Genomic DNA, 115,343 nt, shown 5'->3' with positions numbered 1-115,343 from the left:
AAAGTACGTAATATCCCTTATTCAGAGTGATGGAGATACAAAGGATCTATGAAGTCACGGCAACCCCGACCGGAATGATGGCACTAAGCCAGAAGGAGCGGTGGGAAGGTGCCAGCCTGAGCGAGAAATCGAGCAATAAGAGGATTTGATACATTGTTGAATCAAGTCCGCGTTTGCTGCGGGCTTTTCTTTTTGTTATTCCCCCATGTATATTAAGGAGGAAATGACAACATGGAAAAATTATTATTTACATCTGAGTCCGTTACTGAGGGACATCCGGATAAAATGTGCGATCAGATTTCTGACGCAATCCTTGATGCAATGTTAGAGCAGGACCCAATGAGCCGTGTAGCCTGCGAAACCGCAACCACCACCGGCCTTGTCATGGTTATGGGAGAAATCACCACCCATGCCTATGTGGACATCCAGAAAGTAGTGAGAGAAACCGTAAGGGAAATCGGTTATGACCGTGCAAAATACGGCTTTGACTGCGATACCTGCGGCGTAATAGTAGCCCTTGACGAGCAGTCCAAGGACATTGCTTTAGGCGTTGACCGTGCCTTAGAAGCAAAGGAAAATAAGATGTCTGATGAAGAGATCGATGCCATCGGAGCAGGAGACCAGGGAATGATGTTCGGTTTTGCCAGCAATGAAACCGAAGAATATATGCCTTACCCAATCTCTCTTGCCCACAAGCTTGCCCTCCAGCTAACAAAGGTTCGTAAAGATGGAACTCTGACCTACCTTCGCCCTGACGGAAAGACCCAGGTTACAGTAGAGTACGATGAAAATGGAACACCTCTCCGCTTAGATGCAGTGGTTTTATCCACCCAGCATGACGAAGAGGTAAGTCAGGAACAGATTCACGAAGATATTAAAAAGTATGTATTTGACCAGATTATCCCGGCAAATTTGGTGGATGAGAATACAAAGTTCTTTATTAACCCCACCGGACGCTTTGTGATCGGCGGCCCTCACGGTGACAGCGGACTTACCGGACGCAAGATCATCGTGGACACCTACGGCGGCTATGCACGTCACGGCGGCGGAGCATTTTCTGGCAAGGACTGCACCAAAGTAGACCGTTCTGCAGCTTATGCAGCCCGTTATGTGGCAAAGAATATTGTAGCAGCAGGATTGGCAGATAAGTGTGAGATTCAGCTTTCCTATGCAATCGGAGTGGCTCACCCTACATCTGTCATGGTGGATACTTTTGGAACAGGGAAATTAAGCAATGAAAAGCTGGTGGAAATCATCCGCCAGAACTTTGACCTGCGTCCCGCAGGAATCATCAAGATGCTGGATTTACGCCGTCCCATCTATAAGCAGACCGCAGCTTACGGCCATTTTGGAAGAAACGATTTAGACCTTCCCTGGGAAAAACTTGACAAGGTTTCTCTTTTAAAAGGATATTCAAGATAGCAATGAGCAGTGCGAAACAGAACGTAAAGAGACTTTCGTTGTGCTTGCACATAAGAAAATCTCTTTGCGTTCTGTTTCATAGGGCGAATGCCCGTGAGCGAGTCAAGCCATAGGCTTGACTCGCTGCACTGCGGACTTCCCAGTATAAAAAATCCTGTCTTAGAGCAGTCATTCATAAGCCAGGATATATTTAACCAAAACAGCGCCTTAAAAAAGCCGCCGTTCTAGTCAAAGCGAAACTACACATAATTACAGAAATCCATTTAATCCCCCTTATTACCATCATTCAATCAATCCATTCCCCAATCATTCCTTAACAAAAGACGATATTTCAATTAAATTGCCATCCGGGTCAGCAACATAGCTAGTCCTTTGCCCCCATGGCTCATCCGTAGGCGGAAATATAGGCGTGGCACCTGCGTTCACGACTCTTTCATATTCTGCATCGACTTCTGCAAAGTCAGAAACATCAAAGGCTAATTCTACTGTACCGTTTACCCCGCTGGGATAGGTATACTTTCTTGATGTCATTGCCTCAAAATCGTTCCTGCTGAACATAATTAACTGGACTTCCCCAGAATACAACTCTGCATTTGCATCTCCCGCCCAATCTGTTTTCATGCCCATCACATCCCGATAGAAAGAAACCATTGTTTCCATATCATTTACAAATAATCCAATTGTATTTAGTTTAAGCATATTTAATTCCTCCTTCTAAATGCAGTATAACAGCAGTAACCGGACAACAGTATGTCTTGTTACTTATATTGTTTTAAAATATTTTCTGCGTGTTTTCGGACTTTTGCTCTTAATTCAGGAGGCTCTATCACCTTTATGTGCTCCCCGAAACTCAAAACCCATTGCAGCAAATATTCTGGATTAGAAAAAGGCCGCTGAAATAACAGCTTGCCGGATTCAAAAACGGTAAAGCATTCCGGCCCGTATTCTTCTATCAGCCGGTATTTTGTGCCTGCGTCAAACAGAGCTGTCAGTTTTATTTCTTCTATTTGAAAATACTGCTCAAAATCCATCTTATCATCTGGAATATTACGTGGAATATAAGAAACTTTGGTGTTTTCTAATTTCCATAAACGATTTAATTTAAAAAGCCTATATTCATTTTTTGTCAGGCAATAACCATATACGTACCATGCCGCCCATTTGAACATGATAAGATATGGTTCTATCATACGCTCACTTTCACCTTTGTCAGAATAGTAGATGAAAATCAGCTTTTCCCGGTTAAAAATTGCCTGTCTGATTTGTTCTATTTTATCTGATAAACTATCCTGATACCATGATGCCAAATCAATTAAAATCATGTCATGTCCGGCTAAAACGGTATCTTTTCCATTGGAGAATTTTTCGATAAGAGTTTGTCCATACGCAGTTTTTAAAATACTGTCAATGCTCTTAACACCTGTTAATACAGCTTGCAATTCTTCTTTCGTAAGAACTGTTTTATCAAGTTTATATCCTTCTGCAATGGAAAGCCCTCCGCCATATCCTTGTATAGACACAATAGGGATGCCGGCTTTACATATATGATCAATATCACGCTGGATGGTCCTGCATGAAACTTCAAATCGCTCTGCTAATTGCGGAATGGTTGTCCTTTCCTTTTGTAAAAGAATTGTGATAATTCCAATTAAACGGTCTATTTTCATATGCTCACCTCTTTGCCATTATATCATAAAACATGACATATATATGTCACGTTCCTGTCTTTATCTTTTCCCCCTTTCCGGGAAACAACAGACAGGCCAAATGCACCAATACTTGCACGTTTTCAGGCTTTTTAAGATTTGGCACTAAAACTAGCGCCAAATCCCCGTTTCTTCGTATTGAAATCTGCCGCCTTCATTGCTTATAATAAGAATATCAAAAGGAATTGATTGGCCAATCATACCTAGCATGTATTACGCAGTAATACTATATAATGAAGTGAGGGTATGCATATGAAGGAGAAGATACAAGTATTCGGCCGCTTTTTAAGCGGTATGGTAATGCCAAATATTGGTGCATTTATTGCATGGGGATTGATTACGGCGCTGTTTATTCCAACAGGCTGGTATCCCAATGAAACTCTTGGAGCTTTGGTATCCCCCATGGCTTCTGTGCTGCTGCCTCTTTTAATCGCATATACAGGCGGTGTGGCAGTTTACGGACAGCGGGGCGGTGTCATCGGCGCAATTACAGCCATGGGTGTGGTTGTTGGTTCCAGTGTTCCCATGTTCATCGGCGCAATGATCGTAGGACCTGTCAGTGCCTGGGTGATCAAGCAGTTTGACCGCAAAATGGAAGGAAAGATTCCGGCCGGATTTGAAATGCTGGTAAATAACTTTTCCATGGGTATTATCGGAGCTATCCTGACGGTTATCGCACTGAAGGGAGTTGCACCTGTTGTTACAGTCATGAATCAGGTCATGGAAGCGGGAGTTGGATTCTTCGTGGACCGCAGGCTGCTTCCCCTGGCAAGTATCTTTATTGAACCCGCTAAGATTTTGTTCCTGAATAATGCGATCAACCATGGAATCCTCTCTCCTATGGGAATCCAGCAGGTGGAGGAAATGGGAAAATCCATATTCTTCTTACTTGAAGCCAACCCGGGACCGGGACTTGGAGTATTGCTGGCTTACTGCCTTGCCGGAAAAGGATCAGCTAAGAGCTCAGCCCCCGGCGCAGTGATTATCCACTTTTTAGGCGGAATCCATGAGATTTACTTCCCTTATATTCTGATGAACCCCCTTTTACTTCTGGCAGTTATGGCAGGAGGAGCCAGCGGAATCTTCGTATTCCAGCTCTTTGGCATAGGTCTTACCTCACCTGCATCACCTGGAAGTATTCTGGCAGTCCTTGCAATGACTCCAAGAGGTGAGTATCTTGGCGTATTGGCAGGCGTTGCAGTAGCAGCAGCAGTTTCCTTCGTCGTATCACTTCCTCTGCTGAAGTTTACAGCAAAAGATGTGGATTTGGAGGACTCCCAGGAAAAAGTAAAACAGATGAAACAGGAATCCAAGGGAATCCAGCAGGAAGAAAAGAAAGAAGCCTTTACAGGAACCATTAAAAAAATCGTCTTTGCATGTGATGCCGGAATGGGCTCCAGTGCCATGGGAGCTACGGTATTGAAAAAGAAGCTGGCAGCAGCCGGATTCGCAGATATTGAAGTGGTTCATTCCCCGGTTTCTTCTATTCCAAGTGATGCTCAGATCGTAGTGACCCACCGGGAACTGAAAGAGAGGGCGGCCCACAGCAATCCTGAGGCTGAACTGATCTTAATCACCAATTTCCTGGCAGCTCCGGAATACGATCAATTAGTAGAAAAATTAAAAAAATAAAAATAGCCTTTCTGGTATCCGCTTGTAAACCATGGTATAATATCTATAACTATAGATCACGGATTCAAAAGGGGAATTGCATTGATGAAGCTAACAGGAAGAATACTGAAATATTACAGCAGGATCATTGCTGAATGCATACCTTTGTTTGTAACAGCAGGACTGTTGTCAGTCTTTTCAGCAGGAGCATTTCAGAATAAGTATTTGTTTGAAATGTCCAATATATTGTCCTTTTTGGTGATTCCGGTATTTATGGGATACAAAGCAGGAACAGTGTGCGGCGGGGATGCCGGCGGTTTAGCCGGCACCCTGGCCGCTTCTGCCGTTGTCATGACGGAGCCTGCCTCTGCCATGATTTTGTCTGCCATAGCAGGAAGCCTTGCAGGATTTTTCTGCCGGAAGGGGCTGGATCGGATTAAGAACCGGATTCCAGCCGGATTTGAGATGCTTTTCACCAACCTGTACCTGGCTGGACTGGGCCTGCTGGCAGGAGTGTTTACATACTACCTGATGATACCGGTGGCCACCTGGCTGATCAGTTTTCTGGGAAATGGCTTGTTCTTGATGATAGAACAAGGAGTCATTCCCCTGATCAGCTTTTTGGTAGAGCCTTTAAAGATTATTTTTTTCAACAACTGGATCAACCACGGCTTTTTTCTCCCTCTTGGCCTGGAGCAGTTGAAGGTAAACAGCAGTTCCATTTTATTTCTTCTGGAAACCAACCCGGGACCAGGATTTGGAATTTTGCTGGCCCATGCCCTGATTTATAAAAACATGAGAAAGCAGATGTATTCCAGCCTTATTATCCAGTCCTTAGGCGGCATCCATGAGATTTATTTCCCCTATGTGCTGTCGGACATCCGGCTGCTGGCCGCTGCCATAGCAGGAAGTCTTGCAGGAAATTACTGCTTCATGGTGACAGGCAGCGGACTTTTAGGCCCCGCTTCTCCCGGAAGCGTGCTCACCATTTTAATTATGGCGGACAAAAGCCATTGGCTGGGCGTGATTATGGGTATTTTGATTTCCGCAGCAGTGACCTGTCTGCTTTCTTGCCTGATTATGTCTGGAAAAAAGGGAAAGCTTACTGCTGAGGAAGAAAATATACAGAAAGACGAAGGGATACAGGTGAGAAGAATTCAACATGCTAAAATATATTTTGTATGCGACGTGGGCATGGGCTCCAGTGCCATGGCAGGCGCCCTGTTTAAAAAAAGGCTGATGCTGGAAGGCTTGAAAGGCATTGAAGTGTTCCACGTATCGGCTGACCGCATTCCCGAGGATGCGGATGTGATCGTTTGCCAGAAGAGCTTTGCCCGTTTTCTGCCGGAAACCAATAAGCCCTGTTTTACTGTGGAGAATCTGACGGATATGTCCGGCTATAGAGAACTCCTCAACTGGTTAATGGGAGGTGGGGAAGATGGCAAACAGTGATTTTACACCCAGAATGCAGCAGATCGTTCTGGCTCTTTTAAATGAAAACGGGCCTGTTCCTGTCAAACAGCTTGCGGACCAGATAAATATCAGCAAAAGAACAGTACAAAGGGAATTGGAATTCATTCCAAAGGCATTAAAAAAATATGGGCTCACTTTTTGCTCCAAAACAGGAACCGGAATCTGGCTGGAGGGAGAGAAGGACTTGATGGAATCCTTAAAGGAGGAACTGGAAGCGGATGATGCCCTTGATGTTTCAGACCGGATTGAACGTCAAAAGCGCCTGATTCTGGAAATTCTAAAGGATAAGACATTAAAAAAGCTGTATTACTACAGTGACCTCTTCGGAGTCAGCGAGGCTACCGTCAGCTCTGATCTGGAGGCGGTGAAGGAGTGGTTTCACAAATACCATCTGGAAATAAAGAGGAAGCCCGGATACGGTGTGTTCATTGAGGGCAGTGAGCGGGACTTCCGCCGCGCCCTTAGGGTATTTATTGATGAAAACATCCATACGGAAATCATACAGGAGATGTACGAGGCTCGGAACCAGTCAGTGCTGAAGGTGGTTCAGAATAAAAGTGAGAGAAATATTTACCGGATTTTAGATGACGATATTGTAAAGCGGGTGACAGCCTGCATTCTGCGGATACGGGACAAGCGTATTCTCAATCTGACCCAGGAATCTTACCTTGGACTGGTGATCCATGTGGCTATTGCCGTAAACCGCATCCGCAGACAGGAGATTATTGAGGAAAATCCCCTTATGGAAGATTCCCTGCAAAATGACCCGGACTATGATTTGGCGGAAACCATCACCAGGTCCCTGGAAGAAGAATTTCAGATTCAGATTCCGGAAATTGAATGCGCCTACATCTGCCTGCACATCAAAGGCTCTAAGATTCAGAATTTGAACATTGATGAAAAGTCCAGAAGTGAGATCGAAGAATCCAGAGAGCTGTGGGACGTGGTCAATGAAATGATTGATTGCTATGACGAAAACATTGCCTATCTGTTAAAACAGGATGAGGAATTTGTAATTCAGGGCTTAATTGCCCATTTAAAGCCCACACTGGTCCGCCTTGCCAATGGCATGAAGATTCAAAATCCCCTGCTGGACCAGATTAAACAGGATTATCCCGAGATTTTTAAGCGGTGCAGAACCGTTGCAAAGGTGATTGAGGGAAAATACGGGTATGAGGTGCCGGAATCGGAAATCGGGTTTCTCGCCATTCATTTCGGTGCGGCAGAGGTTCGTATGGAGAGCAAAAAAGAAAGCCGGAGAAAGGTAAATATGGGGATTGTCTGCGCCAGCGGAATCGGAATTTCACGGTTCATGTCATCCAAGATTGCCAGGGATTTTTCGGACAGGGTGGAGCTGTCGGTTTATGGAATGACGGATTTGACCCCTTATGTGCTCAGTAAAACGGATTTCTTTGTATCTACCATGTCCCTTAGTGAGCAAGCCGATATCCTGTACGTAAGCCCTCTGCTGCCTGCTGAAGACATGGAGCGGATAGCCGGTAAGGTGCGCCAGTTTGAATACGTGCCGAAAAAGCAGGATAACCAGGAGTTTACCATCCAACTGGATCAGGTGAATTTCATGGCTGTCCAGATTAAGAGCATCATAAAGCTTATGGAATACCAGCGGGTGGACAATGGAATCACCTTTGAAGAGCTGCTGATTGCTGTCAGTGAAAAACTGGCGGTTTATGCGGACCGGCAGAGGATGATTCAGGAAGATTTAATGAGAAGGGAACAACTGTGCAGCCAGATATTCCCCGACTTAAACTTTGCCCTGCTTCACGCCAGAACCGAAGGCGTGGCAAAGCCGGTGTTTTCCGTCTGCCAGACAAAGGATGGAAAGTCCTTTCTTGACCCATATTTCAGGGGAGTCTGTGTTGTTTTGGTCATGCTGGTGCCAAAGGATGACCATGCGGCAGAAAACAGTGAGATTTTGGGAGTGTTAAGCGAGCGGCTGATTGAGGAAGAAGAATTTCTGGAAGCTGTGAGGTTCGGGGAAAAAGAAGAAATAAGGTCTTTGGTTTCCCGGTATTTGAATCAATATTTTAAACACTATCTGGATAAGATGTAAGGAACAAAAACAGCAAAAGTGTGTGTGCCAATGGCTTTTCATCAGCCCCTGACATATACACTTTTGTGCTATAAAAATCAGGAACCCTCAGATTTGGCATTATCAGATGGCGCCAAAAGCCATTTTGTTTTCATTGAAAAAGGGGATAACATACCGCTATAATTTAAGTAGAAAGTAAGCACAGGAGGGCAAAGACGTGTTTGGATATGGGAAAAAGAAAGAAGAAAAGGCAGAGCTTCTGGAGCTTAAGAATATCCGTTTAAATTGCAGGCCAGGAGAAAAGGACGAGATTATCAGACAGGTGGGACAACTGCTGTATGAAAGCGGCTGCGTTGAGGAATCCTACATCGACGCCATGCTGAAACGGGAACTGTCATTTCCCACCAACATCGGCAACGGAATCGCACTCCCTCACGGCGTGGAGGAAGCGAAGAAGACAATTAAGCGCTCCGGTATTGCAGTCATGGTATTTCCTGACGGAACGGACTGGGGCGGGGAAATGGTGAAGCTGGTCATCGGCATTGCAGGATCAGGAGAGGATCATTTAGGAATACTCTCGGTTATTGCAGAGTGTCTTGCCGACCCGGCAGATGTGGAACGTATTATGGGATACAGTGCGGAAGAAATTCATACCATGTTTACGGGAAAGGGGTGTTCCTGATGATTGTTACAGTTACCATGAATCCAGCCATCGATAAAACCGTGGATATTGACCGGCTTGAGCGTGGGGACTTAAACCGGATTAAACGGGTGGAGCTGGATGCCGGGGGCAAGGGCATTAACGTTTCTAAGACCATTAAGGAATTGGGCGGAAAAAGCATTGCAACAGGCTTTGTGGGAGGAATAAACGGCACCATTATCAAGCACGTTCTGGCAGACCAGGGCATTGAAACGGATTTCGTGGAAGTGAATGGGGAAACCAGAACCAATTTAAAGGTAGTGGAAGAAAATGGAGAGGTGACGGAGCTCAATGAACCGGGACCGGAGGTGTCTAAGGAGCAGTTGGAAGATCTGCTGAAACGGCTTGACGGCTATGCAGGGCCGGAAACCTTGTTTGTTCTGGCAGGAAGTATACCGAAGGGTATTCCCACTGACATATACCGCAGGATTACGGAATCGGCCCACCGGAAGGGAGCAAAGGTTCTCTTAGATGCAGACGGCCCGTTATTTTCTGAATCATTGAAGGCGGCACCGGATATGTTAAAGCCCAACCGTTCCGAGCTGGAACGATATTACCGGATGGACTACCGGGCTTCCGAACAGGAACTGGTTACCATGGGGCTGGGACTGCTGGATAATGGAACCCATATGGCGGTAATTTCCATGGGACAGATGGGGGCGGTTTTCTTAACAAGAGAGAAACAGTACCGTTGTCCCGGACTTCTGGTAAAGGCCCATTCAACTGTCGGAGCCGGAGATGCCCTGGTAGGGGCTATGGCTTATGGCTGGGATGAAAAGCTTCCTTTAGAAGACTGCATCCGCCTGTGCATGGGAGCCTCAGCAGGAGCAGTTACCAGCATAGGAACCAAGCCCCCAAGCCGGGAGCTGGTGGATGAACTGGCTAAAAAGGCAGAATTATTGGAAATTCGTAAATGAGATTGAATGAATCAGGTTGGAGGAGATAAATATGAAGACAAAAGCAGTGAGAATGTATGGTAAGGATGATTTGAGGCTGGAGGAATTTGAACTGCCCCAGATCAAGGATGATGAGATTCTTGTAAAAATTGTAAGCGACAGCATCTGCATGTCTACCTATAAATTAGTACAGCAGGGAGACAAACATAAACGGGCACCTAAAAACATCAGCACCAATCCGGTGATCATCGGCCATGAATGCGCAGGATTAATTGTAGAAGTGGGAAAAAAGTGGCAGGATCAGTTTCAACCAGGACAGAAGTTTTCCCTGCAGCCTGCCTTAAACTACATGGGAAAGCTGGATTCTCCCGGTTATTCCTATGAATTTTGCGGAGGCGCATGCACTTACTGCATTATGCCTAATGAGGTCATGGAACTGGGATGCCTTCTGGAATATACAGGGGAGAGCTTCTTTGAGGCATCCTTGGGAGAGCCTATGAGCTGCATCATAGGCGGGTTCCATGCCAACTACCACACCAATAAAAGAAATTACGATCATGCAATGGGCACAAAGGTGGATGGAAATATCCTGATCATGGGAGGCTGCGGCCCCATGGGCCTGGGAGCGGTCAGCTATGGCCTCCAGTTTGAAAATAAGCCAAAGCGGATCGTGGTGACGGATATCAGCGATGATCGGATTGCACGGGCGAAAGAAGTGATTTCAGAGGAATCTGCAAGGGAAAGAGGAATCGAGCTTCTCTATGTAAACACCAGTAAGATGGAAGACCCTATTGCCGGCTTAATGGCTCTTACAGGTGACCATGGCTATGATGATGTGTTTGTATACATCCCTGTCAGAGAAGTGGCGGAGATGGGAGATAAGCTGCTGGCCTTTGACGGCTGCATGAACTTCTTTGCAGGTCCTACGGATAACCAGTTTAAAGCGGAAATCAATCTCTATAACTGTCACTACACCAGCACCCACATTATGGGAACCACAGGCGGCAACACCGATGACCTGATTGAAGCCAATAAGCTTTCCGCAGAAGGAGCCATTGAACCGGCGGTTATGGTGACACATGTAGGCGGAATTGACTGCATTGCAGAAGCAACCATGAACCTGCCTTCCATACCAGGAGGGAAAAAGCTGACTTATACCCAGTTTGATATGCCGTTGACGGCCATTGATGACTTTGAGGAGCTGGGCAAAACCGACCCGCTGTTTAAAAAGCTCAGTGAGTCCTGCAAAGCCCATAGGGGATTGTGGAACGGAGAAGCGGAAAAGATCCTTTTTGAGCATTTTGGAATTGATTCCAGCGAATTATAAATTTCATATAAAAAACCAGGGTTTTAATCCTCAGACCAGGATGAAAGCCCTGGTTTTTTTGCGTGAAAAAAGCAGTTACCAGGGCTTACCTTAAATTTTAGAATTGTTTTATAAATTCTCTGGGCCAGGTGTGATATAATACCTTTACATGTAATTAATTTTTTGCTGCAGATTTTAGGATCAAACCATGAGAGGGGCGAAAAAATTGAAATTAAGGTTGAGAACCCGTCTGGTGGTAGCCTTTGTAATTATTACTGTAATCCCTTTAATCCTCATATTTGCGGTGGTTTTAGGGCTTGGCAATTATCAGATGAAGGCTTTCCGGAAAGCCTATAATTTAACGGAGCAGGTGGACCTTTTATCCGGTAATTCTCTGCAGATTTTTAACCGCCTGACCGGGGCGGAATTAAGGGAGATCAGCCAGGTTTTAGAAAATGATCCCCAGAAGATTTCTGACCCTGACTATCTGAATATGCTCAATGAGCGGCTCATGTCCAAATATGCTTATATGATCGTCCGGAAGGGAGAGGAGCTGGTCTTTGACGGAAACAGCCATATTACTCAGGGCCTTTACAAACAGCTTCCCAAATTTGAGGAAATTGACAGCACCATTGAAGGCGCTATTTATTTAGACGGAGAAACACAGCATTTGCTAAAGCAGATTGACTTTTTGTATCCGGATAAGGCTAAGGGCAGCCTCTTCGTTGTTTCCAACGTAGATGGACTTTTACCGGAGATCAAGGTCATGATGGGGGAGATGCTGATGGCGATTATTCTGATCATCATTTTTACCGATGCAACCCTGGTTATGTGGGTGTACCGGTCCGTAGTAAGCCCCTTGGGAAGGCTTCAGGTTGCTACCAAGAATATCCGGGATGGCAATCTGGATTTTGCCCTGGAGGTGGAAAATGACGATGAGATCGGCCAGCTCTGCCAGGATTTTGAGGAGATGAGAATACGCCTCAAAGAATCCGCAGAGGAAAAGATCCAGTATGACAAGGAAAACAAGGAATTGATCAGCAATATTTCCCACGACTTAAAAACCCCCATTACAGCCATTAAGGGCTACGTGGAGGGCATTATGGATGGAGTGGCATCCTCCCCGGAAAAGCTGGACCGCTATATCAGAACCATTTACAACAAGGCCAATGATATGGATAAGCTGATCGATGAGCTGACTTTTTATTCCAAGATCGATACCAATAAAATCCCCTATACATTTTCCAAAATCAATGTGGCCGGCTATTTCCGGGACTGCGTTGATGAGGTGGGGCTTGAGATGGAGGCCAGAAACATTGAGCTTGGGTATTTCAATTATGTGGATGAGGATGTGTCGGTCATCGCAGATGCAGAGCAGATGCGCCGGGTCATTAACAATATTGTCAGCAATTCTGTGAAATACATGGATAAGAAAAATGGAATTATTAACATCCGGATTAAGGATGTGGGAGATTTCATTCAGGTGGAAATTGAAGACAACGGCAGAGGAATTCCGGCAAAGGATCTGCCAAATATCTTTGACCGGTTTTACCGCACTGACTCTTCCAGGAATTCGTCCCAGGGAGGCAGCGGAATCGGTTTATCCATCGTGAAAAAGATCATTGAAGATCACGGAGGCCGGATATGGGCTACCAGTAAGGCAGGAATTGGAACGGAGATCCATTTCGTTTTAAGAAAATATCAGGAGGTCATACAGGAATGAGCAGAATACTGATCGTTGAAGATGAGGAAAGCATTGCAGAGCTTGAGAAAGATTATCTGGAGCTGAGCGGGTTTGAGGTAGAGATTGAGAACAACGGAGAAGCTGGGCTTGATCTGGCTCTTCATGAGGATTTTGATCTGGTGATCCTGGATCTGATGCTTCCCGGGGTGGATGGCTTTGAGATATGCAGGAAGGTGAGAGAGGTGAAGAATACACCTATTATCATGGTTTCTGCAAAAAAAGAGGATATTGATAAGATCCGGGGCCTGGGTCTGGGCGCTGATGATTATATCACAAAGCCCTTTAGCCCCAGCGAGATGGTCGCCAGGGTAAAGGCCCATTTAGCACGCTACGAAAGGCTGATCGGAAGCGGCATGCCAGACAATGAAATCATTGAAATCCGTGGCCTGAAGATCGATAAGACCGCAAGGCGGGTGTGGGTCAATGGAGAAGAGAGGAATTTTACCACCAAGGAATTTGACCTTTTGACCTTCCTGGCTCAGAACCCCAACCATGTTTATACAAAGGAAGAGCTGTTCAGCAAGATATGGGACATGGAATCCATCGGCGATATTGCCACGGTTACGGTTCATATTAAGAAGATCAGGGAAAAAATTGAGTTCAATACAGCAAAGCCCCAGTATATTGAAACTATATGGGGAGTGGGGTACCGGTTTAAGGTGTAATCTTGACAATACACTAAAATTAGTGTAATATGAAACTAGCTAAAAAGTTAAATGTGTCCACAAGAACACAAAGCGAAATCCCGTGTATGCCAGTACACGGGATTTCTTTTCGGCTAGCTGTCTTCATGATTTCGATCTAGCCATTTGCAGACATAGTAGCCAGCTATGCCTGCCGCGACCGAAATAAAAAAGTTAAATATGTACTCCACAAAAACACCTCCTTCCTACTGGAAAGAGTCGACAGCATATTTATTATACTGTATTAGGAAGGCGGTGTCTATGGAAAGGAGCCCGGAAAACATGAAAGAAAAATTATATGAAATACCATTAAATGACGCCATGGATGCAGGAGAGGAATGCCCTTTCTGCTTCCTGGAGCGAAAAACAGAGCAGGAGCTGATGGACTTTGTACTTGGCTCCTGCGCTTCTTATATGGAGAGCGATACAAGGGAAAGCACAGATAAGGAAGGCTTTTGCCGGACACATCAGAAAAAGATGTTTGATTACGGCAATGCCCTTGGAAACGGCTGGATCTTAAAAACTTATTATAAGAAGCTAGTCAAAGAGATGAAGGAAGAGTTTCAGGGCTTTGCTCCCGGAAAGACCTCTTTTAAGGACCGTCTTAAGGGAAAGAGCCAAAATGCCAATTCAATCCACTCATGGGTTGAGGAAAAGGAAAAGACCTGCTATATCTGTGACCGTTTTTCAGAGCGGTATGAACGTTACCGCGCCACATTTTTCCATTTATACAAAAAGGATTCTGCATTTCGGGAAAAACTGAAGGCTAGCAAGGGCTTCTGCCTCCATCACTTCGGAGATTTATGCCAGGGAGCAGACCAGTATTTGAGCGACGGGGAACGGAAGGAATTCTATCCCATTATCTTTAACCTTATGGAACAGAACATGGAGCGGATATCTGGGGATGTTGACTGGTTTATTGAGAAATTCGACTATGCCAATAAAGACGCAGACTGGAAGGACTCCAAGGATGCGGTACAGCGGGGGATGCAAAAAATCCGGGGCGGATATCCCGGGGACCCGGTTTACCGGCTGAAATAGCCGCTCATTACTGGTTCAGCCGTTTGATCTGCCCCGGAGTATATCCCGTAGTCTGGCGGAAGGTGCGGATAAAATTGGAATAATCGTTAAAGCCGGACAAGTGGCAGGCTTCAGAAACCGTATGTCCCTGGGAAAGCAGTTCTTTTGCAAGAGAAACCCGTTTTACCACGATATATTGGAAGATGCTGCTTTTTGTTTCTGATTTAAACAAATGGCTTAAATAGTATTTATCAAGGGATAGGGCCTGGGAAATAGAGTCCAGGGTCAGGGGACTTGTCAGGTTCTTGTCTATGTAACTCATAATGGCCTGGGCCTTGTGGGGCCTTGGAGCAGTTTTAGAAGAACTGGTCTTTTGCCAGGCTTTGTTAATGAGTATTAATATCTGAATCAGGGTTGTAACAGCCGTTAAATCGCTGCCGTATGAGCAGCGGTTTTTTATTGCCTTTTCCAGGGTGCGGGCCAGGACAGACAGGCTTTCGTATTCCTCTCCGGAAAGGAGAACCATATTTCCGGTAGCAGGCTTTCTCTGAAAGCAGTCCAAAAGATTGGTATCAGGGGTGCAGTAAGGGCGGATGAAGGCCGGGTTTACATGGATAACCAGACGGGTGAAGGAGTTATCCGTGGTGTTAATTGCCTTATGAATCTCCCGGTTGGAAAACAAAATTAAGTTTCCAGGGGTCATATCATAGCAGACATTTTCTACAAAATACTGGATGTGACCGTCTAAAAGCAGGTAGATTTCATGACTGTTGTGCATGTGAAAATCCACATTTCCTGCCATCTGGCTGGTGGTAAAATTGCAACTGTAGGGTTCGGAAAATTCGCTGTAATCGTATTGTGATTCTTTGTTCATGTCCTCCTCCCGAAATAGACAACATACGCATATTTATAGTCAATCTACGCAAACAAATTGCGTCAAAATCATTGTATAATAAATTTACCACAGAAACAATCAAAAGAAAAGAGGATTAAATCATGATTCGGGTTGGGGTGATTGGTTGCGGAAATATAGGCGGAGTCCATGCCGGTATCCTGAAGGAAATAAAGCAGGCAGAGCTTTGTGCCATGGCAGACATCCGCATAGAACGGGCCCGGGAATATTCCGCCCGTTTTACAGAAGAAAAGGCGGCTGCATATGAATCCATGGAGGAAATGCTGGAGGCAGAAGAACTTCATGCGGTTCACATCTGCACCCCTCATAACTGCCATGTGCCTATGGCAGTAAAAGCCTTAAAAAAGGGAATCCACGTATTTATGGAAAAGCCGCCTGCCATATCCAGGGAACAGTTTCAGGAGCTTTTAAAGGTTTCCAAAGAAAGCCGGGGAAGGCTTGGAATCTGCTTTCAGAACCGGTATAACGAAACTACTAAAAAGGTCACCGAGCTTTTGGCAGAAGGCAGCCTGGGACGGATTAAGGGAGCAAGAGCCTTTGTGACCTGGCACCGGGATGCCTCTTACTACACAGAAAGCGGCTGGCGGGGAAAGCTTGAAACAGAGGGGGGCGGAGCACTGATCAACCAGTCCATTCATGCCCTGGACCTGCTTTTAAACTGGCTTGGAAAGCCGGTCTGGACGGAAGCCACCACAAGCAACCACCACTTAAAGGGCATTGTGGAGGTAGAGGATACCCTGGAGGCGTATATGGCCTTTACAGAAGGGCCGGAGCCGGTAAGTGCCTGCTTTTATGCCACCACCGCCTACGGGGCTGATGCGCCTGTATTTTTAGAGCTTGTGTGCGAAAATGGATTTGTCCGTCTGGAAGGAACCTCTGTCTGGTATCAGAATGGGAAAGACGAGGAGCCTGTTATATGGCGTTCCTCTAAAACCTCCATGCCTGGAAAAGCCTACTGGGGAAATGGCCATGAAGCCTGTATCCGGGATTTTTATGACTGCCTGGAATCCGGGAAGGTTTATGCCAATGATCTGGCTTCCACAGAAAATACATTTTACACCATGATGGATATTTACGATTCAGCGAGAAAAGAGGAGAGGTAAAAAATGGATAAGGTAAGACTGGGAATTATCGGAATTGGAAACATGGGAACCAACCACAGCAAAAGTCTGATAGAAGGCAAGGTTCCTGAACTGGAGCTGGCTGCAATCTCAGACCGCCAGGAAAGCAGAAGGGATTGGGCAAAGGAAAACCTTCCGGAATCTGTTGTTATTTTTGAAGAGGGAAAGGATTTGATCGAGTCGGGAGTATGCGATGCGGTTCTCATTGCAGTACCTCATTATCAGCACCCGGAATTGTCCATCATGGCCTTAAGCCAGGGACTTCATGTTCTTTGTGAGAAGCCTGCCGGGGTTTACACAAAGCAGGTGCGGGAAATGAACGAAGCGGCAGAAAAAAGTGACCGTGTCTTTGCTATGATGTTCAACCAAAGAACCAACTGCATCTACCGGAAAATGCATGAATTGGTCACAAGCGGAGAGCTGGGAGCCATCAAGCGGGTCAACTGGATTGTAACGGACTGGTACAGAACCCAGTCTTATTACGATTCCGGAAGCTGGAGAGCCACCTGGGATGGAGAAGGCGGAGGTGTTTTATTAAACCAGTGTCCTCATAACATGGACTTAATCCAGTGGATATGCGGAATGCCCAGCAAGGTTCAGGCCTTCTGCCACAATGGAAAATGGCATGATATTGAGGTTGAAGACGATGTGACAGCTTACCTGGAATACCCTAACGGAGCAACAGGAGTCTTTGTCACCACCACCGCCGATGCACCGGGCACCAACCGGTTTGAAATCACCCTGGAAATGGGCAAGCTGGTGTGTGAAAATGACAAGCTGACCCTTCACAAGCTGGCAGTCAATGAGCGCACCTTCTGCAAGACTGCAAAAGGCGGCTTTGACACTCCGGAATGCACTGTGACAGAGGTGGAAACAGACGGTGAGAATGAACAGCATGTAGGGGTCATGAAAGCGTTTGCAGGAAAAATCCTTCACGGAACTCCCCTGATTGCAGAAGGTGTGGAAGGAATCAGCGGCCTGACCCTGTCCAACGCCATGCATTTATCCAGTTGGCTGAATCAGGCAGTGGAACTGCCCTTTGACGAAGATTTGTTTTTGGAAGAGTTGAATAAGCGCCGTAATTCCTCCCGGAAAAAAGAGGGAAGCGGCGTGGTATTTGATACAGAAGGAAGCTATTAAGCAGGGAAAAGGAGAGAAAATTATGTGGAACGGAATACAGTTATCAGGTTTTGCAGATGAAATCGATATGAGCCTGGAAAAGCAGATTGAGGTATTGAAAAAGCTGGGCATCAGTCACGTGGAAATGCGGGGTGTTAACGGAAAGGGCCTGGTAGAGCATTCCATCGAAGAAGCGGGAGAGGTTAAGAAACGCCTTGATGGGGAGGGAATCCGCCTGTCCTCTGTAGGCTCTCCCATCGGAAAAATCAACATCAAAGATGAATTTGCACCTCATATGGAGCTTTACAAGCATACGGTGGAAATCGCTCATAAGATGGGAACTCCCAACATCCGCATGTTCAGCTTTTTTATGCCTCAGGATGAAAGTTATGATCCCTACCGCGGGGCTGTCATGGACCGCTTGGGACAGTTTGTGGATTATGCAAAGTCCAATGATGTCCTGCTTCTTCATGAAAATGAAAAGGACATTTACGGGGACGTGGCTGACCGGTGCATGGAAATTATGAAGGCATTTTATGGGGATCATTTTAAGGCTGTTTTTGACTTTGCAAACTTTGTACAGTGCAGGCAGGATACCTTAGAAGCCTATGAGATGTTAAAGCCCTATATCGCCTATATCCATATAAAAGATGCCTTATGGTCTGATGCCAGCGTTGTACCTGCCGGAATGGGGGATGGGCATGTAGAAGAAATCCTGAAAATGCTGAAAAAAGAAGGATATGAGGGCTTCCTGTCCTTAGAGCCCCATTTAAGCGATTTTGCAGGCTTTCACGCCTTAGAGCAGAACGTTTCCCAGAAGAAAAAACTCAGCGGGGAAGAGGCATTTACCATGGCTTACGAAGCCTTGAAACAGATATTAGACAGGATTTAAATGCATGTCCGGGGCCTTGGGGAAGCGTTTTCCAGGGCCCCGGCATTTTATGGAAATAAAAATAATCCTTGACTTTTGGTATAAAACTTTTTATAATAACAGAAATCAAACGACCACATTAAGCAAAGACGCTTAAGAACTTAAGATTCTTAGGTGATTTTTGCTTTTTTTACAGAAAAATGTCCAAAAAGAGAGGGGATGGAAGTATGCCAGACATGGTTAAAGTTGAAAACTTAAAGAAAAATTTCGGAGACTTAGAAGTCTTAAGGGATATCAGTCTTACGGTGAAAGAAGGCGAAAAACTGGTCATCATCGGGCCCTCCGGTTCAGGAAAATCGACCTTCATCCGCTGTATCAATTACTTAGAGGAGCCGACCAGCGGCAAAGTCACTGTAGCAGGAACAGAGGTGACAAAGAAAAACCACCTGGAGATGGCGAAAAAGTATTCTTCTATGGTATTTCAGCAATTTAATTTATACCCCCATCTCACTGTTTTGGAAAATCTCACATTAGCGCCCATGAAACTGCAGCACGTTTCCAAGGAGGAGGCAAGGAAAGAAGCCACCCGGTGTCTGGAGCGGGTCGGCTTAAAGGAAAAGGCAGGGAACTATCCCATCCAGCTTTCCGGCGGACAGCAGCAGAGGGTAGCCATAGCCAGAGCCTTATGCACCAAACAGCCTTTGATTCTTTTTGATGAACCAACCTCTGCTCTGGACCCTGAAATGGTTCAGGAGGTATTAAACGTTATGATAGAGTTAGCTCAGGAAAATATCACCATGATCTGTGTAACTCATGAGATGGGTTTTGCCCGCCAGGTAGCAGACCGCGTAATCTTCATGGATGGCGGCTACATTCTGGAAGAGGGAACTCCGGAACACTTCTTTACATCACCGGAACATGACCGGACCAAAGCGTTTTTAAGCAAAATCCTTCATTAAGGACGTTGTTTAAATAATAAAATATGAGGAGGAATATTATGATGAAGAAAATGTTATCACTTGCACTAACCCTTGCCATGGCGGCATCCTTAACAGCTTGCGGTGGTTCAAAGGCTCCGGAGCCAACCACAACAGCAGCTCCTGCAGAATCCACTACTGCAGCAGGTTCTACAGAAGCAGGTTCTACAGAAGCAGCAGGCGGTGCCGCAGCGGCAGACGTCCAGAAGATTATTGACCGCGGCGTTTTAAAGGTAGGCTGCAAGGTTGATCTCCCGAAGCTCAGCTTACAGAACACAGCAACCGGAGAATACGAAGGCTTTGAAGATGACCTGGCATATGAGATCGCCGGCTCCATCTTCGGCGTTACTGCAGCAGAAGCAAAAGAAAAGAAACTGGTGGAATTCCAGGGCGTAACCGCTAAGACAAGAGGACCTCTTCTTGAAAACGGCGAAATCGATCTGGTAATCGCTACCTTCACCATTACACCTGAAAGAAAAGAAACCTATAACTTCTCTACTCCATACTACACCGATGCTGTAGGCTTACTGGTAAATAAGGATTCCGGCATCAATTCCATCGAAGATCTGGATAAGAAGATCATCGGTGTCGCCCAGTCTTCCACAACCAAGGATGTATTCAAGAAGTATGTAGAAGAAAAAGGCTTTAACGTAAATCCTGAATTCCAGGAATTTGACGGATATCCTGCAATGGCTCAGGCACTTGCTACCAAGCAGATCGACTGCTTCTCTGTTGACCGTGCGATCTTAGCAGGCTATGTTAATGACGGAAATCACATCTTAGAGGATCGTTTTGCACCACAGGAATATGGAGTGGCATCTGCAAAAGAAAATACAGGGCTTGCTGCTCTGGTAGAAGAAAAAGTCACTTCCATGATTTCTGACGGTTCATTATTAACTCTTCAGGATACATGGGGATTACAGTAATCTGTTTCGTAAAGGAAAACTGACATGATAAAAGGTCTTTTTGATGCAAAACGCTGGGATGCCCTGTTTAAGGCATTTCCGGAATACTATATACCAGGATTTTTTATGACACTTAAAATATCATTCGTAGGGCTGGCCGTAGCGCTGGTCCTGGGAGTGGTATTCGGTATGTTTTCGGCGACGAAATTCAAACCACTTAGGATACTTTCACGAATTTACGTGGAATTTATACAGAATACGCCTCTGGCTTTGCAGGTGATGTGCTATTATTCCGTACTCCCCATGCTGTTTTCCAGTTCAGGCTTCCGGATTCCCAAATTCGTTCTGGGAGTGATCGGAGTGGGGGTTTATCATGGCGCCTACATATCGGAGGTCATAAGGACTGGAATTGAAGCAATTCCAAAAGGCCAGTCTGAGGCTGCGGCATCCCAGGGATTTTCTTACCTGGAAACCATGTATCATATTATACTGCCCCAGACCATAAAGATTATCATGCCGCCCCTTGCAAATCAGGCTTTAAATCTGGTGAAGAACACCTCCATACTGGCTATGGTGGCCGGTATGGACTTAATGTACTTTACCGACTCCTGGGGTGCTGAGCGCGGGTACTTTGCCCAGGCATACTTTACCAGCGCCCTGATGTACTTTATTATCTGTTTCCCGCTTGCAAGGCTGGCCCGTTATCTGGAAATCCGTTCTATGCGGCTGCCGGCTCCCAAAAGAATTGACTTACAGTCGGATGAGGAGGTCGCATGAGAGAATTATTTAATCAGATATTTACAGCAGCTAATGTGACCTTCATGCTGAAGGGACTTAGAATGACAATTATGGTGGCTATCCTGGCCACCATAATCAGTATATTTTTCGGAACCCTTTTAGCCCTCATTCGGACCTATTCAACGGGAAAATGGAGATGGGCGGGAACCCTTGTAGCTGTTTATACAGAGTTTTTCCGCTGTACGCCCAACCTTTTGTGGATACTTTGGATTTACTTTACCATTAAGGGAAATAAGGTAGCAGTAACCGTGTTTGCCATATCCTTGTTTACCTCGGCAGTTATGGCTGAAATATTCAGGGGAGGTCTTAACTCCATTCCTCAGGGACAGTTTGAAGGGGCCCAGTCTCAGGGCTTCAGTTTCGTTCAGACCCTTTGGTATATTGTACTCCCTCAGATGTATAAGAAGGTCATTCCAGCCATGCTCAGTCAGGTAATCACCATTATCAAGGATACTTCCTTCTTAAAAATGGTGGATGTGGCAGAATTCATGAGAAACAGTGCCATTGTTATGGGAAGCATATACGATGTGCGCGGCATGCTGATGCTGTTTGCTTTTCAGGCTCTCTGTTACTTTATCATCTGTTTCGCTTTAAGCTGTGTGGTACGGGGTTACCAGAAAACCCTTGTAACCGGTTAGGGAGGGAATTTTTAAATGGAGAAGTTTACAATTACCATTGCCCGTGAGTTCGGAAGCATGGGACGTCCGATTGCCAAGGAATTGTCCAAAGAACTGGGCGTGGAAATCTATGACAGAGACATTGTGGAGGCAGTTGCCAATCAACTGAAGCTCCCTGTTTCTACCATAAGCAATGAGGAAGAACGGGCAAAGCAGGCTTTTCTTCCCCACATGTTTCCTTTGGGAACCGATGAAGATTACATGCAGGATATTATATTTGAGGTTCAAAAGGGAATTATTCTGGACCTGGCAAAAAAATCAAGCTGCATTGTAGTGGGAAGGTGTTCAGACTTTGTGCTGGCAAATGAGAAAAATACAGTCCATATTTATATCTACGCCTCCTATACAAAGCGGGTGGAAAATTGCGTAAAGACCCTGGGAATGACGCCTACCGAAGCAAAGCGGGCGATCGCTTCCGTTGACAAGGCCAGAAATGCCTATCACAAAAAATACGCAGGTTACTTACCCAGTGATCCCAAACATAAACACCTGATGATTGATTCTTCTCTTCTTGGCGTAACCGGTACGGCAATGATGATTGCAGGAGCTGTACGCCAGCTCTATCAGGATAAATAAATCAGAATCAATATAAGAGGTTCCTCTGGTAAATGTTTTGCCGGAGGGGCCTCTTATATTGACATTATGGACTCCCGGAATTAAACTGAAAGAAAGAAGCCGGGCCGGGACAGTCTGCCCGGAGGAAATCATATTGGGCGGCAGGAGGAGAAAAACGTGCGTTATCGGTTAAAGAAAAAGCTGGTTCCACTGGAGCCGGGAGAAGCAGTGATACCGGGGGAGGCCCTGGTGGAGATCATGAGCCGGGAGGAGTACCGGAAGCTTCACCATACCCGCTACCAGGACCATTTGCTCATAAAAAACCTGGAAAGTGCCCGGTACAGCAGGGCTGACTTATTAAAGGACTGCATCATCGGAACCTTTGTGGTTCCGGATAAAAAGGATCTGCTGGGAAGTCCGGCGATATTCGGCTATTACATGGACCGGGAAAAGCTTGTATTTGTAGACGACAGCGGAGAAGTGAAGAAAATCCTTCACGAACTCCAAAGGGAACAGATATTGGAAAAGACCAGCATTTCCCACCTGTTTTTTGAACTTTTGGAATTTCTGGTAAAGGATGAGGCGGAATTTTTGCAGAGCTATGAGGAAAGTTTGACGGAAATGGAAGACCGGATTATGAGCGGAGAGCACAGCCGGATGGATGTTCCCGCTTCTATATTAAAGGTGAGGAAAGAGCTGGCCAGGATTTCCTCCCATTACGGACAGCTTCTCAACGTGAGCCAGACCCTGACGGAAAATTACAACGGGCTTTTAAAGGAAGAGGAATGCGCATTCTTTCATTTATATTCCGGACGTGTGGAACGGCTGGCGGAGCACGGAAGGGAGCTTCGTGAATATGCCCTTCAGCTTCGGGAAATGCACCAGTCCCGGATGGAGGCCAGACGGAACCATTCTCTGTCCTTTTTAACCATGGCAACCGCTGTTTTTTCCCCTCTGACCTTGATTGCAGGATGGTATGGGATGAACTTTAAAAATATGCCGGAGCTGAACTGGACTTACGGGTATCTGGTCTGCGTTTTTGTCAGCTTATTTCTGATTGTGGCAGAAATTTGGTACTTTAAAAGAAACGGCTGGTTTCGGAAATAAAAATTAAGGTCATACCCTTGACATGAAAAAAAAAATCTGTTATAGTTTATGCTTGTGTGAAACGAGAGGATGGAGGTCTGAAACGTGCCTGATGCCTCTCGTTTTATTTGCGAAAGTGTGTGTGAGGCGGTCGGCAACATGGGAACCCGGCTAGCCATGAGAAAGGGACTAATCATTTATGGAGACAGTTAGATTTGATGAGTTACAGTTAGACGAGAGAATTCTGCGTGCAGTGGCAGATATGGGATTTGAGGAGGCATCTCCGATTCAGGCCCAGGCCATTCCGGTGCAGATGGAGGAAAGGGATATTATCGGTCAGGCTCAGACAGGAACCGGTAAAACAGCAGCTTTTGGAATTCCCCTTCTTCAGAAAGTTGATCCTAAGGTAAAAAAGCTTCAGGCGGTTGCCCTCTGCCCTACCAGGGAACTTGCTATTCAGGTGGCAGATGAGGTCCGCAGGCTTGCAAAATATATGCATGGCGTCAAAGTCGTTCCGATTTACGGAGGACAGGATATTGTAAAACAGATCCGTTCTTTAAAGGATGGTACTCAGATCATCATTGGAACACCCGGTCGTGTGATGGATCATATGCGCCGCAAAACCGTGAAATTCGACCAGGTTCATACGGTGGTCATGGATGAAGCTGATGAAATGCTGAACATGGGATTTTTAGAGGACATGGAAACTATTTTAAGCCAGCTTCCGGAGGAGCGCCAGACCGTTATGTTCTCCGCTACCATGCCTCCGGCTATTATGGAAATAGCCAGAAAGTTCCAGAAGGAGCCTGTTACCGTTAAGGTGGTTAAAAAGGAACTGACCGTTCCCAAGGTGACCCAGTATTATTATGAAGTAAAACCAAAGAGCAAGATGGAGGTTATGTGCCGTCTTCTTGATATGTATGCGCCAAAGCTTTCCGTTGTTTTCTGCAATACCAAAAAGCAGGTAGATGAGCTGGTACAGGCTCTTCAGGGACGTGGATACTTTGCGGAAGGCCTTCACGGCGATTTGAAGCAGATACAGCGTGACAGGGTCATGAACAGCTTCCGTAACGGTAAGACAGAGATCCTTGTGGCTACCGACGTTGCAGCCCGTGGAATCGACGTAGACGACGTTGAGGCGGTATTTAATTACGACCTTCCCCAGGACGATGAGTATTATGTACACAGAATCGGCCGTACAGGCCGTGCCGGACGTGAAGGTATTGCTTTCAGCTTTGTAGTGGGCAAGGAAGTTTATAAGCTCCGCGACATTCAGCGCTACTGCAAGACCAAGATCGTTCCCCAGGCCATTCCTTCCTTAAATGACGTAACAGCCATTAAGGTAGATAAGGTTTTGGAGAGTGTGGCAGATACTATCAATGATACAGATTTAAGCAAGATGGTAAACATCATTGAGAAAAAGCTTCTGGAAGAGGATTATACCTCTCTGGATCTGGCAGCAGCCCTGCTTAAGATGATGCTGGGCGAGGAAAATGAAGACATCATTGATGCAAGAGAGCCCCGCTCCCTTGACGATCTGGACAATTACGGCAGCGCAGGCCGGGGACGCGGCAGAAGTGGAAACGGAAGTGGAAATGGCCGCGGGGGCAGATATGATTCCTCCTCCAGGGAAGATGTGGCCCGTCTGTTCATCAACATTGGAAAGAACCAGAATGTGAAACCGGGAGATATCCTGGGAGCCATCGCCGGAGAATCAGGAATGCCGGGAAGAATGGTTGGAAGTATTGATATGTATGATAAGTACACCTTTGTAGAAGTTCCGAGGGACACTGCGGATGCAGTGTTAAAGGCTATGAAGGATGTAAAGATCAAAGGAAAAAATATCCATATGGAAAAAGCCAACGGAAAAGGCAGATAAATTTCCGGGAGCGGGACAAAGAAGGAAGAGGTTGTAAATCTTACCAGGAGCGTCCCGCTCCTGTTTTTTTATTATCTTGCTTCTTGGGGGGAAAGGGGGTAAAATATTCACGAAAGCAATGAGCAGTGCGAAACGGGGCGTAAGGAAATTTTCGTTGTGCTTGCACATAAGAAAATTTGTTTATGTCCTGTTTCATAGGGCGAATGCCCGTGAGCCATGGAATCCGGAGGATTCCATGGCCTGCACTGCGGACTCACTTCACAACAAGCCTTTAAACATGCAGATTGGAGAATACAATACCATGGCAGATTGGAAGAAAAACGACATCATAGAAACAATCATAGAAGATATAAGCGAAACCGGAGAAGGCATAGGAAAAACCGATGGCTTCACCTGGTTTATCAAAGATACAGTCATCGGCGATCAAGTAGAAGCCAAAGTAATGAAAACAAAAAAATCCTACGGCTTCGCAAAACTGGAACGAATCATCACCCCCTCCCCCGCCCGCATAGAGCCCCGGTGTCCGGTAGCCAGACAATGCGGCGGATGCCAGCTTCAAGCCATGAGCTATGAGGAGCAGCTTAAGTACAAGGAAAGAAAGATTTACAATAATATCACCAGAATCGGAGGTTTTAAAAACGTCCCCATGCTTCCTATTATGGGAATGGACGAGCCCTGGAGATATCGAAACAAAGCCCAGTTCCCCTGGGGTGTGGATAAAGAAGGAAACATCATTGCCGGGTTTTATGCAGGAAGAAGCCATACGATTATTGAATGCGACGATTGCCTGTTAGGCGTAGAAGAAAACCGTGAAGTATTACAAAGAATTAAGTCGCACATGGAAAAGCATGGACTCAGACCTTATGATGAATCCTCCCATAAAGGCCTAATCCGCCATACCTTAATCCGCAAAGGATTTAAAACAGGTGAGATCATGGTCTGTCAGGTTATCAATGGGAAGAGTTTACCTCACAAGGATGAACTGGTAAAAAGCCTATTAGAAATCCCCGGAATGACCAGCATTTCCATTAACATAAATACAGAACAAACCAATGTAATTTTAGGAAATAAAATAGAAAACCTTCACGGCCCAGGCTACATTACAGACTATATCGGAGAAGTAAAATACCGCATTTCCCCATTATCATTTTACCAGGTAAACCCCGTACAGACAGAAAAACTATACGGCACCGCCCTAGAATATGCCGGACTTACAGGCGGAGAAGTTGTATGGGACCTTTACTGCGGGATTGGAACTATTTCTCTATTTTTAGCTCAGAAGGCAAAAAAGGTATATGGAGTGGAAATCGTGCCCCAAGCCATCGAGGATGCCAGAGAAAATGCCAGGTTAAATGGGATTGACAACGTAGAGTTTTTTGTAGGAAAGGCCGAAGCGGTTTTGCCGGAACAGTTTGAAAAAAATCATGTATACGTCGATGTAATCGTGGTAGACCCACCCAGGAAGGGATGCGATGAAATATGCCTGGAGACTATTGTAAAGATGGCGCCTGAGAGGGTGGTGTATGTGAGCTGTGATTCAGCTACATTGGCCAGGGATATGAGGTATTTGGCGGATAGAGGATATGAGGTAGCGAAGGTTCGGGGGTGTGATATGTTCGGGTGGAGTAGTCACGTGGAGACGGTTGTTTCGCTGGAGAAGAAAGTCCAGTAAGTCAAAGTATTTCAAGGAGTAAGAAAAAAGAACGTTTTGACCAAAGGCACGATATTTATTAACCTCAAAATGTAAGACTATATAGTTATTTAACAAGCTATCAAAGCATTATGTGCCAATAAAGATTAAATTTGGGGGTGACGAGAAATGAAAATGTGGATTGAGATGAGCCGTGACGAAAAACATGGGGGTGATGAATGGGGATTTACAAAGTGCATCTGGGCTCCGACATATAAGAAAAGTGAAGGAGAAAAAAAATCATGGCCATTTTGGGATAATGTGAATAAAGTGAAGACTGGAGATATTGTCTTTCATCTTAGAGGAAAAGGGAAAAAGGCAGAATTTGTTGGATATTCAATTGCTAAGACTGATGGTCATGAAACCTTGGAACGTCCTCCGAGCCCCGGAAGTTGGGCTTATTGTAGTAGTTTTTATAGAGCTTTTTTAAGCGAATTTATAAGATTTAATAAACCAATCAGTCTTTATCAATTATTCAAGGAACATAATCTGGATTTTAAGAAGTATTATGAGCAAAAAGCCAAACCAAGGAATATATTTTATACAATACAATCGAATAGATTACAATGCTTAAATGGGGGATATCTGTCTGAAGTTGATGAAATGCTATTGGATATAATATTAGAGAATAACGAAGCGTTTGATGAGGAAGACTTTTCTGTTGGCTTATCCGTACCGACATCTGTGGCTATAAAACAAATAAAGGTTCGGGTAGGACATGCGCATTTTTCGGCTAATGTAAAAAATAATTATAATAATCGGTGCTGCTTTCCGGAATGTACGATTTCAGATAGGGAATTTTTAATTGCCTCTCATATTGCTAGGTGGGCCGATAATAGTGAAAAGCGTGGAGATACATCTAATGGTTTGTGTTTATGTCCTATTCATGACAAAGCATTTGAATTGGGCTATTTCTCATTAGATAATAACTTCAGAATATGCGTTAAAAAAAGGAGTGATCATAGTCAAATATTTAAAACGTATATTTTGCGATATATAGGCATGACTATATCAAAAGGTCTAATAGAACCAGATCGTGAAGCTCTTGCGGAGCATAGAAGAAGGAGCAATATTTCAGATGAGAGTGGTAATTAACATACATGTAATTTGAAGTGTAGCGAAACCTTTACTCTCCATATAAAAATGAAAGGTGGTTTTGCTACTCTATATAAAACTTCCAACCAAAGGAATGTGAGAAACTATTTGTTAACCTTTAAGGAAACTTTGTTTTGCACAGAGTGTGAGGCATTCCATTAAAGATATAGAAGAGGTTTGATGTATGAAAGATATTTTCTATCATTATTGCAATTTGGAGACCTTTAACAGTATTATCAGCAATCAGACTATAAGATTATCGGATTGTACAAAAACAAATATATTGAGGTACTGTAAAGAAAAGTAAATTTGTTTTGGAAATATATCCACTTGAATTTTTGATTAGTAGATTCAAATACTTTATCATAATAATGGAACTTGGAGGTGAAAATATTGAATAGCAGAAAACATATGGGAAAAAATAAAGAGGGAGTTATTTTTCCGGTTGCTCCAAATCTTTCCGAAATGAGTGATAGCTATTTGCAGTTTATAGAAGAAATCAAAAATGAAGTTCAAAAACAGAGAATTACTGTTGTAATGAATGCAAATTCCAGTATGATTCGCCTATACTGGAATATTGGAAGAGCAATTTTGAAGAAGCAAGAGGAAGAAGGCTGGGGAGCCAAGGTTATAGACCGAATGGCAAAAGATTTGAAGGAAACATTTCCCGAAATGTCCGGTTTCTCTCCAAGAAACATAAAGTACATGCGTAAGTTTGCTCAGTGTTGGTCAGATTATGAAATTGTGCAACGGGTTGCTGCACAAATTCCATGGAGAACTAATCTCAAATTGATAGATAAATTGGAAGATGAAGAAAGCCGCATCTGGTATGCACAAAAAGCAATTGAAAATGGGTGGAGCAGCACTATTTTGGACTTGCAGATACAAAGCAAATTGATGGAGCGCACCGGTAGAACCGTTAATAATTTTCCGTCAGCGCTTCCGCCAGTAGATTCTGATATGGCAAATCAAATATTTAAAGATCCATATTTATTTGACTTTTTAGGAACAGATATGCCGCGACGTGAGGTTGAAATCGAGCGTCAATTGACTACACATATCCAGAAGTTTTTATTAGAATTAGGGCAGGGATTTGCATTTGTGGGCAGGCAAGTACATCTGGAGGTAGGTGGGCAGGACTTCTATATTGATTTGCTGTTCTATCATCTTAAATTACGTTGCTATGTAGTCATTGAATTGAAAGCCTGTGATTTTGAGCCTGGTTTTATCAGTCAACTTAATATGTATCAAAATGTGGTAAATGATATTCTATGCCATCCAGACGATAAACCAACTATTGGTTTACTTTTGGTTAAGGGTAAAAATCAGACAGTTGTGGAGTATTCTTTATCTGGATATCAGAATCCAATTGGTGTAGCAGAATGGAAAAATCAAATGGAGAAATCTTTACCAGAAGAATTATGGAGTAGCCTCCCTTCCATCGAAGAAATTGAGAGAGAGTTGGAATGAAAGTGTACATCTTGTAGCATAATTTTCAAATTTGTGCTTTAAGTTGAAGGAAAAGTAAGTAATTATATTTGGGCTCCTTGAAAATATACACTGACGCCAAGAAGGCAGTGGCTTCGATGGTCATCTGAATCACAGCAACAAGGTACGTTGAAACCACTGTCCTACTTGAGCAAAAAGCTTAGGAAATATAGATTGCTGAGACGAGAAATAAGGTAGGAAGTCATCAGCAATTGGAGAATTAGATGAAAAACATATTCATAGAAGGAATACAGGGGTCTGGTAAAACAACATTGATGAAATCTCTATATAAAAAACTAGATGGATATCATATGTATTTTGAGGGAGATATTTCTCCAGTTGAACTAGCATGGTGCAGCTATATGACGGAGGAAGAATATCAGCGTACCCTTGTAAGATTTCCTGATTTAGTTTCAGAGATAGAAAAGCATACAATAAAAGAAGAAAACCATTTTATAGTAGAATATACACAAATCTTGACTGATACAGGTGGGTTTCATCATTACATGGAGCAGTATGAGATATATAATGGAAGGCGGTTATTTGATGACTTTAAAGACTTAATTCTTAGCCGGTTAAAAAACTTTAATGGAACAGGAAATTTGTTTGAGTGTTCTTTATTTCAAAACATAATAGAGGAATTAATATTGTTCCATTGCAAGACGGAGGAAGAAATCATTAGTTTTTATAGAGAAATATTTGAAGTTATCAAGCAAAAAAACTTTATTTTGCTCTATCTCTACTCTGATGATATTGAAAGTAATATTTTGAAGATTAAAAAAGAGCGTTCTGACGAAAACGGTGTGGAGATGTGGTATCCTCTTGTGATGAGATTTTTAAACAACTCACCGTATGGAAAGAAGTTTGAGTTTGCAGATATATCAGATATGATTGCGCATTTTAAAATACGTATGGACCTTGAATTAAGAATAATTAAAGAAATAATGGGAGGATATTCAATGATTTTACCTGCCAAGATTTATAATATAGAGGATGTTATAAATACAATAGAAGACTAATATTATATTTTGCCACGTAGTATAAAAGGCAACTTCCGTCACATATTGAATGCATGATTCTGATGCAGAAGCCGATTTTTTAGATATAGCCCCCAAATAATACCAAAACCATTTTTTAGCAAAAGAAATCATGATCTAAAATCATACCACAGAAAAAGATGGAACCGGAGATTTGAAGTGCACTTTCAGCACTCTGATTCTCCGGCTTTTTTCCGAAAAGGAGAACCATACTAATTATACATAAGCAAAACAAGAAAACATCTATATTCCAATACTAGCTATGTAAAAAAAGCATGTCCGAAAATAGCCGGATATTTCTTATATATGTGATATAATTAAAACAAAAACAGGAAGGAGGATAAATAATGACAATGAATGATAGCGGTCTATATGCTGCATTTCAGGCGAAAGATGCACGTTTTGACGGACGTTTCTTTGTAGGCATTTCAACCACAGGAATATACTGCCGCCCGGTATGCAGGGCACGAAAGCCTAAACCTGAAAAGTGTACATTCTATACTACGGCAGCGGAAGCGGAACAAGCTGGATACCGGCCTTGCCTTTTGTGCAGGCCAGAGGTTGCTCCTGGTACTTCCATAACGGATGCTTCTGCTAATTTAGTTTATCGTGCAGCGAGAATGTTGGAAAAAAATTGCGGAAACAGACAGAGCTTAGAGGAAATAGCTGCACGGCTTGGTTATACTGACAGACACTTGCGGCGTGTATTCACCGCAGAATACAATGTGTCACCCGTTCAATACCTTCAAACATGCCGGCTGCTTCTTGCTAAAAATCTACTTACAGATACGGATTTATCTGTTCTGGATGTTGCAATGGCAGCAGGTTTTGGCAGTTTGCGCCGTTTTAACGATTTATTCAAAAAACATTACAATCTTGCTCCCACGGCTTTGAGAAAAAAGTTGTCGAAAGAAAAAAAGCATAACAGTGACATTACCCTGGCTTTGGGCTACCGCCCTCCCTACCATTGGGATAAAATGTTGAACTTCCTTGCAGGACGAGCAATAGCAGGAATCGAGGTTGTAAATAACGGTGAGTACATGAGAACCGTGGAGTTGGAAAACGCAGAAGGAAAGAGTGTATACGGTTGGGTGCGGGTAGGCCATGAACCTAAAAAGAATGCATTAAGCGTTACCATGAGTGAATCTTTATTGCCTGTACTTCCGCAAGTGTTAGCACGAATACGGCATTTGTTTGACTTATATTGCGACCCGGATGCAGTATATGAAACACTCAAAGTAATGAATGATATTCGCCCCGGGCTTTGTACTTTGGGAACTCGCGTACCGGGGTGTTTTAACACTTTTGAAATGTCGGTGCGAGCGGTACTTGGACAACAAATCACTGTGAAAGCTGCCAGTACATTAGCGGCAAGAATTGTTGAAACTTACGGCACACCTGTTCAAACGGGGATACCGGGCTTGACCCATATTTTCCCGTCACCCCAAGATATATTAGCTATGGGTGAGAACATTACAAATAATCTCGGTTTATTGGGCGTCACCTCTGCAAGGTCAAATACAATTTACCAACTGGCCCGAGCATTAATACAGGAAGAAATTGATTTTGACCTTTGTGCCCAGCCGGAAGAAGAAATGAAAAAACTAATGGCTATTCGCGGTATTGGAAGCTGGACAGCTCAGTATATTGCTATGCGTGCTATGGAATGGCCCGACGCTTTCCTTGAAACAGACGCAGGCGTAAAAAAAGCATTGCAGCCCTATACGTCAAAGGAATTATTGAAAATGGCGGAAGCATGGCGGCCGTGGCGCAGCTATGCCACCGTGAATCTTTGGAACACGTTATAAGGAGGGATCAAAATGTACTATTCAACAACATATTCGTCACCCATGGGAACAATTACCCTTGCCTGTGACGAAGGTGGTAATAATCTTGTAGGCTTATGGACAGAAGGGCAAAAGTACCACGGGAATACCATACTCGAAGCTATGACAGAAAACAACCATATGCCTATATTCGATACTGCAAAGAAGTGGTTAGATAGATATTTTGCAGGTGAAAAGCCAGATATTTCAGAATTGTCCCTTGCACCTATTGGCGGCGAATTTCGGCAAGGGGTATGGAGTATCTTGCGTGAAATTCCATACGGAGAAGTAATAACCTATGGCAGTATTGCTAAAAAGATGGCTGAAAAAATGGGTAAGGAAAGTATGTCGAGTCAAGCAGTCGGAGGAGCAGTTGGTCACAACCCTATCTCTATCATCATACCCTGCCACCGGGTAGTCGGTTCCAATGGCAGCTTAACAGGCTTTGCCGGAGGCGTTCAAATGAAAATTAAGCTGCTTGAACTGGAGGGAGTTGACTTAACCGGGATGTTTGTACCTAAAAAGGGTACGGCACTTTAAGATATTGGGAGCATTAGACAAAGAGGCAGCACCTGAAAACTGTCACCGTCACTTAATAGATGATTTTTTAGGCATAAAGATTGAAGGGATATATTTAAGGTAGAATCTATGATTATTAGTGCAAGCCGGAGAACCGATATACCGGCATTTTATTCAGAGTGGTTTATGAACAGGCTGGCAGAGGGATATGCCCTTATCCCCAATCCGCGTAACCCTAATCGTTTGGGACGTGTAAAACTTACGCCTGAAAATGTGGATTGTATCGCATTTTGGACAAAAAATCCTATCCCTATGTTTGAGCGGTTTTCTGTGCTGGATTCAATGGGATATTCCTACTATATGCAATTTACTCTTACGGCGTATGACAATACTATTGAAACAAATTTACCGCCAAAGGCAGAGCTATTACAGGCCTTTATTGAAATGTCAAAACAGATAGGGCCCTGCCGGTCAATATGGCGGTATGACCCGATTATTATTGATATAAAGCATCCTATTGAGTGGCATATAGAACAGTTTACAGCAATGTGTGAATGCCTTCAAAGCTATACGGAGCGGTGCGTTATTAGCTTTGTTGACCCATATAAAAGCCTGAATAACAGGTATCGGGCATTAACAAATGGCGAAATGACTGCAATTGCCTCCGGCTTTGCAGAGATCGCGGATAAATATGGTATTACACTTTATACATGCGCTGAGGAAATTGAGCTTTCTCAATATGGCATTAAACATGGATCGTGTATCGACCAACAGTTAATTGAAAAAATAATAGGCAGCCGAATTGTAGCCAAAAATGACGCAAATCAACGTACCGCGTGCCGCTGCATAGAAAGTGTTGATATTGGAGCCTATGATATTTGTTCCCATGGCTGTGCGTATTGTTATGCCACATCAAGCACCAAAACGGTATTGCACCGTATGGGAGCTCATGACCCTCATTCCCCCATGATTGCAGGACATCCAAAGGGTGATGAGATAATAACTGAACGTACCGTATCGTCACAAAAGATCAACCAGCTTTCCTTGTTTTAAGAGGGGTGACACTTACAAAATCATAAGCGTCTCTTAAAAAATTTAGTCCAACTTAAGGTAAATGTGTACATTTCGTTCTCGATATTTTCAGTGAGAACAGCCTGTGTTTTTTAAAACATTTACCAAAGTGGCTCATTTGGTGAAATCTTCCGCTGGTTGCAATATTGCCGATAATCTGCTGACATTACTATGAATAAATCGAAATATATGGGAAGATAATAGTAAAAATAAAACTGTTATTAATATATAAGAGAACGTCAAGTAGATGCAGGAGATTAATATGGCAGCCAAAATAAATTTAAACGAAGTAACAATAACTGAATTGAGTAAGATAATAAGAAATAAGACGTTCTCTATAAAAGAGATTGTTTCACAATATTTAGAGCAAATCGACTCTTTCGATAAAGGTTTTAATGGATTAAATTCTATACTTGAGATAAATTCTGATGCTATTACAATAGCAGAAGATCTTGATGACAGATATAACGATGATTCTGGTTTGCTTTATGGGGTACCTATTCTTTTAAAAGATAATATAAATACTGCAGATAACTTGCACACATCCGCAGGATCACTGGCATTGGCAGATTCACGTCCGGGAACAGACGCTGAGATTGTAAAAATTTTGAGAAAAAAAGGTGCTGTTATTCTTGGTAAAACAAATATGACTGAATTTGCCAATTATATGACAAAAGGAATGCCAAACGGATATAGTTCCAAAGGAGGAATTGTAAAATCACCATACGTTTTAGGTGGAAACCCGGCAGGTTCCAGCACCGGTTCAGGAGTTGCGGTAGCAGCTAATTTATGTACGGCAGCTTTTGGCACGGATACTTCTGGCTCAATTGTATCCCCCGGTTTAAGTAATGGTATTGTAGGGTACCGTCCAGGCAAGGGTGCTTTGAGCATAAAAGGGATTATACCCATAAGCTTTACTCTTGATATGGTTGGTCCCATGACAAGAACCGTTAAAGACGCAATTATTATTTTTAATGAAATATCAGATAATAAAATACACTTTACAGAAAAGACAAATCTTAAAGGTACTGTAATAGGAATCGACCAATCTGCCATAGATAATATGTCCCAGGAAGAAGAGAAGAAGGTTAATGGTATTTTAAGTAAATTAAAGGAAGCTGGTGCAATCTTAAAACGAATGCATCTAAAAACAATTCCTAATAAAAAGATAGATAACATTAAAAAATATGAATTTAAGCATGCTATGAATCAATATTTAGCTGAGTTACCACAAGATTATAAAATAAAAAATTTAAAGGAAATAATTGAATTTAATAATATTCATAAAGAAGAAACTTTAAGATATGGTCAAATATTATTAGAAGATGCCCAGAATAATACCTCTGGTGAAATGACTGAATCTATTTATCTGGATACGTTAAAAAATATAGAGTTTACTAAACAATATATGAAGGATCAGCTAAAGGGTGTAAATGTATGTATTATATTTAAAGATCACCCAATTGTTCAATATACAGGTTTACCGGCCATTACAGTACCCTGCGGGCTATATAATGATGGAATGCCTTTTGGAATAAATATCATCGCCCAAACTGATGAAGAACTATTAAACACAGCTTATGCAATAGAACAAATCGCAGGCAGAAGAGTTGAACCTAAATTTATTGGATATTAAAAAAACGTTGATTACACTAAAAAATGCTAAGACTAAAATCCTCAGTACGCTGAGGATTTTATTGTTGTCAGCCTTTATTATTACTAAATTTAGAAGGTTTGTCTCTTGATTTGATTCGCCCAAATGAATACAATATATTCCATATTTTTTGAAGAAATATGAAAAAAGGATTATACGACTGTTCGGGAAGCAGCTGAGAAATGGAATATCACATAGCGATGGATACAAAAGCCCTGCGAGGAAAACAGGGGCCAGTGGGGTATGGATGAAACCCAAAGATATGCTACTTCCAAAGAGGAAATTCTGGACAAGCTATACATCTGCAAGGGTAGGCGGTGCGATATTTTGCATTATGGATATACGCGCTTTTCCACTTGAAAAGCGGTAACACCTAAATGAACGTTGCAAGAATAATGAGTACAGATATGCAGAGAAAACCATGCAGGAAGATATGGATGGGTTCTGATTTTCGTTGATATTACAGGTGTTTCTTGCTATACTTAATAACAAAAGATTGCTGGATACTCCGGCTTTAAATGGGAATTTTATAAAATAAGATGTATGGAGGAATTTATGAGCAAGTTAATAAAATTAGATTAAGATTATTAGGGAAAGCTCACATACACTTACATGATGAACTTCCCCCTAACGGCTCAACAAAGGCAAAGATGCCGCATGTGTTCCCTATATACTATTTTTTGTTTATAGTTCGTTACAGTACAGTGCGAATGCCATTACTATACAGGGAAACATTAAATGTTCACAGTATCTGTATTGAACAACGATATGAAAAAGAGAGGAAGTTATGGTGCTTTGCTTCTAAAAACATCATACAAGGTTAATATGACACTAAGCGAATTGATTAATAAATATTACGAAAATCTGAATAAAAATGATATTTATTTATGCCAGTACATCAGCAACCATAAAAAGGAATGCAGCAAAATGACCATTGATGAGCTCTCTTCCAGGTGTAATATTTCGAGAAGCAGTATTCTGAGGTTTGCACAGAAGCTTTCTTTAAATGGATATAGTGAACTAAAAGTGTACTTAAAACTGGAGACAGAAAACGTATCTAAGGCAGAACGGGATATATTGACAGAGGTTTGTGACGATTACCACCGTATGATTGACGATTTTAAATCAAGAGATTTCAAGAAAGTCTGCCAGATGATTTATGAGGCTAAACGGGTATTTGTCTATGGAACAGGAAGCATGCAAACAAGCGTGGCCAGGGAAATGCAGAGAAAATTTATTTACATGAAGAAATGCATTAACACAGTTGAGGGGAAAGGGGAGATGGTTCCCATCCTGGATATGCTTACCCAGGAAGATGTGGTGATTATTATTTCCCATTCCGGAGAATCGGAGCAGGTGATATCCTGTGCCAAAGAGATAAAGATCAGGAATATCCCGCTGATCGCCATTACAAAGATGAAAATCAATCCTCTGGCAAGGCTGAGTGACGAAACACTTTACGCTGGAACTTCTTTAATTGATTCCACAGTAAACGATAATTACGAAACATCCATGTTGTTTTTCATGTTAACAGAGATACTTTTGGTAAAATATATGCTTTATAAGGGGGAAATAGAGAGTGTACTTTCCCCGGACGAAAAATAATGCAATATCATAAGCCTGGGAAAAATCTTATTTCCTGAGAAAAATACCTGAATGGAGGATTCCTGCCTTAATACCTCGGAACTATTGAATGCAAAAAGAGGATTTGATATGATGATTGCAGCCTAGGTTCCAAGCACGTGTTACAAGAATCGATTTTTCATTCAGGAGGGAAACATGAAAGATAATATTATTGGAGGGTTGCAGAAGTTTTCAAAGGCAATGATCTCCTCCGTATTATACCTGCCGGCTATCGGCATGGTGATGGTAGTCTGCAATATTTTTACCAACGCCAATATTACCAATGCATTGCCCATATTAAAACAGGATTGGCTCTACCTTCCTTTTAAGGTGATCTATGATGCACTGTTGTCCATTTTTGCCAATTTAGGTCCGATTTTTGCCATTGGCATTGCTTTTGGACTGGCAAAGAAAAAGAAAGAGCATGCGGCTCTGGTTGCATTTATGTCACTGTTTGTTTACTTAGCTTCCCAGCAGTCTTTTCTGAAATTGACAGGAAGGCTTTCTGAGACTACCGGGGGAGCAACTGGTCAGGCAATGATGCTGGGATTTCAGGTCATCAATGCCGGAGTTTTCATAGGCATTATCATTGGAGTCGTGACCGGCCTGATACACAACCGCTATTGCGATAAGGATCTGGGAGATATCTTTTCTGTATATGGCGGGACAAAGTTTGTGTTCATTGTGATGATTCCCATCATGCTGGCTATGTCCATCGGATTTACCTATATTTGGCCTCCGATCCAATCCGCTATTAACAGCCTGACAAACTTTATCGGAACCTCCGGTGCACCAGGATTTTTCGTGTTTGGATTTTTAAACCGCCTGTTGATTCCTACCGGACTGCATCAAATTTTGGAAAGTGTGATTTATTACACGGATTTAGGCGGCGTTGCAACGATAGGCGGACAGGTGATTTCAGGTGCCAGAAATATTGCCCTGGCTGAAATTGCAGATCCCGGCACTGCAAAGCTGAGCATTACCACTGTTTTTGCCTGTGCAAGTATTGCAAAGATGTTCGGTCTGACAGGTGCAGGACTTGCCATGTTAAAGTGTGCAAAGCCGGAACAGAAAAATAAGGCGAAAGCCATTTTTATTCCTGCTATTTTGACTTCTGCACTGACTGGAATTACAGAACCTATTGAATTTACATTCTTATTTGTCAGCCCCATACTGTTTGTAATTCACTCTGTATTGACCGGATTTGCCCTGGTAGCTTTGTATCTTTTAAATGTGACAAGCTGCACCATGGGAAGTATCATTGACGTATTCTTATATAATGTTCCAGCCGGAGTGGCTAAGACCAATTGGCCTATGTTTCTATTAGTTGGTGTTGTACTGATGGCTCTTTATTACTTTGTATTCTCCTGGTACATTTTAAAGTTTGATGTGAAAACTCCGGGACGTGATGACAGAGAGGATATCACATTAATAACAAAGGCGGATTATAAGGAGAAGAAGCAGGGCGGCTCCCATGACGATGATTTAGAGATTGGAAAGAAGATTATGGAAGCAGTGGGCGGCAGAGAAAATTTGGTATCCATTGATAACTGCTTTACCAGGCTGCGTCTGGAGCTGAAAGATATGGAAAAAATCAATGAAGAGCTTTTGAAAGAAACAGGAAGCAGGGGAGTTGTTAAGCAGGGAAATGAAACTCAGATTATTTACGGAACCAATGTTAATAAATTTCGTAAAATGCTGGAAGATTACATGGAAACGCTGGTTGATAGAACAGGAGAGTGATTTGGATGAAAAAAGAACAGAATTTTTCTATATTGATAGCCGGAGGCGGCAGTACCTTTACACCTGGAATTATTTTAATGCTTCTGGATCATATGGATACCTTTCCCATCAGACAGATCAAATTATATGATAATGATAAAGAGAGACAAGAAACCATTGCCAGGGCCTGCGAGATTTTATTAAAGGAGCGTTTTCCTCAGGTCAGCTTTTCCTATACAACAGATCCGGAAAAAGCATTTACAGATGTGGACTTTGTTATGGCCCATATCCGTGTTGGAAAATATGCAATGCGGGAGAAGGATGAAAAAATTCCGTTAAAGTATGATGTAGTGGGACAGGAAACCTGCGGACCTGGTGGGATTGCTTACGGCATGCGTTCCATCGGCGGAGTTCTGGAGCTGCTGGATTATATGGAAAAGTATTCTCCCAATGCCTGGATGCTGAATTACTCCAATCCTGCAGCTATTGTGGCAGAAGCCACCAGAAAGCTTCGTCCCAATGCAAAAATTATTAATATATGTGATATGCCTATTGGAATTGAGCGCAGTTTTGCCACTATATTGGGCTTAAAGGACCGAAAAGAAATGATCTGCCGTTATTACGGTTTAAATCATTTTGGATGGTGGACAAGTATCACTGATAAAGACGGAAACGATCTGATGGAAAAGCTGAAAGATTACGTAAAGGATAACGGATATGTGGTCAATACCGTTGATTTTCAGCATAAGGACCCAAGCTGGAAGGACACTTATATGAAAGTGAAAGATGTGTATGCACTTGACCCGGATACACTTCCTAACACGTATTTAAAGTATTATCTTTGCCAGGATTATGTGGTTGCACATTCTGATAAAAGTTATACCAGGGCCAATGAAGTTATGGCTGGAAGAGAGAAACAGATTTTTACGGCGGCTCAGGAGATTATTGATAAAGGAACAGCGGCAGACTGTGCATTTCATGTGGATAATCATGCCTCCTTTATTGTGGATCTGGCACGGGCTATTGCATTCAACACAGGTGAGCGTATGCTTTTGATCGTGAAGAATGAAGGTGCCATATCAAACTTTGATGAGGATGCTATGGTTGAGGTTCCCTGTATTGTAGGTAAAAACGGACCGGAGCCGTTGGCTATGGGGAAAATCCCTATTTTTCAGAAGGGATTAATGGAGCAGCAGGTTGCAGTGGAAAAGCTGGTGGTGGAAGCTTGGGCGGAACGATCTTATCAAAAGCTGTGGCAGGCCCTGACTCTTTCCAAAACTGTGCCAAGCGGAGAGACTGCTAAGAAAATTTTAGATGATTTAATTGAGGCAAATAAGGAGTTCTGGCCGGAGCTTCGGTAGGTTATGGAATAGTATAAAAAGTTATCATCTTAACATGATAATCAAATTTAAAAAGCGGTTTTTGAGACAGGAGGTTTTCCAGTGTCCCAAACCGCTTTTTCTAAAATTGCCAGCTTCTGTCCAGAGATTTTACGAGATCCATCTACCTCCAAGTCAGCAGTAGCTCATACTATTAAAACGTATCGACAATTGGATGTAGTAGTGAATCATGCATCTGTACAGCCATATACCGGAGATATTATGGATGTATCGGACGAGCAACTGAAAACACATTCCTCACTAAAGTCTATTCACTTTTTATATGACAAAGGCCGCGTTGCCTTATTTAAAATATGGCCGCTTAACCATTTGAAATTTCACCAGCATATGTTTATTTGGCTTCAAACGATTCGGCATATGTTACTGGACAGATACTTCATGTGAATGGCGGCTTAATTCGTTATTCGTAGTCGTAAATTCTTTGGGCCATTCTATCAAATTCTGTCAATTTTTGTCCATTTCCACTATTTTATTTTTTTAAAGAGTTTACAAATTGGACATAATACACTAAAATATTAATACAAGTTATTTTTATAAAATAGCTTGTATTAAATATGATTAACAGTCATTTAGAGAGGGAGGTACATACATGAAGGGAAATGTAATCGTCGGACAATCAGGTGGACCAACAGCTGCTATTAATTCAAGTTTAGCGGGGGTATATCGTACAGCCAAGGACCGGGGGGCTGGCAAGGTTTATGGAATGCTCCATGGTATTCAGGGATTGTTACAAGAAAGATATGTAGATTTAGCAGAATTCATCATCACTGAACTGGATGCAGAATTACTAAAAAGAACTCCTGCTGCTTTTTTAGGTTCCTGCCGCTACAAACTTCCGGGAATCCACGAGAATAAAGCAGTATACGAAAAGATATTCAGTATTCTTGATAAGCTTGAGATTGAAGCCTTTATTTATATTGGCGGAAATGACTCTATGGATACAATTAAGAAACTTTCCGACTATGCCATTGTCACCGGACACTCAACTCGTTTCATCGGCTGTCCCAAGACCATTGACAATGATCTTTCCCTTACGGACCACACCCCAGGCTTTGGAAGTGCGGCAAAGTACATCGGAACCTCAGTAAAAGAAATTATACGAGACAGTTTCTGTTTGGAATATGAAAAGGGACTTGTATCTATTGTAGAAATTATGGGACGCAACGCCGGATGGCTGACGGGGGCTGCTGCTCTTGCAAGAGGTGAAGATTGCGCTGGGCCCGATTTAATTTACCTTCCGGAGCTGCCTTTCAATATAGAGAAATTTGCCTTTAAGGTACGGGAGCTTCTTTCAAAAAAATCGTCAGTTGTGGTGGCCGTATCGGAAGGGATTCGCCTTGAGGACGGACGTTATGTATGTGAGCTTGGTCAAAGCGTTGATTTTGTAGATGCATTCGGCCATAGACAACTTTCTGGTACCGCCAGCTATCTGGTAAGCTATATTGCAGGAGAGATTGGCTGTAAAACACGTGCCATCGAGCTTAGCAGCCTGCAGCGCGCTGCTTCACACTGTGCCTCCCGGGTAGATATTCTGGAAGCATATCAGGTAGGCGGTGCAGCAGTAAAAGCTGCTGACGAAGGAGATTCCGGTAAAATGGTAATATTGAACCGTCTCTCAGACGACCCATATCAGAGCGGTACAGAATTAAAGGATGTCCATAAAATAGCTAACGATGAGAAGCTGGTTCCCAGGAACTGGGTGAATGAGGAAGGAAACTATGTAACGGATGCGTTTGTCAATTATGTCCGTCCCCTTATTCAGGGTGATGTATCTCCCGTTATGGTAGACGGTATTCCAAGACACTTATTCCGTTCCATATAAACCATTTCCGCTATTGTTCAGCCATGTACAAATGTTTAAATAAACTCTTACAAAAGTTACGGATACAGGTATGGTTAAAAAGATTGATGAACATGGGAGAGTTGTTGCCATGGCCAATAGACAAGAGATTCCTATTGATGATATAATTGGTGCAGTGGGACAGATATTTGAACATTATGAAAAAAAGAAATTAGTTATTATATAGCCCAATCGGGGTATATTAAAGTCTAAGCTTAAGTTAAAGGAGGATTTATCTATGAACAAATATATTTTTAATGATTATTTTCATGAACCAGAGGGAAAAATTGCCAAGCGGATGCTTTTCAAAAGCGATGATGTAATTGCCTTTGTACTAAACATTGCAAAAGGGGAAATACTACCGGGACACACACATATGGAATCAACCCTTTTTCTGCAGGTTATGGAAGGCAATGCCAATGTTGTCACAGATGGCAATGAAACTCCGCTGCAGGTGGGCGAGTTAATGCAGGTTGATGGACAGGAAAGTCTCCAGGTTATAAACACCGGTGAAGGTGTTTTGCGACTTTACGTGACAATTTCACCAATGGGTTCAGAGGCTTTTGCAACGGATGCAAATGTTTAATGACTTCTCTTTATGAAATATACCTCGATAAATAGGAGTTTCCTGTTATAATTAGCGCAGCTAATTTGTAAAAAGGAAAGTATGAGGGTCAGGATCATTGATTTATCAGCTTAAATGTAATATACTTTAAACGTATAAAAATTAAACACGAGGTAATTAGTTAAAATGATCATATAATCTTATCCAGTTTTTATAAGTTACAGTAGTATAGACAAAGCGGACATATCTTTTAATATTGAAGGTATGCTGACTTGTATTGCTTAAACTGCTGTAAGTTTCGGATAGGATCATAATAGGGTCAGTTTAACTAGAATAATATAGTATGAAAGGACTGTTTCTGTTTTAAAACAGTTCTTTCATATTAAATTTCTATAATAAGACTTATAACCTTTCCGAGACTTTTAGTTTAGGAAAGGTTTTTTTATATAAAAAATGAAAGGATAAAAAGCAAATGAATATAAACATAAATGAATATAAACTTCCTATGGAAAAATCAGGGCCATATGGAATTACTGCAGGATATGACGGAGCGATGTGGTTTACAGAAAACAAAGGAAATAAAATAGGAAGAATTACAACGGAAGGTGAAATTACAGAATATTTACTTCCAACTCCAGATGCAGAGCCTTTAATTATAACAAAAGGAATTGATGGAGCCATATGGTTTACAGAATATAAAGCTAATAAGATAGGAAAAATTACAATGGAAGGAAAAGTTACAGAATATGAGATACCTACTGCCGGTTCAGGCCCTTATGGGATCACATTAGGTCCTGATGGAGCGATGTGGTTCACAGAGATTACTGGTAATAAAGTTGGAAGAATTACCGTAAATGGGGAAGTTAGAGAGTATGATTTACCTAATCCTGGTTCATTTCCATCAATGATTGCAGAAGGTTCCGATGGAGCACTTTGGTTTACAGAGAACCAAGGCAACAGGATCGGTAGAATTAGCACATCTGGAGATATAGCTGGATTTAACATTCCAACTACAGCCTCTGGCCCGGTTGGAATTTGCAAAGGAGGAGATGACGCTATTTGGTTTGTAGAAATAATAAGCAACAAAATAGGCCGGATTACGACACTGGGTCAATTCACCGAATATTCACTGCCAACACAAGATGCAAAACCTCATGCAATTATACCGGGTAAAGAAGGTGAACTTTGGTTTACAGAATGGGGAAGTAACCAGATTGGCAGAATTAAATCAGGGGGCGAAATAATTGAATATCAAATTCCCACAATAGATTCAGAACCTCATGGCCTGGCTCTTGGACCAGATGGAGCAATATGGTTTACAGAGGAATGTGGAAAAATTGGTCAGTTAATCTACTAACAGGCCGGATTCATCTTATTGTCTATTGTTTAATTAGATTGGAAGGAGCGAATGGTTATGAATGGACCAGATAAAAACAAACTTTACCCAAATGAAAATATAAAGACGGTTTGCTATATCAGTAATCTGCCTGAAAAATTAAATGTTGAGATTGGAGAATATACCTATTATAGCGATAATAAAAATTCTCCAGAGAAATTCTATGATAATATAGAGCATCATTATGAGTTCCTGGGGGATAAATTAATAATAGGTAAATTCTGTGCAATAGCAGAGGGTGTTAAGTTTATCATGAACGGAGCAAATCACAGAATGGACGGAATTACAACGTATCCGTTTAATATCTTCGGTGGTGGCTGGGAAAAGGTCACCCCAACAGTAGAGCAGCTGCCTTTCAAAGGGGATACTGTGATAGGCAACGATGTTTGGATAGGGCAAAATGTAACGATTATGCCAGGTGTTAAAATCGGCGACGGTGCCATCATTGCTGCAAACTCTACTGTAGTAAAAAATATTGAACCTTATACAATACATGGCGGAAATCCAGCTAAGTTTATCAAGAAACGGTTTAGTGATGAAACGGTTGAATTTTTGCTGAAGATTCAATGGTGGAACTGGGATGAAGAAAAAATATTTAACAATCTTGAAAAACTAACATCAGAAATTGGTTTAAAACAATTAATGGAACAATACTTTTAAGCGGTTGCCGTCAAGGAATAACCAGGGTTTGCTGTTAATAATTTTTCTCACAAGATTTAATATCCGGCTGAAAGAAAAGAATAGACAAGTACACAATATAGGGTGTACTATACAATCAGTATGATTAAAACTCATAAGGAGGCATTATGAATAAGTTAATTAAAAATGGTATGATTGTTACAGATTCCGAAGTGTTTCAGGGAGATCTCCTTATAGAAGGTGAATTGATTAAGGCAGTCGGAAAAGATCTCTCAGCTGAGGATGCTGAGGTAATTGATGCCACAGGAAAGTATGTGATTCCGGGAGGTGTAGATGTTCATACCCATATGGATTTACAGGCTGGAAAGTACCGTGCAGTGGACGATTTTTATGATGGAACGGTTGCGGCAGCATGCGGAGGAACAACGACCATTGTAGATCATATGGCATTTGGCCCGGTTGGCTGCAGTCTCTGGCATCAGGTAGAAGAATATCACAGACTGGCTGATGGCAAAGCAGTAGTTGATTATGGATTTCACGGTGTGATTCAGCACGTAGATGAGACCATCCTAAAAGAAATGGGTGAGATAGCTGAAAAAGAGGGAATTACCAGTTTTAAGGTTTATACCACCTATGATTTAAAATTGAGTGATGATGCCATATACCAGGTCATGAAGCAGGCAAAACAGGATGGAATTGTGATTGCCGTACATTGCGAGAACGATGGCGTGATAACTCATCTTAAAAAGAGCTATGTGAAAAAAGGCTGTACCCAGCCAAAATATCATCCGCTGAGCCGTCCGGCCCGCTGTGAGGCAGAGGCAGTGGACAGACTGCTGCATATCGCAGCCATGGCAGGGGATGCACCGCTTTACATCGTGCACTTATCCAGCAAAGAAGGTATTCTGGAGGTGATGAAAGCGAGAGAGGCTCATCAGAAGAATTTTGCAGTGGAAACCTGCACTCAGTATTTGGCTCTGACTGATGAGATGTACGAGGATGACATTGAAGGATTTAAAGCTATTCTTTCTCCGCCGCTTCGCAAACAAGAGGATATTGATGCCATGTGGCAGGCATTGCAGGACAATGTGCTTGATACCATCGGAACGGATCACTGTCCATTTCATTTCACTACAAAAAAACAGGCCGGCGCCAATGACTTTACCGCTTGCCCCAACGGTGCTCCCGGTGTGGAAGAGCGGATGCTGGTTGTCTTTTCGGAGGGAGTACAAAAGGACAGAATTACACTTCCTCAGATGGTGAAATATTTATGCACCAATCCTTCCCGCATGTACGGCATGTATCCCCAGAAGGGAACACTTTTGCCGGGTTCTGATGGGGATGTGGTGATTTTAGACCCTAATAAGGAACGTATTTTGACTCATGAGGATATGCATGGAGCCTCAGATTACACCTGTTACGAAGGGATGAAGGTAAAAGGTGATATTGACCTTGTACTGCTGAGAGGAAATGTCATTGTCAAAGATAATGAATTCCTTGGAAAGAAAGGCGACGGAAAATATTTGAAGCGCCATAAGAGCGTATTAGCGGAGGATTAAAGCTGCTGATTGTTATATCTATAGTACAGAACTGGACTTGCTGCAAAAGCAGGGGAGTCCGGGCTTAGTAAAAGGTGCCGGTGTTAGTTTCTTTAAACACCGGCACCTATGCGTTGCAGTTTCAGCAGCTTTTATTATATTAAATTAGACATCGAAAAATAAGCACTATCATGCTATAATCAATATTGCTATTAATAACAAGGATTAAAAAAAGATGGGTATAATAAATATTTAAAATCGCATACAAGAGAGGAACATACTTGAAGAAAATAGGTATCTATGTTTGTGGAAATGTTTCAAAAAAATGTACAGCAAATGGATGCATGACGGCATTCAATGAGAATCAGGATTCTTTTACCATTTATGATGAATCAGATTATAAATTGGCGGCATTTAATAACTGCAGTGGATGTGATGAGTCTCCTATGGAAAGTCTTTTAACTAAAATTGAAAAATTTAAAAAGGCAGATGTTGATACCATTCATCTGTCCTCATGTATTAGAAGTAAATGCGAGTATTATCAGGAGTTTGTGGAAGAATTATCGAAAGACTTTGATGTAATAGGATATACTCACGGATCTGCCCAAGGAAAAAAGGATAATAATATTAATAAGAAAAAGTTAACCCCAGTAGAAAAATAATATTCATATTGAAAATAAATGCCCCAGGAGGTAATCATGATTAAGGTTCAAAACTTGTCCTACTCATATCCGCAAAAGGATTTATATAAAAAGGTTTCATTTACAATAGAAGATGATGCTCATTGTGCATTGATCGGCACCAATGGTACAGGAAAAAGTACGTTACTCGATTTGCTGATGGATCCGGAGGAGTATCTGTACGATGGGAAAATAATCATAGACAATACAGACAGAATCGGATATGTCAGTCAATTTTCCCAGTTAGATCCCAAAGAAGATATGACGGTGTTTCAGTATATCAGCCATGAGTTTGTAAAGCATGAGCAAAAACTATTTGATTTTTATAAGGAAATGGAGACTGCTGCAGATCTGGAAAAGGTCTTTGAGGAGTATCAAAAAGAATTAGATGAATGGAATGCCATTGATGGAGAGTCTTACGAAATCAATATTAAGAAGCAATTAAAGCTGGCCGGCCTGCAAAAGTTAGAAGAGCAGAAGATCAGCAGTCTGAGCGGCGGAGAATTTAAGCTGGTTCAGGTAATCAAAGAGATGATGCTGAGTCCAAGGTTTCTTATTATGGACGAACCGGATGTGTTTTTGGATTTTAAGCATCTGAATGCGTTAAGAAATCTGATCAATGCCCACAAAGGAACACTTCTTATTATCACCCATAACCGGTACCTGTTAAACCATTGCTTTAACAAGATACTCCACATGGAAAATATGGATGTCCAGGAATTTGACGGAACCTATACCGAATATAATTATGAACTTCTTTCTATGAAGATTGATTTAGAAGAGGCAGCCGCCGCAGACCAGGCTGAGATTGACCGCCAGAGTAAAATCTTAGAAAAATCCAGAGCGAGAGCGACGGCAATGGATAACGCCTCCCTTGGAAGAGCCGTGCATGCGAGACAGACCATAGTGGATCGGCTGAAAGCAAGAAAAACAAAGGCTCCTTTCGTGGATATCAAGCAGCCGGAGATTTATTTTGAACTGGAACATGAAGTGGCAGATGAAAATATTCTGGAATTGACGGATTACAGCGTTGCATTTGATGAGCAGCTTTTAGAACATGTGAATTTTGAAATGAAGCCTTCAGAGCATGTGGCAATTGTGGGGAGCAATGGAACCGGAAAAACAACAATGTTATGTGAAATCTTTGAAAATAAGAAAGACACCATCAGAATTAGTGAAGATGCAAAGGTTGGCATGTTTTCCCAGATTACGGGCTCATTATATGACAATGGGAAAACGCTGCTTGAAATTTTTGAAGAAAAAGGTTTTAGCACAAAAAGTGATATAGAGGATTATTTGAAAAAATATGGTTTTGAAGGAGATACCCTTGGTCAGAAAGTGAGTGAATTATCCGGCGGAGAAAAGGATCTGTTTCAATTAGCGGTACTCTCATTAGAAAAAGCCAATTTCCTGCTGTTGGATGAACCCACAGGGCATTTGGATGTTTATGCGCAGATTGCATTAGAAAAAGTAATTTCAGAGTACAAGGGTGCAATTCTTATGGTGTCCCATGATTATTATACGGTGGCCAATTGCATGGACGCTGTACTTTTGGTAGAAGACAATACTGTGCGCAGAATGAGCATCCGTAAATTCCGGCAGATGATTTATGCCAATCATTTTGACAAAGATTATCTGCTGCTGGAGCAAAAGAAAAAAGAGACAGAAACCAGAATTCAGCAGTTGCTTCGAGCGAATGAATTTGAAACGGCCAAGGACTTAATGGAGATATTAGAAGAAATCATTAAAAAAATGAAGCCGCTTCGTTCTCTTTCCTAGAGCATGACTGAACAGTCATAGAATGGAGAAACCAGTGAATACAGCACAAAAAATAAAAACTCTGCGGAACCACCCGCTAATTGAATTATTAAAACACAACAAAGGAAATCCAAGAACTCTGATTTTTATGGAGCCTCTCTGGGGTATTCCGTATAACTTAATCGCACCTTTTGCCACACTATATATGTACACCCAGGGAATAACAGATGTCCAAATCGGATTAATTCTGTCGGTTTCCATGTTTGTTCAGGTACTTTTTTCTTTCCTTGGCGGTATAATCACTGATAAACTGGGGCGCAAATTTACGACCATGATGGGTGACTTCTTTGGCTGGGGTGTGGCTTGCCTGGTGTGGGCTGTTTCAGATAACTTTTGGCTCTTTTTAATTGCAGTTTTATTTAACAGTTTTGAGCAGATTAACCAGACCGCATGGTATTGTTTATTGATTGAAGATGCAGATTCCAAGGATTTGTTAGGAATATATACCTGGGTGAACATAGGCGGTCTGGTTGCGATCTTTTTTGCACCCATTTCAGGATTGCTGATAAATTCCTTTACCGTAGTTCCTGTTGTCCGCATTTTATATCTTGTTTTCGCTGTAAATATGGTGATTAAGTCGATTATTACTTTTCGTCATTGTAAAGAAACCCGGCAGGGAACGATTCGTATGGCCGAGACAAGTAATACCTCTGTTTTACAGATGTTATATGAATACAAGGATCTGATACCCAAAGTGCTGATGAATAAAGAGATTATGAAGGTACTTGTTGTCTCGGTGATTTTACATATAACGACTCTTGTCAATACCAACTTCTTTAGCTTGTATGTAACCCAAAGACTGGGCATAGAGAATCGTTACCTGGCTTTTTTTCCTATTTTGAATGCAGCGGTGATGCTGATTTTTATGATTGGAATACAGCACCGCCTGGAATTTGTGAAATTTAAGATTCCTATGTGGATTGGTCTCGTATTGTATGCCTCATGTTCTCTTCTTCTGATCATGACTCCCATCGGCAGTATGCCGTTTATTATCATTTATGTATTTGTTGCGGCAGTAGCCAATGCCCTTGTAGTGCCTCGTAAAGATGCATTGCTCCAGCTAAACATCAATCCGAGGGAGCGGGCGCGTATTAATGCTTTGATTATGTCCTTTACCATTGCTTTTGCCTCACCCTTTGGTTACTTGGCCGGCTGGTTATCAAGTATTGACCGGCGTTTGCCATTTGTGTTTACATTTACTGTTTTCATAGTGGCAATCATTATCGTTGGCCGTATCCGTAATCCTGAATTTGCTAAAGAGTATGGGGAGACAGAAAAGGGACAACCATAACCAGGTGCGTTTCTCCTGAAATGATATAAAAATCCAGGTAACCGTTCATAATAACAAAATGGATTTTCCCGAAATTAAATCTTATCATTAAGGAGTGTGATTGGTGTAAAATCGAAAAAATCAAACTCATTTACGCTTTATTGTTCAAGTTAATGAAAGGCAGGACAAATAAGGTTTTGAACGTGACCGCCGGGGTACTGACAGCTTTAGCAATATTGTTTGTGGTCTATCTATTGGTAAATCACCGATGGATACGTATCAGATAGATAATTGTTCAGGGCAATGACTGCCTGCTTAAATCCAAAAATAAAACAAAGGAGAAGAAACCATGATTACACCTTACCTTACATTCAACGGTAACTGCAAAGATGCACTGAATTTCTACCGCTCCGCTTTTCACTGCGATGAGCCAAAGGTTATGCCCTATGGTGACTATATGCCGGAGGGGTCAGAGACACCGCCTGAACTGCTGCGCACTTGGGTTATGCATGCCGAGATGGTCATTTGCGGTACCAACGTCTGGTTTGCTGATGAAGCTATACCGAACAAGAACGGTAATAACATCAAGCTAAGTGCCACGGTATCTACAGGCAAGGAAGCGGCGGCTATTTTCCATGCGCTTTGCGTGGGCGGCCAGGTGACACTTCCGCCGACTGAGACTTTCTACAGCGTGTTCCACGCTGCAGTAACAGACCAGTTCGGTGTGGACTGGAATGTGGTGGCTGAAGAAGCACCTAAATAATTGGAGGGATAAGAATGAATAATGAACGTGTATATAGAATGAAGTTTTCCAGCGTTTACCCGATGTATATTCAAAAGGCTGAACGTAAAGGACGCACGAAAGAAGAAGTGGATATCGTCATACAATGGCTGACCGGCTACGATGAACAGGGATTGCAGTCTCAAATTAATGGAGAAGCGGACTTCGAGACATTCTTTGCCCAGGCTCCTCAAATCAATCCCAATGCTTCCAAAATCACCGGAGTAATCTGCGGGGTTCGTGTGGAGGAAATCGAAGATCCGGTTATACAGAAGATACGCTGGTTAGACAAATTGGTGGATGAATTGGCAAAAGGTAAGCCCATGGAGAAGGTGCTGAAATGACTAACTGGAAACGGAATGCAACATTATACATTATTGGGCAGTTCATGTCAATGTTCGGCTCAATGCTGGTGCAGCATGCCATAACCTGGCAGATCACCCTTGAGACTAAATCCGGTGTGATTATGACGCTGTTCACCTGCGCTGCATTATTGCCGATGACGCTGATTTCACCGTTTGCAGGTGTATGGGCCGATAGACACAACCGCAAACACCTTATCGTAATATCCGATGCATGTATTGCGCTGGTAACCCTGGGCCTGGCGGTCGCGTACATCTCCGGTTACAAAAATGTATGGCTTATGTTTATCGTTGTGGTTGCCCGGTCCTTTGGACAAGGCATACAGCAGCCTGCCGTATCCGCAATGATACCGCAAATTGTGCCAACGGACAGTTTGCAGCGGTTCAACGGCATACAAAGCTCGATCCAGTCGCTGAATATGTTTGCCGCACCGATGGTGGCAGGTGCATTGCTGTCCTTCCTGCCGATTGAATATATTTTCTTCATTGATGTGGTAACTGCTGCAATAGGAATAAGTATAGTTTTGATATTTGTCAAGGTGTCCGGCGTTCCGCACACAGAGGAAATAAAGCATGGTATAAAGGCATATTTTCACGAACTGCGGGAAGGACTGCGGTATATCAATTCCAAAGCGTGGCTGAAAATTATTATCATTTACAGTGCGTTCTTCAGTTTTTTTGCCTCCCCCTCAGCTCTTCTTACTCCGCTTCAGACAGCCCGTACATTCGGCGATGATGTTTGGCGGCTGACCGCGATTGAGATTGTATTTTCCATCGGTGCAGTCATAGGCGGCATATTGATTTCCGTGTGGGGCGGTTTCAAAAATAAGGCCCACACCATTGTTATGGCTTGCGCTTTATTTGGTTTGACTGGTTTTCTGCTCGGTGTCGTGCCGGACTTTTGGGTATACCTGAGTGTCATGCTCATTTGCGGCGCTACAATGCCCATGTTCAACACGCCGAGTATGACGCTGCTCCAGAGCAAGATTGATCCGGACAAAATGGGGCGGGTATTCAGTGTAATGATGATGTTCAGCGGGTTAGCAATGCCTCTGGGAATGGCTGTATTCGGCCCCTTGAGTGATGTCATGCGAATTGAGTGGCTGTTGATTTCAACCGGTATGGTGATATTCCTCAGCGGCCTTGCGTTGCTTGGGGCGCGTTCATTAATTGAAATCGGTGAATCGTAGTATAAGCATTTATAAACGTTTTACCTTTTGCTTATATTTACAGATAGGAAACAAATTCTTGATAATCATATCTCAAGGAGGTAATTGATATGAAGAAAACACAAATAATAAAAATAATATGCGCTCTGATTTTGTTAATAACTACAGGCTGCAGTGCAGAAAATAAAGCAACGGAACAGGAACCTGAAAGCTCCGTAACAGTGACTGATAATGCTGACAATGAGCCAGATGCCCCCGATGTGTCCGTAGTCAGGATTGATAGCTATGAGAATCTGGAAATTTCTGATTGGCTGGATTCGGATACCGTCATTGTTTCAAAGGAAAACGAGTCGCTGGGAAAAATGACTTTGGAAGAATTTGCGGATTCTCATCCCAGAAGCCTATATCTGTATGATCTTAATACGAAGGAATATAAGCTGTTAAAAGAACAGGAAGATATTAATCTGGGCGGAGCAAAACTATCACCGGATAAGAAAAATCTTTTATACTATGGCAACAGTCTGGGCGATCCGTCATATTATGTGCTCAATATTGAGAACTTGAAAAGTTTTAGCATTTCAGGGGAACCTATCGGAAGTGCAGGAAGCGCAAAATGGGCTGATAAAGATACCATTATTGGAGCCGGATATATGAGTGGCGCCTATTATGCCACTATGGATGGACACATTACCTCTTTAAAGGAATTGGATCAAAAAGCTGTATTTATTATTGAGAAGATAAAAGATAGGGTTTATTATAACACGGCTGATGACACGGCATTGATGGCCGTAAATCAATCTGACAAGGAAATCGTGAATCTTGGTTTGACCGATGTTTCCGGGGTATATCCCTCTCCCGATGAAAATCAGATGCTGGTTTTACAATATAACGGATCAAAACAGGCTTTATTGCTTTGTGACAGCGACGGGAAAAGTGTTAAAACCATTGCCGAAGGGCTTGATCTTGGCGGAGTATCCTGGGCTCCTGACCAGGGGATGATTGCTTACAGCATAAAGGGAGATGGAAGCAGTACTGAGGGCGGTGTTTTGTACATTTATGATATTTTAACGGGCAAGTCCACTCAGATTGCGGCAGATATGGGAGCTGTAGTTACCTGCTGGAGCCCCTCCGGTGAAGAACTTGTTTATTCTCAGTGGGATGGGAAACAGTATCATAGCAGCATTGTTTATTTGGAATATTCCTTAAAGAAATAGCAGAGATATATCTTTACACGAAAGGGATGTCAGGTTCAAATGACATCCTTTTTGGTTTCTCAGGACATATTATGGGGAGTGGTTGTATAATAGAATACAAGATGGATACGTTTTAGTAAGAAACCCCATGTATATTCATCAAATTAGTAAAATAGACTTGACGCCGGAAATTATTGATGGTATTGTTTTTTGGACCAAAATCCAACACCTATGCTATCGAGGTTAGAAAAGTTAAATAAATGTCGCTCTAAATAGACTGGCTTGGTCGAGCGTTAAATAAGAGATAGATTTAAATAATACAGATTAAAAGGAGATTTTATGCAATTTAAAGATTTAAATATTATGCCTGATATTATAAAAGCATTGGAAAAGGAAAGTTACGATATTCCTACACCGATACAGGAAGAGGCAATACCTGTTATATTAAGCGGCAGGGATTTACTGGGATGTGCCCAGACAGGCACCGGAAAAACAGCTGCATTTGCTATACCAACGATTCAGCTGCTCAGTGAAGAAAAAGTGCCTCATCGGGCAAAACAAAATATAAGGGCTCTAATCGTAACTCCGACCAGAGAGCTTGCACTGCAAATTTATGAAAGTTTTAATACTTATGGGAAATTCACCAATTTAAATTGCTGTGTAGTCTTTGGGGGAGTATCTCAAAAGCCCCAGGAGGAAAATTTAAAACAAAGGGTAGATATACTGGTGGCAACACCAGGAAGACTGCTTGCCTTAATCGATCAAAAAATAATAAATATAGAGCATATTAAAATATTTATATTGGACGAAGCTGACCGTATGCTGGATATGGGATTTATTCATGATGTTAAAAGGATCATTGCTAAAACGCCTTTAAAAAAGCAAACATTACTTTTCTCGGCTACGATGCCGCCGGACATCGCCAAGCTGGCTAGTACAATTCTGAAGACTCCTGCGAAAATAGAAATCACTCCGGTATCATCGACAGTGGATACCATTGAGCAGTATCTGTATTTTGTTGATAAAGGTAATAAGAAGGATTTGCTTTTGCACATTCTGAAAGATCAAAATATAGCCTCAGCATTGGTATTTACACGTACCAAGCATGGGGCGGATCGGCTTATTAAGCAGTTATCGAAAAGTAACGTAACTGCGCAGGCGATCCATGGGGATAAATCACAAGGAGCCCGTCAGAAAGCACTAAACAATTTTAAAAACAAAACATTGCGGATATTGATTGCAACAGATATTGCGGCAAGAGGAATCGACATCGATGAACTCACCCATGTGATAAATTATGACCTGACAGATACACCGGAGACGTACGTTCATCGTATAGGGCGGACGGGCAGAGCAGGACTTGGCGGAACAGCAATCTCCTTCTGTGATTTTGATGAAATAGGACAACTTGACGATATTGAAAAGTTAATTGGAAAGAAATTGACAGAAATAAAAGATCATCCATACCCATTAAAGAATAATTTTCCGGCGGTAAAGGTTGTACAGCCGAGAAGAGATGCATCAAAAACAGCCAAATCCCAAACATCTAAGACCTCCTCCCGGAATACTTCATTAAAATCGGGTACATCGTCAAAGAGAAGGACATTGCATACGGCTTCTGCAGATGGCGTATCGTCAACAAAGAAAAAGTATCGAATGACAGCAGATGGAACATTGAAAGAAAAAAGAAGTTCTAATAAATTTTCAATGAAGGACAAAAAGTGGTAAATTTGGATCTGTAAATAGTGTAACAAGTTCGTCTCGTTTTGCTTTCTCAATGTTGTAATATTTCTTTTTTAGGGATATTATATATTTGATGGTTTATTGGTGCGAACCAAAGAACAAAGGGCAAGGTGTAATTATGAATAAAAAAGAACAAATAGAAATGATACAAGAAGATTTTAAAAATGCACAATCAATTTTAACGGCAATCGGTGATGAAACACGCCAGATCATACTTCTGGTTTTAATGGAATCCGATTGTGAAATCGGAATGCGTGTTGGTGAAATTACGGCAAAAACACACCTCTCCCGCCCTGCTGTATCACATCAATTGAAAATATTAAAGGATAACGGAATTGTAGAAATGAGAGAGGAGGGGACTAAAAACTTTTATTATATCAATGTTTCTGTAAAATTAAATATATTGAAAAAGTTAGTTATGGACATTGAACATTTGATGAAGGAGTTTTATCAATGAAATAAAAGCATATTTATTAATAAGAAGTATTAACTGCAAATTTCCATATCCTACTATAGAAAGAAAAAAATCATATGGTGATGAAATCAGCCATGTGAATGAGAATATTGAGGTGTGAATAATGAATAGTACCGTAAAAATTGATATAGAAAAATGTATTGGATGTGGGCTATGCTGTAAAGACTGTCCCCACCATGTACTTGTACTGCAAAACGGGAAAGCCGCAATACTGGCCGAAAAATGCCTTGAATGCGGCCACTGTGTTGCCATATGTCCAAAAGAAGCTTTTACTATGAGCGGATACGATATGAGTGAAGTTAAAACATATGATAAAAATTTCTTCGGTATTGATGAAGATATTCTTCTCAACACAATACAGTTCAGACGGTCGGTCAGGCACTATAAGGATAGGCAGGTAGAAAAGAAAGTAATTAAGAAAATCATAGAAGCAGGACGCTTTACCCCTACTGGAAGCAATAAGCAAAGGATAAGATATATTGTTGCACAAAAAAGTATTCCTATGTTTGAACATGAGGCGCTTAAAACATTCAGGAAGCTGAAACGCCTATTGGAAATTGCAGGCAAATTTGTTAAGCTCCCTTATGACGTAAGCGGATTTAAATTAGAACCGGGCTTCTTTTTTCATGGAGCGCCAGCAGTCCTCTTTATTATTTCAGATGATGATGTGGATGCCTCCCTTGCATCCATGAGTATGGAGCTGATGGCTGAGGCCATGGGACTTGGCACACTGTATGTGGGTTTTTTCGCAGTGGCAGCAAAATTCAGCAAAAGGATTAGAAAAGAACTTGGCCTTGCGAAAAAAGAAAAAGTGGTAACATGTCTTGCAATGGGTTACCCCGATGTTAAATATATGCGGACTGTCCCCAGAAAAAAGGCTGGGATTGAATGGAGATAAAAGCAAATATTAAGACAGCTATATAAGAATAATTGGAGGTGATTTCATGGGCAGTGCAATAGAAAATAGAGTTTCACGGAGAAAATTTGAAAAAGAACCGATTACAGACAGGGATAAAGAAAATATTATTTCTCTTATTAATCAATTAAATGAAGAATCCGGCTTAACCATGGCATTTATAGAGGATGGAAGCAGTGCCTTTGGGAAGCTGAGAAAAAGCTATGGGTTATTTACCAATGTACGTTCTCTTATATTGATGAAAGGCAAGAAAGATGATAAAGATTTGAAGGAAAAGGTGGGGTATTACGGAGAAGATTTAGTTCTTGCTATAACCGATTCAGGTCTTGGAACATGCTGGGTTGGAGGCACCTTTGATAAGGATGAATTGCCTATTGATAATGGTGAGGAACTGGTTTGTGTTGTAGTATTAGGTAAAGTGGAAGCCCCTTCCCTGACAGAAAAAATGGTTCGTTCAGCTACGCATAGAAAAGTAAAGAGTATGGAAGAACGAATCAAAAGTGATCAACCTTTGCCTCAATGGGTACAAAGCGGAATGAAAGCTGTACTATTGGCTCCAAGTGCAAAAAACACACAAAAAGTCATGTTTCAGTATAAGAACAGCACTTTAAGTGCTCAAATTGTGGATGACTATTCCATGGATCTGATTGATTTGGGGATAGCGAAGAAACATTTTGAGATAGGAGCAGGGGGAACGTTTGAACTTGGGAACGGAGGTGTTTTTCGTTTGGATTCCCAGAAAAATGCAGACGAAGATATCACATAAATAATATATACTGAAGACTATCTGCCATCAAATTTGGCTATCCAAAAATTTTGCCATGAACCGCTGACTTTCGAATATATCAGAAAGCTGGCGGTTTTTCTATGCACGATCTTACTCAATCATTACTGTGAAAAGCCCTTATTTGGGGCAAAAAAAAATTGGGGACATATTGACATTTATCTATGTATCTGCATATAATGATACATAGATGATTATCTATGTGAGGTGAAACGTGATGGATAAATATAATGAGCATGTTGGATTGTTCAAGGCATTATCTGATGTAAACAGAATCATGATAGTAGATATGCTTTCCTGCGGCGAACTATGTGCATGCAAGATACTGGAAAAATTTAATATTACACAGCCAACCCTGTCTCATCATATGAAAATACTTTGTGACTGTGGTTTGACAAAAACACGGAAAGAGGGGAAATGGATGTACTACTCCCTGAATGAAAGTGTAGTACAGGATTTAAAAGGATTCCTGTGCACCATAACCTCCAGCAAGGAAGATTGTATCTGTAAAGAAGGGGATTGCTGCTGTGAAAAAGAATAAGGAGCAGGTATATCCCAAAGGATTATTTGTCACATTAAAAATTATTTTAAAAGGAGAGAATCTATTATGAAAACAATGTATATTTATGAACCGGCTCTTTGCTGTGAAACAGGTGTATGCGGTGTCAGTGTTGATCCGGAGTTACTTAGAATTTCAACAGTTGCCAATAACCTAAAGAAGCAGGATGTAAAAATACAAAGATATAATCTGAACAGCAATCCCCAGGCATTCATTGATAATGCAGAGATTAATCAGTTGATTATGAAAGAGGGAGTAGAGGCTCTTCCTGCAACAGTGGTGGATGGAAAGATTGTAAAAACTCAGGCGTATCCGGCCAATGGGGAAATTGCAAAGCTGCTGGGAATACCGGAAAGTTATTTAGAGGCAGAACCCCAAAATGAAGGCGGCTGTTGCTGTGAGGGAGGTTGCTGTTAGTGGAATTGTTTGATTTAGATAGGATACAGTTTACTAAATACCTCTTTTTCACAGGAAAAGGCGGTGTTGGAAAGACCTCTGCAGCCTGTGCGGCTGCCGTAACCTTAGCGGACCATGGAAAAAGAGTATTGCTGATCAGTACGGACCCGGCTTCTAATTTACAGGATGTGTTCAGTATGGAACTGACTGGAAAAGGAACGCCCATCCCGGATGTCCCCGGGCTTGTGGTAGCCAATCTGGACCCCTTGAAGGCGGCTGCCGATTATCGCGAAAGCGTGATTGCACCATACCGGGGCAAGTTGCCGGAATCCGTTTTGAAAAATATGGAGGAACAGCTTTCCGGCTCCTGTACCGTAGAAATTGCGGCATTTAACGAATTTTCAAACTTTATAACAGATGAAAAAGCCCAGGAAGAGTATGATCATATCATATTTGATACGGCCCCTACCGGCCACACCCTCCGAATGCTGCAGCTTCCTTCTGCATGGAGTAATTTTATCAGTGAAAATACCCATGGCGCTTCCTGTCTTGGGCAGCTTTCCGGATTGGAGAGCAGAAAAGAAGTATATAAAAAGGCAGTCAGCACCCTGGCAAGCGGTGATATGACAACCTTGCTTCTGATTTCACGACCGGAAACAGCTCCGTTAAAAGAAGCAGAACGTGCTGCAAAAGAACTTTCTGATATTGGTGTAAGCAACCAGATGATGATTATTAATGGGGTTTTGAGTTCTTATGATGATAAGATATCAGAGGGCCTGTATCAGAAACAGCAAAAGGCATTGGAACAAATGCCGGAGGAATTAAAGGAGCTGAAGCAGTATTATGTGCCTCTTCGTGCTTACAATATTACCGGCATGGAGAATGTACGGAATTTGTTGGTGAAAGACAATTTTGTATTAGTTAATACAGAGTTGCAGACAGATAATATTCCAACCCTGGATGATGTAGTAGATGATTTATACAAAAGCGGTAAGAAAGTCATTTTTACTATGGGAAAAGGAGGAGTAGGCAAGACTACAATTGCTGCTGCAATTGCAATGGGGTTGTCTGCGAAAGGGGTAAAAGTACATTTAACAACCACGGACCCGGCGGCACATCTGAAGCTTGTTATGGAGGCTGACAGCGGAATCGAGATGAGCCACATTGATGAGAAGGAAGAACTGCACTGTTATCAGCAGGAGGTTCTTGCCAAGGCCAGGGAAACCATGTCAGAAGCTGATGTTGCCTATGTAGAGGAAGATTTGCGGTCTCCTTGTACCCAGGAAATTGCAGTTTTCCGTGCCTTTGCCGAGGTTGTTGAAAAGGCAGAAGACCAGGTTGTGGTGATCGACACCGCACCCACCGGGCATACCCTATTACTGTTAGATTCTACTCAGAGTTACCATAAAGAAGTGAAACGTACTCAGGGAGATGTTCCGGAAGCTGTTAAAAAGCTGCTGCCAAGACTTCGCAATGCAGAAGAAACAGCGGTTATTATTGTGACACTGGCAGAAACAACTCCTGTATTCGAGGCAATGAGATTAGAGGAAGACTTAGAACGGGCTGATATTGCTGTCAAATGGTGGGTGATCAATTCTTCTTTTTATGCCACGGAAACCACCAACCGGCTGTTAAAGGCAAAAGCAAGCCATGAAATCCAATGGATCAATAAGGTAAATGACATTTCCAAGGGAAATTTTGCTGTTATTGAGTGGAGCGCGGATGAGATTAAAGGAGAAAAGCTGCTTGGTATTTAAAGAAAGGACCAATGAATATGGTAAAAGTTGCATTTATCTGCGTTCATAATTCCTGCCGAAGCCAGATGGCTGAAGCTCTGTGCCGGCATTTGGCGGGAGATGTGTTTGAATGTTATTCTGCCGGAACAGAAACAAAACCTCAGATTAACCAGGACGCAGTCAGACTGATAAAACAGATTTATAATATTGATATGGAAAAGACCCAGCATTCAAAACTATTATCAGATATACCGCCGGTGGATATTGTTGTTACCATGGGGTGTAATGTGGCCTGTCCCTATCTGCCGTGTAAGCATCGTGAGGACTGGGGACTGGAAGATCCAACTGGAAAAGGGGATGAAGCTTTTAAAAACACAATTGATATGATCAAGGAGAAGATTTTTGATTTAAAAAGCAGATTGAAGGATATCAAGACTGTGTAAGAAGCGGCCCTGACAAAGACATAAATGATTAGGAATCATTCCCAAGGATGTACCTGTTATTATTTTAGATGAGACAACATTCCGTGTTGAACCGGAAAATGACAGCTTACGAGAGAGGTTCAGGTTTTGTGTAAACTGTAAAAACTGATATAAGATATGTTGATCGTTATGGAAGGACAGAACTGTTATTTTAAGGTTCTGTCCTTGTCTGTATGATAGCACTGATTTTTTACATATCAATAAGACTGGCCGGTCTGGGAGACTCCTCTTTTATTTGATTTACTTAACTCCCCCGGAGTGATTCCAAACTTCTTTTTAAAAGCCTCTGAAAAATGGCTTACATTGGTGTATCCTACTGCAAAAGCTGTTTCGCTTACATTGTAATGATCCTGGCACAGAAGAGAAAAGGCTTTTTCTAATCTCTGCTCTCTTACATACTCGTAAACCGTCTTGCCAAAGCATTGTTTAAAAGAACGTTTTAATTTGCAATCATTCATATGAACCATGTGAGATAACTCAAATAATGTAGGCGGACAAGTCAATCGGTTTAACAGAATTTCACGAGCATATTTAAGCTGCTCCATATCGCACTTTGAAAGCTGGTTGATTTGACTTTTCCATAAGTCTTGGCATAGTAATTTTTCAATATTAATAGATAACAATTCTAAGATTTGGCTTTCCAGCAGCAGGTTATTTAATTGATCCGTTTTTTGTGAAAAACAGGAATCAAGCTTCTTTATAATACTTTCTTCCAGAGCATCACATTTAAAATCGTAATAATAGCACATTTTCTTCTGAAATGAATGAAAGCCTATATCACCTTTCCCGGATACTGATTTACAGAAGTTATCAAAAGCAGAAGGACTGACCCAGATGGAGTACAATTGAATTTCCTTATCAGCATCATATTCAGAAGTACCAGTTGCCTGTCCCAGAAAACCCATTGATGAATAGCCGGGCCGAAGCTCTATAGGGGTGCTGTTTACTTCTCCATAAACAGAGCCTTTCCGGCTATAGCTTAGTTCAAATACAGGAGCAGTTGTCTCTGCCTTCCTGTTTGTTTTATCCGGCAATGTGCCGGAAGAAAGCATAATATGTACGTCGGGACGCACAGCAATGGTTTCTTTTGGGAATATATTTGAAGATTCATATTTTAATGGTAAATACGTCATTTATCAGCTCCTGATTATTATGATTCGATCGAAGTTTTACGCCATGTCAAAATATCTTTTTAATTTTCATTATAGTTAGTTATATCTAACTTGTCAACAAATGTTTCTTTCCTCCGCCGCGGGGCAAATAAACTCCGCCTAAGGGCAGAAAAACTTTACACTTTTTTGTATACTTACTTTTATTAGCCTCATCTAACTTAAATGTACATCATATTACGGAGGAATAAAATGAAAAAAAGTCTTATTGTTTCAATTTTTTTAATGCTATCAATGTTATTAGCTGCGTGCTCCTCTGCACCAAGTGGTTCTCAGACACCAGAGCAGTCTAAGGAGTCATCTGCTCAAGGCAGTAATAAGATTACGGTAGAGGATATGAAAGGTACTGTTGAAATTCCTGCTGATCCAAAACGCATCGTAGATGTTTCAGGTTCTGCAGATGAACTCATTATTCTTGGAGTTCCTTTTATTGCATCAGCGAATACAAGCATGTTTGACGGAATAACTGTTCCTGACTACCTTAAGGACTACTTTACTGAAAATAATGTGGAAACTGTGGGTAATTATTCTGGTGCTTCAGGAGATTTGAATCTTGAAAAGATTGCAGAGCTTAAACCGGATCTGATCATTATGAATATTCGCCATGACAAGGTCTATGAGCAGCTTAAAGCAATTGCGCCTACGGTTATGTTAAATGATGACATTAGTTTTGTAGACTGGCAGGGGCGTTTCCAGCAGCTTGGTAAATGGTTTGGAAAAGAAGAAGCTGTTTCTAATTGGATCAAAGGTTATGAAGCAAAAGCCCGGGAGCTTGCTGCAAAAGTGAAGGAAGCGGCAAAGGATGAGACATTTGCAGTGCTTGAAGCCAATTCCGTCCATTTCGGTTCCTATTATGTTTACCGCACGGGAGGACCTGGAGATTTGATTTTTGGAGCTATGGACCTTCCCGTTTCTTCCGGTGTTCCTGAGGGTGTTTGGGGAGAAGTGGTAGATGCAGAGTACTTTTCAAAGATTGATGCGGATCATATCTTTTTCTTCAGCGATGACGGGAAAGTGGGAGATACTGCCAACAGCCCGGCCTGGCAGAATATGAAGGCTGTAAAAAATGGAAATATATATTATGGCAGAAACGACATGCAATATGATATGGCCTATACCCCTAATGGAAAGCTGATTTATATGGAGAAACTGGCAAATGCCATCATCAATAATACCAATGTTGAGTAATGAAGAAAAAAGGAAGAATAAAGGTGTGAAGAAATTAATTTACACAGTACAATGGGTTCGCACAAAAAAAGGATATAAGATTTCCCTATTCATCCTGTTTTTAATTTTGCTGTTATCCATCATGATTTCCTGTAGTATAGGCGTTGGGGGAGGAGATATTAAAACACTGATTTATACCGTGATTCATCCAAAGGAACCTTCTGAAATTGGCAGAATCATGGTTGAAATGCGTATGCCAAGAGCGGTTGCTGCCTGTTTTACGGGAGCAGCCTTTGCTCTTTCCGGATGTGTCATGCAAGGTGTTACAAAAAATCCTTTGGCAGATTCAGGTCTTTTGGGAATCAATGCCGGAGCAGGCTTTTTTGTTGCCCTTACGGCAGTTGTCTTTCCTTCTATGCCGGCCTTTGTGACAATGGTTTTTGCATTTTTAGGGGCAGCTATGGCGGTTCTATTGGTATACGGACTTGGAATGGGTAAGCATAAAACAGGATCTATCAGATTGATCTTAGCCGGTTCCGCAGTCTCTGCATTTTTGACCGCTCTAAGTCAGGGAATCTCCCTTACATTTGGAATCTCCAAGTCTCTTTCTTTTTGGACTGCGGGCAGCTTATCTGGTATTACCTGGCAGCAGCTGATTTTTATTATTCCCTGGATTACAGGTTTTGGATGTGTAAGTATATTTATTTCTGAACATTTATCAGTGCTTGCCTTAGGGGAAGAAAACGCAATCGGTCTGGGGGTCAATGTACAGGCCATTCGTCTTATAGGGATTACCGCGGTATTAGTTATGGCAGGAGCCAGTGTTTCCCTGGTAGGCGGAATTTCATTTTTGGGACTTATTGTTCCTCATTCTGCCCGTTTCATTGTGGGAGAGGATTACAAAAGGCTCTTACCCATGTCTGCACTATTGGGAGCAATATTGCTGGTACTTGCGGACATAGCTGCCAGGATGATTCATGCTCCTTTTGATACTCCTGTAGGTGCGCTGGTAGTTGCCATTGGCGTTCCTTTTTTTCTTGTGTTAACCTACCGGAAGAAAGGAGCGGTCTTATGAAGAAGAAAAGAAATGTATGGCTTGCATTGGGAGCTCTATTAATCGGAGTAATGGTTGTTGTATTGTTTTCAATAAATACAGGATATTCAAAAATACCGTATACGGATATTTGGTCAAGCTTGATGGCCCCAAAGGATCCGGATTCTTCGGTGGTTCTTTTACAAATCCGCCTTCCGCGAATTATACTGGCTTTATTGTGTGGAATGGGATTGGCATTATCAGGATGCATCCTTCAGGCAGTGACAGAAAATCCCTTAGCTGATCCGGGAATTTTAGGGATCAACGCCGGAGCAGGGTTTATGGTCATGCTGTTTTTAACACTTTTTCCGTCTCTGCATATCAAAACTATGGTCTACCAGCCTGTTTTTGCTATGGCAGGAGGTCTTTTGGCAGCCGGAATTTTATACGGATTTTCTAAAAGAAACGGTAAGGTCAGGCCGCCTTATCTTTTGCTTGGGGGAATCGGTGTTTCTGCCGGCTTTTCTTCCATTATGCTGATCATGGCTTCCGATATGGAAAATAGCAGTTATCAGTTAGTGGCCAGATGGCTGGCGGGAAATATTTGGGGCAGCAGCTGGCACCAGGTGAAAGTGCTGATTCCCTATCTGCTGTTTCTTATTCCCTTTGTTCTTACAAAAATGGATATTTTAGATATGCTGCTGCTTGGAGAAGAGGCCTCTATGGCCTTGGGAGTACGGGTGGAAAAAGAGCGGAGAATTCTCCTGATTGCTGCGGTAGCACTGGCAGCCAGCTGCATTTCTGTCAGCGGGGGGATTGGATTCATTGGACTGGTTGCTCCCCATATGGCAAAAAGAATTGCAGGTGTGCGCCACAGGGTATTGATGCCTTCGTCCATGTTGGTTGGCGGATTATTTTTGCTTTTAGCAGATACCATAGGGCGTTCCCTGTTTCAGCCAATAGAAATACCGGTGGGGATCGTTATTTCTATCTTAGCAGCTCCATATTTTCTCTACCTGCTTGGCAGGCATACATAGGAGGTGAAATGATTGTGCAATCTAGCATAACAGCCAGTAATTTATCTGCTGGTTATAATGGCACACCTGTTTTTCATAATATTGATATAGATATTCCGAAAGAAAAGATAACAACATTAATCGGGTCCAATGGCTCGGGGAAATCCACCATCCTTAAAACAATGTCCCGCCTGATTGTTCCAACCCAGGGAGCGGTCTATTTGGAGGGCAGTTCCATTCATACCATGCCTACCAATCTTGTGGCCCGAAAGCTTGCCCTTCTTCCTCAAAGTGCGCAGACACCTTCCGGAATCACAGTTGAAGAGCTGGTGGAGTATGGGCGTTTTCCATACCGGAACCGGATAACGGGTATTACACCAAAGGACAGGGAGATTATTAAGTGGGCATTGTCCAGTACAAATATGACAGAGCTTGCTGACAGGGAAATGGATCAGCTCTCCGGCGGGCAGAGGCAAAGAGGCTGGATTGCTATGGCCTTGGCACAAAAAACAGGAATCTTATTTTTAGATGAACCTACTACTTATTTGGACATTTCTCATCAATTGGAAATATTACAGCTTTTACGAAAGTTAAATGAGGAGCAGGGCGTTACAATCGTTATGGTTTTACATGATTTAAATCATGCCATCATGTTTTCCGATTATCTTATCGCCATAAAGGACGGAAAGAAGTATAGCTCAGGTCTGCCGGAAGATGTGATCACATCCCAAACGATTTTACAGGTCTTTCATGTAAAGGCGGAAATAATCAGGCATCCGGTTCTCAATGTTCCTGTATGCCTTCCCTATGATGTGGGATAATAGCTGTATAACCATAAATATGATTAACTTCAAGGAGGAGATATATAATGAAAAAGATAATAACAATGGCAATGCCGGTATTATGTACAGTTGCTCTGATGACAGGATGCGGCAGTTCTTCGCTGTATAATGAGGGAACTTATACAGCGTCTGCTGAGGGTTACAATGGAACTGTGACTGTAGAGGTGGAATTTAATGAAAAATCTATTGTCGCTGTTAATGTTACTGAGCAGGATGAAACGGCTAAAATTGGTGAGCGGGCTGTCGAAGAACTGCCTGATAAAATCGTTAAGGCCCAAAGTAATGAAGTAGATGCCATTACTGGGGCAACAGTGACCAGTAATGCTATCAAATCGGCAGTAAAGGATTGTATGGATCAGGCTAAGAAAAAATAATTTTAGCTTTAATTCCCATTCCTCCCATTGCCACACCCACGTCAGCTGTCTTCAGGGCAGGGGCGTCATTTACTCCATCACCGATCACCCCAGCCAAGGATTGGTTTCTGGAAATGAGGATAATTGCCTTTCCTTGGGACTGAAGGTGAACCATAGTGTTAACGGCCTGTTCATCGATCTGTACCCATTTTCTTTCAGGTACGCCGGACTTCCGCACAGCAGTGTTTGTCCGTCTGCCGTCACCTGAATTCCTTTTCCCGGAGTTATCTGAAAATCCACAGCAGTTTGGACTGGTATATCCTGTTCTCTGGCATAGTCCACAACCGCCTTTGCCAGAGGATGCCAAACTCAACAGATAATCCCTGTCTATACTTTCATCCAATGTATGTAGATCGCTGACAACAATTATGATTGCTCATCGCTTGAAAACTGTCAGAAATGCAAATCAGATATTCGTTTTATCGGAAGGGCATATTGTTCAGCACGGCACACATGAAGAACTGGCTGCACAGCCGGGAATTTATGCGGATTTTATTGGGGTCCGTAAAAAAGCAATTGGTTGGAAACTGAAATAAATAAGCCTTAAATGGGTGAAAAAGAAAATGGCCCCTGCGCAATTTGCAGCGCAGGAGCCATTTAAAGGTTATCCTTCAATTGCAATATAATGATTATTTTCTACAGCTGGCTGAGGTTCCATCTTTGGAACATCAATTTTAAGAACCCCATCCACGAATTTCGCTTTAATATCTTCTTGTGTAACCTGGTCCCCTACGAAAAAGCTGCGGCTGCATGAACCGCTGTAACGTTCTCTTCGGATATACTTTCCATGGCTATCCTTCTTTTCGCTGGATGTGTTAGCAGAGGCATAAATGGTCAGGTACCCATCCTTTAATTCTGCCTGCACATCTTCTTTTTTGAATCCGGGAAGATTCATGGCTATTTCATAGCCGCTTTCTGTTTCCTTCACATCAGTGTGCATAATGTTGCTTATTGTGCTGCCGAATCCTGAAAATTTCGGGAAGGCGGGTACATCAAAGAAATCATCCAACAAGTTCTCTCCAAATAAACTAGGCATCAACATAATCATTCCTCCATTTCTTTTTGATGTTTTCATCATTTTACACAATATGTTTATATGTGCCACGAACTGGGAGCGTTGGGGGCTTCAGGTTTTACACTTGGTCCCTTTCCTTTGTTCTATATATGTTATAACACGCAATTTAGCACTCGTCAAGATAGAGTGCTGATAATTTATAGATTATTTATTTTTTAAAAATCTCTTTATGCTTTTTCCTGCTATGTTTCTGTTAATGGTTGACAATAACTTACTCTTATAGTATGATAATATGCGGTTAGCTAAAGCTAACAAATGCTAATCAAAACTAACCAAATACATATATTCCATGAGGAGAAGATTATGAAATTAACCAGATTTTTAAATGCAACCGCTATTGTAGCAGTTACTGCTGTCATGTTATCAGCCTGCTCAAACACATCAAATCAAAGTACTACAGCTGCAGAAACTACTCAGACTGCTGCTCCGGCAGAGAGCACAGAAGCTGCAACATCAGATACAGAGGCAGCTTCAACTGTTGAAATTACGGATATTCATGGAACGGTTACAGTTCCTATCAATCCTAAGAATGTAATTGCTTTGGATAACAGAACCTTTGAGACATTATTCGATTGGGGAATTGAATTGGCAGCAGTTCCAAAGGGAGTAATGCCGGCGGATTCACCCTACGTACTTGATGAGTCAGTTTTGGACATCGGAAATCATGGTGAACCAAATCTTGAAATTATAGCAGCCGCAGATCCTGAACTTGTAATTGTTGGTCAAAGATTTGCATCTTTTTATGAAGACATAAAAGCTTTGGTGCCAAACGCAGCCGTTATTGATTTAAATTTCGATGTTTCTGAAAAATCGGCCACACCTGGAGAAAATTTAGTAAATGGCCTTAAGGATTCTACAATCGCCTTGGGAAAAATTTTTGATAAGAATGAAGAAGCTGAAAAGCTGGTAGCTGATTTTGAACAGTCCATTGAGACCGCCAAGTCTGCATACAATGGAACCGATACGGTTATGAGCGTTGTAGTTTCCGGCGGAAATATTGGTTTTTCAGCTCCTCATTCCGGACGTGTTTGGGGCCCTATGTATGAGGTGTTTGGCTGGGTTCCGGCATTAGATATTACTGATGCCACTTCTAATCATCAAGGAGATGAGGTTTCTGTTGAAGCGATTGCACAAAGCAACCCGGACTGGATTTTTGTGTTGGATCGTGATGCGGCAGTATCTTCTGTAACTGATGCGGTTCCTGCTCAGGATGTGATTGATAATTCACCTGCTCTTCAAAATGTAACTGCTATTACAGAAGGAAATATCGTTTACGCACCGGCTGATACATATACAAACGAATCCATACAAACTTATCTGGAGCTGTTTGAAGACCTTGCAAAAGCTTTGGCTGAGTAATGGCAGGAGTATAGGATAGTGTCTAAAAAAATAATGAAGAAAATGATTGAGGCTGAGAATTCTCAGCCTCAACGATATAATTACAATAAAATATGGACAATACCCTTTGTAACAGCGATTCTTGTTGTTACTATTTTAGGTATTATATCATTGTTTGTGGGCGTTTACGATATATGGGGTCAGGAAGATGGAATGGCTATGTTTTTTATAACCCGCATTCCGAGAACCGCTGCACTCATGCTTTCCGGAGCCGCCATGTCAATGACGGGTCTGGTTATGCAGCTTATCACACAAAACCGTTTGGTTGAACCTACCACAACAGGTACGATTGAATGGGCGGGTCTGGGACTTCTTCTGGTGTATTTATTAGTTCCGGCACCAACTTTAGTATTGAGAATGGCTGGGGCAATCGTGTTTTCTTTTATAGGAACCATGATTTTCTTTTTATTTTTAAGAAAAGTCAAGCTGCGCTCGTCTTTAATCGTTCCGATTGTGGGAATCATGCTTGGTGCGGTTGTTTCGGCATTTTCTACTTTTGTAGGACTGGTCTTTCAAATGATGCAAAACATCCAAAGCTGGTTTGTAGGCTCTTTTGCGGCAGTTCAAATCGGCAGATACGAATATTTATGGCTGATTATTATCGTTACGGTTTTTATTTTTATTTATGCTGACAGGCTGACTTTAGCCGGTCTGGGAGAAGATGTTGCAACAAGTCTTGGTGTTAATTATAATAAAATGATTACTTTGGGGACTATCCTTGTCTGTATCGCAGTGGGAATTGTTACGGCTGTCATTGGAAATCTGCCCTTTTTGGGGTTAATCGTACCTAATGTTGTTTCAATGTATAGAGGAGATGACTTAAGAAGCAATTTGCCTTGGGTATGTATATTGGGGATGGGTACAATCACTCTTTGCGATATCATCTCCCGGGTCATTATCATGCCATTTGAGGTGCCTGTCTCTTTGATTCTTGGAACAGTGGGTGCGGTTGTATTTATTATTATCTTATTGAAACAAAGGAGGCTCAAATGAACAGATCAGCGAAAGCCTTCCGCTCTAAGAAAGAAGAAAAAAGATATTGGATTCTGCTCATAACACTGATTATTCTGGGCATTTTTGCTTCGTATGGACTTTTGGTCTATAAAAATCCTGTTCCAATTGATTCTCCTTCCTTTATCCCGGTTGTCAGAAGAAGGATGTTTGCCCTTACGGCAATGATTATTTCGGCTGTTTGCCAGAGCTTAGCGACAGTCACTTTTCAATCTATTACTAATAACAGGATTATTACCCCTTCTCTTTTGGGCTTTGAAGCGCTTTACTCGGCCATTCATACCGGTACAATGTTTTTCTTTGGTGCCAGTGCGTTTATAAATTTCAGCGGTATTGAATCCTTTGTATTTCAAGTTGCTGCTATGGTATTGCTGTGCTTGATCCTTTATGGCTCCCTCCTTTCCGGAAAGTATGGCAATTTACAGCTTATGCTTTTAATTGGCGTTATTATGGGAAGCGGGCTTAGGTCTTTGTCATCTTTTATGAAAAGACTTCTGGAGCCGTCAGAGTTTGATATTTTACAGGCCAGATTGTTTGGCTCTGTCAATAATGCGGATTCAGAATATTTTCCTATTGCAATTCCAGTTGTAATAATTGCAGCAGTGCTTCTTCTTGTTTACTCTAAGAAGCTAAATGTAGTGTCACTGGGAAAGGACGTCTCAACTTCTTTAGGAATCAAACATCAGCCCAGTGTCATTTATAGTCTGATATTGGTTTCTGTTTTGATGTCAATTTCCACGGCCTTGGTCGGGCCCTTGACTTTTTACGGTTTTTTAGTTGCAACCTTGAGTTATCAGGCAGCCCCAACCTATGATCACAGATATGTTTTTCCAATGGCTCTTTCCATTGGATTTTTAATCATAACAGGTGCATACTTTTTTATGTATCACGTATTCAATGCTCAAGGCGTGGTTTCAGTTATTATTGAAATGTTTGGTGGAATAACATTTTTAATTGTATTTTTAAAGAAAGGTAGTTTATGATAATTATTGAGAATGCCAGAAAGGCATATGATGAGGTAGAAATAGGTCCTTTGAATATAAAAATACCCAAAGCCGGCCTTACTTCCCTGATTGGCCCAAATGGTGCCGGAAAGTCCACAACACTTTTGATGATCGGGAGACTTCTGAATATGGAAGAAGGTCACATCACGGTGGCGGATATGGATGTATCCGAAGCAAAATCAGAGGACCTGGCAAAAGTTCTGACCATTTTACGGCAGGAAAATCACTTTGTGACAAAACTTACTGTCAGGCAGCTAGCTGGATTTGGACGGTTTCCTTATTCAAAAGGAAGGCTGACGAAAGAAGATGAGGCTATTATTTCAAAGTATATTGATTTTTTAGAATTAACTGATTTAGAAAACAGATATTTGGATGAACTTTCCGGCGGCCAAAGGCAAAGGGCATATGTGGCAATGGTTTTGTGCCAGGAGACGGAATATGTACTTTTGGATGAGCCATTAAACAACCTTGATGTTGCCCGTTCTGTTCAAATGATGGAGCATTTGAAGCATGCAGCCGATGAATTTGGAAGGACAATTCTGGTTGTCTTGCATGATATAAATTTTGCAGCTAAATATTCTGACCGGATTTGTGCCATGAAAGACGGACAAATTGCCGCTTTTGGCACAGTGGATGAGATCATGGATTCCGATGTTTTGACAGACATTTTTGAAACTAAAATAGAAATTATTGATGGGCCTTACGGGCCAATCGCAATCTATTAAATCAGTGTTCTCCAATATGGTATAACAACCCCAAAAGTAATAAAAGCTCCAAAGAATCCGCACCTTGTGGTATAATTTAATCCTGAGTTATATTAATATTAAATGATAAAAAAATAAAATTGAGGAGAGGGTGCAGATATGATAAGACATATTGTAGCATGGAATCACAAAGAAGGATTTACGGAAGCTGAGAAGAAGGAAAATGCTGAAAAAATAAAAACAGAGTTGGAAGCGCTGACCCAATGCATGGATGGAATCATTGAATTAAGAGTTCATATAAATACAATGCCTTCAGGTAACAGGGATGTTGTTCTCAACAGTCTTTTTCATAGTGAAGAAGCGCTGGCAGCTTACCAAATTCATCCGGAACATAAAAAAGCGGGCTCATTTATTGGTGCAGTTATGCAGGACCGTATTTGCATTGATTATTATGAGTAGTCAGCATACAGAATTGGATAAGAGTGGTAGAGTCAGAGCCGAAAATCTGATATCCCGCAGGGCTATGCAACAGAGTATCAAGTGAATGTGCTGCGGATGGAGAGGATTTTACCGTAAAAAAGGAGGCTGCATGGAGAAAGTTTATAAGTATACAATAACAGATCAGGAGATATTTGAAAATATTTTTAAAGATGAAAAGCTTCTTATGAACCATGTCATTATTCCCCCGGGCAAAGTATTTCCAAAACATCCTACTGATGCAACGGTATATGCATTGATTACTCAAGGGGAGCTGAGTGTGACAATTGAAGATCATGAGACTAAGATTTTTAAAGCCGGTCAGTTAGTCAATATTCCTAAAGGAGCTAACTCTGAATTGGGCAACAAATCTGATGAAATAGTAGAGTTATTTGTTGTCAAATATGAATATGATCTCTAAAAAATAAGGACCAGGATTGTTATTACCAATAGAGCCTAATAAAAATTTTGGTAAACTAAAAATTTTTTAGAAAAACATATAGCCAAAGTGAAGAAAGCCTGCTATAATGCAAATAGAGTAACCATTTGGGGAGGTTACATCGCAAAAAATATGAAAAAGGGGAATCCTATCATGAGCGGTTATAACGCAGTATTAGCAAGAAACACAGAAAATGCTCCAGCAGGTATTGGTCCATACTCACAAACAGTAGCTTTCTCTCACTACAACAATCTTTCAGCTCAATTACCTATCGATCCGAAATTCGGTACATTGGTAGCCGGCGGTGTAAAAGAGCAGGCTGAGCAGTGCTTTAAGAATATCAAAGCAATTGTAGAGAGCATCGATCATGTTATGAGCGATATTGTCAGAATCACTGTATTCGTTACGAATATCAAGGATGTTGACGCTGTAGACGAAGTTTACAAAACATTCTTCCCAACTTATGTTCCTACACGGACAACAGTTGCAGTTGCAGCTCTGCCAATGGATGCTTTGGTGCAGGTTGAAGCACTTGTTTCAAACGGTGAAGGTACAATTCCAAACGCTCCGCAGTCAGGCGATCTTATTAAGCTTACAAATAACACAGCAAATGCACCGATAAGCGCTCTGTCCACACAGACAGTGTCTTTCTCTCATTACAACAACCTTTCAGCCCAGTTACCGATCGATCCAAAAACTGGCAGACTGGTAACCGGCGGTGTAAAAGAGCAGACTGCACAGTGCTTAAAGAATATCAAGGCAATTTTAGAGAGCATCGACGTTCCTTTTGACGATATCGTTAAAACTACGATCTTCCTTAAGGATCTTTCCGATATGGAAGCTGTAAACGAAGTTTATAAAACATTTTTCCCGGATTCAGCTATTGCCAGAGCTGTAGCTTATGTTCCGGCACGGACAACCGTTGAAGCTGCAGCTTTACCGATGGATGCATTAGTACAGATCGAAGCAGTAGTTTCCCATGGAGACGGTACACCTCCACAGCTTGTTGAAGACAGACATGGAATTATCATCGAAGCCAACAATACAGAAAATGCTCCAAAGAACCCTCTGTCCACACAGACTGTAGCATTTTCTCATTACAATCACCTTTCCGCTCAGCTGCCCATCGATCCAAAGACTGGCAAGTTAGCAGACGGCGGTGTAAAAGAGCAGGCTGAACAGTGCCTGAAGAACATCAAGGCAATTGTAGAAAGCATTGATCACGCATTAGCAGATGTGGTTAAAGTAAATATCTTCCTTAAGAACATTGCAGATATTAATGCTGTAGATGAAGTATACGCAACATTCTTCCCAGGCGGCGTTCCTGCGCGCAGAACTGTTGGTGTATCAGCTTTACCTGAAGGTGCTTTAATCCAGATCGATGCGGTTGTGGGAAACGAAGAAGGAACACCTCCAATCGTTAAATAATACAGATAAGAGCATTGGGATTTCAGCCGTGTAAGGCAGAAATTCCAGTGCTTTTCATTTTTGGATAGTTATATAAAAGAATCCCGTTATAAAATTGTTTTATTATCGAAATGTACCAAAAATCTTAACGAAAATTTAACACAAATACAAATGGAATTAAAATTTATCACAGTATATAATAATAAAGCCAATTAAATATTGTTATTTCCATTATGTATATCCTGGGGATTGGCCCAGAGTTTCTACCAACTGCCGTAAGAGTTGACTACATAGATTTGTCTCAGTGACAGGTCTTTTGCCGGCTCTTTTTTTGTTGCGCAAAAATGGGAAAGTCAGGTTTTGTGTAATAAAATAAGGAGTAAGGAGGGTAGTAAAGTATTCACGTTATAAGGGTGGGAAAGAATAGGGATAATGTAGTATATTACGAAATAACGGAGGATTACAATGAACACAGAAAACAAAACAAATTTTTTGGATAAGTATTTTGGTATTACAAACAGTAAATCTACAATGAGAACAGAGGTCCTTGCAGGACTGACTACATTCATTACAATTGCTTACATTTTGATATTGAATCCGCAGATTCTGGCAGATCCATATATGATTATGGGAGATACCGTAATGGCAGGAAAGGTAGCCAACGGCGTATTTATCGGTACATGTATTGGCGCATTTATCGGAACCATTCTCTGTTCAGTATACGCTAAGGTTCCATTTGCCCAGGCACCGGGTATGGGACTCAATGCATTCTTTGCATACACAGTTGTGCTGGGAATGGGCTACACTTATGGACAGGCTCTGGTTATCGTATTCCTGTCAGGAATTTTCTTTATTGTTATCACAGCTGTTGGTTTGAGAGAGGCGATTATCCGTTCCATTCCAGATGCTGTAAAGACGGCTATAACACCTGGTATTGGTTTATTTATCACTATCATTGGTCTTAAAAACGCCGGTCTGGTTGTTGGAAACCCGGCTACACTTGTCAGCATGGTAGACTTTGCCCAGTGGAGAAATCCGGATGCAGATATGAGTCTGATCATGGGTGCAGTAGTAGCATTAATCGGTTTAATCACCATGGGCCTCCTTCACGTGAAAAATGTGAAAGGTTCTATCCTGATCGGTATTGTAGTAGCAACTATCGCAGGAATTCCCTTGGGAGTCACTCATTTATCAAACTTCAGCCTGGATATTGGAACAAAATTTTCTGATTTTGCAGAAGTATCTTTCATGAAAATGGATTTTGCCGGTCTGTTCCAGGGCGGAAACACGTTGAACACAATTTTCACCGTTACTATGCTGGTTATCAGCTTTTCACTTGTAAATATGTTTGATTCCATCGGAACCTTACTGGGAGCAGCAAAACAGTCCGGTATGATTGATGAGAACGGCGAAGTTATCCGCATGAAAGAAGCTCTGATGTCAGATGCTATTTCAACAGCAGCAGGCGCTATGGTTGGTACTTCTACAGTTACTACAGTTGTAGAATCCAGCGCAGGTATTGCAGAAGGCGGAAGAACAGGAATGACCAGCTTTGTGACAGCATTATTGTTCCTGGGCGCAATTATCTTTGCACCTGTAGTAGGCCTGGTTCCGGCAGCAGCTACAGCTCCGGCATTGATCTTCGTAGGAATTTTAATGTTAGGCAATATTAAGGATGTTGATTTCAGCGAAATGAGTGAAGCTCTTCCTGCATTCTGTACTATTGTATTTATGCCATTTACTTACTCAATCGCAAATGGCGTTGCACTGGGTCTGATCACATTCTGTCTGATGAAGATGGGCAACAGAAAGTTTGCAGAAGTGAAGCCATTAACGTTGATCGTATCCATTGTATTTATTATCAGATATACATTTATGACACTGGGATAAATCCGGAAGACCTTCCGTATTTTAGGACCTAAGGTCTCAGATTACAGATAAAATCCGCAGCATGTGCTGCGGATTTTTTTATGCCGACAAATTAAAAAAAGCCTGTTTATAAGGTGATATCATATATCCGGCATGAAAGAAACATCTAAAGCAGTCCGTGCGAAGGCTGCAGCCTGCTTCAAATCATTGCTGTCCGGCTTGCCCTTGTGAACAGCGGAAAATTCTCCGCTTTCACCCGCCTTTCTGAAAAAATGAACTCTTACAGGATTGCCTGTTTTACTTCGTTCTCATATTGAAATAAGGTACATCCGCCTTTGTGGTTTAAGGCCTCCGCCGCGCTGATTTCACGGACTTTTTCAAAAAATGGTGATTGCAGCACCGTTAATAATGACTGCTCTTTCAGATTCATTTCTGAATAGGGAGAGAAGGGGCAGGGCTCGGCTCCGCCAGTGGGGTTGATGTGAAAAAATCCCCGTCCGGCAGCTAAGCAGCCTCCCATGGATTCCTCGTCGCCGGGGAAGGAGAGGATGATCATGCCTTTGTTTTTCTTACTTTTTCTCAGGCTGTCAATCTGTTCTGCAAGGAGGTGCAGGTGCTCTTCATCTAAGACCAGATGATCTGTATTTTTCTCCACAGGAACATACTCTACGTAGAAAACAAGGCCGCATCCGCTTTCCCTCAGAGTTTCGGCAAAGGCCGGGTCTGTTACTTCATTTTGATTCTGGGTTGTGACGGTGATAGAGGTTCCAAAAAGGATTCCCCGTTCTTTGAGGCATTTAGCTGCCTGTTTAAGCTTTTCTGCCACGCCATTTCCCCGCCGTGCATCTGTTTTTTCAGCATTGCCTTCGATACTAAGGACTGGAATCAGATTGCGGTGCTGGTCAAAGAGATTGAGGTAATCCTCATCAATCATGGTTCCGTTGGTGAATACAGGAAAAATAATATGTTCAAACTCCGCCGCCAGCTTAATGATGTCTTGGCGCAAAAGGGGTTCCCCTCCGGCCAGAAGAATGAAGGATACGCCAATGTCTGATGCTTCCTGAAAGATACGCCGCCAATGGCCAGCGTTTAACTGCTCCGGTTTCTGCCCGCTGCCGCAGGCACCGGAGGCCCATGCGTAACAGCCGGTGCACCGCAGGTTGCAGTCAGAAGCTATGCTGGCAATCAGGAAAGGCGGAATATGTGTTCCGTTTTCCTCATGCTGTTCTCTTAGTTTTGCCCCTCTGCGCAGGTCTGATACCATATGCAGCATAAAGGCCTGCCCCCGTCGGCTGCCCAGATAGAATCGCCCGGCAGTCTCAGAAATGTTTTTTATTCCATTGTTCAGAAAGCTGTTCAAGTTTAACATAACATATATACCCCTTTTCATTCTCATGAAACCATTGATGGCGGACCTCATTGCTTAAAAAAGTTGTATTCGAATATTTCTTATGATATGATTATAAAACAAAATAAGTTTTTTTCAATAACGCAGAAAAAACAGACTTAGTAATAAAAAACTTACTATTGGAGTTAAGGAGTAGAAAATGAGTGATAAAAACAAGCAGACAACAGAAGAACTACTATGTCCCATCCGTCATTTGATGGGGATATTCAGCGGAAAATGGAAGCTGCCCATTGTATGCATTCTTTCAGGTGAAACCCCTTTGCGCTACAGCACCATCAAGAGAAAGCTGGGGGATATTACTAATGTCATGCTGGCTCAGTCCTTAAAAGAATTAGAAGCAGCAGGAGTCATTCATAGGGAACAGTATAATGAGGTGCCTCCCAGAGTCGAGTACAATCTGACAGAAAAAGGGAAAAACATTCTTCCCATACTTGCACAGCTTGCAGGCTGGGCAGCGGAAGATATGCAGGAGGCAGCTTCCTGCGGTGTTCTATGTAATAAATGCCAGTCAGTGAGTTAATTACAGATAAGATCCAGTTGCTTAAAGCATGAAAAAGCCGGCAGGAAGCCGGTTTTTTATATGACCGGACAGAACCTTAATTTCCGAACGCAGCCAGGTGGCGGAGAAATGGCAGATAGACCGAAACGCCTTGTATAAACGGCCCAGCTTTGCTATAATATCAAAAATACCCTTGCTTTGCATCCCATTTGCAAAGCAGATGAAAAGAAGGATTTACGAAACTAATATGAGAAAAAATGAATCTTTTCCTCAAAAAGCAAGTCCGCTGCTGGTTTCCCTGGCTGCGGCTATTGCCCTTTTTTCCGTCTGTCTGTCTTTTATTCTGATGCTGCACAATAACATCAGGCAGAGAGCCGTTCTGGAAACAACAGACCGGTATATGGTGTTTGAAAGCAGGGTCCAGCGGCTGATTTACTCCAATGTCACACTGCTTCAGGGTTATGAGGCTTATATCAAGCTTCAGCCTGATTTAGATGCAGAGATTACCTACCGTTATATGGACGAACTCCTTTCAACAAACTCAGAATACATCCGCAATGTGGGCGTTCTCAGGGATACGACTATCATATGGAATTATCCCCAGGAGTCTAATTCTGAGGCAATTGGCGTGGACTTATCCAGGGTGAAAGGACAGCAGGATCTTGTGCTGAAAGTGAAACATGAACTGAAACCCATTTTGCAGGGTCCGGTGGATCTGGTGCAGGGCGGGAGAGGTTTTATCGTCAGGCTTCCCATTATCATGGAAAACAATGAGTATTGGGGGCAGATTGCGATTGTGCTGGAGTATGATAAAATCCTTGAGGAGATTGAGTCCTATGCCATCAGTTCCGGGCTGGATATTGCGATTTTCAATCAGGAGAATAAACGCACTCCATTTTTTGGCGTGGTTGATACTGATGTAAATTCCAAGCTGGAATTTGCCGTGGACCCGGACTTCATCAACTGGAGCATTACGGTCAGTTCGTCAAACGGCTGGGAGGGCAATCTGCCCTTGTTTGTGCTGTTGTTTCTTTTTTCTGTTTGCTTCTGTGCCTTTACAAGTCTTTTGGTGTTTAAATATATAAGATCCAACAATAAGATCATTACCATGTCAATCTATGATTCTTTGACAGGCCTGTTCAACCGGCACTTTTTAAACAGCTATCAAGCCTATGTTCTCGCGGCAGCAAAACGAAAAGAATGTAAAGTGGGAATCCTGCTGCTTGATCTGGATTATTTCAAGAAAATCAATGATACCTACGGACACAGCGTAGGAGATATGGTGCTTGTTGAAACAGCCCGCATATTAAAAGCCAGCACCGGGGCAGAGGAGATGGCCTTTCGTTTGGGCGGGGACGAGTTCCTGCTGATACTTCCGGAAATTGAGAATATGGAACGTCTTTTATACGCCAAGGCTCAGCTATTCAACCGTTTTGAACAGGAGTTTCATGTTTCTGGTTATCCCATCAAAGTATCACCCAGCATTGGCTGCGCCATATTTCCGGAAGACGGAGATGACCTTGATATCCTTCTTCATAAGGCGGATAAGCTGATGTACTTAGAAAAATCAAAAAGGCGGTCTGCGTTACAAGAAAAACAGTAAACCGTCCAGCTTAAAAATCGGTATACCCCATATAAGCAAGAAACGGCAGAGGAGGCATTCCTCTGCCGTTTCTTTATAAATGTTTCATTAATTGATTACTTTAAAAGCTCAAGACGGCCAGGATCGTTTGCAAACGCTTCTTTGGCATTGTCTTTTGTAACTACAAGCGGAGGAAGCTCATAAACGCCAACATCCTTCTTGCCGTTGTTTACATTGGTATCAGGAGCAGGCATACCCTTGCCTTCCTGAAGAGACTTGATGATCTCTACTGTTTTGCCTACAAGAACATCGGTTGGTTTTGCTACAGTTGAATACTGTCTGCCGGACCAAACCCATTCAACAGACTCGTTTTCAGCATCAAGACCTGAAACAACAGGAATCTTCTGGCCGGCCTGCTCAGATGCAGTGATAATAGCACGGGCAATTCCGTCGTTAGGAGACAGAACACCATGAATTTCTTTGTCTGCGTAGAAACCGGAGAGCAGGGAATCCATACGGGCCTGTGCCTTGGAGTTATCCCAGTCAAGGGTTGCGCACTGTGTGAAATCAGTCTGGCCTGATACGACTACAAGTGTGCCGTCATCAATCTTTGGCTGAAGCACTGACATAGCGCCTTTGAAGAAGTTAGGAGCGTTGGGGTCAGCAGGGCCGCCGCCGAATAACTCGATATTGTAAGGGCCTTCGCCTTTTTCTTTTGCTAATCCGTCAAGAAGCGCCTGTCCCTGTAATTCACCGGTCTTGATGCTTCCGAACTGTACCACGCCTTCTACACCGGTGGTGTTCTCAAGGAGACGGTCATATCCGATAACGGTAATGCCGGCAGCTGCAGCTTCTTCTAAAACTGATCCAAGCTGTGAACCGTCAACAGGACCAACAACAATAACTTTAGCTCCATTTTGAATCATGGACTCAATCTGCTGCTGCTGCTGAGGAACCTTGTTGTCAGCAGCCTGAACGATTGCCTTAAAGCCTGCGGCTTCCAACTGGGTTTTGAACATTTCGTCAGCTTCTTTCCAGTTCTGGGTACCCAGCCATGGAAGGGAAACACCGATGGTTGCACCGGCCTCAAAGCCAGTAGCTGCTTCTGCTGCTTTTGTTTCTTCGGCTTTTGTCTCCTCAGCCTTTGTCTCCTGTGCAGCCGCTGCTGTTGTGGTCTCCGGTGCTGCCTGGCGTCCGCCGCCGCAGCCCGTCATCGCTGCTGTCGCAACCAATGTTGCCGCCATAAGCAGAGATAATCGTTTCTTCATTTTCATAAATTAACCTCCTTTTTAAAGTCATTCGACTATATAAGGCCCAACCATGCAGTTTATTGCGAATCACTGCCGGTCGGCTTACCTTCCTTGGATTTGTTTTCCTTTTCAGGAAACAGCGTTCCTATGATGGAACGGCGGCCATGTGCTTTATTGTAAACATCGAAAGCAACAGCGGCCAATAATACAAAGCCTTTAATAACCTGGGTGCGGTCGGCTCCAACTCCCATGAGCATAAGCCCGGAGTTGAGAACAGCCATAACCATACCGCCTACCATGGTGTTGAGAACCGTACCGATACCGCCTGAAACGGCTGCACCGCCGATAAATACCGATGCAATGGCATCCAGCTCCCAGCCGGTGCCGTCAGAAGGGCCGGCTGCGGTGGAACGTCCCACGAACATGATTCCGGCCAAAGCTGCGAGGAATGACATGTTCAGCATGGTGAGAAAATAGGTTCTCTGAACATTGACACCTGAGAGAGCGGCTGCGCTCTTGTTGCCTCCCACTGCGTAGATGTGGCGGCCGAACTGAGTGCGCTGGGTGATGGTGTGGTATATGATGACTAAAATGACCAGAATCAGACCTGGAACAGGAAATGATGTTCCGGGGCGTCCGGTGCCGAACAGCCATGTAAAATAGCCAATAATAACTCCGACCAGAGTGATCCTTACCGCAACAGGCCAAAAGGGCTCTTTTGTTCCGGTGAGATTAGCGGAACGGGTGTGCCGCCGAAGCTGTATGTAGGCGAGAGCAGCGATTGCGACGATTCCCAGCAGCAGCGTGGAATTGTTCATTCCGGTAAATGCAGGGCCCCATTCCGGAAGATATCCGGCGCCGAACCATTTAAGCTCGGGGGGAGCAGGCACTGAAATGGATTTTGATATCCAGATAACGCCTCCGCGGAAGATCATCATGCCGCCCAATGTGGTGATAAAGCCCGGGATACCCAGCTTAGACAGCCAGAATCCCTGCCATGCTCCGGCTGCAACGCCGATTGCAAGGCTGACAAGAACTGCGAGCCACCACGGAAAGTTTAAATCTCTGGCTACTAAAGCCATAACCATTCCGGAGAAGCCTGCTACAGAACCAACGGATAAATCAATCTGTCCGATGACAATAACCATCAGCATTCCGATAGCCAGCACCAATACATAGGCATTTCCGGACAGCAGGTTCTGGAAGTTAGAGGAAGTAACCATTCTTCCTCCTGAAGTGATATTGAAGATGATGATAAGCGCCGCCAGGGCGATCACCATGGTATACTGACGAAGTTCACCGCCTAATACTTGTTTGATATATTTCATGATGCATTTCCGTCCTTTCCTGATTCAGATTCTGACGCAGATGTATCTGTCATCATTCTCATGAGCCTTACCTGATCGGCCTCGCTGCGCTCCACCTCACCTGTTATGCTTCCCTCGAAAATGGTGTATATCCTGTCTGCCATACCCAGCAGCTCCGGAAGCTCGGAAGAAACCATAATCACCGCTTTTCCCTGATCCGCAAGCTCATGGATCAGGCGGTAAATCTCATACTTGGCGCCCACGTCAATACCGCGGGTAGGCTCGTCGAGAATCAGAACGTCCGGCTCCGTAAACATCCACTTGCCCAGAACAACCTTTTGCTGGTTTCCTCCCGACAGGGTGTTCACGCCGATGCCGACGCTGGGGGCCTTGATTCTTAAGGACTGGCGGTACTTTTCGGCAGCCTGGAACTCCTTATCCGGGTCCAGCAGGCCTCCCCGCTTAATTGCCTTTAAGTTTGCCGACACAATGGTCATGCGGATAGAGTCGATCAGATTAAGCCCCAGGGTTTTCCTGTCTTCAGGCACATAGGCAATGCCGTGTTTAATGGCGGAGGCAACAGAGGTGATGCGAACCTGTTTTCCTCTGACTTTAATGGTTCCCCCAAGATGAATACCATAGTTGCGTCCGAAGATGGACCGCATGAGCTCTGTTCTTCCCGCACCCATAAGACCTGCAAAGCCCACGATTTCACCGGCCCTTGCATAGAAGCTGGAGTTCTTGCACACCAGCCGCCCTGAAATATGGGGGTCCTCAACCCGCCAGTCCGACACCTCGAAAATCACATCTCCCGGGTTGGATTCGTGGTCGGGATACCGGTTTTCGATGGAGCGTCCCACCATGGAGCGAATGATACGGTTTTCGTCCACCCGCCCTGCTTCCACGGCATAGGTGTCGACGGTGCGGCCGTCACGGATTACGGTGACAGCGTCAGATACTGCTGCAATCTCGTTGAGCTTGTGGGAAATCATAATACACGTGATGTCCCGTTTCTTTAAGTCCCGCATGAGATCCAGCAGGTTTGCAGAGTCGTCCTCGTTAAGCGCAGAAGTGGGCTCGTCGAGAATCAGCAGCTTAACATTTTTGGACAGGGCCTTGGCGATTTCCACCAATTGCTGCTGGCCTACACCCAGATGCTTGATCAGGGTATCGGGATTGACCGTCAGCCCCACCCGTGCAAGCAAATCCACTGTGCGGTGCCGTGCAGTGTCCCAGTCGATCAGACCGTGTTTTACCACCTCGTTTCCCATAAAGATGTTTTCGGTGATGGACAGCTCCGGAATCATGGTCAGTTCCTGGTGAATGATTACGATGCCGGCATTTTCCGATTCCTTGATGTTTTTAAAGGCCATTTCACTGTCCCTGTAAATAATCCGGCCTTCATAGGTACCGTGAGGGTAAACACCGGACAAAACCTTCATCAAGGTTGATTTTCCGGCCCCGTTTTCACCGCAAATTGCGTGAATGTCGCCCTGGTGCACCTCCAGAGTTACGTCATCCAGCGCCCGCACTCCCGGAAATACCTTGGTAATGCACTGCATTTGAAGGATTAAAGGCTGTTCCATAACTTACCTCCCTTTATGCCTGCTTTTGGCAGGCAAATATTGTACTATATATGTTCCTTCTCTTTTCCTACCCCTTTATTGCTAAAAATGCACTGGGCATCTGCAGCACCTTATCCGTGGCTATGGCTGCGGCACCATACAGAGTGGGATCCACCTTTAAGCTGGATATTTTAATCTGCACCCTGGAGTTCAGTTCAGAGATAACCCGCTGTTTGACCACCTCCTGAATGGTAGGAAGCAGCAAATCCCCTCCCTGGGATACAATGTCGCCGATGACAATAATATCGGGATTATAGGAATTGATCAGGGTAACACAGCCGTAGCCAATGTATTCCGCCACTTCCTGCACCACCTCCAGTGCCTTGGCATTGCCTTTACGGGCAGCTTTAAAAATGGCATTGCAGACCTCCATGCTTTGCTGATGGCTTTTGGAAAGGCACTCCGGCACGCGCTGCTGGGCCATCTTCACCATGGCAGGAGCCGAACAGTACAGTTCCAGACAGCCATAGTTGCCGCATTCGCAGCGGGGGCCCTTCACATCCACGCTGATATGTCCGATTTCACTTGCAGCGCCCTGTACGCCCAGCAGCAGGTTGCCCCGCTCGATAATACCGGACCCCACGCCTTCCCCTACCAGGAAATAAGCCAGTGTGTGCAGGGGCCGGGCATGGTCCCCGAACCACCATTCCGCCAGAGCTCCGGCGTTGGCATCATGTACGAAGAAAAATGGTTTGTTAAACTCGTATTTGAATTCCTCAATAAAGTTGATGTTGTGCCAGGTGGGCATTTGGGTTACCACCGCAATGCGCCCTTCATCCTGCAGAAACGGCCCAGGTAAGGCAAGGCCAATAGCCACTACATTTTTATATTTTTCCAGCATATGGTGTATCTGCTTTTTCATGGCAGAGAGCACTGATTTCTGGTCTTGTTCAATGGAATATTCTATTTCTGAATGGGTGTATATTTTTCCCGAAATATCGAACACACCCACCGAAAACATATGTCTTGAAAATTTCACCCCAATGATCTGGTGCCTGTCGGCATTGAGCTTCAACCCGATTGAGCGGCGGTTTCCGCTGCCCTTTATGCTGCCCACCTCGGACACGATTCCCATTTCCATCAGAGCCGCCACTATTTTTGTAATGGAAGCCTGGGTAAGGCCCATTTGTTTGGCAATATCCGCCCGGGAACAGACCTCTCGCTGTTGTAATATCTTTACAACGGCTGAGCGGTTCATCTCAGTCAAATCGCTGTTGTTACTGCCTATTGTGTCTCGCATGTTCATTGACCGTCCTCTTCCTCTGCTTTAAAACAATCATTCCAGTGTTAATTCATTAACTCTGTTTATATATTAACCTATAAGTGCAAACTAGTCAATTATTTATGTAAAATTAAGGTATATTTGTATATTATAATAAAGGCGCTTACTATTACTTTGTTAATATGTCATATATATCACGTTAAAGTGATGCTTAAATATAACATATAGGTCAAATGCACCTTAAATGCCCCATGGAAAGGAAATACTGCTCATTTGCAAAAAAATAACACCAGAACCAAGTCTGGTGTTACTGTGCATAACCGCTTATATGAGCGGTAACATGAAATGATGATTATGAAATCAGAGGAAAGTTACAACTCTTATTCTAATAGGAATAGACATATCCCTCTACCTCCTGGGCAGGAGTAATCTTTACTGCCTGAATCTGAGGATCATTATATTTCTGTCCTTCATATTCGTATTCTGCAATAAATAAAGTTCCTTCAACCGTTACCCATGAGTCATTTTCCAGCTCGGAAACCTTATCATACTTGCATATCAACCCGGTAGGCGCTAAATCTGCGACACAGCAGGACATCATCAGGCGGGCGGGTACAAACTCATCCTCATCCAGCAGTTCCGGGTCTTTAAAAATAAACCCTGTCATGGTAATCGTATACCCTTCATATTTCTCCATATTCAGATATATTTCAGAAAGCCACATGCCAAAAGAGTCATCGGAAACAGTGATTTTTTTATTCGCTGTATCCAGGCCGGGCAGATAGGTTAAAGCGCCCTGATCCGTCACATCAGCTTGAGTATCAGGAACAGTACTATCAATAGAAGCTGACGGCTCTGTATCTGTGGGAGGAGCAGCGTTTTGGACACCTGAGGGATCAGCGGCACCTGCCGAATCATTTTTTCCCGAGAATGTATTCCCGCCAATATAATTGCTGGAAAAATCCGAGGTATTCAAAGAGCTGTGGGGGAGCAAAAGCAGCAAAACAGGGAGGGCCAGTACAAAGCAATGGGAGGACCGCACGATATGCTGGGGGCGGAACAGCCTGAAAAGGCTAACGCAAACCCATATCAGCATGACGGCTGCTGTAAAATATAGATACGGTTTCATTCGCGGTGTAACATAGGAAAGATATTTCCCGCTGTTCACCAGATACAGCATCAATCTCCCAAAGAGGCAATAACAAAGAAGTTCCAGAAAAATCTGAGGATTAAACGCTCTAGCCCGCATGTTATATCCCTCCTAAACCGGTAAATAAAAAGACCACGGCAAAGCATACGATAAATGCCGTAAACAATAATTTCACAATAAAGCTTTTAGAAAAACCTGAAGAGAGCATCATCACATTTTTAATGTCCATCATCGGTCCAAATACGAGAAAGCCCATAATCGCCCCCATTGGAAACTGATTGGCAAAGCTGCGGGCAATTACGGCATCGGATGAGGAGCACAGGGAAAGAACAAATGCCATGGTCATCATAATAATAATGGAAACGGCCAGTCCGGCCCCCTTTTGGGCGGAGGTAAATATTCCGGTTCCCAAAACCTGGGAAACAGAAGCGATAAAGGTTCCGATTACCAGATATTTCCCCACGCTGAAAAATTCTGCTTGGGAATGGCGGATAAACAGGCCCAGCTTTCCGGACAAAGTGGTAATTGACTCCACATCCTCGTAACAGCCGCAGCTGCACATCAGCCGGTCCAGTGCGCCCCCTGATAATGCGTTTCCTTTGGGCGGCCAGGCGGCAAAGAACAGCCCAATGATAACTGCGGCTGCAATTCCCAGGCCAACCCGTCCAAGCACAATGGCCATATTGCCGCTGAAAGCATAATAAGTGGATAAAATAACCACAGGATTGATCACCGGTGTAGCTGCCATAAAGGTAATTGCCACGGGCAGGGGAATTCCTTTTTTAACCAGACTCCTGAAAATCGGAATAGAAGCACAGTCGCAGACCGGAAGGCAAAAACCTCCCAGAACAGCCACCAGCATGCCTGCCCCCAGGGATTTGGGAAATCTGCGTTCAATAAAGCTCTGAGGCACAAAAATCTGAATGGCAGATGATAAGAGCACGCCGATCAGCAGGAATGGAACAGCCTGCAGGATAATCCCTAAAAATACGTTGATAATCATATTAGCAGGAATCCGGTATGCCTCAAAAACAGGCCGTGTGACAAAATGAAGGACTGTCAGCAGAACAATGATCAGGAAGAAAAGGTTAACAGGCCGCTCCCGTTTTCTGAAAAGCGGTCTGTATAAGTCTTCATAATCGTCTGTTTCATATATTTCAATGCCCGGATTGATTCCGTTCAGCAGGCGGTCGATTCGTTTTCGGTCAGCCCGGGTATGAACATTGCGGACCAGGGCAAAATCACTGCCTGCGATCTGCTCAGGCAAAGCGCCTCCCGTCCTGCCCAGCAGCCCTTCGATTCCTGCTCCATCCGCCATATGTATGACTTTCTGAAGTTTGCATAAGCTGCGAAGGGGTTCCTGTAACAGCATGGCCTGAAGAGTGGAAAATGGAACCACACCGTTCCACTCCATCCAGATTTCATCAAAATCATAGGTTTGAAGGAGTTCCTGAATTTGATCCACCACCTCCATGGGCTGCTGATCCAAAGTCTTTTTGGGAAAAGAAATACTGTAACAGTTATGGTGCTGGCTCCGGAAATCTTCTTCACCGCTTTCAAACTGTATAACGAGAATATTAACATCCTTCCAGTCCTGCCGGTTCAGCAGGGTATTGAGGAATGTGGTTTTTCCGGCATCGAGAAATCCGGTTAAGGCATAAACTGGTATCTCCATCTATTGTTCCCCGCCAAACAGAGTACACAGCTCCTGCCTGTTTAAATCCCGGCCGATAATGCACAGCATATCGCCTTTGGCGGCACACTCTGTCATCTTAATATCTCCGGGCAGATACTGTAAATTGATATATCCGCCGGAGCCCCGGACAATGCCCTTTGCACGGAGAATTGTTCCTTTGGAGTCTTTTTCCATAGTGGAAACCCGTGCCTTTAAATCTTCCATACTGAATACCTGATTTGTCCTGATGGTCACCGTATCAAAAATATCTTCCGCAGCATGATTATGGCCGCAGGAGCAATTGTGGTCATGGCTGTGTTGGTGGTTTAAATGGCCGTGGGCTCCGTGGCACCCGCATGTACAGCCATTTGTATGTACATGATTTCCCTGGAGTATTTGGGCCCCATTGATCTGATCCCAGGGCTTTGAGAAGATGGCTGCATGGGGATTTAACTCTTTGATAATTTCCCGGGCAGCATTTATTTTGTCAGGGAATTCTTCCGTGCGGCTGAGCAGGACAGTATCAGCGTTTTTAATCTGATCCTCGAAAAACTCACCAAAGTTATCAAGGTACATTTTGCAGCGCTTTACATCTGCAATTGTGATTTTAGCCTTAACTTCAGCAAGGGGCAGGATGCGCGGGTCTGAGCAGGCCTTCATAATGTCCGACAGTTTGCCCACACCGGAAGGTTCGATGATGATTTTGTCGGGCTGAAAGCGGTTTAAAAGCTCCTTAAGGGCTTTGATAAAATCACCTGAAAGGCTGCAGCAAATACAGCCGGAATTCATTTCTCTCACTTCAATACCGCCTGATTTCAGCAGGGCGGCATCGACGCTGATATCACCGAAATCATTTTCAATGAGCACGATCTTCTCGTTGTGAAATGCTTCTTTCAGAAGCTTTTGGATGAGAGTGGTTTTTCCCGCTCCCAGAAAGCCCGATATTACAAATATTTCTGTTGACATGCGATTCCTCCTAAAAATAAATACTGGCTCAGGCCGCCAATGATCACATGGGCCTGCAATCCTTGCAGAACCCGAATACCTCCAGGTTATGGCCCGTGACGTAGAAGCCCTCGTCTTCAAACTTTGGGATAAATTTCTCCATAGGACAGTTATCCATTGAGATAATCTTATGGCAGCTGGTACAGACAGCATAATGTTTGTGCTGGAAACGGTTCAGCTCATACATTGCCATTTCATTATTCATCATATTGGTTTTAATCACCAACCCCTTTTTTTCAAAAATGCCGAGAATCCGGTAGACTGTGGACATCCAGGTCCCATCCCCGCCTTTTTCCATTTTGGAGCATATATCAGCGACGGTTAAGGGCTTCTCGGAATTTTCAAGTACGGAGAGTACGCTTTCGCGCTGCCGCGTTCTCTTTATTCCCGCAGGCCAGGTGTTTTGTATCTCATTCACTGTATTCACCTCATTTGATTTTTGCAAGAGCCTTGCGGCCTCTTGTGGATTCGTGTAAGTTTACGGAATATAACGGCAGTGCGCTCTCAGTTTCGTATATATGATGCGCAAATGCGTTTTATTCGCATTTAGGTTCATTATAAAAGGCCGATCCCATGAAGTCAAGTTTTTTGAAACCCCATCATTTATTGCGGGCGGCACGGATAGAAGAGTGCACCTTCTTTCCAAGCAGAACCGACACCAGGACGAAAACAGAAATCAGGGCGGTAAATCCGCCGGGAGCCACATTGAGATAATAGGAAATAAACAGCCCCAGCATAATGTCAACCACACTGAAAATAATTGAGAATATCAAGGTCGTCTTAAACCCCTTCTCAAGCTGCAGGGCTGTGGCGACAGGAAGGGAAATCATGGAACTGAGCACCAGTACGCCTACGATTCTGATGGATACGGAAATGGCGGAAGCTACAAGGATAGAAAAAACATAGTTGATCAGCCGGACTCTTACGCCCGCTACCTTGGCTGCCTCCTCGTCATATGCAATATAAATCATCTGATGGTACAAAAGAATCAGAGTCAGGACGGAAACGGCACTGAGAATCAGAATCATGATCATATCCAGCCGGGTTACGGTCAGAATGCTTCCGAACATAAAGGAATCTGCATTTGCATGAAGCTTTCCGGAGCTTATGATGGTAATGGCTGTTCCCACGCTTAAAGAAAGCACAATGGAGAGAATCAAATCCGTGTGTTTTTTAAAATAGCTGCGCAGAAATTCGATTAATGCGCCGCATATGGAGGTAAAGATAAACGCGCCCAGTATGGGATTTTGTCCGGTCAGCAGACCAATTGTAACGCCTGCCAGGGATGCATGGGATAACGTGTCCCCGATCATGGAATAGCGCCGGAGCACCAGAAAGATTCCGATGCAGGGGCATAGAATCGAAATAAACACGGAAACGAAAATCGCGTTTTGCATGAAGCTGTAGCTAAATATTTCCATCGTTTTCCCTCCTGTTTTTCAAGAATTCGTCTGCATACTTATGAGGGGAGCAGAGGTGTCCCTGTCCGCCAACCAAATGATAAATCAGGGTTGAGTTTGAAATGGCGGCATCCAGATTGTGTTCTACGGAAACAATGGTCATTCCCTTTTCCTTGTTTATTTTCTTTAAGAAGCCATAGATTTCCTTCTGGCTGCTGATGTCCACTCCGGTTGAGGGCTCATCCAGAACCAGAAGCTCCGGCCTTCCCATGAGCGCCCGTGCAATGAGTATTTTCTGGCTTTGTCCTCCGGAAAGGTTTCCCATGAGGGATCCTGAAAAACCAGACATTCCAACCTGCTCAAGGGCTTCCCATACGGTATCCTTGTTTTTGATTTTTAATAATCTGCGGTATGAGTCCAATACCTCATATACGGTAATAGGAAAACCTGAATTTGAAAAGTCGTTCTTCTGCGGAACGTATCCGATCCGCTTTGCCTCTGTCACAATGCTGCCGGAGGCAGGTTTTATAAATTTCAAAATCAGCCGCATCAGCGTACTTTTGCCGCTGCCGTTTTCCCCCACAACGGAAACATACTCCCCGTCCCGTATTTCCAGATCCATGCCTCCCAGTACATAAGGCGGAGAGCCAGTATAAGAAAAAAAGAGATTTTCTGCTTTGATCATAAATAATGCCCTTTCTAAATGAGAATTATTAACCCTTTTGTTGTTGCAAATGCGATTCATTTGCACTTGACAAATATATCCTGAGTCGTTATCATATATTATAAATGCAAATAAGAACCATTTGCAAGTGAAATTTAGGAGGGATATAATTATGTTAAAAAAATGGGCAGCCATGCTGCTGTGCCTGATTGCCGCAGCGAACCTTTCAGCCTGCAGTAATAATAAGGGGAGCAGCCCTGCAGCCACAACGGCAGCAGAAGAGAGCAGTACGGCGGAGAGCAGTGCAGAACAGACAAGTGCAGCGGAAGAAAGCAAGATAAAGGTTACTGTCACCTTTGATGCCATGAAGGAATTTGTTGCGGCTGTAGGCAAAGATAAAGTTGAAATTTCAACCGTGATTCCTGCGGGAACGGAAGCACACGATTTTGAACCAAAGGCTCAGGATCTGGCAGGCATAAGCGATGCAAAGGTTTTTGTCTATAATGGACTTGGAATGGAAGGCTGGGTAGAAGATGCAATTTCTGCCGTTAATAACACAGAGCTGATTGTTGTGGAAGCCTCCAAGGGAGCCGATGTCATTGAAAGGGAAACTGATTCAGAAGACCATGAAGAAGACGGGGATCATGAAGAAGAGGCAGATCACGAAGAGGATGGAGAAGACGAAGACGGACATTCTCACGGAAAGTATGATCCGCATTTGTGGCTGAGCTTAAAAGGCGCCCAGACTGAGGTGGAGAATATCAAAGATGCTCTTGTCCAGGCAGATCCGGACAACAAGGAGTATTACGAGCAGAACAGCAATGATTACATTGCCAAGCTGGAAAGTCTTTACAACGAATATAGCGATAAGTTCCAGTCCGCAGAGAGAAAGAACTTTGTAACCGGGCACGCTGCTTTTGGATACCTGTGCCGGGATTTCGGTCTGGTGCAAAACAGCGTAAGAGATATTTTTGCAGAAGGAGAACCTTCCGCCCAGCAGCTGGCCCAGTTGGTTGAATATTGCCGGGAAAACAACGTAACCACTATTTTTGCAGAAGAAATGGTAAGCCCTGCAGTGTCCCAAACCCTGGCTAATGAAGTCGGTGCAGCAGTGGAAACCGTCTATACCATAGAAAGTGCCCAGGACGATATGACATATCTGGAGCGTATGGAAAGCAATCTGTCTAAAATTTATGACAGCCTCACTGGAAATTCATAAGCAGGCAGAAATCATAAACATACATGTGCATAATAAAAATCGCAGTCCATTATAACGTGGGCTGCGGTTTTTATTTACAGGCGTTCCGCTATTTCCAGTCCGAAAGCCAGGTTTTATCATTTGCAATAGCATTTACCACTTCCTCACCGGATTTGAAATCGTCGAAAGTTCCCCTGTTAATTTCACTGATGGCATTGCTTAACAGTTTTTCGTAATAGGCTTCCGGTGAGATGTCTGCTGTGCTTTGCACGAAGCTTTGCCGGGATTCAAAAGAGGCCATTCGTGCATACTCGTCTTTTACCTGGGCTATGAGTTTATCACGGTTCATTTTATTTTCTCCTTTGCATGGAGTGTTTATTATTTATCGTTACCGGGTTTGTGGCGGCTGCCGGACTGTTTCTTATTATTCCGGCTTTCTCCGTCTAATGCGCTTTCAGCCATGGTAGGGCCGCCGTTGGCTTTTTGCTTACGGATTGGTTTTGGGTCAAGCTGTGAATCCTTTGCCATAATCATTCTCCTCGCTTCATATTAATACGGTTATTATTTGCAGGCAAAAGAATATTATTCAGAAATGAAACTGCAAAGCCTGAGATATAATAATAACCCTATTTTCTGCAAGATAAAAATGAAGCGGCAAATGAATTTATAGGAATTGTATTTCCGGTTGCAAGACAGCGGTGATTTCCAGTATAATAAACATGTCAAAAATACCAACATACCAAAGCAGTGGTTTGCTTTTTTAATATTAACCCGCCGCCAAACCCCTGTCAGGTTAAAACGCCATAAGGAGTCTGAGAAATGAATCGAATCGTTGTTTTGAATATAACATTCACATTTGGAGAAAACCCCGAGACAATTCATCCGGTTGTATTAATGGATGATAAAAATATGATCCTGATTGACTGCGGATATACCGGATTTTTCCCTGCAATCAAACAGGCCATGGAAGAAAACAACCTTAACAGTGCAGATTTAACCCATGTTTTAATAACCCATCAGGATCACGACCATATGGGCGGATTATGGGAATTAAAACAGGAATATCCCCGCGTACAGGTTGTTGCAGGCAAAAAAGAATCACCCTATATTTCCGGCCAATTGAAGTCTCTGCGGCTGGAACAGGCAGAAGCAATGCAGTACCAGCTTCCGGAGGAACAAAAGCAGTTCGGCCTGGAGTTTTGTAATATTCTGAAAAGTGTTCGTCCTGTTCCGGTGGATTTGGAAGTATGTGACGGAGATACGTTTGACTGGTGCGGTGGCTGCACCATTGTGGCAACTCCGGGACATACGCCGGGTCACATTTCTATATTTGTAAATGAGAAAGAAGTCTTGATTACAGGAGATGCAGCAGTACTTGACCATGGGAAAATGGTAGTTGCAAATCCTCAGTATGCATTGGATATAAAAGAAGCGAAAGCCTCCTTTCAAAAAATTAAAACATACGGAGCAAAAGAAATTATCTGCTATCACGGAGGTGTCCTGATTCCTTAACCTTCTCTCTGTAAGAAGATCATTGATAAAAGGAGAAAGAATCATCATGATTGATGAAATACTGCAATATAACAAAGCCTTTGTTGAAGATAAAGGATACGAAAAATATATCACCAGCAAATATCCAAGTAAAAAAGTTGCCATCATCACCTGCATGGATACCAGATTAACAGAACTGCTGCCCTGCGCCTTGGGGATAAAAAACGGTGATGCCCAAATTATCAAAAATGCAGGCGGGATTATTTCCCACCCATTTGGAAGTGTTATTCGAAGCCTGCTGATCGGCATTTACGAATTAAATATCCAGGAGATCCTGGTAATCGGTCATACGGATTGCGGAGCCATGTGTACGGATAGTGAGAAAATCATAGAAAAAATGAAATACCAAGGGATAAAGCAGAATAGCATTGATATGATAAAATACTATGGAATTGATTTCGATTCGTGGCTGTCCGGCTTTAAAGATCTGAGTGTTTCTATTAACAAGACGGTAGATTTGATCCGTAAGCATCCTTTGATTCCGGAGGAAATAAAGATATATGGCCTGATCATAGATTCTGTAACGGGAGAATTAAAAAGGGTTGATGATCTCTAACATGCAAATGGCAGATTCTTCCGGAATCTGCCATTTATAGATAAACAAAATATCAACGAAAACCTATTCTATCAATTATCCTGCTCCAGCGCATAGGCACCATTGCTCTCAATGACCTTTTGATACCAGTAAAAGCTGTCTTTTTTCATTCGTTTCAAGTCTTTTAAGTCCTCGTCATTCCGATTGATATAGACAAGCCCATAGCGCTTCTGGTATCCATTGCTGGTACTGAGCACGTCCACAAACGACCATGGGAGGAAGCCTTCCACCTTTACACCTAACTCAACTGCACGGTGTATGGCTCTTAAATGCTTCTGCCAGTAATCAATGCGGTAATCATCATGGATACTTCCGTCGCTTTCCAATTCGTCTCTGGCGCCCAGGCCATTTTCCGTAATAATCATGGGGATCCGGTATCTCTCATAAATATCCCGCAGCAGGTATTCCATACCATCGGGATCAATGGTCCAATCCCAGTCATTGGTATCTGCATTGGGGTTTTTCATATACTCATAAAAGTCAGGCATCACCTCATAAGCGCCCATAGCACCCCTTTGCCCTTTCAAATTGCTTTTTGCTTCTACCAGATGATTTTTCTCACTGTCCGGATACTTTACACACTTACTGGCATAATAGTTGACTCCCAGAAAATCAAGACAGCCTTCCCTTATGATTTCCATATCCCCGTCCTCAATCACCGGTGCCAACTGCTGCTCTTTGAGATAATTCAAAGCTCCCACCGCATAATCTCCCCTGAAATAGATATCCAGGAAGAAATGGTTTTTTAAGTCCTCTGCATTTAGCATTGCCAACATGTTTTTCGGAGAAGAATCCAGTCCATAGACCGGGGAATACCCGATTGCTGACCCTGCCCGTCCATTCTTTACATACTTATGGACCATCTGGCTCACCTTTGCCTGTGCCAGATTCATGTGGTGATTGATTTGAAACTTTATCTGTGGATTGTCATGGTATTTGGAAGGGATATAATTTTTCTTTTTCCAGAATTCCACAATAATGCTCTGTTCATTTATAATCAGCCAGTCCCTGATTCTGTCTCCATATCTCAAAATCAAATATTCTCCGTAAGCAGCAAAATCTTCCACACTCTGCCGACTGACCCAGCCATCGTATTTTTCCACCAGAGCCATAGGCATATCGTAATGGTAAATGGTTGGGACCGGAGTAATGCCATTGCGCAGCAGTTCATCAATCAAATTGTCATAAAATGCAATCCCCTGTGGATTCACTTCTCCCACACCATCAGGGAAGATTCTGGACCAGGAAAAGGAAAAACGGTAACCATTAAAGCCGCACTCCTTCATTAATGCAATGTCTTCTTTGTACCGGTGGTAATGGTCACTGGCAACGCTGGCATCAGAAAAACCCGTATCCCGGTTTAATATATCCATCTGGGACAGCTTTTTTCCATCTTCTTCGGCAGCCCCTTCCACCTGATATGCACTTGTAGCAGCTCCCCATAAAAAGCCTTCCGGCATTTGCTTCTGTCTTTGATGATTCATTCCGACTACCTCCTTATTTATGTACTGTTTTCAGGTTCCTTCTTCCATTTTCTTATAAAACTTCTCAAACAACGTGATCATCTTTTCCGTCAGGTTCACTTCTGTCATAATTGTCATCAATGTGTCCTGTGCATGGTTAAACAGCAGGCTTGGCGGTATGGACTCTTCTCCTGAAATTTCGGCCTGAATCATTTCAGTCTGGGCATTGTGGGCTTTTAATATCTCCCCCCTGGCCTCTGCCAGATGTATTTTTGCTTTTTCAAAGTCAAAGGCCTCCACACAATCCAAAGCCTTTCCCGCCTTGTTCCTGGCGTCTCCTGCTGCAATGACAATCTCCATTGCCACTTTTACTACCTTATCTTCATCCTCGTACAACGCTTTTTCCATAAATTAACTCCTCATTTTTTTATTTATTGAACCCCGTCTTCCTCAATGCACTGCTTTTCATATACCTTATAAAATGGATACCAAGTCACAAGATATAGGATAAATAATACCACATACACCGGCAAAGCCCGCCAATCTTCCGTAATCATGACACTGGAAAACGGTGCCGGAATCTGTCCCACCTGTATCATCTTTGACGGTATATTCAAAAGCCCGAAATGCATGGTGAGCCAGACAACGGCAGGACCGATAATGCTGTTAATCCATATGGGAAGCATGAGCAGGGGATTAAATACCACCGGAGCCCCAAACATCAGCGGTTCATTAATATTGAACAAAGACGGACCGATACAAATTTTTCCCATGGTTCTCAGCTTTTTTGATTTTGATTTAAGCATCAGCACATTGAGGGGAAGGGTTCCTCCCCTGCCGCCCATGGTGATCAATGCCGCTGTAAAAACAGCTTCGCTGGTAGCAATGTTTACCGGCACTCCTCCGCCTGCCACTGCAGCTATATTTTCTGCAATAGCGGCTATAAAGATGGGTGTCGTCACCGCATTAAATACCCAGCTGGAAATTCCCATGGAGTAAAAAATAACCGGAACAAAACAAAGCAGAATAAATCCGGGAAGGGTCTGAGCCCCTTGCTGTAATGGCATAAAGAGATTTAAAATTAACTGGTAAAAGTCCAGTCCCAGTACATCGCTGAGAACCATGGCAATCCCCAAAGTTATGGTAATGGGAATAATATTGTTGATCCATTCACTGACAAAGTCAGGAAGAGTCACATTGTTTTCCAATACGTGAAGCTTTGCGTAAAAATGAAATACAAGGGACACATAAATACCCACGACCAATGCAAACATAATGCCGGCAGCTCCGATTCTCCCGTTGGCAATCTGAAATACTCCATCCACCACCTGGGGCTTGCAGAACAAGAAATAGGCGGCTATTGCAGTCAGGGACGCATTGATCTGATATTGTTCATGATGCAGCTTAATCATGGCTTCATGGGTCATAATAAATACGACAAATACGGCTAAGAATCCAAAGGTATAGTTAGCAATTACACTCAGATTCGGTAAAAAAGATAAATAGGACCGGAACACATTGTAAAAAAAGATCAGGGAGCCTGCCAAAATGAAAGGAAGCACCTTTTTCATCGTACTTGCTACCGAATCAATCCATGGATTAGCAAACACCTTCCTGGCCTTTGGAGCAAATACATTAGATAACCATTCCATCAATCCATTCATGCCAATGTTCCTCCTTTTTCACTATCTGCCAAAAGAGCCAGATTTACCAATTCTTCCCCATCTAAAGCAGAATAAATATGAGCTGGAATTAATCTCACCTTAATTCCCCTGGGTTCATATTCTTCTTTCAGCTTAGCCAGAGCCCCTTCATAATGAGGCCCTACCAATAGAACGTCCATTTTGTTTGTATATTCGCTGATTACGCTTTCACTTCTGGCATCAATAGACATGTCCAGTTTTCTTTTCTTTGCAGCCTGTCTCGCTTTCTGAGCCAAAAAACCGCTGGAAAAGCCTGCTCCGCAGCATAATAACACTCTTAATGTACTCATAATCTCTCCTTCCTGACGTTATCCGCCAGCATCATTGGCAACTTTCTACGGTGTCAATGATGTCCATTAATATTTCATAACGTTTGTCCCGGATCAGCCGTCTGATACAGCTTTCATCCATCATAAATTGAGGAGCTGTCATGTAAAAAGCCTCCAGGTTTTCTTTTTGAGTTGAAATAGACAGTAAAAATACCACCTGTACATCGCAAAGATACCACCGCACAGGCTTATTCAAAATTGCCACGCACACAAAGGTTTCATCAGTCAAAGGTTTATAAGGATGAGGAATTGCGATCTGGCCGCAGAAATCCGTCTGCATAATTGTTTCCCTGTATAAAACACTTCCTTCAAACTCCTCCGGTATCTGACGCACCATTCCAATGCGCCGGCACATCTCACGAATCACCTCTTCCCGGCTGTCCCCTTCCACATCCACGAAGAATAAATCCTCTGAAAAATACTGTTTTATGGTGTCCGGCTGATTATCTTCTAAAACCCGCTTTACCTGTCTGATATTATGTCTGTCAAAGAAATACTGCACCTGATAAATAGGAACCGGAACCGGAACAGTTATAGGAACCGTAGAAAACACATAATCTACATCATGGAAATCCTTGTCCGGCAGTGAACCGATATCACAGATTTCCACCTTGTTTAAATATCCTTCAAATAATTCCTTAAACCTGTATTCAAACAGCCTGGCGCTTCCCTGTCCCGATGCACACACCAGCAAAATGTTACGTTTCTTTTTTTTCTTGTTTCGCTCCAGGGAAAGAGCAAAACATAATGCCAGGTAGCCAATCTCATCCTCTGATACGATGACATGAAAGTATTCCGATAACACAGTGGCAGCCTGTGCCGCCACTGCGTAGGGGAAGCTGTATACCTCCTTGATTTCTTTTAACATGGGATTTTCCAGTTTCAGATGGTATTGAAGCCTGATCCGCAAAGATACCATATGCTGTCTCAGAGAGGTGTTTAAATCAAAATCTGATTTGAAATCCAGCTGGAATACCTGATAAACATTTTCCAGCATTTCATTCACCAGCTGGTTTATCTCCATATCAATGACCACATTTCCGTTTTCACCGGCAAGCAGCTTTTTCTTCCCTGATAGATGGATGGCAATATACTTGACCTCCGGAACCGGAAAACATATACCCAAAGCATGCTCCAAACCCAGACTGCACATTTGAGCTACCTGGATGTCTCCCTCCTGCAGCCACTCTTTGCTGTCAACCTCTTCCATGGTAATTTTACACCCCATATTCCACCGGTAAAGAGCGATCTGGATTTGAAGAACAATGTTGGAAATATCCGTTTCGTAAATGGTATATCCCCTTTTGTGGATGCTGTCCAGCACCTGTTTTCTTATTATTTCGAAATCTACAAAGGTTTCATAGATTTTCCCGAACCACACATCCCTTAATTCATAAAATATGGCACTCAGGCACAAACGGAAGGCGAACTCAGTCCCTTTCATTTTCAGCCCATAGTAAGGCTTCCTTTCCAGAGATATATGATGGCGGTTCAGGAACTTTTCCACGCTTTTTAAATCAATGGATATAGTTTTTCTCGATACAAACAATTGGTCGCAGAGAGTCTCCGTTTTTATGTAATCCGGAGTCTGAAAAAGCAGTGCCAGCACATACTCCATTCTCTGTTCTCCGGAATCGGGAATTGAGGAAGGTGTTTCTTTCCTGCAAAATTCCTGGTATAGTTCTCTGCCCGTTATATGAAGGCATACCCCCTTGTTTCTCTGCCGTCCTATTGAGGCGCCATTTCCACACAGCATTTGTTCCAATTGGCTAAGCAGGCTTCTGATAGTTCTCTGGCTTAGTTGAAGCTTTAAGGCAAGTTCACCGATCGTTATGAACTCATCCTCTGAAAGGTTAGCCAACAATGTACCCAGTCGTCCATCCACTTGCATCCCCCTCCCTATACCAAATTATCAATATATTTATAACTGCAGTCTTACCTTATTGATGATCTCAGTATAGCATCTTAAAATTGATGAATCAATTTCCGCTTTTTCCATTATAAAGTGGAAAAGATTACTCGGATTATGTTTACTTAATTATTTATATAGGTGCCTATAATGAGATTTACAATGTCCTTTTCCCATTTGAATTTCCCTCAAGGCGTCTTTATTTGTAACAAAGTCAAGAAAAAACATTTTTGGCTTTTAGTATGTGTAATTATAGATTATAATGTATATGGTATAAAGAACAAAAAGACCGGTAATTAGGCAGGGCATGAAATTAATAAAAAGTAAAAGTTTTATGTCCGGCCCGCTTTTAAATGATGGTCGTTTATACTTTAAGAATGAAACTTTAACATGAGGATGAGGAGCCATAAGATGAGCTTAAACTTTAATGTAGAAACTCTTATATTCACCATTGTTTTAGGACATCTTTTTTCCGGGATATTAGGGATCGCCTACATGACCCAGCATAAAAAGGATTCTTCCTTATATATATTTTTATTTGCAAGGCTGTTTGACACCTGTGCATGGATTCTCCTTGGCATGCGAGGGATGATCAATACATTTATATCCATTTCAATCGGAAATTCCTTCTTGATTATTGCCCAGGTTTTGCAGAGTACTGCTTTTTTAAGTATAAAAGACCGCTATAGCAAAGTGATAAAAAGGAGATATTTTATCGTTGCCGCCATTTCAATTATTGTGCTTCATCTGGCCTTATTGCTGCATGATATAGCCGGTGTGAGGGTTGCTATTATGTCCATCAGCGGGGTCATACTGTGGTTTTACCCAATCTATATCCTGTTAACGGATAAAAATTCTTCTGTTCTGCAAAAGACGGTTGCCTTTATTTATACGGCAGAGCTTCTTTTGCTTGTTGTAAGAAGCTATATGGGATTCAAGCTGGGCGAGTCCATGCAGCTGATGTCTGATAATATATACAATGTTTCGTTTTATATCTTCCTTTATCTGATTATGCTGATTGGAAATATTGGTTTCATCCTTATAGCAAAGGAAAAATCAGATTTGGAATTAATTAAGGTTGCAACCTATGATGAGCTGACGGATATATTCACCCGCAGGGAGTTCTTATCTCAGGCAAAGGAGACCATTGCACTATGCTCAAGAAAAGGAGAACCCCTTTCCCTTTTCCTGATTGACGTAGACAATTTTAAAAAGATAAACGATGCTTATGGTCACTTCGCAGGCGATCAGGTGCTGAAAGAATTTGCCATGCTCATAAAAGGCCAACTGCGCAATCACGGTCTGTTTGGAAGGTTTGGCGGAGAAGAATTTACGGTACTGCTTCCGGGAACCGGAGAAGAAGCGGCTTTTGAAACTGCAGAGAGATTGAGAAAGACCATAGAAAATGCTTCTATTGATATCGGCGCAGGCCAGATTGTAACATTCACCATAAGTATAGGAATGGTCACTGTTACGCCTGATGAAAACACTTCTATATACACATTATATAAACTGAGCGATGATGCCATGTATGGGGCCAAAAGGAATGGACGGAACCGGGTGGAAATAGCCAAAGCGGAAGATTCCGTGTCCTGAATTCATTTGCTTTTTCCCGCGGCTTTAGTATAATAAAGGTAATTGAGAACAAAGACAGGAGAACGAAATTATGAAAAAATATGACTATGTGCTGGTTGGATGCGGCCTTTATTCCGGTGTTTTCGCATATCTGGCTAAGCAAAAAGGAAAGAAGTGCCTGGTGGTGGAGAAACGGAACCACATGGGTGGCAACATTTACTGCGAGGAAATAGAAGGGATACATGTTCACACCTATGGAGCCCACATTTTCCATACCAGCAACAAGAAGGTCTGGCAGTTCGTCAATGAGCTGGCAGAATTCAACCGCTATACCAACAGCCCGGTGGCTAACTTTAAAGGTGAAATGTATAACATGCCTTTTAATATGAACACCTTCAGCAAGATGTGGGGAATTTCCACTCCGGCTCAGGCAAAAGCTAAAATTGAAGAGCAGAAGGCAGCTGTTTCAGGAGAACCGCAAAACCTGGAAGAGCAGGCCATCAGCCTTGTGGGCGCAGATATTTACGAAAAGCTGATAAAGGGGTATACGGAAAAGCAGTGGGGAAGGGATTGTAAGGAACTTCCTGCCTTTATTATCAAACGCCTTCCTGTACGTTTTACCTATGACAACAATTATTTCAATGACTTATATCAGGGAATTCCCATTGGCGGATATAATGTGATTATTGAAAAGCTGTTTGAGGGCTGCGACATAGAGCTGGGAGTAGATTATTTAGAAAATAAAGATCATTACGACAGTCTGGGAGATAAGGTGATATACACCGGAACCATAGACGCGTATTACGGATATCAGTTTGGAAAGCTGGAATACAGAAGCTTGAAATTTGACACAGAGGTAGTGGATACAGATAATTACCAGGGCGTGGCAGTGGTGAATTATACGGACCGGGAAACTCCATACACCAGAATCATTGAGCATAAGCACTTTGAATTCGGCACCCAGCCAAAGTCTGTCATCACCAGAGAATATTCCGTGGACTGGAGCGAAGGCATGGAGCCTTATTACCCTGTCAATGATGCCAAAAACCAGGAACTGTATCAGAAATATGCCAGTCTGGCGGAAGAGGAAGAGCAGGTGATTTTTGGCGGACGGTTAGGGGAATATAAATATTATGACATGGATAAGGTGATTGAATCGGCTATGAAGGCGGCTGAGGCTTATTTATAATAGAGATATATTATACCTTCTCGCCCAGAATGACAGGGCGTCAAGAAGCTGAAAAGACCGAAGCACTTAAGCCCGGACAGGTTTAGGTGCTTATTTACTTTTCCCCCCGGATATAGTACAATACAACGGAAATGAACCGTTAAAATTGGAGGAAACTATGAACGTTGTATACGCTTCCAACGACAATTATGCCAGGCATCTGGCCGTATCTCTTTATTCCCTTTTGGAACATAACAGGGAAATTTCAGATGTCCAGATTTATATATTATCTATGGGATTATCCCCTGAAACGAGAGCCTGTCTGGATCAGGTAGCCGGTACCTTTGGCCGAAGCCTGACCATCATAGAGCTGGGAGATTTAAGGGAACGTTTTTCCTATGAAGTGGACACCGGTGGCTTTGATTTAAGCATTATGGCCCGTTTGTTCATCGGGGAGGTCCTTCCTCCTGATACGGACCGGGTCCTGTACTTAGACTGTGACACCGTAGTCCTTTCCTCTTTAAAACGTCTGTGGGAAATGGGGCTGGATTCTTCTATTTTAGGTGCAGTCATGGAGCCGACCATATATCCGTCCATTAAGGAGGAGATCGGCCTTTTGCCGGATGAACCCTATTTTAATTCCGGAGTCCTCTTAATTGATATGAAACGCTGGAGAGAGGAACATGCAGGAAAGCTGCTTCTGGATTTTTACTGCTCCAGAGGAGGAAAGCTTTTTGCCGGTGATCAGGATACCATCAACGGAGCGCTGAAGGGAAAGATTAAGCCTTTGCCTCCCCGGTATAATTTTTTCACTAATTACCGCTACTACCGGTACAGCCATTTGACACGGCTTTCTCCTATCTATAAAATAATTACAAAGAAAAGTTTTCAGGAAGCCAAACGCCGTCCTGTCATCCTGCATTTTATGGGAGATGAAAGACCCTGGAAAGAGGGGAATTTGAATCATTACCGCAAAGCTTATGAAACTTATCTTTCCCGCACTCCCTGGGCCGGGGCTCCAAAAGAAAATGGAAGCCGTCTTTATATGGCTGCCTATCACCTGATGGATTACGCAACCTTTTTATGCCCTCCGGTTCGTGATTTTGTAAGCCGCAGGTTCGGGATGCAGGTGATTAATTCCAGGAAAAATGTTCAGAAGGAAACCGGTCAAAAGGAGAAGGCATGAATATAAGCTGTATTATCCTCAATTATAATGATCCTGAAACCACGGAAAATCTGGTAAAGTCCATATCTGGTTATGAAGTTCTGGATTCCATTGTCATCGTGGACAATCACTCCACCGACGATTCTTTTTCCAGATTAAAAGCTCTTGAAGGGGAGAAGATCCATCTGATCCAGGCGGAAAAAAATGGGGGCTATGGCTATGGAAACAATCTGGGAATCCGGTACGCTTACCAGAGCCTTAATGCCACCCATGGTCTCATTGCCAATCCTGATGTAAAGGTTTCAGAAGAATCCATAAAGGCTATGAAAAAGGCTTTTTCTAAGATAGACAAGCTGGCGGTAGCCGCTGCGGTCACCACCGATGGGACCGGAGCCATCGCGTTGTCAAGCTGGAAGCTAAACGGTCTTCTTGGAGATATTCTTGATACCGGACTTATTACAAGGCGGCTTTTTGCCCCCTTGCTCAATGGAAGGCCGGAATTAAAGGCCGATTTTGCAGCAGCAGGAAAAGGAAAATACGCATATGTGGATGCGGTGGCAGGTTCGCTTTTTATGGCTGATCTGACAGCTCTGATGGAATGCGGCCTCTATGACGAGGATGTTTTCCTGTACTATGAAGAAAAGATACTGGGATTTAAATTGAGGGAAAAAGGATACAGGACCATCCTTCTTTTAAACCACTCTTATATGCATCTTCATTCCGTTTCCATTGATAAGAGCGTGGGCTCTATCCTAAGGAAACAGGCTATTCTTCATAAGAGCAAGTTGCATTATTACAAAGACTATTTAAAGATTAACCGGTTCCAGAAGTGGCTGATAAAAGCATTTCTGGGAGGCCTTATGGCTGAGATCTGGTTTTTGACTAAGATTGTGGGACTGTCCTGGTAAAACATCCACTTTCTGGAAGGAGGAATAGAGTATGGTATCGGTGCTTCTGGCATCCTATAACGGAGAAAAATATATCAGAGAGCAGATGGATTCCATTCTGAACCAGACCTTTCCGGACTTGAAAGTAGTGGTTTCCGATGACCTTTCTACAGACAGAACTCCTGCCATTATCAGGGAATATGAGGAACAATATCCCGACCGTGTAAAGAGCCTGAAAAATGAAGAAAGTTCCGGCAGCGCCCAGAACAACTTTTTCCGCCTTCTGTCGGCTGTGTCAGACGAATATATCATGCTTTGTGACCAGGATGATGTGTGGATGGCCGATAAAGTGGAAATTACCCTTAAGGAAATGAAACGGCTGGAAGCTGATTATGGAAGGGATATTCCTCTTCTGGTTCACAGCGATCTGTCGGTTGCTGATGAAAAAGTCCAGGTTCTCCATAAGTCCATGGCTGAGCATCAAAAGATTGCAGTCCATGATAACAGGCTCAGTCATTATCTGGTTGAAAATAATATCACAGGTAATACGGTTATGATTAACCGGGCCTTTCTTCCCCTTCTCGCCCACAAGCCGGAAGAATGCGTGATGCATGACTGGTGGCTTGGACTTTTGGCAAGCTGTTTCGGGAAGATTTCCTATATTGACCGGCCCCTGGTTCTCTATCGCCAGCATGGAAGCAACCAGCTTGGTTCCCAAAGCGGCATCGAGCAGTATGCAAACCGGTCCCATAACAGGGAAAAGATCCGGGAAAATTACAGGAAAATGTTTAAGCAGGCGGAAGTATTCTTAAACCGCTATAAAAAAGATTTGTCTGTAGAACAAAGAGAGATTCTGGAACGTTTTATCCAGATCCCAGATAAAAGCCGTGTGGGAAAAATTTATACCATATGGAAATACAAGTTGATGAAAAGTACTTATATCAGAACCTTGGGGCAGATGTTTTCCATCTAAGCTCGGTAGAAGGACTGAAAATATACTTACAGGCATATTTTTACGATCTAATATGGGCAAGGAAGAGGAAGCGCCCCATGGGCAGCTATATGCCCTAAAGGCATAGGCAAGAAAGAGGAGGCAGCTACTATGCCCAAAAGGGATAGGTAAGAAAGAGGAAGCGTCTCGCGGGTATATCACTATTGCCAAAAGGCATGGGCAAGAAAGAGGAAATTAAAGGAGATTGGCATATGATACCGGAAGAAAAGGAAATATTGGTAACGAGGGCTTCCATGCCTTCTTACGAAGAATTTATAGAAGAGATCAAACCAATATGGGAAACAGCCTGGATGACCAATATGGGAGAATTTCATGACAAACTGAAAGATGAGCTTAAGGACTATTTAAATGTTTCCAATCTTTTACTGTTTGTTAATGGGCATATGGCTCTTGAGATGGCTCTTCAGGCCATGAACTTAACCGGAGAAGTGATCACAACCCCATTTTCCTTTGCTTCCACCACCCATGCAATCATAAGAAACAACTTGACTCCTGTGTTCTGTGATATCAGGGAAGATGATTACACCATAGATGTTGATAAGATCGAGGCTTTGATTACGGATAAGACCTCTGCCATTTTACCGGTTCATGTATATGGAAATGTCTGTGATGTTGAAAAAATCCAGCAAATCGCGAAAAAACATGATTTAAAAGTAATTTATGATGCGGCCCATGCTTTTGGGGTGGAAGTCAATGGAAAAGGAATCGGAGCCTGTGGAGACGCTTCCATGTTCAGTTTCCATGCCACAAAGGTTTTTAATACCATTGAAGGAGGAGCGGTTGCCTTTCATGATCCCTCTTTGGAGGTTTTGCTTAATTACTTGAAAAACTTTGGGATAACCGGCAAGGAATCGGTGGAGTACATAGGCGGAAATGCCAAGATGAACGAGTTCCAGGCAGCTATGGGAATCTGCAACCTCCGTCATGTGGGTGACAATATAGAACTGCGCAGGCAGATCACAGAGCGTTACAGAGAGCGGCTGTCAGGAATCCCCGGAATACGTCTGATTCCGCCGAAGGAAGGGATAAAACAGAATTATGCTTACTTCCCGGTGGTATTTGACGGATTTTCCCAGACCAGAGATGAGGTGTATGAACTGCTGGCCTCCCACCATATTTTTGCACGAAAGTATTTTTACCCCCTGATTACTGATTTTGAATGCTATCGGGAAAGATTTGCCGATGTATGCCTTCCAGTGGCCAAAAAGGCGGCCAACAATGTGTTGACACTGCCTCTTTACGCTCAGCTTTCTTTAGAAGAGGTGGATCGTATCTGCGATATTATTATAAGCGGGAAGTAGGGAAGACGTATCATCATTCTAAAAGTATGGTAGAAGATAGGATACACTCTGCGGACATACCGCTATACCAAAATGCATGGACAAGGAAGAGGAAGCGCCCTACGGGCATACCATCATGTCCAAAAAACATGGACAGAGAAGAGGAAATTATGAACACAGCACTGGTAACCGCGATTGGATCATTTTCTGCGGACATTGTAATTAAAAATTTAAAAAAGAATGGAATCCGCGTTATTGGATGTGACATTTATCCGGGAGAATGGATTGCTGATTCCTCTAACGTGGATTCCTTCTATCAAGTTCCTTACGCTACAGAAGGAAAAACATATGCGGATAAGATTCTGGAAATCTGCATACAGGAAAAAGTGGAATTCATTCTGGTTCTGACCGATGTGGAAGCCGATGTATTAAACGGTTTCCGCAGGGAATTCCAGCAGTCAGGAGTCATCTTGTGCCTGCCTTCCGAAGAAACCTTAAGCATATGCCGGGATAAGAGAACGTTTTTCCATTTTTTAACCTCAGAAGGTACCGGAACTCCGATTCCTACTCTGGACTTAAAAGAAGCTGACCCGGAGGCCCTGACCTATCCTGTGGTTGTAAAGCCTTATAACGGCAGAAGCAGCCAGGGACTTTCCTATATCCGTTCAAAAAATGAATTGAAAGCATTTCTGGAACAGGAAGGCCTGGATGACTTTATCGTTCAGCCATTTTATAAGGGAAGCATCATCACTGTAGATGTAGTAAGAAAGTCCGGTACAGGAGAAACGGCAGTGGTATGCAGAAAAGAGCTTCTGCGGACTCCTAACGGTGCAGGAACTTCAGTAAAGGTATTTTCTGATTCCCATCTGGAGGAAATGTGCGAAAAGATCGCCTCCAGCCTTGGAATCAACGGATGTGTCAACTTTGAGTTCATCGAAGGAGAGGACGGAACCCATCACATGCTGGAATGCAATCCCCGCTTTTCCGGCGGAGTGGAATTTTCCTGCATGGCAGGATACGATTTTGTCACCAACCATTTAAGGTGCTTTACGGGTGAGGCTCTGGACAAAAGAGGGCCTATCAGGGAAATGTATATTGCCAGAAAATACGAAGAATATATTACAAAGATCGAGGAAGAGAAAGGCAGAGACCAATGAGCGGTTATTCCGGTTCTACCATCATGGCCAGCATAAACTGCGTCACCTACAACCACGCAGCTTATATCCGTCAGGCCCTGGATAGTTTTCTGATGCAGAAGACAAACTTTGAATACGAAATCCTGGTTCACGACGACGCTTCAAATGATGGAACCGGGGAAATCATAAAAGAATATGCCGAAAAATACCCGGATAAAATAAAGCCTCTGATTCAGACAGAAAACCAGTATTCCCAGGGAATTGACAACATCAGCGGAGCATTTAATTTTCCCCGTGCCAGAGGCAAATACATCTTCATGTGCGATGGAGACGATTACTGGATATCTCCGGATAAGCTTCAAAAGCAGGTGGACTACATGGAAGCCCATCCGGAATGCACTCTCTGCATTCACAGCGCCAAAATCGAACTGGTAGGAAAGGCTGTGACCGAAGGCCAGATGCGCCCTTACCGGGGAAACCGCATGATTACACCTGAGGAAATTGTGGATAAATCCTCCGGCTATGCCATGTCCTCCATGGCATTTCCTGCCCGCCTGGTAAAAGAACTTCCGGATTACTATGTGGACTGTCCCGTAGGGGACACCCCTATACAGATGATGGCTGCCGCAGCCGGATACGGTTACTACATGGATGAGCCTATGAGCGCCTACCGTGTGGGTGTTGCAGGTTCCTGGACTGTGGAAGGGAAGAGCGGAGACTACAGGAAAAAGCAGCAGCAATACTGTGAGCGCATGAAAAAGGTATATGAAGAATTTGACATTGCCACAAACGGACGCTTTCATAAAGCTTCTGAAAGTGCCATGAAAAGGACTTATTATCACACCATGGTCAACACCAGGCAGTTTAAGGAAATTGTGAACCCGGAATACAGAAGGTATTATAAGGAACTGACGCCCAGAACCCGTTTTTTCATCCAGCTCCAGTACCGAACCCCATGGCTTTATAATACCCTCAGAAAGACATTTTTGGGAAAAAAGTGAAGAAATTAAAATCAAAGAATGCCCCATACCGGCTGTATAAACCGGCATGAGGCATTTTCTCACGTCTATCAATTCAATTATTGAGCAACAGTAGGATCTGTCGGATCCCAGGTCTGGGTTTCCGGTATGATCTGCTCAATGGCCGGGCGCTCATAAGGTCCTGGTACCGGTGAATTGTAAATAGTTACAGTGGTTCCAATGGCACAATGATCATATATCCACTTGGTATCCATTGCCCTCAGTCGAATACATCCGGCAGATTCGGCAATGCTTAAAAAGTTATAGGTAGAAGGATCCAGTGTCATGTTGTTAGGCCTGCTGTAGAGCAGGGAATGAATCAGAAAACCTTTCCAGATACGGGTAGCATACTGGGTAAAGATTCCGTGGTTCATATCCCGCCACCGGTGCTTTTCCGGTGTCTTCCAAGTTCCCAGAGGGGTGTCCGGTCCGGTGGAAGCCAGGAAGGTCTTTACCGGAATGATAAAACCGTTGTCCCCGTCCTTGCCAAAAACGGTCATGGTGTTCATTTCTTTGTTGATGCTGATGAGAAACGGTCCATTTGCACCTACAATAGGCTCTAAATCTGAAAGCATTTTTCCTGATTCATCAAAATAATACTTAAAGCCGTCAATGTACTGCCATCCGGTGACCGGATAAGTGTCCTGGAAGTAATAACGTTCATTTCCGGACCATGCCCAGCCTGTGAAAGGAGTTTTATCCCCATTGAAATAACGGAGTTCTCCATTGATATCCCTCATCCCGTCAACGTCTGCGGCAATGAGAGGTCTTTCCATGGCATAGGGGAATTCTGAATTCTTGGCAAAGAATGCCATCCGAAGCCCTGTTATGTAATGGCCGGTTCCCATGGTTCCGGCAGTTGCGCCGTTCTTGGCCCAGTCGGTGGTGGTACCATCTTCTAACTGGGTAGTATAGTAAATGTCAAACTGGTTATTCACATAACCGGAAAAACGCATCTGTACTGCCTCGATGTTTACGTCATCGGGGTAGTTGGTGGTCTGTTGGCCGTTCATGACCCAGGGAGACCAGCCGGTGCTGGACGTATAAGTGCGGTAAAGTACATTTCCCACAATATTCGTTAAAAATGTGGATAATCCGTGAAAGCCCTGTCCCTCATTGGTGATCCAGGCATCATTGACAAAAGGCTGTGTCCAGTTTCCTCCTCCTGTCATGGCGGTGGTCTGAAGACGGGGGAAATTAGCCTTTAAGGCTTCCTGAGCTGCTCTTGTGGCTTCGTCTACGATGCCATCTTCGCCGCCTCCCTCTGCTTCTTTTTCAATAACTATCCCTGCATTTGCCAGGGCACTTTCTGCATCTTCAGTTGATATGCCTCCTACGGTACCTGCAGGCTGGTCAGCCTGGTCAAGGGGCTTGCCATTTTTAAATCCCGGTCCATATGCTTCTTCCGCCAACGCAATGGACGCTTGTCCGGAAACAAGGGCAGCCGTCAGACAGAGTGCTACCAGGCGGCGTGTCAGTTTACGCATAATTTAAAACCTCCTGAATTCTATAGATAAAAAATATACAAGATTACTTTAACATAATCATGGCCAAAATGCTATATAAGATTTACATTTATTGGCGGATATAGTACAATAAGGTGAAAATGCCAAAAGGAAAAAAGAGGGTAAAAGCCAGTATGTATCAGGAAAATATGAAAAAAAAGGTACTTTCCGGCCTCTTCTGGAAAGCGATGGAAAATGGGGGAACCCAGGGGATTCAGTTTCTCGTATCGGTTCTTCTGGCCCGGATGCTGACGCCGTCAGAGTCCGGAGAAGTCATGCTCATCATGATATTCATTTCCATTGGAAATGTCTTCGTCCAAAGCGGAGTTAACACCGCCCTGATTCAAAAGTACCGTGTAGATGAGACGGATTACTCGTCCGCATTTTATATCAGTGCAGCCATCGCCGTGATTCTTTACGGGGTTTTATTTTTTTGTGCCCCTGCCATCGGCGCGTTTTACGGACAACCTGTTTTCTCTCCGGTTCTCCGAATTCTTTCTGTAACTTTGTTTTTTGGAGCGGTCACGTCAGTCCAGTCCGCAGTGGTCGCCAGAAATATGGAATTTCGAAAGCTGTGCATGGCAAGTCTTTTAGCCGCCTCCGGCTCCGGTGTGATCGGCGTTGTTATGGCAGCTAAGGGTTTTGGGCTCTGGTCCCTTGCCATGCAGCAGTTTTTTTACAGCTTTTTTCTCATGGTGGTTCTTGGGGTTCTGGTAAAATGGCGTCCCAAGCTGATTTTTTCCATTGACAGGGCAAAGGGTCTGTTTTCCTATGGCTGGAAGATTCTCTGCTCCGGCCTGATTGATACCGTATTTACCAATCTATATGGACTTGTCATTGGAAAACAATACAGCTCCTACATGATGGGCCAGTATACTAGAGGAAACCAGTTTCCGGCTCTCATTGCCAATAACCTGGGGGCTGCCATTCAGTCGGTCATGCTTCCAGCCTTTTCCGCCTGTCAGGATGACAGGGAAAGGCTTAAGAGCATGGTCCGAAGATCCATTGTCACCAGCTCCTATCTGGTCTTTCCCATGATGGCCGGACTTATTGCAGTGGCAGAGCCTATGGTAAAACTGCTTTTGACAGATCGTTACCTTCCTTCCGTTCCCATGCTGCGGCTTCTGTGTGTGGCCTATGCCACCTGGCCCCTTCATGTGGCTAATTTACAGGCCATCAACGCATTGGGCAGAAGTGAAATATTCCTGAAGCTGGAGATCGTGAAGAAATGCGTCAGCGTAATCGCCCTTATTATCAGCATCCCCTTCGGCATTTACGCCATGGTGGGACTTCGGGCGGTAACTGATTTCGTCTGTACCTTTATCAACGCCTACCCCAATAAAAAGCTTTTGGATTACAGCTTTTCCCAACAGTGGAGGGACGTATTTCCTTCCCTCATCCTGTCTGCCATTATGTGTGCGGCTGCCTATGGAGTTCAATATATAATAGAAGGAACTCTTCTGACCCTGCTGGTTCAGATTCTGGTGGGAATTCTGGTCTACGGAGGCCTTTCCTGGCTTTTTAAGCTGGAAAGCTTTGTGTATCTGTGTACTACGGTGAAGAATTTAAAACATTAGACCAGGTCCAAGGTAATAATATTGTAAGTAAATACAGAATAACGTAATAAAAATGTTATTGTAAATATGGCAATACATGGGTATTATGGTAGAGTACATGAAATATGGCAGCATGGAGGGAACAAGAATGAATCATAAGAAGATAGGAAAAGGAATTGCAGGAATCCTGTTAATGGCTTCTATGTGTCTTATGGGCACATCTGTCTTATGGGCCGATACAGCAAATACAACAGATGCAGCAAGCGCCGCAGAGACAGGGTCAGAGAAGACGCCGGCAGTAGAATCTACCATCACTTCCTGTCTGGTGAACCCGGACAAGACCAGTGTGACGGTGAAAGCAGTCACTGAAGGAGATATGACCGGAACGGATGGAATGCTTTATCTGGTGGAGCAGCAGCCCTATCAGAAGGATTTAAACGGAAGAACCGACTATGCAGGAGCCATGCCCTTTGGAAAAGAGGTTACCTACAGTTTTTCCTTAAACCAAGGGACAAAAGATGACCGTTTATACAGCAGATTTGTAGTAGCTGTGTGGGATGGAGAAAAGTATATTGAGGTCAGCAAGCCCCATTATATCACCAATCCTGAGGCTGTTGCAGCAAATACGAAGCCATTTAACGCTCCCCTGACAAAAAAGGGTCTGCAGATCGAACTGAATATGCTGGCAGATGCTTTTGAACTGGGAGTGAAACATGCGTCAACCAACATCGCATTTCACCAGATTCTGGGTGAGGGAATTGAATATCAGTATGATGGAAAGACGTATCACTTCAGCAAACAGGTCATGGAAGGATATGACAGCACCATCAGTGCTCTTTCTAATAAAGGCATGACCATAACAGCTATTATTTTAAACGGCTGGAATGATGCCACACCGGATTTGATTTATCCCGGTACTAAAAAGTCCTCTAATGCATTTTATTACTTGTTTAACCCAGCCACGGAAAAGGGATTTGAGCAGACCAGAGCCATTGCTTCCTTCCTGGCAGAGCGTTACAACGGTTCCAATCCAAACCACGGAAAGATTTCCAACTGGATCATCGGAAATGAGATCAACAACCAGCAGTGGAACTACACCGGCCCATGGGATTTAAACAGCTATGTCCAGGCTTATCACGACGCATTCCGTATTTTTTATACGGCAATTAAAAGTGTCAGTGCTAATGACAGAGTATATTTCTCCCTGGATTACAACTGGAATAATGAAATTGATAACAAGTTAAAGTACGGCGGCAAGAATATTGTGGATACCTTTAATTCTATTACCGCTTCCCAGGGACAGATGGACTGGGGTCTGGCCTACCATCCTTATCCGGCTCCTATGATTGAGCCTGAATTCTGGGATGATGCAAATACAGGCTGGATTACTAACGACTTTAATTCTCCGGTTATCAACTTTGCCAACTTAAACCTTCTTACTGACTATATGGCCCAAACCCCTTTCCGGTCTCCTGCCGGTGATGTCCGCCATATCATTCTGACAGAAGAAGGATTTACAGCCACCAGTCCAACCAGAGGAGATGTTTCCCAGATTCAGGCTGCGGCATTTGCCTATTCCTATTACCTGGTTGACAGCAATCCTCATATTGATGCTTATATTTTAAGCCGTCAGGTAGATGCTCCTTTAGAAGTGCGCAGCGGATTGTCCTTCGGTCTTTGGGAATGCCGGATGGATCAGGGCGATCATATTGTTGCAACAAAGAGGCGGAAGATCTGGCAGGTATTCCGTAACATTGATAAAAAGAAAGACACCATAGAACTGACTGAGTTTGCAAAACCTATCATCGGAATTGAAAAATGGTCTGATGTGGTTCCAAACTTTAGATGGAGATCCATGGAATAATAAGAATAACGGTCCTTGCAGGGAGGTGAAAGCCCTCTGCAAGGGCTTTTTAAGTTTACTTTTTAAGAGATGTATTGTAAAATATATGGAGCATAAGAAGCTGGAACAACCAGTTTTCAGACATGCCCTAAGAGGAACGGAAATGGAACGAAAAAATATAGCCTGGAATATGGTGGGAAGCCTGGTCTATGCAGGCTCCAGCATGGTTCTTGCAGCTTTTGTCAATCACCTGGTGGGAACTGACAAAGGAGGGATATTCGCCTTTGCCTTCGGCACTTTTGGTCAGCAGATGTTTCTGGTGGCCTATTTTGGCATGAGGCCCCTCCAAAGTACAGATATCGGCAGAAGATATACCTTTGGAGAATACCGCCTGGCCCGCCTTGTGACCTGTCTGGCAGCGCTGGTTCTGGGAGTCTGTTACATTGCTTTTAATACAGTAAAACCTTCGGGTGGATATACTTCTGAGAAGGCGCTGGTGGTACTTCTTATGGTTCTTTATAAAGTACTGGACGGCTTTGCCGATGTATATGAATCGGAGTTTCAGAGAAACGGACACTTGTATCTGACCGGACAGGCCATGACCTTCCGAACTCTGCTGTCTGTGATCTGCTTTTTAGGCTCCCTGGCAATCACAAGGAATCTGGTCTTTTCCAGCGGGGTTGCGGTCATGTCCCAGGGTGCAGGGATATTGATATTTGACAAAAGAGCCGCAGGCCGCATTCCGGAGATTCAGTTTACGAAAGCCGCTGGAAGCCATTGGAAGCTTTTGCAGGAATGTTTTCTGCTGTTTTTATCAGTATTTTTGGATGGCCTTATTTTTGCCATGGCAAGGTATGGGATTGATGTCCATATGACTTCTGCGGATAACGCTGCCTTTGCAGCCATTTTTATGCCGACCTCAGTGATCAATCTGGCAGCCAACTTTGTCATTCGCCCCTTTTTGACCAAAATGTCCTTTCAGTGGGAAGAAAAGCAGTTTTTGGAATTTCAGTCCAGCGTAAAAAAGCTGACAGGGGTTATTTTAGCCCTTACAGCAGCAGCGTTGGCAGGAACCTGGTTTTTAGGAGTGCCTGTGCTGGGAGCCATTTACAATATAAATTTAAAGCCTTACAAGTCCGGCCTGCTTTTGATTATTCTGGGCGGAGGCTTGTTCGCAGTCATGAACCTGTTTTATTATGTGCTTGTTATTATGAAGAAACAGAAGCTGATATTCTGGGGGTACGTGCCTGTTTGCCTCCTTTCCTTTGTTCTTTCCTTCCGTTTGGTGAAGGTGGGAGGAATCAACGGAGGAGCCCTTTCCTATACGCTGGAAATGCTCATTCTCATGCTCTGCTTTATGGGTCAGGCTGTCCGGGTATTTGGAAAAGAGAAAAGTAAAGGGAGAAACATTGGGAGATGATGGATAAAGTTCTGGTAATAATACCTGCATACAACGAAGCTCTTAATATTGAACGGGTGGTAGGGGAAGTGATCAAAAACCACCCTGTGTTTGACTATGTGATTATCAATGATGGCTCTACCGATCAGACGGCGGATATCTGCCGGAATCACGGCTGGCGGATCATTGACCTTCCTATTAATTTAGGGCTGGCCGGTGCATTTCAGACCGGGCTTAAATACGCACACCGCCACGGATAC

General features: G+C 43.1%; 109 protein-coding genes, 1 pseudogene and 2 riboswitches (1 of these 112 only partly in view). Of the genes and pseudogenes, 85 read left to right on the top strand and 25 right to left on the bottom strand.

Annotated elements, in window-relative coordinates:
* Window positions 1–14: 14 nt before the first annotated feature.
* Window positions 15–142: riboswitch (SAM riboswitch) on the top strand.
* Between the two features lie 89 nt (window positions 143–231).
* Window positions 232–1,422, top strand: a complete 1,191-nt coding sequence (gene metK, locus V7M78_RS03130; protein WP_333646345.1) for a methionine adenosyltransferase — start codon at window positions 232–234, stop codon at window positions 1,420–1,422.
* Window positions 1,423–1,728: 306 nt separating this feature from the next.
* Here metK and V7M78_RS03125 read toward each other — a convergent pair whose 3' ends face one another.
* Window positions 1,729–2,121 carry a VOC family protein gene (locus V7M78_RS03125; protein ID WP_333646343.1) on the bottom strand — a complete coding sequence of 131 codons (393 nt, stop codon included), beginning with the start codon at window positions 2,119–2,121 and terminating at the stop codon, window positions 1,729–1,731.
* A gap of 59 nt (window positions 2,122–2,180) precedes the next feature.
* Entirely contained in the window at window positions 2,181–3,089 is a 909-nt protein-coding gene (locus V7M78_RS03120) for a helix-turn-helix transcriptional regulator (RefSeq protein WP_333646341.1), read from the bottom strand.
* A 291-nt stretch (window positions 3,090–3,380) separates the two neighbouring features.
* Between V7M78_RS03120 and V7M78_RS03115 the strand changes: the two genes are divergently transcribed.
* The 9 genes from V7M78_RS03115 to V7M78_RS03075 all read left to right on the top strand — a co-directional run bounded on the left by V7M78_RS03115 (window position 3,381) and on the right by V7M78_RS03075 (window position 14,632).
* A complete protein-coding gene (locus V7M78_RS03115) occupies window positions 3,381–4,760 on the top strand; it encodes a PTS mannitol transporter subunit IICB (protein ID WP_333646339.1) in 1,380 nt (459 codons plus the stop codon).
* 84 nt (window positions 4,761–4,844) lie between these two features.
* Entirely contained in the window at window positions 4,845–6,191 is a 1,347-nt protein-coding gene (locus V7M78_RS03110) for a protein-N(pi)-phosphohistidine--sugar phosphotransferase (protein WP_333646337.1), read from the top strand.
* A complete protein-coding gene (locus V7M78_RS03105) occupies window positions 6,178–8,283 on the top strand; it encodes a BglG family transcription antiterminator (protein WP_333646335.1) in 2,106 nt (701 codons plus the stop codon). The genes V7M78_RS03110 and V7M78_RS03105 overlap by 14 nt, the downstream gene beginning before the upstream one ends.
* A gap of 196 nt (window positions 8,284–8,479) precedes the next feature.
* The gene (locus V7M78_RS03100; protein WP_333646333.1) at window positions 8,480–8,944 is read left to right on the top strand and encodes a PTS sugar transporter subunit IIA; all 465 of its coding nucleotides are present in this window, start codon (window positions 8,480–8,482) and stop codon (window positions 8,942–8,944) included.
* Window positions 8,944–9,879 (top strand): 1-phosphofructokinase, encoded by a 936-nt coding sequence (gene pfkB, locus V7M78_RS03095; protein ID WP_333646331.1) that lies wholly within the window; start codon window positions 8,944–8,946, stop codon window positions 9,877–9,879. The genes V7M78_RS03100 and pfkB overlap by 1 nt, the downstream gene beginning before the upstream one ends.
* Before the next feature lie 31 nt (window positions 9,880–9,910).
* Window positions 9,911–11,185, top strand: coding sequence for a zinc-binding dehydrogenase (locus V7M78_RS03090; protein WP_333646329.1), 1,275 nt, complete (start codon window positions 9,911–9,913; stop codon window positions 11,183–11,185).
* A 205-nt stretch (window positions 11,186–11,390) separates the two neighbouring features.
* Window positions 11,391–12,887 carry a sensor histidine kinase gene (locus tag V7M78_RS03085; RefSeq protein ID WP_333646328.1) on the top strand — a complete coding sequence of 499 codons (1,497 nt, stop codon included), beginning with the start codon at window positions 11,391–11,393 and terminating at the stop codon, window positions 12,885–12,887.
* On the top strand, window positions 12,884–13,573 hold the full coding sequence (locus V7M78_RS03080; protein WP_333646326.1) for a response regulator transcription factor: 690 nt from the start codon (window positions 12,884–12,886) through the stop codon (window positions 13,571–13,573). Before V7M78_RS03085 ends, V7M78_RS03080 begins: the two co-directional genes overlap by 4 nt.
* A gap of 300 nt (window positions 13,574–13,873) precedes the next feature.
* Window positions 13,874–14,632, top strand: a complete 759-nt coding sequence (locus V7M78_RS03075; RefSeq protein WP_333646324.1) for a DUF6062 family protein — start codon at window positions 13,874–13,876, stop codon at window positions 14,630–14,632.
* A 7-nt stretch (window positions 14,633–14,639) separates the two neighbouring features.
* Here V7M78_RS03075 and V7M78_RS03070 read toward each other — a convergent pair whose 3' ends face one another.
* Entirely contained in the window at window positions 14,640–15,485 is an 846-nt protein-coding gene (locus tag V7M78_RS03070; protein WP_333646322.1) for an AraC family transcriptional regulator, read from the bottom strand.
* A gap of 122 nt (window positions 15,486–15,607) precedes the next feature.
* On the opposite strand from V7M78_RS03070, the gene V7M78_RS03065 reads away from it, so the two are divergent.
* The 44 genes from V7M78_RS03065 (at window position 15,608) to V7M78_RS02850 (ending at window position 60,940) form a co-directional block, all read left to right on the top strand.
* A complete protein-coding gene (locus V7M78_RS03065; protein WP_333646320.1) occupies window positions 15,608–16,627 on the top strand; it encodes a Gfo/Idh/MocA family protein in 1,020 nt (339 codons plus the stop codon).
* A 3-nt stretch (window positions 16,628–16,630) separates the two neighbouring features.
* The gene (locus V7M78_RS03060) at window positions 16,631–17,785 is read left to right on the top strand and encodes a Gfo/Idh/MocA family protein (protein WP_333646318.1); all 1,155 of its coding nucleotides are present in this window, start codon (window positions 16,631–16,633) and stop codon (window positions 17,783–17,785) included.
* 22 nt (window positions 17,786–17,807) lie between these two features.
* Complete coding sequence (locus V7M78_RS03055) at window positions 17,808–18,656, top strand: sugar phosphate isomerase/epimerase family protein (RefSeq protein ID WP_333646316.1); 849 nt, start codon at window positions 17,808–17,810, stop codon at window positions 18,654–18,656.
* Between the two features lie 206 nt (window positions 18,657–18,862).
* Window positions 18,863–19,594, top strand: a complete 732-nt coding sequence (locus V7M78_RS03050; RefSeq protein WP_333646315.1) for an amino acid ABC transporter ATP-binding protein — start codon at window positions 18,863–18,865, stop codon at window positions 19,592–19,594.
* Window positions 19,595–19,632: 38 nt separating this feature from the next.
* Window positions 19,633–20,538 carry a transporter substrate-binding domain-containing protein gene (locus V7M78_RS03045; RefSeq protein WP_333646313.1) on the top strand — a complete coding sequence of 302 codons (906 nt, stop codon included), beginning with the start codon at window positions 19,633–19,635 and terminating at the stop codon, window positions 20,536–20,538.
* 24 nt (window positions 20,539–20,562) lie between these two features.
* Window positions 20,563–21,294, top strand: a complete 732-nt coding sequence (locus V7M78_RS03040) for an amino acid ABC transporter permease (RefSeq protein WP_333646311.1) — start codon at window positions 20,563–20,565, stop codon at window positions 21,292–21,294.
* Window positions 21,291–21,953 (top strand): amino acid ABC transporter permease, encoded by a 663-nt coding sequence (locus tag V7M78_RS03035; RefSeq protein WP_333646309.1) that lies wholly within the window; start codon window positions 21,291–21,293, stop codon window positions 21,951–21,953. Before V7M78_RS03040 ends, V7M78_RS03035 begins: the two co-directional genes overlap by 4 nt.
* A 15-nt stretch (window positions 21,954–21,968) precedes the next feature.
* Window positions 21,969–22,568 (top strand): cytidylate kinase-like family protein, encoded by a 600-nt coding sequence (locus tag V7M78_RS03030; RefSeq protein ID WP_333646307.1) that lies wholly within the window; start codon window positions 21,969–21,971, stop codon window positions 22,566–22,568.
* A 156-nt stretch (window positions 22,569–22,724) separates the two neighbouring features.
* Window positions 22,725–23,654 (top strand): magnesium transporter CorA family protein, encoded by a 930-nt coding sequence (locus V7M78_RS03025; RefSeq protein WP_333646305.1) that lies wholly within the window; start codon window positions 22,725–22,727, stop codon window positions 23,652–23,654.
* A 178-nt stretch (window positions 23,655–23,832) separates the two neighbouring features.
* Window positions 23,833–25,512 (top strand): DEAD/DEAH box helicase, encoded by a 1,680-nt coding sequence (locus V7M78_RS03020; RefSeq protein WP_333646303.1) that lies wholly within the window; start codon window positions 23,833–23,835, stop codon window positions 25,510–25,512.
* A 301-nt stretch (window positions 25,513–25,813) separates the two neighbouring features.
* Window positions 25,814–27,184: a 23S rRNA (uracil(1939)-C(5))-methyltransferase RlmD gene (gene rlmD / locus V7M78_RS03015; RefSeq protein ID WP_333646632.1), complete on the top strand. Its 1,371-nt coding sequence runs from the start codon at window positions 25,814–25,816 to the stop codon at window positions 27,182–27,184.
* A 147-nt stretch (window positions 27,185–27,331) separates the two neighbouring features.
* Window positions 27,332–28,297, top strand: a complete 966-nt coding sequence (locus tag V7M78_RS03010; RefSeq protein ID WP_333646301.1) for an HNH endonuclease — start codon at window positions 27,332–27,334, stop codon at window positions 28,295–28,297.
* Between the two features lie 411 nt (window positions 28,298–28,708).
* Entirely contained in the window at window positions 28,709–29,767 is a 1,059-nt protein-coding gene (locus V7M78_RS03005) for a PDDEXK nuclease domain-containing protein (protein ID WP_333646299.1), read from the top strand.
* A gap of 242 nt (window positions 29,768–30,009) precedes the next feature.
* Window positions 30,010–30,804, top strand: a complete 795-nt coding sequence (locus V7M78_RS03000) for a hypothetical protein (protein WP_333646297.1) — start codon at window positions 30,010–30,012, stop codon at window positions 30,802–30,804.
* Between the two features lie 365 nt (window positions 30,805–31,169).
* Entirely contained in the window at window positions 31,170–32,630 is a 1,461-nt protein-coding gene (locus V7M78_RS02995; RefSeq protein ID WP_333646295.1) for an AlkA N-terminal domain-containing protein, read from the top strand.
* 12 nt (window positions 32,631–32,642) lie between these two features.
* Window positions 32,643–33,188 (top strand): methylated-DNA--[protein]-cysteine S-methyltransferase, encoded by a 546-nt coding sequence (locus tag V7M78_RS02990; RefSeq protein ID WP_333646293.1) that lies wholly within the window; start codon window positions 32,643–32,645, stop codon window positions 33,186–33,188.
* Window positions 33,189–33,296: 108 nt separating this feature from the next.
* Complete coding sequence (locus V7M78_RS02985) at window positions 33,297–34,220, top strand: DUF1848 domain-containing protein (RefSeq protein WP_333646291.1); 924 nt, start codon at window positions 33,297–33,299, stop codon at window positions 34,218–34,220.
* A gap of 280 nt (window positions 34,221–34,500) precedes the next feature.
* On the top strand, window positions 34,501–35,874 hold the full coding sequence (locus V7M78_RS02980) for an amidase family protein (RefSeq protein WP_333646289.1): 1,374 nt from the start codon (window positions 34,501–34,503) through the stop codon (window positions 35,872–35,874).
* Window positions 35,875–36,630: 756 nt separating this feature from the next.
* Window positions 36,631–37,497, top strand: coding sequence for a MurR/RpiR family transcriptional regulator (locus tag V7M78_RS02975; RefSeq protein ID WP_333646288.1), 867 nt, complete (start codon window positions 36,631–36,633; stop codon window positions 37,495–37,497).
* Between the two features lie 174 nt (window positions 37,498–37,671).
* Window positions 37,672–39,258 (top strand): PTS transporter subunit EIIC, encoded by a 1,587-nt coding sequence (locus tag V7M78_RS02970; RefSeq protein WP_333646287.1) that lies wholly within the window; start codon window positions 37,672–37,674, stop codon window positions 39,256–39,258.
* A gap of 5 nt (window positions 39,259–39,263) precedes the next feature.
* Window positions 39,264–40,598: a 6-phospho-alpha-glucosidase gene (locus V7M78_RS02965; RefSeq protein WP_333646286.1), complete on the top strand. Its 1,335-nt coding sequence runs from the start codon at window positions 39,264–39,266 to the stop codon at window positions 40,596–40,598.
* 353 nt (window positions 40,599–40,951) lie between these two features.
* Complete coding sequence (locus tag V7M78_RS02960) at window positions 40,952–41,047, top strand: hypothetical protein (RefSeq protein WP_333646630.1); 96 nt, start codon at window positions 40,952–40,954, stop codon at window positions 41,045–41,047.
* 179 nt (window positions 41,048–41,226) lie between these two features.
* On the top strand, window positions 41,227–42,459 hold the full coding sequence (locus V7M78_RS02955) for a 6-phosphofructokinase (protein WP_333646284.1): 1,233 nt from the start codon (window positions 41,227–41,229) through the stop codon (window positions 42,457–42,459).
* 70 nt (window positions 42,460–42,529) lie between these two features.
* Entirely contained in the window at window positions 42,530–42,664 is a 135-nt protein-coding gene (locus V7M78_RS02950; RefSeq protein ID WP_333646282.1) for a hypothetical protein, read from the top strand.
* A gap of 51 nt (window positions 42,665–42,715) precedes the next feature.
* Window positions 42,716–43,063, top strand: a complete 348-nt coding sequence (locus tag V7M78_RS02945; RefSeq protein ID WP_333646280.1) for a cupin domain-containing protein — start codon at window positions 42,716–42,718, stop codon at window positions 43,061–43,063.
* Window positions 43,064–43,514: 451 nt separating this feature from the next.
* Window positions 43,515–44,399: a Vgb family protein gene (locus V7M78_RS02940; RefSeq protein WP_333646278.1), complete on the top strand. Its 885-nt coding sequence runs from the start codon at window positions 43,515–43,517 to the stop codon at window positions 44,397–44,399.
* A gap of 57 nt (window positions 44,400–44,456) precedes the next feature.
* Window positions 44,457–45,098 (top strand): Vat family streptogramin A O-acetyltransferase, encoded by a 642-nt coding sequence (locus tag V7M78_RS02935; RefSeq protein ID WP_333646276.1) that lies wholly within the window; start codon window positions 44,457–44,459, stop codon window positions 45,096–45,098.
* A 146-nt stretch (window positions 45,099–45,244) separates the two neighbouring features.
* Window positions 45,245–46,636 carry a dihydropyrimidinase gene (hydA, locus tag V7M78_RS02930; protein ID WP_333646274.1) on the top strand — a complete coding sequence of 464 codons (1,392 nt, stop codon included), beginning with the start codon at window positions 45,245–45,247 and terminating at the stop codon, window positions 46,634–46,636.
* Window positions 46,637–46,896: 260 nt separating this feature from the next.
* Complete coding sequence (locus V7M78_RS02925) at window positions 46,897–47,277, top strand: CGGC domain-containing protein (RefSeq protein WP_333646272.1); 381 nt, start codon at window positions 46,897–46,899, stop codon at window positions 47,275–47,277.
* Window positions 47,278–47,313: 36 nt separating this feature from the next.
* Window positions 47,314–49,074, top strand: coding sequence for an ATP-binding cassette domain-containing protein (locus V7M78_RS02920; protein ID WP_333646270.1), 1,761 nt, complete (start codon window positions 47,314–47,316; stop codon window positions 49,072–49,074).
* Between the two features lie 34 nt (window positions 49,075–49,108).
* Window positions 49,109–50,404 carry an MFS transporter gene (locus V7M78_RS02915; protein ID WP_333646268.1) on the top strand — a complete coding sequence of 432 codons (1,296 nt, stop codon included), beginning with the start codon at window positions 49,109–49,111 and terminating at the stop codon, window positions 50,402–50,404.
* Window positions 50,405–50,732: 328 nt separating this feature from the next.
* On the top strand, window positions 50,733–51,146 hold the full coding sequence (locus V7M78_RS02910; protein WP_333646266.1) for a VOC family protein: 414 nt from the start codon (window positions 50,733–50,735) through the stop codon (window positions 51,144–51,146).
* A gap of 14 nt (window positions 51,147–51,160) precedes the next feature.
* Window positions 51,161–51,508 (top strand): DUF2200 domain-containing protein, encoded by a 348-nt coding sequence (locus V7M78_RS02905; RefSeq protein WP_333646264.1) that lies wholly within the window; start codon window positions 51,161–51,163, stop codon window positions 51,506–51,508.
* A complete protein-coding gene (locus tag V7M78_RS02900) occupies window positions 51,505–52,716 on the top strand; it encodes an MFS transporter (protein WP_333646262.1) in 1,212 nt (403 codons plus the stop codon). The genes V7M78_RS02905 and V7M78_RS02900 overlap by 4 nt, the downstream gene beginning before the upstream one ends.
* 89 nt (window positions 52,717–52,805) lie before the next feature.
* The gene (locus tag V7M78_RS02895; RefSeq protein ID WP_333646260.1) at window positions 52,806–53,909 is read left to right on the top strand and encodes a hypothetical protein; all 1,104 of its coding nucleotides are present in this window, start codon (window positions 52,806–52,808) and stop codon (window positions 53,907–53,909) included.
* A gap of 82 nt (window positions 53,910–53,991) precedes the next feature.
* Window positions 53,992–54,135, top strand: a complete 144-nt coding sequence (locus V7M78_RS02890; RefSeq protein WP_333646258.1) for a DUF1848 family protein — start codon at window positions 53,992–53,994, stop codon at window positions 54,133–54,135.
* Between the two features lie 92 nt (window positions 54,136–54,227).
* Entirely contained in the window at window positions 54,228–55,616 is a 1,389-nt protein-coding gene (locus tag V7M78_RS02885; protein ID WP_333646256.1) for a DEAD/DEAH box helicase, read from the top strand.
* Between the two features lie 133 nt (window positions 55,617–55,749).
* Window positions 55,750–56,088 (top strand): ArsR/SmtB family transcription factor, encoded by a 339-nt coding sequence (locus tag V7M78_RS02880; RefSeq protein WP_333646254.1) that lies wholly within the window; start codon window positions 55,750–55,752, stop codon window positions 56,086–56,088.
* Between the two features lie 121 nt (window positions 56,089–56,209).
* Window positions 56,210–57,004 (top strand): nitroreductase family protein, encoded by a 795-nt coding sequence (locus V7M78_RS02875; protein WP_333646251.1) that lies wholly within the window; start codon window positions 56,210–56,212, stop codon window positions 57,002–57,004.
* 46 nt (window positions 57,005–57,050) lie between these two features.
* The gene (locus V7M78_RS02870) at window positions 57,051–57,788 is read left to right on the top strand and encodes a nitroreductase family protein (RefSeq protein WP_333646249.1); all 738 of its coding nucleotides are present in this window, start codon (window positions 57,051–57,053) and stop codon (window positions 57,786–57,788) included.
* 235 nt (window positions 57,789–58,023) lie between these two features.
* Window positions 58,024–58,347: an ArsR/SmtB family transcription factor gene (locus tag V7M78_RS02865; RefSeq protein WP_333646247.1), complete on the top strand. Its 324-nt coding sequence runs from the start codon at window positions 58,024–58,026 to the stop codon at window positions 58,345–58,347.
* A gap of 66 nt (window positions 58,348–58,413) precedes the next feature.
* On the top strand, window positions 58,414–58,782 hold the full coding sequence (arsD, locus tag V7M78_RS02860) for an arsenite efflux transporter metallochaperone ArsD (protein WP_333646245.1): 369 nt from the start codon (window positions 58,414–58,416) through the stop codon (window positions 58,780–58,782).
* Window positions 58,782–60,518, top strand: a complete 1,737-nt coding sequence (gene arsA, locus V7M78_RS02855) for an arsenical pump-driving ATPase (protein WP_333646243.1) — start codon at window positions 58,782–58,784, stop codon at window positions 60,516–60,518. Before arsD ends, arsA begins: the two co-directional genes overlap by 1 nt.
* Before the next feature lie 11 nt (window positions 60,519–60,529).
* Window positions 60,530–60,940 carry an arsenate reductase ArsC gene (locus V7M78_RS02850; RefSeq protein ID WP_442914617.1) on the top strand — a complete coding sequence of 137 codons (411 nt, stop codon included), beginning with the start codon at window positions 60,530–60,532 and terminating at the stop codon, window positions 60,938–60,940.
* A 236-nt stretch (window positions 60,941–61,176) separates the two neighbouring features.
* Here V7M78_RS02850 and V7M78_RS02845 read toward each other — a convergent pair whose 3' ends face one another.
* Window positions 61,177–62,112 carry a helix-turn-helix domain-containing protein gene (locus tag V7M78_RS02845; protein ID WP_333646241.1) on the bottom strand — a complete coding sequence of 312 codons (936 nt, stop codon included), beginning with the start codon at window positions 62,110–62,112 and terminating at the stop codon, window positions 61,177–61,179.
* A gap of 372 nt (window positions 62,113–62,484) precedes the next feature.
* On the opposite strand from V7M78_RS02845, the gene V7M78_RS02840 reads away from it, so the two are divergent.
* The 5 genes from V7M78_RS02840 to V7M78_RS02820 are packed head-to-tail and all read left to right on the top strand — an operon-like array spanning window position 62,485 to window position 66,580.
* Entirely contained in the window at window positions 62,485–63,336 is an 852-nt protein-coding gene (locus tag V7M78_RS02840; protein ID WP_333646239.1) for an ABC transporter substrate-binding protein, read from the top strand.
* Between the two features lie 25 nt (window positions 63,337–63,361).
* Window positions 63,362–64,390, top strand: coding sequence for a FecCD family ABC transporter permease (locus tag V7M78_RS02835; protein WP_333646237.1), 1,029 nt, complete (start codon window positions 63,362–63,364; stop codon window positions 64,388–64,390).
* Entirely contained in the window at window positions 64,387–65,385 is a 999-nt protein-coding gene (locus V7M78_RS02830) for a FecCD family ABC transporter permease (protein ID WP_333646235.1), read from the top strand. Before V7M78_RS02835 ends, V7M78_RS02830 begins: the two co-directional genes overlap by 4 nt.
* Before the next feature lie 8 nt (window positions 65,386–65,393).
* A complete protein-coding gene (locus V7M78_RS02825; RefSeq protein ID WP_333646233.1) occupies window positions 65,394–66,185 on the top strand; it encodes an ABC transporter ATP-binding protein in 792 nt (263 codons plus the stop codon).
* 47 nt (window positions 66,186–66,232) lie between these two features.
* Entirely contained in the window at window positions 66,233–66,580 is a 348-nt protein-coding gene (locus V7M78_RS02820; protein WP_333646231.1) for an FMN-binding protein, read from the top strand.
* On the opposite strand, the gene V7M78_RS02815 is transcribed toward V7M78_RS02820, so the two are convergent.
* Window positions 66,567–66,797, bottom strand: a complete 231-nt coding sequence (locus V7M78_RS02815; RefSeq protein WP_333646229.1) for a hypothetical protein — start codon at window positions 66,795–66,797, stop codon at window positions 66,567–66,569. The genes V7M78_RS02820 and V7M78_RS02815 overlap by 14 nt on opposite strands.
* 181 nt (window positions 66,798–66,978) lie before the next feature.
* On the opposite strand from V7M78_RS02815, the pseudogene V7M78_RS02810 reads away from it, so the two are divergent.
* Window positions 66,979–67,155 (top strand): annotated as a pseudogene (locus tag V7M78_RS02810) (ABC transporter ATP-binding protein); the annotation flags it as partial.
* Window positions 67,156–67,223: 68 nt separating this feature from the next.
* On the opposite strand, the gene V7M78_RS02805 reads toward V7M78_RS02810, so the two are convergent.
* The gene (locus V7M78_RS02805; protein WP_333646227.1) at window positions 67,224–67,661 is read right to left on the bottom strand and encodes an Hsp20/alpha crystallin family protein; all 438 of its coding nucleotides are present in this window, start codon (window positions 67,659–67,661) and stop codon (window positions 67,224–67,226) included.
* A gap of 336 nt (window positions 67,662–67,997) precedes the next feature.
* Here V7M78_RS02805 and V7M78_RS02800 point away from each other — a divergent pair, with 336 nt between their 5' ends.
* The 8 genes from V7M78_RS02800 (at window position 67,998) to V7M78_RS02765 (ending at window position 76,024) form a co-directional block, all read left to right on the top strand.
* The gene (locus tag V7M78_RS02800) at window positions 67,998–69,053 is read left to right on the top strand and encodes a siderophore ABC transporter substrate-binding protein (protein WP_333646225.1); all 1,056 of its coding nucleotides are present in this window, start codon (window positions 67,998–68,000) and stop codon (window positions 69,051–69,053) included.
* An 18-nt stretch (window positions 69,054–69,071) separates the two neighbouring features.
* Complete coding sequence (locus V7M78_RS02795; protein WP_333646223.1) at window positions 69,072–70,085, top strand: ABC transporter permease; 1,014 nt, start codon at window positions 69,072–69,074, stop codon at window positions 70,083–70,085.
* Entirely contained in the window at window positions 70,082–71,086 is a 1,005-nt protein-coding gene (locus V7M78_RS02790; RefSeq protein ID WP_442914616.1) for an iron chelate uptake ABC transporter family permease subunit, read from the top strand. The genes V7M78_RS02795 and V7M78_RS02790 overlap by 4 nt, the downstream gene beginning before the upstream one ends.
* The gene (locus tag V7M78_RS02785) at window positions 71,083–71,832 is read left to right on the top strand and encodes an iron ABC transporter ATP-binding protein (RefSeq protein WP_333646219.1); all 750 of its coding nucleotides are present in this window, start codon (window positions 71,083–71,085) and stop codon (window positions 71,830–71,832) included. The genes V7M78_RS02790 and V7M78_RS02785 overlap by 4 nt, the downstream gene beginning before the upstream one ends.
* Window positions 71,833–71,970: 138 nt before the next feature.
* Window positions 71,971–72,270, top strand: a complete 300-nt coding sequence (locus V7M78_RS02780; RefSeq protein ID WP_333646217.1) for a Dabb family protein — start codon at window positions 71,971–71,973, stop codon at window positions 72,268–72,270.
* 130 nt (window positions 72,271–72,400) lie between these two features.
* Window positions 72,401–72,709 carry a cupin domain-containing protein gene (locus V7M78_RS02775; protein WP_333646215.1) on the top strand — a complete coding sequence of 103 codons (309 nt, stop codon included), beginning with the start codon at window positions 72,401–72,403 and terminating at the stop codon, window positions 72,707–72,709.
* Window positions 72,710–72,880: 171 nt separating this feature from the next.
* The gene (locus tag V7M78_RS02770) at window positions 72,881–74,155 is read left to right on the top strand and encodes a RidA family protein (protein ID WP_333646213.1); all 1,275 of its coding nucleotides are present in this window, start codon (window positions 72,881–72,883) and stop codon (window positions 74,153–74,155) included.
* A 192-nt stretch (window positions 74,156–74,347) separates the two neighbouring features.
* Window positions 74,348–74,443, top strand: a riboswitch (purine riboswitch).
* Between the two features lie 156 nt (window positions 74,444–74,599).
* Window positions 74,600–76,024: an NCS2 family permease gene (locus V7M78_RS02765; RefSeq protein ID WP_333646211.1), complete on the top strand. Its 1,425-nt coding sequence runs from the start codon at window positions 74,600–74,602 to the stop codon at window positions 76,022–76,024.
* A gap of 259 nt (window positions 76,025–76,283) precedes the next feature.
* Here V7M78_RS02765 and V7M78_RS02760 read toward each other — a convergent pair whose 3' ends face one another.
* A complete protein-coding gene (locus tag V7M78_RS02760) occupies window positions 76,284–77,372 on the bottom strand; it encodes a radical SAM protein (RefSeq protein ID WP_333646209.1) in 1,089 nt (362 codons plus the stop codon).
* A 178-nt stretch (window positions 77,373–77,550) separates the two neighbouring features.
* On the opposite strand from V7M78_RS02760, the gene V7M78_RS02755 reads away from it, so the two are divergent.
* The gene (locus V7M78_RS02755) at window positions 77,551–77,931 is read left to right on the top strand and encodes a winged helix-turn-helix transcriptional regulator (RefSeq protein ID WP_333646207.1); all 381 of its coding nucleotides are present in this window, start codon (window positions 77,551–77,553) and stop codon (window positions 77,929–77,931) included.
* Between the two features lie 226 nt (window positions 77,932–78,157).
* Window positions 78,158–79,513 (top strand): diguanylate cyclase domain-containing protein, encoded by a 1,356-nt coding sequence (locus V7M78_RS02750; protein WP_333646204.1) that lies wholly within the window; start codon window positions 78,158–78,160, stop codon window positions 79,511–79,513.
* Between the two features lie 95 nt (window positions 79,514–79,608).
* Here V7M78_RS02750 and V7M78_RS02745 read toward each other — a convergent pair whose 3' ends face one another.
* From V7M78_RS02745 to V7M78_RS02700, 10 genes are all read right to left on the bottom strand, one after another.
* On the bottom strand, window positions 79,609–80,766 hold the full coding sequence (locus tag V7M78_RS02745) for a substrate-binding domain-containing protein (protein ID WP_333646202.1): 1,158 nt from the start codon (window positions 80,764–80,766) through the stop codon (window positions 79,609–79,611).
* Window positions 80,767–80,819: 53 nt separating this feature from the next.
* A complete protein-coding gene (locus tag V7M78_RS02740) occupies window positions 80,820–82,070 on the bottom strand; it encodes a sugar ABC transporter permease (RefSeq protein ID WP_333646200.1) in 1,251 nt (416 codons plus the stop codon).
* The gene (locus tag V7M78_RS02735; RefSeq protein ID WP_333646198.1) at window positions 82,067–83,635 is read right to left on the bottom strand and encodes a sugar ABC transporter ATP-binding protein; all 1,569 of its coding nucleotides are present in this window, start codon (window positions 83,633–83,635) and stop codon (window positions 82,067–82,069) included. The genes V7M78_RS02740 and V7M78_RS02735 overlap by 4 nt, the downstream gene beginning before the upstream one ends.
* A 67-nt stretch (window positions 83,636–83,702) precedes the next feature.
* Window positions 83,703–84,920 (bottom strand): ROK family transcriptional regulator, encoded by a 1,218-nt coding sequence (locus V7M78_RS02730; protein WP_333646196.1) that lies wholly within the window; start codon window positions 84,918–84,920, stop codon window positions 83,703–83,705.
* A gap of 361 nt (window positions 84,921–85,281) precedes the next feature.
* Window positions 85,282–86,145 (bottom strand): TIGR03943 family putative permease subunit, encoded by an 864-nt coding sequence (locus V7M78_RS02725; RefSeq protein ID WP_333646194.1) that lies wholly within the window; start codon window positions 86,143–86,145, stop codon window positions 85,282–85,284.
* Window position 86,146: 1 nt separating this feature from the next.
* Window positions 86,147–87,721, bottom strand: a complete 1,575-nt coding sequence (locus V7M78_RS02720) for a permease (protein WP_333646192.1) — start codon at window positions 87,719–87,721, stop codon at window positions 86,147–86,149.
* Window positions 87,722–88,687 carry a CobW family GTP-binding protein gene (locus tag V7M78_RS02715; protein ID WP_333646190.1) on the bottom strand — a complete coding sequence of 322 codons (966 nt, stop codon included), beginning with the start codon at window positions 88,685–88,687 and terminating at the stop codon, window positions 87,722–87,724.
* Between the two features lie 43 nt (window positions 88,688–88,730).
* Entirely contained in the window at window positions 88,731–89,144 is a 414-nt protein-coding gene (locus V7M78_RS02710) for a Fur family transcriptional regulator (RefSeq protein ID WP_333646188.1), read from the bottom strand.
* A gap of 181 nt (window positions 89,145–89,325) precedes the next feature.
* Window positions 89,326–90,147, bottom strand: coding sequence for a metal ABC transporter permease (locus V7M78_RS02705; protein ID WP_333646186.1), 822 nt, complete (start codon window positions 90,145–90,147; stop codon window positions 89,326–89,328).
* Complete coding sequence (locus V7M78_RS02700; RefSeq protein ID WP_333646184.1) at window positions 90,134–90,811, bottom strand: metal ABC transporter ATP-binding protein; 678 nt, start codon at window positions 90,809–90,811, stop codon at window positions 90,134–90,136. Before V7M78_RS02700 ends, V7M78_RS02705 begins: the two co-directional genes overlap by 14 nt.
* Window positions 90,812–90,962: 151 nt before the next feature.
* On the opposite strand from V7M78_RS02700, the gene V7M78_RS02695 reads away from it, so the two are divergent.
* Window positions 90,963–92,009, top strand: coding sequence for a metal ABC transporter substrate-binding protein (locus V7M78_RS02695; RefSeq protein ID WP_333646182.1), 1,047 nt, complete (start codon window positions 90,963–90,965; stop codon window positions 92,007–92,009).
* A gap of 88 nt (window positions 92,010–92,097) precedes the next feature.
* Here the strand turns inward: V7M78_RS02695 and V7M78_RS02690 are convergent, their stop codons facing one another.
* A complete protein-coding gene (locus V7M78_RS02690; protein ID WP_333646180.1) occupies window positions 92,098–92,337 on the bottom strand; it encodes a hypothetical protein in 240 nt (79 codons plus the stop codon).
* A gap of 29 nt (window positions 92,338–92,366) precedes the next feature.
* Complete coding sequence (locus tag V7M78_RS02685; RefSeq protein ID WP_333646178.1) at window positions 92,367–92,516, bottom strand: hypothetical protein; 150 nt, start codon at window positions 92,514–92,516, stop codon at window positions 92,367–92,369.
* A 291-nt stretch (window positions 92,517–92,807) separates the two neighbouring features.
* Between V7M78_RS02685 and V7M78_RS02680 the strand changes: the two genes are divergently transcribed.
* Window positions 92,808–93,500: an MBL fold metallo-hydrolase gene (locus V7M78_RS02680; RefSeq protein ID WP_333646176.1), complete on the top strand. Its 693-nt coding sequence runs from the start codon at window positions 92,808–92,810 to the stop codon at window positions 93,498–93,500.
* Between the two features lie 46 nt (window positions 93,501–93,546).
* A complete protein-coding gene (locus tag V7M78_RS02675) occupies window positions 93,547–94,095 on the top strand; it encodes a beta-class carbonic anhydrase (RefSeq protein WP_333646174.1) in 549 nt (182 codons plus the stop codon).
* Between the two features lie 71 nt (window positions 94,096–94,166).
* Here V7M78_RS02675 and V7M78_RS02670 read toward each other — a convergent pair whose 3' ends face one another.
* The 5 genes from V7M78_RS02670 to V7M78_RS02650 are packed head-to-tail and all read right to left on the bottom strand — an operon-like array spanning window position 94,167 to window position 99,514.
* The gene (locus tag V7M78_RS02670) at window positions 94,167–95,618 is read right to left on the bottom strand and encodes a glycoside hydrolase family 1 protein (RefSeq protein ID WP_333646172.1); all 1,452 of its coding nucleotides are present in this window, start codon (window positions 95,616–95,618) and stop codon (window positions 94,167–94,169) included.
* 30 nt (window positions 95,619–95,648) lie between these two features.
* Window positions 95,649–96,005 carry a PTS lactose/cellobiose transporter subunit IIA gene (locus V7M78_RS02665; RefSeq protein WP_333646170.1) on the bottom strand — a complete coding sequence of 119 codons (357 nt, stop codon included), beginning with the start codon at window positions 96,003–96,005 and terminating at the stop codon, window positions 95,649–95,651.
* Window positions 96,006–96,028: 23 nt separating this feature from the next.
* Window positions 96,029–97,261 carry a PTS transporter subunit EIIC gene (locus V7M78_RS02660; RefSeq protein WP_333646168.1) on the bottom strand — a complete coding sequence of 411 codons (1,233 nt, stop codon included), beginning with the start codon at window positions 97,259–97,261 and terminating at the stop codon, window positions 96,029–96,031.
* Window positions 97,258–97,590: a PTS sugar transporter subunit IIB gene (locus tag V7M78_RS02655; RefSeq protein WP_333646166.1), complete on the bottom strand. Its 333-nt coding sequence runs from the start codon at window positions 97,588–97,590 to the stop codon at window positions 97,258–97,260. The genes V7M78_RS02660 and V7M78_RS02655 overlap by 4 nt, the downstream gene beginning before the upstream one ends.
* A gap of 31 nt (window positions 97,591–97,621) precedes the next feature.
* The gene (locus V7M78_RS02650; RefSeq protein WP_333646164.1) at window positions 97,622–99,514 is read right to left on the bottom strand and encodes a BglG family transcription antiterminator; all 1,893 of its coding nucleotides are present in this window, start codon (window positions 99,512–99,514) and stop codon (window positions 97,622–97,624) included.
* 435 nt (window positions 99,515–99,949) lie between these two features.
* Between V7M78_RS02650 and V7M78_RS02645 the strand changes: the two genes are divergently transcribed.
* The 8 genes from V7M78_RS02645 to V7M78_RS02610 all read left to right on the top strand — a co-directional run bounded on the left by V7M78_RS02645 (window position 99,950) and on the right by V7M78_RS02610 (window position 108,762).
* Complete coding sequence (locus V7M78_RS02645; protein ID WP_333646162.1) at window positions 99,950–101,134, top strand: GGDEF domain-containing protein; 1,185 nt, start codon at window positions 99,950–99,952, stop codon at window positions 101,132–101,134.
* Between the two features lie 70 nt (window positions 101,135–101,204).
* Window positions 101,205–102,302, top strand: coding sequence for a UDP-galactopyranose mutase (gene glf, locus V7M78_RS02640; RefSeq protein ID WP_333646160.1), 1,098 nt, complete (start codon window positions 101,205–101,207; stop codon window positions 102,300–102,302).
* Window positions 102,303–102,459: 157 nt separating this feature from the next.
* A complete protein-coding gene (locus V7M78_RS02635; RefSeq protein WP_333646158.1) occupies window positions 102,460–103,467 on the top strand; it encodes a glycosyltransferase family 8 protein in 1,008 nt (335 codons plus the stop codon).
* Window positions 103,464–104,354 (top strand): glycosyltransferase family 2 protein, encoded by an 891-nt coding sequence (locus tag V7M78_RS02630; protein ID WP_333646156.1) that lies wholly within the window; start codon window positions 103,464–103,466, stop codon window positions 104,352–104,354. Before V7M78_RS02635 ends, V7M78_RS02630 begins: the two co-directional genes overlap by 4 nt.
* Window positions 104,355–104,385: 31 nt before the next feature.
* Window positions 104,386–105,306, top strand: coding sequence for a glycosyltransferase family 2 protein (locus V7M78_RS02625; RefSeq protein WP_333646155.1), 921 nt, complete (start codon window positions 104,386–104,388; stop codon window positions 105,304–105,306).
* Between the two features lie 230 nt (window positions 105,307–105,536).
* A complete protein-coding gene (locus V7M78_RS02620; protein ID WP_333646154.1) occupies window positions 105,537–106,646 on the top strand; it encodes a DegT/DnrJ/EryC1/StrS family aminotransferase in 1,110 nt (369 codons plus the stop codon).
* Between the two features lie 149 nt (window positions 106,647–106,795).
* Window positions 106,796–107,782, top strand: coding sequence for an ATP-grasp domain-containing protein (locus V7M78_RS02615; RefSeq protein WP_333646153.1), 987 nt, complete (start codon window positions 106,796–106,798; stop codon window positions 107,780–107,782).
* Window positions 107,779–108,762 (top strand): glycosyltransferase family 2 protein, encoded by a 984-nt coding sequence (locus V7M78_RS02610; protein WP_333646151.1) that lies wholly within the window; start codon window positions 107,779–107,781, stop codon window positions 108,760–108,762. The genes V7M78_RS02615 and V7M78_RS02610 overlap by 4 nt, the downstream gene beginning before the upstream one ends.
* A 77-nt stretch (window positions 108,763–108,839) precedes the next feature.
* Here the strand turns inward: V7M78_RS02610 and V7M78_RS02605 are convergent, their stop codons facing one another.
* A complete protein-coding gene (locus V7M78_RS02605; RefSeq protein WP_333646149.1) occupies window positions 108,840–110,267 on the bottom strand; it encodes a L,D-transpeptidase in 1,428 nt (475 codons plus the stop codon).
* A gap of 152 nt (window positions 110,268–110,419) precedes the next feature.
* Here V7M78_RS02605 and V7M78_RS02600 point away from each other — a divergent pair, with 152 nt between their 5' ends.
* The 4 genes from V7M78_RS02600 to V7M78_RS02585 form a co-directional block, all read left to right on the top strand.
* Window positions 110,420–111,862: a lipopolysaccharide biosynthesis protein gene (locus V7M78_RS02600; RefSeq protein WP_442914615.1), complete on the top strand. Its 1,443-nt coding sequence runs from the start codon at window positions 110,420–110,422 to the stop codon at window positions 111,860–111,862.
* 127 nt (window positions 111,863–111,989) lie between these two features.
* Entirely contained in the window at window positions 111,990–113,705 is a 1,716-nt protein-coding gene (locus V7M78_RS02595; RefSeq protein ID WP_333646145.1) for a DUF5722 domain-containing protein, read from the top strand.
* Window positions 113,706–113,847: 142 nt separating this feature from the next.
* Entirely contained in the window at window positions 113,848–115,104 is a 1,257-nt protein-coding gene (locus tag V7M78_RS02590; RefSeq protein WP_333646143.1) for a lipopolysaccharide biosynthesis protein, read from the top strand.
* On the top strand, window positions 115,104–115,343 hold the 5' portion of the coding sequence (locus V7M78_RS02585; RefSeq protein WP_333646626.1) for a glycosyltransferase family 2 protein. The gene runs 456 nt beyond the window's last position; 240 of the gene's 696 nt are visible here — the first part of the coding sequence; the start codon lies at window positions 115,104–115,106; the stop codon falls past the right edge of the window. The genes V7M78_RS02590 and V7M78_RS02585 overlap by 1 nt, the downstream gene beginning before the upstream one ends.

Origin of the sequence: Lacrimispora sp. (assembly GCF_036758025.1) — a bacterium.
Classification (GTDB): domain Bacteria; phylum Bacillota; class Clostridia; order Lachnospirales; family Lachnospiraceae; genus Lacrimispora.
This window is presented reverse-complemented; position numbering and strand designations above follow the sequence as displayed.

Excerpts from the sequence above, each read along its gene's own strand:
- V7M78_RS03080 (WP_333646326.1), top strand. The coding sequence starts at position 12,884 with ATGAGCAGAATACTGATCGTTGAAGATGAGGAAAGCATTGCAGAGCTT.
- V7M78_RS02975 (WP_333646288.1), top strand. The coding sequence starts at position 36,631 with ATGTTCACAGTATCTGTATTGAACAACGATATGAAAAAGAGAGGAAGT.
- V7M78_RS02825 (WP_333646233.1), top strand. The coding sequence starts at position 65,394 with ATGATTGTGCAATCTAGCATAACAGCCAGTAATTTATCTGCTGGTTAT.
- V7M78_RS02590 (WP_333646143.1), top strand. The coding sequence starts at position 113,848 with ATGGAACGAAAAAATATAGCCTGGAATATGGTGGGAAGCCTGGTCTAT.
- V7M78_RS03035 (WP_333646309.1), top strand. The coding sequence starts at position 21,291 with ATGAGAGAATTATTTAATCAGATATTTACAGCAGCTAATGTGACCTTC.
- V7M78_RS03125 (WP_333646343.1), bottom strand. The coding sequence starts at position 2,121 with ATGCTTAAACTAAATACAATTGGATTATTTGTAAATGATATGGAAACA.
- V7M78_RS02675 (WP_333646174.1), top strand. The coding sequence starts at position 93,547 with ATGATTGATGAAATACTGCAATATAACAAAGCCTTTGTTGAAGATAAA.
- V7M78_RS03010 (WP_333646301.1), top strand. The coding sequence starts at position 27,332 with ATGAAAATGTGGATTGAGATGAGCCGTGACGAAAAACATGGGGGTGAT.
- V7M78_RS02670 (WP_333646172.1), bottom strand. The coding sequence starts at position 95,618 with ATGAATCATCAAAGACAGAAGCAAATGCCGGAAGGCTTTTTATGGGGA.
- V7M78_RS02850 (WP_442914617.1), top strand. The coding sequence starts at position 60,530 with ATGAATATGGTAAAAGTTGCATTTATCTGCGTTCATAATTCCTGCCGA.
- V7M78_RS02830 (WP_333646235.1), top strand. The coding sequence starts at position 64,387 with ATGAAGAAGAAAAGAAATGTATGGCTTGCATTGGGAGCTCTATTAATC.
- V7M78_RS02945 (WP_333646280.1), top strand. The coding sequence starts at position 42,716 with ATGAACAAATATATTTTTAATGATTATTTTCATGAACCAGAGGGAAAA.
- V7M78_RS03075 (WP_333646324.1), top strand. The coding sequence starts at position 13,874 with ATGAAAGAAAAATTATATGAAATACCATTAAATGACGCCATGGATGCA.
- V7M78_RS02775 (WP_333646215.1), top strand. The coding sequence starts at position 72,401 with ATGGAGAAAGTTTATAAGTATACAATAACAGATCAGGAGATATTTGAA.
- V7M78_RS02690 (WP_333646180.1), bottom strand. The coding sequence starts at position 92,337 with ATGAACCGTGATAAACTCATAGCCCAGGTAAAAGACGAGTATGCACGA.
- V7M78_RS02635 (WP_333646158.1), top strand. The coding sequence starts at position 102,460 with ATGAACGTTGTATACGCTTCCAACGACAATTATGCCAGGCATCTGGCC.
- V7M78_RS02955 (WP_333646284.1), top strand. The coding sequence starts at position 41,227 with ATGAAGGGAAATGTAATCGTCGGACAATCAGGTGGACCAACAGCTGCT.
- V7M78_RS02660 (WP_333646168.1), bottom strand. The coding sequence starts at position 97,261 with ATGAATGGATTGATGGAATGGTTATCTAATGTATTTGCTCCAAAGGCC.
- V7M78_RS02735 (WP_333646198.1), bottom strand. The coding sequence starts at position 83,635 with ATGGAACAGCCTTTAATCCTTCAAATGCAGTGCATTACCAAGGTATTT.
- V7M78_RS02875 (WP_333646251.1), top strand. The coding sequence starts at position 56,210 with ATGAATAGTACCGTAAAAATTGATATAGAAAAATGTATTGGATGTGGG.
- V7M78_RS02785 (WP_333646219.1), top strand. The coding sequence starts at position 71,083 with ATGATAATTATTGAGAATGCCAGAAAGGCATATGATGAGGTAGAAATA.
- V7M78_RS02970 (WP_333646287.1), top strand. The coding sequence starts at position 37,672 with ATGAAAGATAATATTATTGGAGGGTTGCAGAAGTTTTCAAAGGCAATG.
- V7M78_RS02985 (WP_333646291.1), top strand. The coding sequence starts at position 33,297 with ATGATTATTAGTGCAAGCCGGAGAACCGATATACCGGCATTTTATTCA.
- V7M78_RS02905 (WP_333646264.1), top strand. The coding sequence starts at position 51,161 with ATGAATAATGAACGTGTATATAGAATGAAGTTTTCCAGCGTTTACCCG.
- V7M78_RS02950 (WP_333646282.1), top strand. The coding sequence starts at position 42,530 with ATGGTTAAAAAGATTGATGAACATGGGAGAGTTGTTGCCATGGCCAAT.
- V7M78_RS03050 (WP_333646315.1), top strand. The coding sequence starts at position 18,863 with ATGCCAGACATGGTTAAAGTTGAAAACTTAAAGAAAAATTTCGGAGAC.
- V7M78_RS02745 (WP_333646202.1), bottom strand. The coding sequence starts at position 80,766 with ATGAAAATGAAGAAACGATTATCTCTGCTTATGGCGGCAACATTGGTT.
- V7M78_RS02720 (WP_333646192.1), bottom strand. The coding sequence starts at position 87,721 with ATGGAGATACCAGTTTATGCCTTAACCGGATTTCTCGATGCCGGAAAA.
- V7M78_RS03065 (WP_333646320.1), top strand. The coding sequence starts at position 15,608 with ATGATTCGGGTTGGGGTGATTGGTTGCGGAAATATAGGCGGAGTCCAT.
- V7M78_RS03070 (WP_333646322.1), bottom strand. The coding sequence starts at position 15,485 with ATGAACAAAGAATCACAATACGATTACAGCGAATTTTCCGAACCCTAC.
- V7M78_RS02770 (WP_333646213.1), top strand. The coding sequence starts at position 72,881 with ATGAGCGGTTATAACGCAGTATTAGCAAGAAACACAGAAAATGCTCCA.
- V7M78_RS02700 (WP_333646184.1), bottom strand. The coding sequence starts at position 90,811 with ATGATCAAAGCAGAAAATCTCTTTTTTTCTTATACTGGCTCTCCGCCT.
- V7M78_RS02605 (WP_333646149.1), bottom strand. The coding sequence starts at position 110,267 with ATGCGTAAACTGACACGCCGCCTGGTAGCACTCTGTCTGACGGCTGCC.
- V7M78_RS02780 (WP_333646217.1), top strand. The coding sequence starts at position 71,971 with ATGATAAGACATATTGTAGCATGGAATCACAAAGAAGGATTTACGGAA.
- V7M78_RS03020 (WP_333646303.1), top strand. The coding sequence starts at position 23,833 with ATGGAGACAGTTAGATTTGATGAGTTACAGTTAGACGAGAGAATTCTG.
- V7M78_RS02620 (WP_333646154.1), top strand. The coding sequence starts at position 105,537 with ATGATACCGGAAGAAAAGGAAATATTGGTAACGAGGGCTTCCATGCCT.
- V7M78_RS03060 (WP_333646318.1), top strand. The coding sequence starts at position 16,631 with ATGGATAAGGTAAGACTGGGAATTATCGGAATTGGAAACATGGGAACC.
- V7M78_RS02645 (WP_333646162.1), top strand. The coding sequence starts at position 99,950 with ATGAGCTTAAACTTTAATGTAGAAACTCTTATATTCACCATTGTTTTA.
- V7M78_RS02965 (WP_333646286.1), top strand. The coding sequence starts at position 39,264 with ATGAAAAAAGAACAGAATTTTTCTATATTGATAGCCGGAGGCGGCAGT.
- V7M78_RS02940 (WP_333646278.1), top strand. The coding sequence starts at position 43,515 with ATGAATATAAACATAAATGAATATAAACTTCCTATGGAAAAATCAGGG.
- V7M78_RS02900 (WP_333646262.1), top strand. The coding sequence starts at position 51,505 with ATGACTAACTGGAAACGGAATGCAACATTATACATTATTGGGCAGTTC.
- V7M78_RS02895 (WP_333646260.1), top strand. The coding sequence starts at position 52,806 with ATGAAGAAAACACAAATAATAAAAATAATATGCGCTCTGATTTTGTTA.
- V7M78_RS02995 (WP_333646295.1), top strand. The coding sequence starts at position 31,170 with ATGACAATGAATGATAGCGGTCTATATGCTGCATTTCAGGCGAAAGAT.
- V7M78_RS02715 (WP_333646190.1), bottom strand. The coding sequence starts at position 88,687 with ATGTCAACAGAAATATTTGTAATATCGGGCTTTCTGGGAGCGGGAAAA.
- V7M78_RS02870 (WP_333646249.1), top strand. The coding sequence starts at position 57,051 with ATGGGCAGTGCAATAGAAAATAGAGTTTCACGGAGAAAATTTGAAAAA.
- V7M78_RS02615 (WP_333646153.1), top strand. The coding sequence starts at position 106,796 with ATGAACACAGCACTGGTAACCGCGATTGGATCATTTTCTGCGGACATT.
- V7M78_RS02910 (WP_333646266.1), top strand. The coding sequence starts at position 50,733 with ATGATTACACCTTACCTTACATTCAACGGTAACTGCAAAGATGCACTG.
- V7M78_RS02685 (WP_333646178.1), bottom strand. The coding sequence starts at position 92,516 with ATGGCAAAGGATTCACAGCTTGACCCAAAACCAATCCGTAAGCAAAAA.
- V7M78_RS02610 (WP_333646151.1), top strand. The coding sequence starts at position 107,779 with ATGAGCGGTTATTCCGGTTCTACCATCATGGCCAGCATAAACTGCGTC.
- V7M78_RS02595 (WP_333646145.1), top strand. The coding sequence starts at position 111,990 with ATGAATCATAAGAAGATAGGAAAAGGAATTGCAGGAATCCTGTTAATG.
- V7M78_RS03045 (WP_333646313.1), top strand. The coding sequence starts at position 19,633 with ATGATGAAGAAAATGTTATCACTTGCACTAACCCTTGCCATGGCGGCA.
- V7M78_RS03110 (WP_333646337.1), top strand. The coding sequence starts at position 4,845 with ATGAAGCTAACAGGAAGAATACTGAAATATTACAGCAGGATCATTGCT.
- V7M78_RS02755 (WP_333646207.1), top strand. The coding sequence starts at position 77,551 with ATGAGTGATAAAAACAAGCAGACAACAGAAGAACTACTATGTCCCATC.
- V7M78_RS03105 (WP_333646335.1), top strand. The coding sequence starts at position 6,178 with ATGGCAAACAGTGATTTTACACCCAGAATGCAGCAGATCGTTCTGGCT.
- V7M78_RS02800 (WP_333646225.1), top strand. The coding sequence starts at position 67,998 with ATGAAATTAACCAGATTTTTAAATGCAACCGCTATTGTAGCAGTTACT.
- V7M78_RS02765 (WP_333646211.1), top strand. The coding sequence starts at position 74,600 with ATGAACACAGAAAACAAAACAAATTTTTTGGATAAGTATTTTGGTATT.
- V7M78_RS03055 (WP_333646316.1), top strand. The coding sequence starts at position 17,808 with ATGTGGAACGGAATACAGTTATCAGGTTTTGCAGATGAAATCGATATG.
- V7M78_RS03115 (WP_333646339.1), top strand. The coding sequence starts at position 3,381 with ATGAAGGAGAAGATACAAGTATTCGGCCGCTTTTTAAGCGGTATGGTA.
- V7M78_RS02680 (WP_333646176.1), top strand. The coding sequence starts at position 92,808 with ATGAATCGAATCGTTGTTTTGAATATAACATTCACATTTGGAGAAAAC.
- hydA (WP_333646274.1), top strand. The coding sequence starts at position 45,245 with ATGAATAAGTTAATTAAAAATGGTATGATTGTTACAGATTCCGAAGTG.
- V7M78_RS02845 (WP_333646241.1), bottom strand. The coding sequence starts at position 62,112 with ATGACGTATTTACCATTAAAATATGAATCTTCAAATATATTCCCAAAA.
- V7M78_RS02725 (WP_333646194.1), bottom strand. The coding sequence starts at position 86,145 with ATGCGGGCTAGAGCGTTTAATCCTCAGATTTTTCTGGAACTTCTTTGT.
- metK (WP_333646345.1), top strand. The coding sequence starts at position 232 with ATGGAAAAATTATTATTTACATCTGAGTCCGTTACTGAGGGACATCCG.
- V7M78_RS03120 (WP_333646341.1), bottom strand. The coding sequence starts at position 3,089 with ATGAAAATAGACCGTTTAATTGGAATTATCACAATTCTTTTACAAAAG.
- V7M78_RS02865 (WP_333646247.1), top strand. The coding sequence starts at position 58,024 with ATGGATAAATATAATGAGCATGTTGGATTGTTCAAGGCATTATCTGAT.
- V7M78_RS02750 (WP_333646204.1), top strand. The coding sequence starts at position 78,158 with ATGAGAAAAAATGAATCTTTTCCTCAAAAAGCAAGTCCGCTGCTGGTT.
- V7M78_RS02630 (WP_333646156.1), top strand. The coding sequence starts at position 103,464 with ATGAATATAAGCTGTATTATCCTCAATTATAATGATCCTGAAACCACG.
- V7M78_RS02625 (WP_333646155.1), top strand. The coding sequence starts at position 104,386 with ATGGTATCGGTGCTTCTGGCATCCTATAACGGAGAAAAATATATCAGA.
- V7M78_RS02880 (WP_333646254.1), top strand. The coding sequence starts at position 55,750 with ATGAATAAAAAAGAACAAATAGAAATGATACAAGAAGATTTTAAAAAT.
- V7M78_RS02790 (WP_442914616.1), top strand. The coding sequence starts at position 70,082 with ATGAACAGATCAGCGAAAGCCTTCCGCTCTAAGAAAGAAGAAAAAAGA.
- pfkB (WP_333646331.1), top strand. The coding sequence starts at position 8,944 with ATGATTGTTACAGTTACCATGAATCCAGCCATCGATAAAACCGTGGAT.
- V7M78_RS02820 (WP_333646231.1), top strand. The coding sequence starts at position 66,233 with ATGAAAAAGATAATAACAATGGCAATGCCGGTATTATGTACAGTTGCT.
- V7M78_RS02980 (WP_333646289.1), top strand. The coding sequence starts at position 34,501 with ATGGCAGCCAAAATAAATTTAAACGAAGTAACAATAACTGAATTGAGT.
- arsD (WP_333646245.1), top strand. The coding sequence starts at position 58,414 with ATGAAAACAATGTATATTTATGAACCGGCTCTTTGCTGTGAAACAGGT.
- V7M78_RS03090 (WP_333646329.1), top strand. The coding sequence starts at position 9,911 with ATGAAGACAAAAGCAGTGAGAATGTATGGTAAGGATGATTTGAGGCTG.
- V7M78_RS02695 (WP_333646182.1), top strand. The coding sequence starts at position 90,963 with ATGTTAAAAAAATGGGCAGCCATGCTGCTGTGCCTGATTGCCGCAGCG.
- V7M78_RS02805 (WP_333646227.1), bottom strand. The coding sequence starts at position 67,661 with ATGTTGATGCCTAGTTTATTTGGAGAGAACTTGTTGGATGATTTCTTT.
- V7M78_RS02840 (WP_333646239.1), top strand. The coding sequence starts at position 62,485 with ATGAAAGGTACTGTTGAAATTCCTGCTGATCCAAAACGCATCGTAGAT.
- glf (WP_333646160.1), top strand. The coding sequence starts at position 101,205 with ATGAAAAAATATGACTATGTGCTGGTTGGATGCGGCCTTTATTCCGGT.
- V7M78_RS02665 (WP_333646170.1), bottom strand. The coding sequence starts at position 96,005 with ATGGAAAAAGCGTTGTACGAGGATGAAGATAAGGTAGTAAAAGTGGCA.
- V7M78_RS02740 (WP_333646200.1), bottom strand. The coding sequence starts at position 82,070 with ATGAAATATATCAAACAAGTATTAGGCGGTGAACTTCGTCAGTATACC.
- V7M78_RS02705 (WP_333646186.1), bottom strand. The coding sequence starts at position 90,147 with ATGGAAATATTTAGCTACAGCTTCATGCAAAACGCGATTTTCGTTTCC.
- rlmD (WP_333646632.1), top strand. The coding sequence starts at position 25,814 with ATGGCAGATTGGAAGAAAAACGACATCATAGAAACAATCATAGAAGAT.
- V7M78_RS03040 (WP_333646311.1), top strand. The coding sequence starts at position 20,563 with ATGATAAAAGGTCTTTTTGATGCAAAACGCTGGGATGCCCTGTTTAAG.
- V7M78_RS02760 (WP_333646209.1), bottom strand. The coding sequence starts at position 77,372 with ATGTTAAACTTGAACAGCTTTCTGAACAATGGAATAAAAAACATTTCT.
- V7M78_RS03030 (WP_333646307.1), top strand. The coding sequence starts at position 21,969 with ATGGAGAAGTTTACAATTACCATTGCCCGTGAGTTCGGAAGCATGGGA.
- V7M78_RS02600 (WP_442914615.1), top strand. The coding sequence starts at position 110,420 with ATGTATCAGGAAAATATGAAAAAAAAGGTACTTTCCGGCCTCTTCTGG.
- V7M78_RS02920 (WP_333646270.1), top strand. The coding sequence starts at position 47,314 with ATGATTAAGGTTCAAAACTTGTCCTACTCATATCCGCAAAAGGATTTA.
- V7M78_RS02730 (WP_333646196.1), bottom strand. The coding sequence starts at position 84,920 with ATGAACATGCGAGACACAATAGGCAGTAACAACAGCGATTTGACTGAG.
- V7M78_RS03005 (WP_333646299.1), top strand. The coding sequence starts at position 28,709 with ATGGGAAAAAATAAAGAGGGAGTTATTTTTCCGGTTGCTCCAAATCTT.
- V7M78_RS03000 (WP_333646297.1), top strand. The coding sequence starts at position 30,010 with ATGAAAAACATATTCATAGAAGGAATACAGGGGTCTGGTAAAACAACA.
- V7M78_RS02935 (WP_333646276.1), top strand. The coding sequence starts at position 44,457 with ATGAATGGACCAGATAAAAACAAACTTTACCCAAATGAAAATATAAAG.
- V7M78_RS02655 (WP_333646166.1), bottom strand. The coding sequence starts at position 97,590 with ATGAGTACATTAAGAGTGTTATTATGCTGCGGAGCAGGCTTTTCCAGC.
- V7M78_RS02885 (WP_333646256.1), top strand. The coding sequence starts at position 54,228 with ATGCAATTTAAAGATTTAAATATTATGCCTGATATTATAAAAGCATTG.
- V7M78_RS02990 (WP_333646293.1), top strand. The coding sequence starts at position 32,643 with ATGTACTATTCAACAACATATTCGTCACCCATGGGAACAATTACCCTT.